We start from the raw sequence: 112,752 nt of genomic DNA on the forward strand, positions 1-112,752 counted from the left end.
CGCCCGCCGCGCCCGGGTCTGGCGCGGTCTGGGTGACCCCCGGCGCCAACTGGCCGACCTCGACCAGGCCCTCGCCCTGAACCCCGACTGGCCCTGGGCCCGCTGCGAACGCGGCGACGCGCTGCGCGCCGCGGGCCGCGACGAGGAGGCGGTCGCCGACTTCGACCGTGCGCTGTCCCTGGACCCCGCCTACATCTCCGCGTACGCGAGCCGGGGCGCATCTCTCGCCAACCTCGGCCGCCACACGGAGGCCCTCGACGACCTGAACCGGGCGGTGGGACTCCGGCCGGGGTACGTCTGGGCGTTGTGCCGCCGGGCCGTCCTGTTCGCGGCGATGGAGCGGCTCACGGAGGCACGGGCCGACGTGGAAAGGATCCGCGAACTGGACTCCGGGGCACTGGAACGCTTTTCGGATACCGACCGTGCGGTACTTGGGTCGGCGCTCGCCGGGTGAACAGCGTGCGAATGAGCTGTGTGCGGATGTAATTCGACCGTGACTTGCCGGGGGGTGGCGGGGTAATATTTGAAACAAGAGGCTTGTGGTCTGGTCGAGTTGTTCTGGGAGGTGTGCGATGACGATGGTGCGGCGACTGATCCCCGATGAACCCTGCCACCAGTCGGCACACTCACTCCCGGACCACAGTCGTCCCCGGTTCCAGCGCGCTTCCGCCTGACCGGTTCCCCTCTTTTCACCCTCAGCACCCCTGCAATCAAAGGAGGCACTGGTGTTTGACGAGCGCAAAGAAGCGGAAATGAGGCTTTACTCGGAGGCCCTGGCCCGGGAACTCGCTCTCAAGAAGGAGCGAGCGGAGGCCGACGAGAACGACAACGCCGCTGAGGAAGCGGCCCCCGCCCAGGACTGAGACTCAGCGCCCCACCGCGAACTCCAGGAATTCCGACCAAGCGCCGTCGGTGAATTCCAGGCGGGCGGCTTCCTTGTTCTTGGAGTCGCGGATGTGGATGGTGGGGTGGTGGGCGGGGGATATGGCGACCTCGACGCAATCGGCGTCGTCGTTGCCGCTGTGGCTGCTCTTGAACCACTTCGGCGGGGTGGGCGTCATGTCTCTTCTCCCAGCACTTTTTCGATGAAGGCCAGTGACTCGCGTGGCGAGAGGGCCTGCGCCCGGATCATGCCATAGCGCATATCGAGGACCTGTACGTCCTTTGGGTCGCTGATCACGCGGTCGTACAGCTGGCTTTCCGTGTGACCGAGCGCCTTGCCGTCCTGGAGCTTCAGCAGCCGGAACGAGCCCATCGCAGCCGCGTGGTCCTCCCTGTCCATGGGCATCACTTGGATCTCGACGTGCCGCAACTCCGCTACTTCCAACAGATGTTCGAGCTGTCGGCGCAGTACCATCCTGCCCCCGAAAGGCCGCCGCAGTGTCATCTCTTCCTGGACAAAGGTGACCAGCGGCCGGGGTACCCGATCGAAGACGGCCTTCCGTGCCATGCGTGCGGCCACGTGACGTTCGATCTCGTCCTCGGTGTAGGCCGGCCGCCCCCGGCGCCGAGCACCTCGTCGGCCTTGTCCAGGAAGTCCGGCTTGGGGATCCGTCTCGCCCGCTCCACGGACGAAACCATCTCCTCGCCGTACCCGATCGCCGCACCCAGCTCCGTCTGTTTCAGCCCCGCGGCCTCGCGCCACATCTTGATCTGCCGCCCGACCGTCCTGAGTACGGCCGCCGCTTCCTCGTCCTCCACGCCTTCCCCTCCTGACGTACGAGCCGTACGACCCCGCCATGCGTCCGGACAGTCACTCTCCGTACCGGGGTCGTTGCTGTTCAGGGTAGGGAGCTGCGACCACGCTGGGTGACATGAGTCAGAAATCCCTCGCCCGGATCGCCACCCCCGCCCGCCACTTCGCGGTGCAACTGTCCGCTACTCGAAGAGGTGCTCGGCTGGCCCGTCTGCTCACCGAACGCCAACTCGACGAGTGGGGCGAGCCGTACGAGGCCGCCGCACAGGTGGTCGCGGAGCTGGCGTCCAACGCCGTCCTGCACGGACGGGTCCGGGGCAGGGACTTCCGGCTGCGGCTGACGCTACGGGCCGATCACACTGTCCGTATCGAGGTCACCGACGCCCGGGGCGACCGGGTCCCGCGCCTCCCGGCCCCGGTGGAGCAGGACGCGGAAGGAGGACACGGCCTGCGCATCGTCGAGGCGTACGCGAACCGCTGGGGCGTGGCCGAGGCACCGGCCCACGGCAAGACGGTGTGGGCCGAACTGCCCATGACGTACGGGGACTTGCGCGATGCCTCCCGTCTAAGGTGATCCGATGGATGTTGGGGCGGTCTTGATAGCCGTGGCCGGTGTGGCGGGCACGCTCGGGGGTGCGTTGCTCACCCAGCAGGGTGCCGAGAGGGCCAAGCGGCGCGAGCTGGAGATGACCCAGGCCATCCAGGAGGCCCGCGAGAATCGGGAGCTGCGGCGACGCTGCTATTCGGAACTGCACCGCGACGCACGACAGTTCTGCACGGCGCTGAGCCGCCATCTGTACGTCCTGCGCGACCGTGCGCTCGGCGACGAGGACATACAGGCGCTGGAAGTCGCCAAGGACGCCCACCGGGATCGCTGGTCCGAGGCGCTGATGATCGCGCCTGACACGGTGATCGCCCCGGCCGGCGAGGTGAACGGCGCTCTGACCTTGGTCTACGGACAGGTCAAACGCCTGGAGCAGGGGAACCCACGGCCCGGCGAAAGCATGCGGTCGGCCGCCGAGGCACAGCATGGCGTCTGGACACTGATAGCCGCCATGAGGGAAGCCATGCGCCGTGATCTGGGCGTGGCGGGGGACCCCGGAGTGCGGCTGCGCTCTTCCCAGGACGCCGACGCCCTGCTGCGGGACTTTGCGGATCCGAGCGAGGACGCCGGCGCGTGAAACGTCCCGCACGAGGGACTGCGGACCCTGTGCGGGACGGACGTGGTCGAGGCGGGCGTCGGGGCTTCAGCGCCCCCCGCCGTCGAGGGCGGCGATCTCGCGGGTGGCATCGGCGATGGCCCGGAAGTCCTTCCTGAGGATCGCGCCGTGGTTGCTGGCGACCTTCGCGGCGATCCGGATGTTCGGGTTCTGGGCGGTCACCGCGTCGAGGCCGGTGCGGATCCGTTCCTGCTCGTCACCCCGGCTGCCGAAGGACGTCTCCGAAGCGACCACGTACCGCACCGGGACGGTGATGCCGTCAAGGACAGGGCCCAGCTCGCGCTCCCGGGACAGTCTGCCGAGCTCGATGTTGCTCTCGGCCTGCTGCGCGGCGGTCATCCGCGGGGTCAGGCCCGTCGGGCGCAGCAGCGGCATGAACCAGCCCAGCCGCCGGAACAGTTTCCGGATCCGCTGCTCCATGGCCTCGTCCAGCCAGTCGTACGGGAACGCGCCGTCGACCAGGACCGCCCCCACGGCACGCTCCGGGTTCCGGTCGGCCCAGTGCGCCGCGACGACCGCCCCGTAGGACCAGCCGATCACCAGCGCCCGGTCCACACCCCTGGCCGCGAGAACGGCGTCGACGTCCCGGACGGCGGCCTCGAAGGAGTAGTCCGCCGAACGCTTCGACTTGCCCCGGGCCCGCTCGTCGTAGGTGATGTGCCGCCACCCCGTCCCCAGTTCGGCGATGACCCGCCGCCAGTACCCCTGGGTGGCGAACTGGCCGTTGAGGTAGACCACCGGGATCCCGGGACCGCCGGTGTCGGTGACGGCCAGGGCCGTGTCGTCGACCGGCACCATGCCGGTCCATGTCGAACCGGACGCGGACGTGCTGTTCTTCGTCATGTGTTCCCCCTGGTGGTGGGCTCGGCCGGACAGTTCTGGCGCTGCTCGTTCAGAGGCTGCGGGCGGTGATGTCGCCGTGGGAGGTGGTGGCCCGGATGTCGAGTCCGGTGGTGCCGTCGTTCTTGAGGGAGTTGCTGACACGGCCGTAGCCGGTGTCCGCGTCCAGGGCGGCCGAGACGCCGTCGGCGGCGGCGACCGAGATGTCACCGGACTGGGTGCGGAGCACGACCGTGCCGCCCAGGGCCTCGGCGATCCGGATGTCGCCCCTCGCGGTGCTGATCTCCGCGGGGCCGCCCAGCCGGCCGACCTCGACGTCGCCGTCGATCGCGGTGAGCCGGACGCCCGCGGCCTCGTCGATCTTGATCCGGTGGTACGCGCCCTCGAAGACGATGTCGCCGAGCCGCCCGACGCCACGCAGCTCGGCGCTGTCGGCCCTGGCCTCGACGCGGGAGCCGGCGGGCAGCCGGACGGTGACCTCCACGGCTCCGGAAGGGCCGAGGAGCCGGCCGGCGGAGGCCGAGGCCCTGATCCGCAGGACACCGTCGGCGTAGGAGACGGCGGTCTGCTCGGCGGCCTTGGTGTCGCGGCTCTTGGAAGCGTCGGCGGGCAGCACCTCGACGGTGGTGTCGGCGCGGTCCGCGGCGATGAACTGGACACGTCCGGCGGGGATGTCAAGGACGGCGGTGACCGGGGCGGGAGTGTCGAACTTCTGCATCGTGCTCTCCTCTGACTCGTTGTTTCGAACGATGGAAAAGCTACGTTGCGTTCGATGATTCGGCAACGACTTCGTTGCGCGTGAGTGCGTTAAGTGCAGGTCAGAGCCACAAAATCGTTGCAACGGCTCGGAAATCAAAGCAACGACCCGAGAGTGGTCGTTGCAATGGATGGAAAGTGAACGCACCGCGGGCGGCCCGTCGCCCCCGTTCGATTACAGTGCTGAGCTGTCGTACGTGTGGACGGTCCCTGGGAGGTCAAGGTGGGTGCGACTGCCGGTGCCGTCTGGGGGCGTACGGAGCAGCAGGACTTTCGCAGCCGGGTGCGCGGCACGTTGCTCGGGCTGGCCGTCGGGGACGCGCTGGGCGCTCCCGTGGACGGTCTGGGGATCGACGGGATCAGGGAGGCGTACGGGGCGGAGGGGCTGGTCGATCTGGCCCCCGCCTACGGCAGACGCGGTGCCGTCACCCATCTCACCCAGCTCACCCTGTTCTCCGTGGACGGGCTGATCCGGGCCCAGGTGCGGCGGGACACCGGCGCCTGGCACCCGCCCACCGACCTGCACCGGGCCTACCTGCGCTGGGCCGCCACCCAGCGGGACTGGGGGCCCGACCTGCGGCGCAAGGACGACGGGTGGCTCGCGCGGGAGGAGTGGCTGTACGCGCGCAGGGACCCGAGCAAGGCGCTGCTCCTCGGGCTCGCCGACACGACCATGGGGACGCCCGAGGCGCCCAAGAACCCCGGCGAGCTCGGGCCCGAGGCCGCCGCCCGGTCCGCCCCGTTCGGGCTGCTCGTGGGCTGGGAGCCGCAGCTCGTCGCCCAGCTCGCGGTGGAGTGCGCGGCGCAGACCCACGGTCATCCCACGGCGTATGTCGCGGCGGGTGCGTACGCCGTGATCGTGCATGCCCTCGCCCTCGGGGAGAGTCTCGACGCCGCCGTGCAGTGGGGCTTCGCGCTGCTGGCCGCCCGGCCCGGGCACCAGCCCGTGTCGGACGCGCTCCAGCGCGCGCTCGGTGCCGTACGGCAGGGGCTGCCCGGGCCCGAGCGCGTGGCGGAGCTGTGCGGGGCCGGTACGGCGGAGAGCCTCGTCGGTGCCGCCGTGTACTGCGCCCTCGTCGCCGCCGACGTCCGGCACGGACTGACCCTCGCCGTCAATCACGACGGCCCCTCCGCCGCCACCGCCGCACTGACGGGCGGGCTGCTGGGCGCCCTGCACGGCGAGACGGCCCTCCCCCCGGCCTGGCTGGCGGAGCTGGAGGGCCGCCCCACGATCCTGGAGCTGGCCGACGACTTCGCCATGGAGATGACCCAGGGCCCGGCCCTGCACAGCCCGGCGGGCGCGTCCCCCGGATGGCTGGCGCGCTATCCCCGGGCGTGAACCCGCGCTACCCCCGGGCATGAGCCGAAAGGCGGCTCGTGAACCGGAAGGCGACCGCCCCGCAGGACGGCCGCCCCTCCCGGTGTACGTACGCCGCCGCTACTCCTTGCGTGCCGCCCCCACCACGCCGTCCGCCGCCCCGGCCGGTGTCGGGATCGCGGCCGACGCCGCCCCGTCCCCGTCCGTGTTGATCTTCTCGATGAGTGCCAGCCGCTCCGGGGTGTCCTCCGGCTTGATGTAGCCGACGAGGATGTAGAGGACCAGCGACACCGCCAGCGGGATCGACACCTGGTACTGCAGCGGCACGCCGCCCTCGACGTTCCAGTGGATCGGGTAGTTCACCAGCCAGAAGGAGAGCAGGCCCATCGACCAGCTGACCAGGGCCGCCGTCGGGCCGGAGCGGCGGAACGCCCGCAGCAGGCCCAGCATCATCGGGATCGCCATCGGGCCCATCAGGCCGGCCACCCACTTGATGACGACCGTGATGATGTCCTTGAACGCCGGGGAGTTGACCTGCGTCGCCGCCGCCATGGACAGACCGAGGAAGACGACCGTCGCGACCCGGGCGACCCGCAGCCCCTGGCTCTGGTTCCAGGCCCGGGCCCGTGCCCAGATCACCGGCGCGCAGTCCCGGGTGAACACGGCCGCGATGGCGTTGGCGTCCGAGGAGCACATGGCCATCGTGTGCGAGAAGAAGCCGACGATGACCAGGCCCAGCAGACCGTGGGGGAGGAGCTGTTCGGTCATCAGGGCGTAGGAGTCGGAGCCGTCCGCCTTCTGCGACTCGACCAGCAGCGGGGACATCCACATGGGGAAGAACAGCACCAGCGGCCAGACCAGCCAGAGGATCGCCGACAGCCGGGCCGACCGCTCGGCCTCCTTGGCGTTCGGGGTGGCCATGTAGCGCTGGGCCTGGTTGAGCATGCCGCCGTTGTACTCGAAGAGCTTGATGAACAGGAACGCCAGCAGGAAGACCGTGCCGTACGGGCCGACCAGCGGTTTCTCGTGGCCCTGGAGCTCGGGCGAGTCCCACACGCCGAAGAAGCCGCCGTGGTCGTCGAGGCGTACGAACACCGCCACGAACATCGCGATGCCGGCCAGCAACTGGATGACGAACTGGCCGAGTTCGGTCAGCGCGTCCGCCCACAGGCCGCCGATGGTGCAGTAGACCGCCGTGATGCCGCCGGTGATGAGGATGCCCTGGTTGAGGGAGATCCCTGTGAAGACGGACAACAGCGTCGCGATCGCCGCCCACTTCGCGCCCACGTCCACGATCTTCAGCAGCATGCCGGACCAGGCCAGCGCCTGCTGGGTCTTCAGGTCGTAACGGTTCTTCAGGTACTCCAGCGGGGAGGCCACATGGAGCCGCGAGCGGAGCCGGTTGATGCGCGGCGCGAACAGCTTCGAGCCGATGGCGATGCCGAGGGCGATCGGGAAGGACCAGGTGACGAAGGACGTGACGCCGTAGGTGTAGGCGATGCCCGCGTACCCGGTGAACATCACCGCGCTGTAGCCCGACATGTGGTGCGAGATGCCGGAGAGCCACCACGGCATCTTGCCGCCGGCGGTGAAGAAGTCGCTGACGTTGTCCACACGTTTGTGCGACCAGACGCCGATCGCGACCATCACGGCGAAGTAGCCGATGAGCACGGCCCAGTCGAGACCGTTCATGAGTCCCCTTCCACGGGTGCGCCGCCAGGGTCAGGCATGTGAACTCTGGTTTCGGTGACGTGCGCACGGCAAGGAAGAGGAAGGTCAAGAGACCGTAAAAAAGTTCGGTGAGGTGACTTGTGTTTATGTACGTGAACTGCGCCGCATGGCTGGAAATCGCCCTCAGCGCATCAGCTCACCCGCGTTCACCAGCAGCGACTGGCCCGTGATCGCCCGCGCCCGGTCCGACGCCAGGAACACCGTCGCGTCCGCCACGTCCGCATCCGTCGCCAGCTCCGGCAGCGCCATACGATCCGTCAGCCTGCCCAGCACCTCCGCTTCCGACACGCCCTCCGAGCCGGCGGCGAACCGTACGTACGCCTCCACCGGCGGCCCCCACATCCAGCCCGGCAGCACGGTGTTGACCCGGATCCGGTACGGCCCCAGCTCCCGCGCCAGCGAGTACATCGCGCTCGTCAGCGCACCCTTCGACGCCGCGTACGCCGCCTGCCGCACCTGCGACGGAGCCGCCACGGCCGACTGCGTCCCGATGAACACGACGGACCCGCCGCCTTGTTTGAGCGACGGCAGGCAGGCCCGGGTCATCCGCAGCGTGCCCAGCAGATTCACGTCCAGGACGGAGCGCCAGGCTTCGAAGTCCGCGTCCTCCAGACCGCCGAAGTGGCCGTCCAGCGCGGCCACGTGCACCACCGCGTCGATCCGCCCGAACCGCTCCCGAGCCAGCCCCGCCAGCGCCTCGCACTGCTCCTCGTCGGCGATGTCGGTCGCCCGGTACGCCGTGCGCGACCCGTCCGGATCGAGCTCGGCCGCCGTCTTCGCCAGATTCGCCTCCCTACGGGCCCCGAGCACGGCCCGTCCGCCGTCCCGTACGACGGTCGCCGCGACCTGCCGCCCCAGCCCGGCCCCGACCCCCGACACGACGACCGTCTTCCCCGCGAGCAGTGACATCGAAGCCTCCCCGGAACCCTGGCGCATTATCTGACGGGGCGTCAGAGTATGAGCCAGCCGCCAAGAGAGGGGAAGGGCATGAGCGACGACACCCGCAGCGAGCTGTACGCCGAACTGGCCGCCGTCGGCCCCTACGGCACCCACCCCGGCCACGCCCTGATCACCATGGTCGAGCCGCACCCGGGCCACGAGTACGCCTACAACCGCTGGTACGAGGACGACCACTACTACGCCGGCGCGATGGCCATGCCCTGGATGTACGCCGGCCGCCGCTGGGTCGCCACCCGGGACCTGCAACTCCTGCGCTACCCCGAGAAGTCGGCGATCGCCCAGCCCGTCACCACGGGCTGCTACCTGTCCACGTACTGGATCACCGACGGCCGCTACGACGACCACATGCGCTGGACGGTCGCCATCAACAAGCGCCTGGGCCGCGACGGCCGCGTCTACCACGACCGCACCCACGTCCTCACGGCGTTCCAGGACCACGAGGCGACGGTCTACCGGGACGGTGCGGCGGGCCCGCGCGACGTCCACGCCCTCGATCACCCCTACGCCGGCCTGGTCCTCCAGGTCGTCGAGGCCGGCACCCCCGAGCAGCGCCCGCAGCTCCTGGAGTGGCTGCGCTCCCGCCACCTGCCCAAGCGGCTCGCGGGCTCGCCGGCGGCGCTGGTGACCGTCTTCCGTCCGACCCCGCTCCCCGGCGACCGCATGACCTACGTCAAGCAGGTCGAGGGCGTCGACACCCGGCTGACCCTGCTGTGGTTCCTCCAGACGGACCCGCGCGAGTGCTGGGAGGCCTTCTTCACCGGCCTGGACACGGCCGTCGGCGAATCCGGCCTCGGGCGGGTCGAGCTGGTCGCGCCCTTCGTCCCGACGGTGCCGGGAACGGACCGGTACGTCGACCGGCTGCGCTGACAGCCCGCGTCGCTCAGCGCAGCTCCTCCGGGCACGGCGTACCCCGGGGCAGCTGGTAGGGCGCCGCCAGGTGGTAGGTGCCCGGCTTCGGCGCGACCAGCACCGTCCACCGGTCGCCGTCCTCGTCCTCCTCCGTCTCCGCCAGGCAGCCGTTGACGTTGACGTACGTCCTCGGCTCGCCCTCGGGACGCTTCTCGGACTCCTCCGTCTCCTGCGGCGGCTTCAGGCTCTTGCCCTCGGCGTCGACGATGCTCAGCCACGGCGAGTACGGGATACGGACCAGGATCCGGCCCGCCTTCCTCACCTGGAGGATCATCTCGCCCTGCTCGGCCCGGTCGACGACCGCGTTCGGCCCGGCCATCGGGGTCGGATCGGTCACCTTGAACAGCTGCCAGTTGGCGTCGCCCCACACCTGGGTCAGATACGGCAGCCCGCGCTGCACCAGCGCCCGCTCCCGCTGCCCCCCGTCGCCGTCCGGTTCGTCCTTCGGCAGCACCACGTAGTGCACCGCCCAGCGCTTCAGCCACTCGTGGTAGTTCGCCGAGTTGAGCGTGTCGTCGTAGAAGAGGGGGTTGCGCTCCATGTCGGCCTGGCGGTTCCAGCCGCGCGCCAGGTTGACGTACGGGGCGAGGGCCGAGGCCTCGCGGTGGGAGCGGGCGGGAACGACCTCCACGCGGCCCTTCTCGGCGCCGACCTCCTGCAACTCGTTCACCAGCGGCGCCAGCTCACGGGACCAGGACGCCGCCGGGGCCGTGTGCACGATGTCGTCGACCGTCTTGAAGCCGATCCACCCGGCGAAGCCGACGAGCGCGACGACGGCCGCGTACCACCTGCGGCTCCGCGGCACCGTGAACGGCAGCGCGGCGACCAGCGCCACCCCGGCGAACAGCATCGCCAGCCGCGTGATGTTCGACCCGATCTGGGAGCTGACCAGCCACACCAGCACGACACCCAGCCCGTACACCGCGGCCGTCAGCCGGACCGTCTTCCAGTCCTCCGGCACCAGGACGAAGACGAGGACCGAGAACGCGAGCGGCAGCAGCACCGAGCCGATCATCATCGGCTGCGTCCCCGAGAACGGGAACAGCCACGCCGACACCGCCACCACCGCACTCGGCGCCAGCCCCAGCGCCCACGCGCCCGGCCGCCGCTTCTGGAGGAACAACGCCACCGCGACCAGACCCACGAACAGACCCGCGACCGGCGACGCCATGGTGGCCAGCGCGGCCAGCGGCGCCGCGGACAGGGCCTTCGCCCAGCGCTTGTAACGCCACCGGTACGGCCAGCAGAACACGACCGCGACCGCGCCGAGCGCGAACATCATGCCAAGACCGAACGTCACCCGCCCGGACACCGCGTTGCAGAACAGCCCGAACACGCCCGCCAGCGACGCCCACAGGGGGTTGCGGACGGACCGGCTGCGCAGGAGGAGCAGCGTCAGCAGCCCGGCCGAGACCGTCCCCGCGATCATCATCGTCGTCCGCACGCCGAGCACCGACATCAGGTACGGCGACACCACGCTGTACGACACCGGGTGCATCCCGCCGTACCAGGCGAGGTTGTACGCCGAGTCCGGGTGCCGGCCGACGAACTCGGCCCAGGCGTCCTGCGCGGCCAGATCGCCGCCGCTGTTCGCGAACGTGAAGAACCAGAGGACGTGGAGCGCTCCGGCGAGGCCCGTGACGGACAGGACCGGGTGGCGCAGCATGCGCTCACGCAGCGTCAGTACGAGGGTCCGCAGCCGGTCCTCACGGCCGCCCTGGCTGCTGCCTTCCCCGGTTGCGGGCAGGCGTATTCGCGGGCCGGCGGATACCGGGCCCGGATCGGCGTCGTCGGCGCGTGTCGGCTCCGCAGTGGCCACTCGAAGGCACTCCCCGTTGTCCCGTCTTCTGTTCTCGTCTTCTCTTCCCGGCCGTGCCCCGTTGGTCAGCGGTTCACGGCCGTCGCCGCCGTGGGCGGCGGCCTGCCCGGTTCGCGACGCTAGCACGCACCCCGCCGGGCGGCGCCCGGACGGGCCGTCACCGGCGGGGTGCGGTCGTGTGCGGTCCTGCGGTCGGCGGGCCGCCTCAGCCGAGGCGGGTGAGCTTGTCCGCGAAGCCCGGCTCCACGAGGTCCTTCTGGAGGGCGACCGGGACCTTGACCGCGTTGGTGCTGCCGTCACCGACGGTGAGCGTGCCCACCTTCGTGCCGGCCTTCGCCGTGTGCGGCAGCTCGTCCGCGGCGAACGTCAGCTTGACGGACAGGCCCGCCCAGCCGACCGCCGTGACGTCCTCGGTGACGGCGACCGGCGTACGGCCGCCGAGACCGTCGTCCGCGTACCCGACGACCGTGCCCTTCTTCAGGATCGTCGCCGACTCCAGCGCGCCCTGCGCGGCCTTGATCAGCTTGTCGCCCTCGTGCAGCGCGGCACCCAGGATGGTGTTGTCCGGGCCGCCGGCGGGCTGGCGCACGACGGCGCCGACGATCCGGCGGGTCTCACCGTTGACCTCCTTCCTCGCCGAGAAGACGAGGTTGCCGAGCGCCGAGGTGGTGGTGCCGGTCTTGATGCCGGTGACGTCGTTGTAGCCGACCAGGCGGTTCCAGTTGTCGTGCTTGGTGCCCTTGTAGTCGACGTACGACATCATCGTCGCGACCTCGCGGAAAGCGGGCTGCTCCATGGCCGCCTTGGCGAGCTTCACCTGGTCCACGGCCGTGGACACGGTGGTGTTGTTCAGGCCCGACGGGTCGGTGTACGTCGTGTTCTTCATGCCGAGGTCCTTGGCGGCGTCGTTCATCTTCTGCACGAACGCCTTCTCGGAACCCGCGTCCCAGCGGGCGAGCAGCCGCGCCACGTTGTTCGCGGAAGCGATCAGGATGCTCTCCAGGGCCTCCCGCTCACTGATCTTGTCGCCCTTGGTGACGTCGACGGTGGACTCCTGGCCGGCGTCGGACTGGTCCTCGGCGGCCTGGTCGATCTCGATCTTCGGCCCGTCCTCACCGCTCTTGAGCGGGTGCTCGCGCAGGATCAGATAGGCGGTCATGACCTTGGCGACGCTCGCGATCGGCACGGGCTTCTGCTCGCCGGACGACCCGAACGTGCCGATGCCCTGCACGTCCAGCGCGGCCTGGCCCTTGGCCGGCCAGGGGATGTCGACCTTGCCGCCCTCGAAGGTGTAGCTGTCCTCGGCGGTGAGTTCGAGGGTGGGCGCCGGCAGGGGGCGCACGCTCTGCACGACGCCGAGGACGACCACCAGCAGCAGCACCAGCGGCGTCCAGATCTTCACCCGCCGCACGGCCGTCCGCAGCGGAGTGTCCGGCGGCGGCGGGGTGTTCGTCAGCTCGGCCAGCAGATCCAGCGGCGGCCGCGGCGGCAGGGGCTGCTGGGTGGTCCGCTCGGGTCCGACGGTGGGCACGGGGGCGGTGGCGTCGGCGGGGGCGGGAGCAGGCGGAGTGGCCTGTCCGGCCTGTGCGCCGGCCGCCGGCTTCCGCGTCGACGGATCGTCCAGCGGCTTGAGCGCGACGAACTTACTGGTCCGCTCGGCGTCCTTCTCGGGCGCGTCCTTGGCGTCCTTGGCGGCCCCGCCGAGCTTCAGCATGGTGGTGGGCTGATCGACCGGGGGCCGTACGGCTTTGAAGACGGCGGTGGGCTGGTCGACGGGGGGCTTGGCGTCGCCCTTGTCGGTGTCGGTGTCGGTGTCGTCCGACTCGGGGGCCTTGTCAGGGCTGTCCGGGGTGCCGTCGGTGTCGTCGGCGGGGGTGCTGTCCGCCGAGGCGGCCCCGGAATCGCCCGTGCCACCGGTGGCGGAACGGTCCGCCTCCGGTTCGTCGGCCTCTTCCTCGGCGGCGTCGTCCGCACTTTCGGTCTCCGGCCGGTCCTGGACGTCGGTGGCGGCCTCGGCAGCCTCTCGGTCGTCCCGGGCGTCAGCGTCGGCCTCAGCGGGCTTCTCGGCCTTCTGCGCGTCCGTAACGGCCTCAGCGGCCTCTGCGGGCTCTTCCGCCCTCTCAGCCGCCTCCTGGCCGTCCTCAGAGCCCTTGGCGGCGCCCTTGGCCGCCGCGGGCTCCTCGTTCTGGTCGGCCGACGCGACCCACGCGGCCACGGCATCCCGCAGCCGCCCGTCACTGGCGGTGTCACCCCCGCGCTCCCCGGAGCCGGAAGACCCAGTGGAGCCGGATGCCTCGCCGGAGTCGGAGGACTCGCCGGGCTCGGACGACTCGGCGGAAGCCGAATCCCCTGCCGCCGGCGAAGACCCGCCGGAGCCCTTCACGGGCTCGTCCGCAGACTCCCGGGACGCGTCGACCGCCGAGCCCTCGGCACCGGCGCCACTCTCGCCCTGCCCGGCGCCGGCCGCCGCGCTCTCGTCGCCGGCGTCGCTCGCACCCTGCTCGGCGTCGGCCGTGCCCGCGTCATCGGCGTCGCCGGCGTCTTGCTCGGCGTCAGCCGTCGAGTCGGCCTGGCCCGTGCCCGCGCCGCTCGCACCCTGCTCGGCGTCGGCCGCGCCTGCGGCACCGGCGTCCTGCTCGGCGTCAGCCGACGAGTCTGCCTCGTCCGAGTCGCGCCCGGCGCCCGCCGACGTCCCCTCGGCGCCCGTCGAGTCTGCCTCGTCCGAGTCGCGCCCGGCGTCCGCCGACGTCTCCTCGGCGCCCGCGTCGCCCGCGTCCCGCTCGGCGTCGGCCGTGCCCGCGTCATCGGCGTCGCCGGCGTCTTGCTCGGCGTCAGCCGTCGAGTCGGCCTGGCCCGTGCCCGCGCCGCTCGCACCCTGCTCGGCGTCGGCCGTGCCCGCGGCGCCGGCGTCCTGCTCGGCGTCAGCCGACGAGTCTGCCTCGTCCGAGTCGCGCCCGGCGTCCGCCGATGTCTCCTCGGCGCCCGCGTCGCTCTCGTCCCGCCCTGCGTCCGCCGCCGAGTCCGTCTTCTCGCCCTCGTCCCGCTCGGCGTCAGCCGGCTCGGTCGGCTGTTCCGCCGTCCGGGTGGAGAGCACGCGGGTCGCCGTGTCGGCGCCGCCGCGCTTCGCGGACCTCTCCGTGTCCCGGGCCACCGCGAGGCGCGGGTCGCGCTTGGGTGGGGCCTCGCTCCTGGCCTCGGGAACCGGACTCGCGCTCCCCGACGTCGGTTCTGCCGACGACTCGCGCTGCTTCGACCTGTCGGGGGACTCGCCCGCCACCGATGCCTCCTCCTCGCGCCGCACTCCCCGCGTGCGCGTACCGAACCGTGAACCGCCGCCCGTGACACCGCTCCCCGGCGCTGTCCGAACCATGTACCAGTGTCCTGTGCGCGGACTGAACCCATCCGGTAGACGAGAACGACATACCTACTGGTTCCACTACGAACCGGTCACGCACCCTCGACAGACCAATGTGAGAGGGGTCACCCTGTCATTCATCCACGCGGGGAGGCATGGATGGGCAGGAGCCGCAGAACACTTCCGGAGGAGCTTCTGCTGCTGGCATTGGACCCGACCACGGGTACCACTGCGCAGCCGCAGTCGCTCGACCTCGGTCTGGCCGGAGCACAGCTAGTGGAGCTGGCACTGGCCGGACGGATAGCCCCAGACGGGGATCGTATCGCCGTGGTTGTACCACGGCCGACTGGAGATCCAACGTTGGACTGCGCGTTGGAGTTGCTGCGTAGGCGCGGCGCTCCCGTGCGGGCAGTGAACTGGATTGGCGGGCCGCGTCTCGGGCTCCGCCAGACCTACCTCTCGCATCTCGAGCGGTGCGGCATGGTGCATGCCGTGGCCGGTCAGATGTGCGGGGTGCTGCCGACGACTCGCTACCAGGCGACGGACAACGAGATCAGCCGGGAGATCAGGGCCCGGCTGGACTCGGCGATCCGCACCGGCGTACCGCCGGACCCGCGGACCGCCGCGCTCGCCGCACTGGCACACGCGGTCGGCCTCGGCAAGCACCTGTATCCGGGTAACGAGGGACGTTCGTCCCGCTCCCGGCTGCGGGACCTGATCAGGCACGACCCCATGGGCGGTCTCGTCGCGCACGCCGTGATGGACGTCCAGAACGGCGTGGCGGCGCAGCCGCGCCGCAGCCCGGCCCCGTCCGGCCGTCAGGCCGCCGGCGGAGCCAGGCCCGCAGCGGAACCCGCCCGTGGCGTTCCGATGCAGCCGCGCCACGGAAGCATGGCGCGTGCCGTGGCGCACTGAGCCGCGGACCCGCACAGCACCACGCACCACCCCAGAACCCGGTCACGGGAGCCGCTGTCCGAGCGGGGCGGGGAGAGCACACACTCTCCCCGCCCCGCTCGGCGTGCCCTGCCCGAACTGGCGTGTACCCGTCGCATATCCACCGTTTCCCAGCGGTAGCAGGCACCTTGGTGGCAGTCTGCTCAACAGCAGATACGCAAAGTAGAGGCACGCAGCCGGAGGTGCACGTCCCGTGGCGTCCAATGTCAATCCCACCGTCAGGCGGCGCCGGCTGGGCCAGGAGCTCCGCAGGCTCCGTGAGCTCAAGGGCATGACGGCCGAAGAGGTCGCCGAGCGGCTGCTGGTGTCGCAGTCGAAGATCAGCCGGCTGGAGAACGGCCGGCGCAGCATCAGCCAGCGCGACGTCCGGGACCTGTGCGGGGTCTACGAGGTCGAGGACCAGCGGATCGTCGACTCGCTGATGCAAATGGCCAAGGACTCCCGGCAGCAGGGCTGGTGGCACGCCTTCGGGGACATCCCGTACAGCGTCTACATCGGCCTGGAGACGGACGCCGAGTCGCTCAGGGTCTACGAACCCCAGATCATCACCGGCCTGTTGCAGACGCGTGCGTACGCCGAGGCCATCATCCGGGGCGGCTCGCCCGAGGCCTCGGAGGCGGACAACGACAAGCGCGTCGAGGTCCGGCTGCGCCGGCAGGGCCGTATCACCGCCGAGACGGACCCGCTGCGGCTGTGGGTGGTCCTGGACGAGGCGTCCCTGCACCGGATCGTCGGGAGCCGGCAGGTGATGCGCGAGCAGCTGGAGCACCTCATCGAGATGTCGCAGCTGCCCCACATCACCGTGCAGGTGCTGCCGTTCGAGGTCGGCGCGCACGCCGGCATCAACGGCCAGTACTCGATCCTGGAGTTCGCCGACGCGGCCGACTCCAGCGTGGTGTACATCGAGGGCGTGACCAGCGACCTGTACCTGGAGAAGCCGCTCGACGTGCAGAAGTACACGGTCATGTACGAGCACCTGCGCGCGCAGTCGCTGAACGTGGACCAGTCGCGGCAGCTCATCGAGCGCCGGGCGAAGGAGTACGCGCGCTGACCGTCCGTGGCGCAGGACCTTCCGTCCGGCAAAGCGCGGGATGTTACACCCCTGACACGCCTGACTGGAAGTCTCCCCTGGAATATGCCATCCGGTCGAGTGAATGACTGCTCCGAACGAGGATGTTGGCGAGTAGCGTCGATCACGCCAACCACCAGCACGGGTTGGCGTAAACGCAACTTGCTACGGAGCGAACATGGCAATTCGTCTGGGCGCCACGGAAACGTGGACGACGTCCTCCTACACCAACAACAACGGCGCCTGTGTGATGGTCAGGTCGACCGTCGAAGAGGCTCTGGAACTCGGGGACACCAAGATCCCCGAGGGTCCCAAGCTGGCGTTTCCCGCCGACGCGTGGAGCGCCTTCGTGGCCTCGGTCAAGGCCTGAGCCACCGCTCGACAACAGCACAAGCACCACCCGAAGAGCCCTCTCGACCAGTCTCGCCGTCCTTGCCGAGAGGGCTCCGCTTGTGCCAGCGGGCCCCTGAGGGCGATCAGCTCACCGGGAGCTCACCGGGAACGCCACATCACACACCGGGTCCTCGGCTCCCGCCGCCTCCCAGTCGGCGAAGTACAGCTCGCGGCACAGACCGGCCTGGGTCAGTCCCTCCGCCGCCATCCACTCCTCCACCGCCTCGAACGCGGCCAGGATCTGCGGGTGCGCCACCTGCGCCTTGGTGATCCGGGTGTACGCCAGCCGCTGAGCCGGCTCCACCCGCACGGCCGTCTCCCATGCTCGCGCGTGCCGTTCCGCCCAGGCCCGTGCAGCCGCCTCGTCGGCGACCGGCACGCACGCCTCGGCGGGGCCGTCGCTCTCCATCGACACCTCGGCGTGGTAGGCGACGTACGGCACGCCGCTCACGCCTCCGCACTCCCGGGCCGCCGCCTCCAGCCGGCCCAGTGAAGCGCCGATCCACGCGGGCAGCTCGTCCGCCAGCGTGTGCCGCTTCTCGGTGATCACCACCTGCTCGGGCACGTCCACCGTCTCGATCGCGAACCTCTGGTACATCTCGGAGCTCCTCCCCGACAGTCGTCCACGGAGGTACTCGGCGAGCGTCCGCTGCCCCGCCACCCGCGCCTCGACGTCCGCCCAGTACGTGCCGAGCAGCTCGGCCGCCGTCGGCCCGTCGCCCGCCCCGACCACCTCGGCGATCCGGGCGAGCGGCATGTCCAGCTGCCGCAGCATGGCCACGAGCCGGGCCCGTTCGACCTGCCCGGCGCGGTAGTAGCGGTAGCCGGTGGCCTCGTCGACGTGCGCCGGGGACAGCAGCTCCAGCCGGTCGTACAGCCGCAGGGCCTTGGCCGAAAGCCGGGCGCGCGCGGCGAACGCCCCGATGGTGAGCAGGTCACGGTCCGGTACGTCCACCACGGCATCCTCCGTCATCGGGCGGCTCTTCCGCCCGATGACGAGGACGCTCGGCCCTGCCCCAGGGGCAAGGTCAACCGGGGCGGGGTCAGGCCAGCTGGGCCTCGATCGCCGCCACGACCTCCGTCGCCTCCGGCTCGGTCTGCGGGGAGAAACGGGCGACTACCGTGCCGTCCCGGCCGATCAGGAACTTCTCGAAGTTCCAGCGGATGTCCCCGCTGTGCCCGTCGGCGTCGGCGAAGCCGGTCAGGCGGTCGTACAGCGGGTGCCGGTTCTCGCCGTTGACCTCGACCTTCTCGGTCATCGGGAAGGTCACGCCGTAGGTCGCCGAGCAGAACTCGGCGATCTCCTCGGCGCTGCCGGGCTCCTGCCCGAGGAACTGGTTGCAAGGCACGCCGAGGACGGTGAAGCCACGCTCGGCATAGCGCTCGTGGAGCTTCTCCAGCCCGTTGTACTGCGGGGTCAGGCCGCACTTGGAGGCCACGTTCACCACGAGCACCGCCTTGCCCGCGTACTGGGACAGGTCGGCGGAACCGCCCTGGAGGGCACCGATCTCGACGTCGAGGGGAGAGGAACCGTTGCTAGTCGTCATGAGCGGATGCTAACTCCGGCGGGTGCCGGGCCCGCCTGTTCCGGCCTCCACCAGCACCTGCCCCGCCGCCGTCCGCGTGTACAGCACGGACCGGCCCGCGCGGCGCCGCTCGACCAAGCCGGCGTCCAGCAGCACCCGCAGATGCCGGCCGACCGAGCCCAGGCCCTGTCCGGTCACGGCGACCAACTGGCTGGTGCTCAGCGGGGAGTCGAGCAGGACGAGCACACCGGCCCGTGCGGCCCCGAGCAGTGCGCCGAGGCTCGCGGGCACGGTCCGGCCGCCGGGGTCGGCGAGCACGCCCGCGCACGCGTAGATCACCGCGTACCGGTCGGGCTCCTCCCAGGACACCCAGCCGGTCTTCGGGGTCACCGGCACGAACAGGAGCTCGGCGCCGGAGATCTCGCGGGGCGGGTACTCGTGCAGATTCACCTGGAGCCGGTTGTCACCCAGCCACCGGGTGCGGCCCGGTCGCAGTGCGTCCAGCACCGCCGCCCAGCCGCCCCGGCTCACCTGCGCGGTGCGGGCGACCACGTCCGCCTCCAGCACCTGTCGGCGCCGGTCCCAGTCCGGACGTACGGTCTCGGTCCAGACGTACGTCAGCAGGCCGGCCGCGCGCTCGGGGAGGTCGTCCCGGTCCAGGGCGGGGGGAAGCGGGCCGGCGAGGGAGAGCCGCAGATGCGCGCGGGCCTCGTCGGGGCGGGCCGCCCGCACCCGTGCCACCCCTTCCTCGAAGGCCTCCCGGTCTCTCGGGGTGGGAGTGAGGAAGTCGGCGATCCAGGACCGGCCCAGCCCGGCGCGGACGAGCAGCGCGGTCACGGGGTCGGCGGCCAGCCGGGCCCGGTAGCCGGGCAGGTGGTCGCGCAGCCAGGCCCGTTCGCCCGGGTGTGCGGGTGTGCCCCGGTGCAGCAACTGGAGGCAGGCGAAGGTCTCGGCGAGCGGGGAGAGCACGAACCGGCTTGCCGCCAGGGTGTCGGCGTTGATCTGCCACCAGCCCATGCGCACCCCCGATGTTTCGCACCCGCGCGAAACAATAACCACGCGATCCGGGCCGCCGGAGACTCCCCGCATGCGCAGCTACCGCGAACTGTTCCGTGCCCCCGAGTTCACCCCGTTCTTCCTGGCCGCGTCGGCGCAGACGGTCGCCCAGACGATGGGCGGACTGGCGCTGGGCACCTTGGTGTACCGGGCGACCGAGTCGCCGCTGCTGTCCGCGGTGAGCATGTTCGGCGAGTCGCTGGTGCAGGTGCTGGGCGCGACGCTCCTGCTCTCGGCGGCCGACCGGCTGCCCCCGCGCGCGGCCCTCACGGCCCTGCCCCTCCTCTTCGCGGCGGGCACGGCGGCCCTGGCCCTGCCCGGTTTACCGATCTGGGCCCTCTTCGCGATCGTCCTGGCCATGGGGCTGGCGAAGTCGGTGGGCGGCGGAGTGCGCTGGGGCCTGTTGAACGAGATCCTCTCCAAGGACGGCTACCTTCTGGGCCGCTCGGTCTTCAACATGATGAGCGGCCTCATGCAGATCGCCGGATACGCGACCGGCGGAGCCCTCGTGGCCCTGCTGTCCCCGCGGATCGCTCTGCTGGCGTCAGCCGCCCTCTATCTGCCGGCGGCCGCGGTCGTCCACCTCGGCCTGACCAGCCGCCCACCCCGCACGGCCGGCCGCCCCTCGGTGTCGGCGACGTGGCGGGCCAATGCCCTGCTCTGGTCGTCCGCACCCCGCCGCCAGGTCTATCTGGCCCTCTGGATCCCGAACGGCCTGGTCGTCGGCTGCGAATCCCTCTACGTCTCCTACGTCCCCGACTCCGCCGGCACCCTGTTCGCCTGCGCCGCGCTCGGCATGCTGGCCGGGGACGTACTGGTGGGCCGCCTGGTCCCACCGCGCCTGCGCCCCCGCCTGGGCTTCCCGCTCCTGCTGCTCCTGGCCGCTCCGTACGTGCCCTTCCTGCTCCACCCCCCGCTGCCGCTCGCGGCAGCCGCCGTCACACTGGCCTCGGTCGGCTTCGGCGCGAGCCTCGTCCAGCAGGAGCGGCTGGTGACCCTGACGCCCGACGGCCTCACGGGCCACGCCCTGGGCCTGCACTCGGCCGGCATGCTCACACTGCAGGGCGTGGCAGCGATACTCGCGGGCTCGCTGGCCCAACTGACCTCCCCGGCGGAGGCGATGACGGCGATGGCGACGGTCTCGGCCGGGGTGACGCTGGCGCTGATGGCGGCGGGACGGCGGGAGCGGCGGGCGACGGCGGCGGTGTCAGGACCGTGAGCTGCTTCGGTGGCCGGTCCGCTGCTCGGCCTCCACGAACACCTCGGGAACCTCGTTGTCGGCCACGACCCGCGACAGCAGGACGGCCAGCCGCTCCCGTTCGGCGCCGCTGAGCCCGGACGGGAGGGCCTCCATCCGGCGGCAGGTCTCGGCGTAGAACTTCTCGGCGAGCGCGGCGCCTTCCTCCGTCAGCCCCACCCGCACGGCCCGTCCGTCGCGCGGGTCGGCCTCCCGCCGCACTAGCCCGCGCCGCACCGTCCGGTCCACGAGCCCGGTCAGACTCGACTTCGCCAGCCCGAGCATCTCGCCGAGCTCGCCCATGCCGTACGGCTGCGGCATCAGGACGCAGAGCAGTTGCCCCTGCTGCGGTGTCAGCCCGTACGTCCGGCTGGCCTCCGCGTACACACCGTCCACCAGGAACGCCGCCCGTACCAGCGCGGCGACCACCCCCACCTGCCCGGTTGCCCCTTTCCCCATCCGGTCAGGGTACCGACCGGTCAGTCCCCGCGCGGGTCACTCCTCGTCCGGGGCGCTCTCGTCCGGGGCACCGCCCTCGATGAGCCGTTCCGCGATGTCGTCGGCCCACTCCTGGGCCCACCGGCGGAGACCGGCGACGGACTCGGCGTCGAGGCCGTGGGCCGTGAACGCGCTGTCGTCGAGCCAGTCCGTGCCGGTCAGCCGGGCCTGGAGGTCGGTGAGGTCGAAGGGCTCGGGCGCGTGCCGGCGGCCGAGTTCCTCCAGTTCGGGGTGGCTCCAGCGGGCCGAGGCGGCGTGTACGTCGACCAGGTCGCGGGCGAGTCCACGGTCGGCCAGGTCCCGCACCCGGGTGCCGACGAGGTCGTCGAGGGACAGGGCCGGCCCGAGCCCGGTGGTCACGGGCGGGCGCCACAGCACCTCCTTGCGGATGCCGACCCCGTACTCCTCACCGGTCGCCGCGTCGGTGACGAGGAACTGGGCGGACAGCGGATCGCTCTCCAGCGTCTGCACGAGCCAGCCGCGCGCCACCAGCCCCGTCCGGACGGTGCCGGCGATGCCGTCCATCGCGGCGGGGTGCTCGGTGGCGACGTCCACGTCCCGGCCGCCCCGCCGCACCAGCCCGTGCGCCAGCACGGCGTACCCGCCCGCGAGGACGAGGCCGTACGCCTCACCCACCGCGAGAAGATCACCGATGAGCCGCCGGACCGGCTCGGGGGCGGGGGGTGGTGCGGACATGTCCTTGATTATCGCGTGGGTTTGCGGCCAACGCCGCAGTACGCGTCCACACCGGCGGTGTCCTCACCGATAGGCCCCTCGGCGGGCTCCGCCCGCCACTCCGGCACCCGTACCACTCCCGGCTCCACCAGCTCCAGCCCGTCGAAGAACCCGGCGATCTCGGCTACCGGACGGACGTGATACGGCACGGCCCCGCTCGCGTTGTAGGCCTCCGACGCGGCGATCATGCCCTCGCTCGTCGCGGTGCTGTCGCTGATCACCAGGTGGCTGCCGGCCGGCAGCCCGGCCATGAGCCGCCGCACGAGCTCCCGCGCCTGCTCGTAGTCGGCGACATGCCCCAGCGTGTTGAGGATCATCAGGCCGACCGGCCGGGACAGGTCGAGCGTGCCCGCGGCGGCCTCCAGGACCGTCTCCGGGTCGTACAGGTCGGCGTCCAGATAGGCGGTCCTGCCCTCGGGCGTGCTGGTGAGCAGGGCGTTGGCGTGGGCCAGCACGATGGGGTCGTTGTCGACGTACACGATCCGGGAGTCCGGTGCCACGCGCTGGGCGACCTCGTGCGTGTTGTCGGCGGTCGGCAGCCCGGTGCCGACGTCCAGGAACTGCCGCACACCCTGCTCGACGGCCAGGTACCGGACGGCCCGGCCCAGGAACCGGCGGCTCGTGACCGCCACGTCGACCAGGCCCGGGAAGATCGACTTGATCTGGTCGCCGATCTCGCGGTCGACCTCGTAGTTGTCCTTGCCGCCGACGAAGTAGTTCCAGAAGCGGGCCGAGTGCGGCTTGGACGTGTCGATACGGGCACGCAGGCTGTCGTCGGGCATGGCGGGGCCTCCTGGGGGGTGGGGAAGGGGACCGGTCCACCAACCTAGGTGAACTCCCTGACGGGATACGGATGTTGTCCGGCCCCGCCACCGGGTCACCGTGGAGTTTCGGCCACCCGGGTCCCGAGGGGTGCGGCGGGCAGCCCGAAGTGCTCGGCGATGATGCGGATCGTGCGGGTGCCGTCCGGGTTGAAGTCCGGGTCGGTGTCGTACCGGGTGGTGCGCCCGACGATGCCCTGCTCCAGGAACTGCCGTATGAACAGGTCGGCCTGGCTGCCGAAGCGGCGGGACTCGCGACGCGCACCGACGTTGAAGAGGGAGACGGCGAAGCCGCCCCGGCTGTGGGCGAACTGGTAGGGATGGTCGGCGCAGTGCGGCACCGCGTACCGGTCGTCGCACGAGCAGGCGGGCGTGGACGCCAGGAACACCATGTCGACGTGCTGCTGGTCGCGCACGCGGTCCTGGTACCGGAAGCCGGTGATGTACTGGCCGAGCTGCTGGACGGCGCCGCCGTCCGGGGTGGTGTCCGGGTGGTGCGTCAGCCAGGCCCAGCCGTCCGCCGTGCCGGAGGCCGTGGGCGGCAGGTCCGCCTCGCTGAAGAAGCCGGTGAGGTCGGCCAGGGGAATCCCCCGGCAGAACGTGAGGAACGTGTCCGGGGCGAGCCAGGTCACCGGTCCGTCACCTCCGTCGACAGCGGCGGCGAGGGAAGAGCGAAGAAGCCGGCGACCGCCCGGACGATGCGGTTGTGGTCCTCGTAGTGGTGGTCGAAGCAGTCGTGCCCGCCGTCGTCCTCCTCCTCGCACCCGGCGTCCGGCCCGATCAGCTTCGCGGCCAGCAACTCGGCTGACAGATAGTCGGGGTTGTCCCCCGGCCGCTGCGTCAGGTCCTCGAAGCTGAACCAGGTGATCAGCCGCCCGTCCCGGTAGTACGCGAAATGCGGCTCGTGCGCCTTCGCGCTGCACGGCTCGGTCACGAACACGACGAGCTCGGCGCCCGCGGAGATCTCTCCGTAGGCCACGGGGTCGAAGTCCTCGATCTCGGCGTTGAGCATGTCGTGGACGGCCCACGCCCACCCGTCCCCCTCGCCGCTCGCCAACGGCTCCCGCCGCAGCCGCCGCAATCCCTCGGCAAGCGTGGCCGGCTCCATCCCGCGCGCGAACACGAGATTCACCTCGTCGTGCCAACCGGATTCCAGGACCGGGCTGGACACATGCATCCATTCAGGCATACGGCGAATCGTAGGAGCGGGCACTGACAACGGGGCGTCCGGTGCTGCCCGGGAGGCGCGATGGCGCTGGAGGCCATCGCGCCGTTCGCTCAGCCGGGTGCCACCGCGCGGCCCGTCCGGGGCGAGATCATGCCCGCGCACAGGCCCCGGGACGCCAGTACCCGGGCGATGCGGGGGATCGCTGCGAGGGTGTTGGCAGACCAGTCGTGCAGGAGGATGGTCCGGCCGTCGGTGAGGCGGCCGGCCGCCTGGACGATCGCTTCCGTGCTCGCGCCGTTCCAGTCCTGGGAGTCGACGTCCCAGATGATCTGGGTCAGGCCGTGGCGGGCCGCGACCGACTTGACCGTCGCGTTGGTCTCGCCGTACGGGGGGCGGAACAGTTTCGGTGTGCCGCCTCCCGCGTTGGCGATGGCCTGCTGGGTCCGGGAGATCTCGGAGTCGATCCGGGCCTGGCTCAGTCCGGTCAGGTGCGGATGGGTGTAACTGTGGTTGCCGATCCACATGCCGGCGGCCACCTGCGCCCGGACCAGGGACGGGTTGGCGGCGGCGTACTGGCCCTGGTTGAACATCGTCGCCCGTAGCCCGTTCCTGCGGAGTGCGTCGAGCAGTCCGGTCGTGTTGCCGGACGGGCCGTCGTCGAAGGTGAGACCGACGTATCCGGTGCAGGCGGCGGCCCGCGCCGGGGCGGCGGTGGCGGCCGTCGTGGTGGTGGCCGTGAGGGTGGCGGCTGCGGCCGTCGCGAGGACGGTCAGCCTCGTGAGCAGCGCGCGGAACGCGGACCGTGGCGTGGCTCCCATCGTCAGCGCACCGTGATGCTGGAGCTGCCGCTGCTCTGGTAACCCTCGGTCGCCATGATCATGTAGTACTTGAAGTTGCCCATGGGCATGCCGGCCCGGGCCCAGGCGTCGAAGTGGTTGCCGGCCGTGATGGTGCCGCCCGTCCTCTTGGACTGCCGGACGCTCCAGTACTGGTCGAAGGTCCGGACGCCCTCGACGGACGGGGCGTTGTACCGGGTCGTCTTGTAGATGTCGTACGTACCGCCGTCGCTGGTGACGGTGCCCTTGTACTGGCCCGTGGGACGGTAGGTGCCCCAGTTGTCGACGATGTAGTACTCGACCAGCGGGTTCGCCGTCCAGCCGTAGAGGGTCAGGTAGGCGTTGCCGGACGGGTTGAACGTGCCGGAGTAGTTCACGGTGCGGCGGGCACCGTTGCTCCAGCCCTTGCCGGCGACGAAGTTGCCGGTGTTCCGCCACGAGGTGCTGTACTTGCCGCCGGAGGACAGGGTCATGGAGACCGTGCCCGGGGCGTCGGTCCAGAAGGAGTAGAAGTAGCCGTTGTCGGTGCCGGTCTTGTTGCTGGTGACGACCGTGTCGGCGTGGGCGGTGCCCGGCATGGCGATGGTGGCGAACGCGACCAGCAGCATGGTGCAGACGCTGCTGATGAGCAGCCGTAAGCGGCTCGATGACTTCTTCATGGGGGTGCTTCCTCCTCGTCCTTGTGGGGGTCGGTCGATGGGGAGCTGTGTCATCCGGAGTGTTGGCCGGGCCCTGTCAACTGTCAATGGTTTCGGTGGGAGCTGCGAAATATTCGTCGGCTGTCGGGGCGTGGCCGTACGGTATACGCCCAGTTCGGGGGGAAGTTGGCGGCTGGGCGGGTTGCCGGTTTGGTGAGCGCCTTGCCCTTCTGACGCGGAGGGCGTGGTTCCGGTAATCGAATGTTTCGTATCGTTTCCGGATCACACAGTCGGCCAGGTCCCTCGCGTCGTACTCTCCGCGAGTGACAGAACGTCTCCCGCCGGGACCGGTTCGGCGACGGACGCCGCCCCGCTGGGTATCGAGGCGGTGGCGCTCGTGCTCACGGCGGCGGCGATGGCCGTCCCCGCGGGCGTCGCCATCGTCGTGGGACTGCACTTCTTTCCGCTCGCCCGGCTGTACGACCAGTGGCAGTACCGGTGGACGGTGGCGCTGCTGACGGCCGCGGCAGCGCGGTGGTGCTGTGGGGCTCTTCGTACCACCTGGCCGTGCGCGGCTGACGCCGCCTGCGGTTGGAACGCAGGGTATGCGTCCTGGTTCTTGCCCCGTGAGGGGCCGGGCCCGGGGGGTGTCCCCACCCGCGAGCGGTGGCTCGCCGGATGGGCTGCGGCACGCGTCAGAAGTGATCGTGTACCCACGGGTTTCCCGCTCGCCGGGCGGCCACGTGACGGATCACGAAGACGAACTGACGGATCACGAGGGGGAACGGTGAAGCGTCCTACGGAGCATGCTCTGGCCCGCCGTACGCTGCTGGCCGGCATGGCGGCGGCAGCCGGTGCGGGAACGGTGTGGGGTGCCGCGGGGAAGGCCGTCGCCGACGGGTGGGGGAGACCGGTGGGGAACGCGGCGGTCGACGCCGAGGTGGCGCGCCTGGAGGCCGGATTGATCGAGCTGCGGCGGGACATCCACCGGCACCCCGAGCTGCCGGGGGAGGAGCGTCGCACCGCGGACCTGGTGGCCCGGGAACTGCGGGCGGCCGGGCTGACCGTCACCACCGGGGTCGGCGGCCACGGCGTGGTCGGTGTCCTGCACGGCGCGCGCCCGGGCCGGACGGTCGCGTACCGGGCGGACATGGACGCCGTGCCGCCCAAGGACATCGTCGGGGGCGGCGAGGCGGCGGCCCACCTCTGCGGGCACGACATCCACACGACGGTGGCCCTCGGCGTCGCCAAGGTCCTGGCGCGGCTGCGGCGGCACCTGAGCGGCACGGTGGTGTTCCTCTTCCAGCCCGCCGAGGAGAGCCTGTCCGGAGCCCGCGCACTGATCGAGGCGGGCGTGCTGGAGCGCACCCGCGTCGAGGAGATCCACGCGCTGCACTGCGGGCCCTTCCCCGTCGGCCGGTTCGCGGTGACCGGGGGCTACGGGATGCCGGGCCAGGACAAGGCGGAGGTGACGCTCCAGGGCCCGGACGCACCCGAGGCCGCGCGGCGCCTGGCCGCCGAGATCGGCGCGCTCGCCACGGTGACACCCCCGCAGACGCCCGCGGACATCGAACGGATGGTCACCGACGCCCAGACGCCCGACGGCCCGTTCGCCCGCTTCGTCGCGCTCCGGGCCTCGGCACAGGACACCAAGGTGAGCGTGTCCTACCGCTGTTGGCCGCAGGAGCGCTACACGGAGATGCGCGGGGAGATCCGCCGGCTGGCCACGTCGTACGCGGGAGCCACGGTGAACTTCCCCGCCGAGCCGTTCCCGGCCCTGGTCTGCCCGGAACCCGACGCCCGCGTGCTCGCCCGCCACCTGCGCCGCGCACTGGGCCGTGACTCGGTCGCCACGCTCCGTTCCGCGTTCCCGCCCTTCAGCGGCGAGGACTACGCCCTCTACCTGGACCGCGTCCCCGGCACCTACACCTTCCTCGGCGTCCGTGCCCCCGGCGCCCCGATCACCACCAGCTATCCGCACTTCCCCGACTTCGCCCCGGACGAGCGGTCCATCGGTATCGGGGTACGGGCGATGGCGGGGTGGCTCGCGCAGCGGAGTCACCGTTAGAGGGTTCAAGGACGTCACGCCGGCCGGGACCCGTGGGGCAGCATCAGCACGGAGCCGGTGTGCAGCGTCATGCGTATCGGTGTGAAGTCGACGGCGTCCACCGGGGACTTGCCGGTCCCCGGATTGCGGGCGTAGCGCGGATGGGCACCGGCACTGATCTGCCAGCGGATCCGGTGCCCGGCCGGGAAGCGGTAGGCGGTGGAGCTCATCCGCACGGTGACCTCCGAGGGCGCCTGCCCCACCGTCTCCAGCCGGGCCAGCCCGTCACAGACGTTGGTGGAGCGGCCCCGCGCGTCCACGTCGCACAGGCGGGTGAAGACGTCGGCGTACCCGGTGTCCGTGGAAACGCTCAGCCGCGCGGAGACCGGACCGAGGACGTCCACGGGTTCGGCCAGCGGTGGGCCGGTGAACGTCAGGACGTCTCCTCGGCCCTCCAGGACGCTGTTGTCGCGGGGACCGGCCGTGCGGGAGAGCAGAGGGCCGCCGATGGACGGCGTGGGGTCGGCGGGGTCGTAGCGCAGGGACGCCAGGGGGGAGGGCCCTTGGCCGTCCGCGGATCCCGCGCCGCCCGTGGCTCCGGCGTCGGTTCGCCGGTCGAGATGCCCGTCCGCGGTGGGGACCCATGAGGTGGTGGAGGAGGTGGTGGCGGGGGAGAGGGGCGGCCAGTCGTCGAGGTCCCGCCACACGTCCTCACCGCCGAGGTGCACGCGCACCCGCGTGGGACGCAGCCCGGAGGGCTCGCCGCACAGGTGCGCACGCAGCCAGGCCAGGCTTTCGGCGAAGACCTCCGGCCAGCCCTGCTGCATGGCGGAGGTATGGGTCCAGGGGCCGACGAGCAGGGCGGTGTCGCAACCGGCCTGTCGCAGCCGGGCGTACTGCTCGAAGGTCTGGTCGACCAGGGCGTCGTACCGTCCGGTGATCAGGCTCGTCGGGACGCTCAGGCGCTCGGCAGCCCGTGCCAGGGACGCGCCGTCCCAGTGCGGGTCGTCGGCGTCCGGGTGCGTCATCACGTCGTCCAGCCACGGCACTTCTCCGAGCGCGGACGCGTACGCCCCGCGCAGCGGCCGCGCGGTGACGATGTCGCGCAGACGGCGCTGGAGGCGCAGCGCGGCCCGGGCGAACGGCACGGTCCCCTGATGCTGGTACGTCATGCCCAGGCCGACGAGCAGGGCGTTCTCCAGCCGGAGGGCACCGTCCGAGTAGAACAGGGCGTACGGGTCGTGCAGACCCACCTGCACCACCATGGCCTTCAGCTCCGGCGGCGGGTCCAGGGCGAGCGCCCACTGCACGTATCCGAGGTAGCTGGGGCCGATCGTCCCCAGCGTCCCGTCGAACCAGGGCTGCCGGCGCAGCCAGGACACCGTGGCCTGGCCGTCGGCGGCCTCGTTGCGCCACAGATCGAACGCGCCGCCCGAGCCGCCGGTGCCGCGGCAGCTCTGCAGGACCACGTGGAAACCCTGCTCGGCGAAGAGCATGCCGTACATGGGGGACCAGGGCAGGCCCCTGCCGTACGGCGAACGCACCAGGAGGGTGGGGAAATCGCCGGCCGTCCGGGGGAAGTAGTGGTCCGTGACCAGCGGACTGCCGTCGGCGGCCGGCACCACCAGCCCCGGCTCCCACCCGACCTCGTGCCGCTTGTCCGGCAGACCGCGCCAGATCGCCCTCATCATCCGCGAGGACAACGGCGGCTTCCTGCGTCGTGATGCCATGGGTCCCTCCTCTATTCTCGTACGTCGTACGAGAATAGAGGATGCTTGGATGGCGATGCACGGGACGGGAGGACGAAGACGGTGACGCGTGACAGCGGTGGACCCGGAACCCCGGGGACCGACCCTCAACAGCTGTGGCTGAGCCCCGAGCAGCCCCGCAGGGGCCGCAGGCCGGGCTTCAGCCGCGAGGCGATCACGGCGGCCGCCGTGGCCCTGGCCGACGCGGAAGGGCTGGAAGCGGTCACCATACGGCGGGTCGCCGCACAGGTCGGAGCCGGAGCCATGTCGCTCTACAGCTACGCCTCCGACAAGGAGACGCTGCTGGAGCTGATGGTCGACCACGTCAGCGGCGAGCTGCCCGCGTCGGCTCCTCTCACCGGCGACTGGCGCGCCGACCTGAAGACCATCGGCCACCGCCAGCGCGACCTCATGCTCCGCCACCCCTGGCTGCCCACCGCTCTCTCCACCCGCCGCAGCCCCGGCCCCAACACCCTGGCGTTCCTGGAACACGCCCTCGCCGCCCTGCGCCCCACCGGCCTGGACGGCGCGGCGAAGCTGGAGGTCTTCGCCCAGCTCACCGCGTTCGTCGCCGGACACGTCACCTACGAGATCACTCAGGCGGCAGCCGCCGAGTCCCCTGACCGGGCAGCGGCCGAAGCCCGCTACCTCGCCACCGTCGCCGCGGACGGCCACCACCCGGAACTCGCCGAAGCCCTCGCGGCCCCCGCACTCGCCGTGACCCCCGAAGCCACTTTCACCCGCTTCCTCAACCGCCTGATCGACGGCCTCGCCACCGACTGACCCCGCTCCGCAGGAGACGGGGGTCAGCCGCGGGGCAGGAGAAGGCGGGAGAGGGCGGCGGTGGCGAGGAGGAGGGCGGCGACGGCAAGCAGACCGATGCGCATGCCCGGGAGGGAGAAGTCCCCGCCGGGGCCGGCGAGCAGACTGCCGAAGAGAGCGACGGCAAGCGCACCGCCGGTCTGGCGAAGGGAGTTGAGCAGCCCGGAAGCGGTCCCCGCGCGCTCCTGCGGGACGGCGTCCATCAGCAGCGCGGTCAGCGCGGGCACCGCGAGCGCCCCGCCGATGCTCAACGGCAGCAGCAGGACGAGCACCAGCCACACCGGGGTGTGCGCGGCCAGCGGCAGCATGGCCAGCATCGCTCCGGTGAAGACCAGCTGCCCGGTGACGATCACCGGCCGCCGCCCGATCCGCTCCGCCATCCGCGGCGACACCAGGTTGGTCGCCGTCACCACCGCCGACATCGGGACGAACATCAGCCCGGCCGCGATCGCCGACATCCCGCGCAGCTGCTGGTAGTACAGCCCGAGCAGGAAGATCCCGCCGTAGAAGGCGGCGTTGACGGCGAAACCGACCGCGAGCGGGACGGCCACCCGGCGGTCCCCCAGCATGCCCAGCGGGACCATCGGCTGGCGGTGCCGGGCCTCCACCACGTAGAAGGCGTACCCGGAGACGAGGGCGAGCGCGGCGGCGGTCAGCACGGGGCCGCTGGTCCAGCCGAGGTGGCCGCCCTCGATCACCGCGAAGGCCAGCCCGGCCAGCGCCAGTACGGCGGTGAGCTGGCCGCCGCCGTCCAGTGCGGCGGGCCGGCGCGGGGAGCGCGGCACCCGGACCAGCAGGCCCAGGATGACCGCGCCCACCGGGAGGTTGAGCAGGAAGACCGCCCGCCAGCCGGCCGAGTCGGTGAGCAGCCCGCCCAGTACCGGACCCGCGGCCATCGCCACCGAGCCGCCGACCGTCCACAGCGCGATGGCGCGGGCACGCGCCCGGGTGTCGTCGTAGGCCTGCCGGATCAGCGCCAGCGAGGCCGGCATCACGATCGCGGCGGCGGCGCCCTGCGCCACGCGCGCACCGACCAGCACGCCGATGCCGGGTGCGAGCGCGCAGGCGAGCGAGGCGAGGGTGAACAAGGCGACGCCCCACGCGTAGGCGCGGCGGGCGCCGATGCGGTCGGCGAGGGCGCCCGCGGAGAGCATCAGGGCCGCGAACATCAGGGTGTACGCGTCGACCACCCACTGAAGCCCGGCCATCCCGCCGCTGAGGGAGTCCCGGATCGCGGGCAGCGCGATGTTCACGGCCGAGACGTCGATGGTGATCACGGTGAAGCCGAGCAGCGAAGCGACCAGCGCGACGCGGCCCCGCCGAGGCACGGCGGGGCCCTCGCCAGGCGGCGCGGACGGCCGGGCCCGGCCCGACCGCAGTCGCCGCCGCCCGGGCACCGACGGCTCCGAGCCCTGCCCGGGGCCGGCGGCGGTGGACGGGGACGGGGCGGGCGTGGCCGGCATGGTGAACTCCTGGTGCAGGTGACGGCTGAGCAGTGACGACCGGGCGGGCGGCCGCGGCCCGTTCTCCGAGGCCGCGGACCGGTGTCGCGCACCCCCTGGGCCCCGGCGGACGGGCCGCCCGCTCCGGCAGCTCAACTCTCCTCCCGCACGCGGCCGCCCGGCAGACCGCGCTGTACCCGGGGTGCGGCGTTCCAGGCCCTGACACGGCCCCCCACGCTCCTTGACCGCCTGCGACAATGGCCGGATGGCAGCAGCGGACACGAGGGGCACGGAGCTCGGCCGATACCTGAAGGCCCGCAGGGCGCAGGTACGCCCGGAGGACGTCGGTCTCCCGGCCGGCGCGGGCCTGCGCCGCACTCCCGGACTGCGCCGTGAGGAACTGGCCGCGCTGGCCGGAGTGAGCGTCGACTACTACATCCGCCTGGAGCGCGGCCGGGAGACCAACCCTTCCCCCGCCGTCGTGGACGCCCTCGGCCGCGCCCTGCGGCTGCGTGGCGACGGTTACGAACGCCTGCACGAGCTCGCGGAACTGGCCTCCGGCCGGCCCTCCGAACTGCCGGCCTGCTCGAACCACACCGTCCGCGACTCGGTCCTGCGGATGCTGGAGTCGGTGCGCCCGCTGCCCGCCTACGTGGTGAGCCGCTACAACCGCGTCCTGGCCGCGAACCCGCCCGGCCGACGGCTGATGCCCGGACTCTGGGACTGGCCGGAGGACCAGCGCAACCTCACCCGCTACCTCTTCCTGCACCCGGTCGGCCGGACGCTCTACGAGCCGTGGGAGGAAACCGTCGCCTCTTCGGTGGCGCACCTGCGGGCGGTCGCCGGGGCCGACCCGGACGATCCCGAGCTGACCACGCTCGTCGGCGAACTGATGCTGAAGTCGGCGAAGTTCGCGCAGCTCTGGGAACGGTACGACGTCTGCGAACGCGGCGGCGGGCAGAAGTGCTTCCGGCATCCGAAGGCCGGCCCGATGACCCTGACCTACGAGGTCATGCGACTGGCCCGGACGGGCGGCCAGCGCATGGTGGTCTACCAGGCAGCCCCCGGCACCCCGGACGAGACGGCCATGCTCAGCCTGGACCCCACGACCACGCACCCGGGCCCGACCCCCACGCAGCCGTCCGCCACCCCTTCCCGGGCCCACGCCTCGACCGGCTGACCGGCAACCCGCCACCTCACGTTGAAAGCCGCAGCTGTCGCCGTGTCCGCCCTCGTGCGAGGCGGAGCGGGAGGTCGTCCCACCACCAGGTGATGGACGGCAGTGGTGGCGGTTCGTCGCTGGTGTCCAGCGGATGGTCGGACCAGGGGATGTGTTCGGGCGGGGTCACTTCGCCCGGGCCCGCGGTGGCGCTGCCGAGGCTGAGGTAGCGCGGTACGCGCAGGCCCCACTCGATGTTGCCGCGGATGCCGTGCCCGAGGTCGGTGAGGTAGCGGCGCAGTTCGCCGCTCGCCCGGGGCAGGACGCGCTCGCGCAGGACGAGGAAGCGGCGGAGCACCCGGTCGCGCAGGGCGACGGCGTCCTCTGCCGCGCGGGCGGCGCTGTTGCTGCCGAGCACCCACGCGCGCTCGGCCGGTGTGCGGCAGAAGCCGAGCCGGTCGATCCAGTCGACGGACCGCCGCTCGACCTCGTCGACCTCGCTTCACGGCCGGGAAGGCCATGAAGCGGGCCTCGGCTCTCTTGCGTGTTGAACGTGTTGTGCGCGGCCGGCCCTGACCGGAGGGTGGGCCGCGTGGACCCGCAGACTTCCGCGCAGTTCGGCCAGGATCCGGTCGGCCCGGCCGGACCGCAGGTGGAGGTGGTCGTCGAGGAACCGGTGACATGCCGCAAGGACTCGTCCAGCCGGCCGCCGCCGAGGAGCAGCCGAGCGATCTCCGCGTGGGCGAGCGCCCGGGAAAGGTACGCGGTCGCCGGGCAGTACTCCACGGACAGGCGCAGCGCGGCGATCGCTGCCGCACGATCGCCGAGCGCTGCCAGAGTCCGCCCCTTCCAGAAGGCGAGGGAGGCCCAGGAGGAGCGCGTGACTTCACTCGTTACTCGATGGCGATTTATTGGCCAAAAGGGCGGTTCCGGCGGCCCAGCGCCAGGCGTGCCACGCGCGGCCAGTCGGCCGCCGCCCCGCCCGCCCGAGGCGTACCGGGTCGACGGCGCGGCACGCGGATCCGCAGTGCCCCGGGCGCACTGCGGCACACGACGGGTGACGGCAGTACGACGTGTTCTCCGTCGATGCCGACCGGGAGGGTGTCCGTGTCGGCTTCGACGACGACTACCCCGGCGTTCAGCCGGATGAGTCCCCCGGAGCGCGGACCGCGCACCATGCGCGCCGCCTGGGCGGTGTTGCCGACCCGCACGCACACCACACCGAGGAGCCCCGAGTCCAGTCGCTTCCTGCGCCCCGGACGGGCCGCGTCGACGGCACGCCCGTAGGGATTGTTGCTGACGAGCAGCGCCTGCAGTCCGTCGACGTACGTCCGGTCGGCCCGCGTCCGCAGCCTGGGCGCGTCCTCGCCGGTGAGGAGGCCCGGGAGGGTTCGCAGGGTCGTGCGGGCTTTGGCGTTCCGGTACGCGGGGTCGGTGACGACGGACGCGTACGTTCCGAAGGAGGCGTTGTTGACGAAGACCCGGTCTGCGGCGTACCCGAGGTCGGCACGGAGTTCGACGCTGTCGGACAGGGCCTGCAGGGCCGCCGCCGGATCGTCACGGTCGAGGCCGAGGTCGAGGGCGAAGTGGTTGCGCGTGCCGGCGGGAATCACCACGAACGGCAGGTCGTGGCGCGAGGCGACCTCGGCCACCAGTGCCTGGGTACCGTCGCCACCCGCCACCGCCAGCAGGTCGGCTCCCTCGGCGACGGCCTGCCGGGCCAGGCCGGCGACATCCTGGCCCGCGTCGAGCAGGGCGACCCGGCAGCCTGCCGCACGGGCCTTCTCCACCAGGTCGAAACGGCCCGCCTTGCCGCCGCCGGAGCGCGGATTCACAAGGACCCAGGGGGCGTGGGGCGGCTCGACGACAGCCTGTTCGGAGGTGGTGTGACCAGGTGCCAGGGCCGTACGCGCCGCCGTGGCGGCCAGCAGCCACAGGCCCAGGGACAGCAAGGCCGGCCCCAGCATGCCGAACGAGGCATACAGGGCGAGGACAGCGACCGGCGCGGTCACCGACAGGGCCGCCCCGAGGGCACGGAGCGCACCGGTGTGCGCCAGGGTCCACCACACACCGACGGCGGCGAGCGCCAGTCCGGCGATGCCGGCCAGCGCCCACAGCACGCTCCGCAGACCGGCGGCGAGGAGCGGCACCAGGATGCTGCCCAGCAGGGCGAGCACGGCGAGGCGAGCCCGTCCCGCACTGGCCTCGCGTACCCTCGCGGTCCCTGCCTCGCCCGGTCCTCTCGCGTTCCCGGCGCCGTGTGGTCCCACCTGTCGGCCCTTTTCCTTCCGCCGCACACCCTGACCGCTGTGCGCTCAGGTGGGCCCGTGCGGATACGAGGTCCTGCGCGGCGGGCGCTCCTCGGACATCGGACGCTCCTCGGACAGGTCGAAGAGGTTGCCGCGCGGAACCACGCACACGGCCCAGATGATGAAGCCGGAGAGCGCGATCATCACGACCGACCACACCGGGTAGTACGGCAGGGAGAGGAAGTTGGCGAGGATGACGAGTCCGGCGATGGCCACGCCGGCGACGCGCGCCCAGGTCGCGGTCTGGAGCAGCCCGATGCTGACGATCACGGCGACCGCGCCCAGAGCGAGGTGCATCCAGCCCCAACCGGTCAGGTCCCACTCGAACACGTAGTTGCGCGTCGTGACGAAGATGTCGTCCTCGGCGATGGCCATGATGCCCCGGAAGATGTCGAGCAGGCCGACGAGGAAGAGCATCACGGCCGCGAAGGCCGTCAGACCGCTTGCCCATTCCTGCTTCGCCCTGTGCTCCGGTCGGGTGTCTGTCGCGGTCATCTTGTGCCTCGATTCGTGGTGTGCGGATGCTCAGCGACCGGGGTTGCGAGTGGTGGAGCCCGCGTGCTCCGCCGGGCCGTGGCCGGTCAGGACCAGTTCCTTCGCCCTGCGGAACTCCTCGTCCGTGATGTCGCCGCGGGCGCGGATCTCGGACAGCTTGCTGAGTTCGTCGGCGCTGCTGGGCCGGCCCGTGCCGCCTGCGGCCTCCCTGATGCGGGCGTCGAAGGCGTCCTGCTGTGCCCGGGCCTGCGCTGTCTCCCGGCGGCCCATGTTCTTGCCGCGGGCGATCACGTAGACGAAGACGCCCAGGAAGGGCAGCAGGACGGTGAACACCAGCCAGCCGGTCTTCGCCCACCCGCTCAGCTCGTCGTCGCGGAAGATGTCGAAGACGATGCGGAAGAGCAGGACGAACCACATGATCCACAGGAAGAACAGGAGCATGCTCCAGAAGACGCTCAGCAAGGGATAGTCGTAGGCCAGGTACGTCTGTGCGCTCATGTCTCTTCTCCGTTCCCGGCGCTCGCCCGGCCGCCGTTGCGTGCTGTCTCCAGCGTGGGCACCGCCGGGGCCGGATGGCCTCACCCGACGCGGGTGAGCCTGCGGGCGGCCCGGCACCCGACGGATGCGCTCCTGTGCGGCAGGATCAGGGTTCGGCCCGCGTACGGCGGTGGACGGAGGCTGTCCGGTACCAGTCGGAGGAGGCGATGTACTGGCCGAGGACGAGGCCCGAGACGGCCACCAGGAACACGGCGATCAACCAGGACAGGAACGTGAAGACGGGCCCCAGCGGACCGAACTCCTGCAGGCTGCGCTCCATGACCGTGGGCATGAACAGACCGGCGGCCCAGCTGAGCACGACCGTGCCCGTGCCCGCCAGCAGCGCTCCCGGCAGCAGGTTCCGCCAGCCGATCCTGCCGCCCAGCAGCAGATGCTGGGTCCACCACCACAGCAGCGTCGCCGACAGCACCGACAGCGCCCCTCCGAGCACCACCCCGCCGCCGAACCCGCTGCGCAACGGTGCCTGGACCAGGAGGACGCCCAGCCAGACGAGCAGCCAGAGCAGCCAGCGCCAGACCGCGGCCCGCACCGGTGTCCGGGGCAGGTGCCAGCACCGCTCGCAGACCGCCTGAAGCGCCCGGCTGAAGGCCGTGGCGGACACGAGAGTCACCACCACGCCCACGGCTCCGGCGGCGTCCCGTGGTGTGCCGGTGGCGGTGAAGGCACGGCGTACCTCGTCCAGCGTGTCACCGCGCACCCCCAGAACCGCACGGAGGGAGTCGGTCAGCAGGTCCTGCACCCCTCCGGGTGCGAACGCCGCGACGGTCATCAGGAGCGGGAGCGCGGTGATGAAGGCTTGCGCGGCCAGCCTGACGGAGCCCTCCACGACGTTGAGCGCCGACAGGCGGGGAAGCAGCCGGGCCACCGGACCGGACCGCAGGCTCGCCAGGACCCGGTCCACCGCCGTGTGCCTGGGGGAGGCCGGGGCGGGGCCGGGTTTCCTCGGCATGGCTCACGAGGCCGCCGCTCGGTCCTCGTGCCCGGCGGCCGGGCCCGCGGCGGCCGCGAGGACCGCCAGCACGATCAGGACGGCCAGGGCGATGCCCACAACGAGCGCCACCGCTCCGACCGAGGGGTGGTTCCAGAGCACCAGAGCCAGTGCTCCGGCCGCGATGACACCACCGGTGATCCATGCTCGGTGGTCCGCCAGCCAGTGTCCGGTGGACCCGGTGCGCACACCGGCGCGGCGCAGCCCCCGGCCGGCGGCCGTCGTGCCCCTGTCCGCCGCCCTGCGGACGGCACGGGCGGGACGTCCGGGACCGTACAGGTACGCGACCAGCACTGTGATCACCGAGACGATCAGCAGTGTGCGCGTGCTGTCGCGCAGGAACCGGAGGAACATGTCGTAGATCGCCGCGGCCGCGTCGGTGGGGAGCGCCGTGGGCGGGACCGAGTCCAGATAGACCCGTCGGACCACGGCCAGCGCGACGAGCAGCACCACCATCATCACGCCGACACCCGTCGCGGTGACCATCAGCATCACCCGGTGTGCCGGAGCGGTCCACACGGCGAGCGCGGCGAGCACGACGGTCAGGACGGGCAGCCAGGTGCCGAGGATGTCCAGCAGCCGCATCGTGTCCTGCGCCTTGCCCAGTTCCTCGGTCTGGAACAGCGTGATCGTCCGGTCGGTGTCCGGGATGGCGGCCGCCTTGTCGAAGCCCGCGTCGACGAGCCGCTCCCGTACCTCGTCGACGACCGCTCCCACGTCCAGTCGGACGGTGTCGCCCTCGGCGCGCACGGCACCCTCCCTGGCACCCGTGAGCATGTTCACCACCGCGGCGTGCGACCGCCGGTTGGCGCCCTCCCACACCTGCTGGAAGACGTCGCTGGTGATCACGCGGGTCACGTTGCGGTCCACGACGGTCCTGACCGCTTCGCGCAACGGACTCTCGAGGGACTCGGCCCCCTGCACGACGCGGGGTGGTGCCCCGGCGTCCTGGAGGGCCTTGCTGAGCGAGTCCGTCACCGCCTTGACGTCCACGTTGGCCACCACGCGGTCCGTGAGCCGGTTGATCACGACCTCCTGCACGGGCGGCTCGGACGCCAGCGGTGCGACGGTCTCCACGTACCGGTCGGTGTCGGAGACCGTGTCCTGCACCCAGGCCGCGACCACGGCCAGGGGCGCGAGCAGCAGGGCCAGCAGGAGGAGGATTGAGGAGCCGGCCCGGCGTACCCGCCGGTGGCGCACCGCCGCATGACGGCGCAGTCGCTCGTATTCCGCTCGTTCCTCGGCGGTCATGACGTGTTTCTGGTGCGAGGCTCCGCCGGAGTCCGGCGTATCCGGGGTCGCGGCCGGGTTCATGGATGCTCCCTTCCTGCTCCCCTCCTTGTCCGCCGATCCGGCCGTGACGGTGGCCGCTCGGGACGACGGCGGGGCGAGGCGACCGCAGGTCCGGTGTGCCGGCCGCGCCCGCCGGAGCGACGGGTGCGGTGTCAGGCCGTCTCGGCGGAGGTCGGCGGCCCCGTCGGGTGCGTTTTTCGGAGAGCGGCCCGCCATGCGAGGGCGACCACCGCCTCGCCCAGGCCGAGCAGGACGAGCCACAGGCCGAGCAGCCGGGTCAGGGCGCGGGCCGACTCGGCCGGCAGCGCGAGCACCACGATCCCCGCGACGATGCCGAGCACCGCGGCGCCCAGGACGACGCCACGGTGCGGCAGGTCCTCGGCGGCGAGGGCCGTGTAGAGGGTGAGGATGCCGGACACCAGCCAGACGACCCCGACGATCAGTGAGAGCGCGTTGATCGTCTGCAGCGGGTTCCGCAGGCACAGCACCCCGGCGAGCACGTACAGCACGGCCAGGAGCAGCCCCGGGAGCCGTTCGTGCCCCGCCCGGGCGAAGACGTCCACGAACCGGAACGCCCCGCCCACCAGCAGGTGCAGGCCGACGAGGACCGCCAGGACGTGCAGCGTCGCCTCCGGCCAGACCAGTACCAGGACGCCCAGCACCATCGTCGCGACGGCCGAGCCCAGGAGCCAGGTCCATGAACGGCCGAGCCGCCCCAGTGCCTGCGCGGGATCGCCCAGCGGACCGGGGGCCGCCCCGTCGGGCTCGTTTCCCTGTCCGGCAGGCGATGCCGGACCACGCGGCATGGTCATGGCTCCTCCTCGCGTGATCGAGCGTCGTTTCCGGACCGCTGACGGGGCGGTGTGCGGGAGCGGTGTGCGGTGCGGGGACCTGACCGCTCCAGGATCACGCCGGTCACCCGGTGCCGGGGTCACCCACCACGGGTGACCGGCGCGCCACCGCGGCGATGAGGCGGGAACCTCGGCGCCCGTCCCGTCGGCCTTCCGACCGGACCGACGAAGAGCCACGGGATGAGTGACCCGCACCCGGTCCTGGACCGCACCCGGTCCCGGCCTGCACCCGGTCCCCTGCCTGGGCCGCAGCGACCGCTTCGACCGCGCGCTCACCGAGTTCGCCCTGCACCGCACACCGCCCGGTCCCGTCACTCGGGTAGCTGCCGCATCTCCAGGACACGCAGTCCCAGTGACTGGCAGCGCGCCAGCAGCCCGTACAGGTGTGCTTCGTCCACGACGGGGCCGAACAGGACGGTCTGGCCGGACATCACCACGTGGCCCAGCTCCGGGAAGGCTTTGGCCAGCGTTTCCGACAGGTGTCCCTCGACTCGGATCTCGTAGCGCACGAGCTGTCCTCCCGTGGACTGCCTGGGACAGGTGGACTGCCTGGGACAGGGGGCGCGTCCCTGCCTACGATCGTGTACTTCCGCGCTGCTTCGGGCCTCACCCGGTACAGGTGACCCGTGGCCCGCTGACGGACCTCACGGACCTCACGGACCCCACGGACCGCTCGGACCGCACGGACCAACGCGTTCTCAATGCGTCAGAATGATCTTGAAGGAGATGATCAGCAGGCCGAGCACCAGGTTGACCGACGCGGTGGCGGCCAGCAGCCGCCGAGACGCACCGGCGCGGCGTGCCGCGGCCACGGACCAGCCGATCTGCCCGGCCACGGCGACGGAGAGGGCCAGCCAGAGAGTTCCCCGCACGTCCAGGCCCAGGAGCGGGCTGACGGCCACCGCGGCGGCCGGCGGGACCGCGGCCTGGACGATCGGCCACTCTTCACGGCACACCTGCAGCACCACCACCCGGCGGTCCGGAGTCCGCTGCGCCAGACGCGCCCCGAACAGCTGGGCATGCACATGGGCGATCCAGAACACGATTGAGGTGAGCAACAGCAGCAACACCAACTCGGTGCGGGGGAGCGAGCCGAGGGAGCCCGCGCCGATCACCACGGAGGCCGCGAGCATGGATCCGTAGACGCCGCCCGTGTAGTCCGTGTAGACCCGCCGCTCGGCACGGCGCTCCCCGCGGGCCGTGGCCGAGCCGGTCCTGGTCCGGCTCCTGAACACCGGTGACTCCCTCCGGACTCAGTGCTGCGATCCGGTCACTCCGGCCGGAGCATCGGCGTCCGGGGCCCGCGGACGGCCGTCCCGGCCGGTCGGCAGGTGTGGAGTGACCAGGAAACTGGCGAGGGCGATGCCGCCGGTGGCCAGGATCGCCGCCTTCAGGCCGTTCAGCTGCGCGGAGGCGTAGGAGTCCGCGACGGCCTCGACCTCGGACGGCGGCAGCCCGGCACGCTCGGCCGCCGAGCGCACCTGATCGGTGGGGACGAAGGTGACTCCGGCCTCGAGGGAGACGCCGACCTGCTGGCGGGTCTCCTCGGACAGCCGCGGGTTGTCGTCCACGTGCGTGGTGAAGGCGTGGGCCAGCGCACCGATGAGGATCGACCCGATGAGCGCGGTGCCCAGCGCCGAGCCCAGATTCTGTGCCGTGAACTGGAGCCCTCCGGCCTCACTGCGTTCCTCCTCCCCGACGCTGGACTGGACGACGTTGCCCAGTTGCGAGGCGAGCAGGCCGACACCCACGCCCAGCAGGGCCATGGCTCCGGCGAACTGCGCGTCGTCGATCACCGGGTCGATGGTGGCCAGCAGCCACACGATGGCCGCCGTCAGGGTCACCAGGGCCAGCCGGACCACCCGGCGCGGCCCCATCACCCGACCCAGCGAGGACCCGCACAGGGAGGTCACGAGCATGGTGGCGGACACCGGGAGCAGGCGCAGCCCCGTCTCGAAGGCGTCGAACCCCTGAACCACCTGCAAGTACAGCGGGATGGTGAAGAACAGCCCCAGCAGGATGAGGTTCTGGCTCAGCAGCGTCATCAGGCCGGACCGCAGCACGGGCCTGCCCAGCAGGGACAGGTGCACGAGCGGGTCGGTCCGCCGGTGCTCCCGCCGCCGCTCCCACCACCGGAAGACGGCCAGGACGGCCACCCCCATGCCGACGACGAACAGCGTCGGGGCGAAGCCGAAGACGGTGAAGGGTGGGTTGCGGGGCTGCACCCATCCCCAGGTACTGCTCTGCAGCACGCCGAGCACACCCAGTCCCAGCCCGGCCGCCGAGAGCACGGCACCGACGCCGTCCAGCCGGGGGCGCGGGCCGGTCCGGGGGGACTCCGCGATCACCCGGCGGCACAGCAGGACGGCCACGACGACCACGACCTCGCCGGCGAAGACCAGCCGCCAGGTCAGGTACGTCGTCACCCAGCCGCCCAGCAGCGGACCGACCGCGATCCCGGCGCCGGCGAGCCCGCCGATGACCGCGTAGGCGATGGCCCGGTCCTTCCCGCGATACGACTCGGCGACCAGGGCGGCCATGGCCGGCAGCACCATGGCGGCTCCCAGCCCCTCGATGACGGACCAGCCCAGCGTGAGGACCCCCAGCGTGGGTGCCGCGGCGGTCAGGGCCGACCCCACGCCGTAGACGACCAACCCCAGGAAAAACATACGGCGACGCCCCAGGATGTCCCCGAACCTGCCGCCGATGATCATGAAAGCCGCCATGACCAGCGCGTACAGCGTGATGACGGCCTGGATGGCGGTGACCTCCGTGTCGAAGTCCTCGACCAGCTGACTGATGGACACGTTCATGACCGAGGTGTCCAGGACCATGAGGAACTGGGCCGTACCGAGGACGATCAGGGCCCGCCAGTGCTTCACGCTGTCCACCTCGCCAGGTCGGCCGGTACGTCGGCGGAGTCAGCGGGTCAGTGGCCCTGCACACGCCCCGCTGCTCCCACCCATCGCATCCGACGTACGCGCCTCGTGCCTCACCCGCCACGGGGGAGGAGGAGCACGTTCAGCAGGGTGTCCTCTCCGGGTCAGGCTGCCGGCAGCTCCTCCGCGGGTAGCCGGCCCGCGCGCACCGCGTCGACCAGGGCTTGGTGGTCACGCTCGTTCTGGTCCGCATAGGCCTCCGCGAAGGTGGCGAGTGCGCGGTCGAACGAGTCGCCGCCGCCCAGGTAGGCGGCGATCGCGATGCGGTCGCCGGACCGCGCGTGCGCACGAGCCAGCGTGAACCCGCACAGTTCGCCGAACGCCTCCATGTCCTTCGGCCGCATCCGCTCCGGCACGGCGATGCCCTTCCAGTCGCGCAACTGGCGGACGTAGAAGTCGCGCTGCTTGCCGTCGATCCCGTCCACCCGCTCCCAGCCGAGGAAGATGTCGCTCGTGGCCTGCATCAACCGCTGGCCCGAGACCACCCGCTCGCCCTGGTTTCGGTACCGGCTCGTGCCGACGTGTGGGGCGAGCACGGAGGTGCCGGCCTCCTTGGCCTGGAGGAAGAGCGGGTCGCGGTCGTCCCGGCCGAGCAGGAGAAAGATCCAGCACCGGGTTCCGACGCTGCCGACACCGACCACCTTGCGGGCGACGTCGGCCAGGCGGTAGTCCGCCAGGAGCGTGCGCCGGTCGGAAGCTAGAGTGCGGCCGTACCGCTCCATCAGCCCGCGGAACCGGTGCTCCAGCGCGCTGCGCTCGACGTCCGGCAGCAGGTCGCCGACCGGGACGAGCAGCGGGGGATCCGCCGCGATCCTGGGCAGGCCGTCGACCGTCTCGGTGAGCTTGTCGAAAGCCTGGAGGCTGTCGCGGGTGCGGGCCTTGGCCATGGCGCGGGCCAGGTTCTTCTGACCGCGCTTCGATTCGCGGAGCCGGCTTGCGACCAGGGACTCGAGGAGATCCGCGTCGATCTTCGCGTACCAGACGTCGAGGTTGCCCGTGCCCGCGAAGCGGATCATCGCCTCGCGGTACGAACGGACCGTGGAGGTCACGATGCGGGCGCGTTCGGCGTCGTCGAAGCCGTTCGCCCGGCCCGCGATGACGAGACTCGCCGACAGCCGCTTGACGTCCCACTCCCAGGGGCCCGGCAGCGTCTCGTCGAAGTCGTTGATGTCGAACACCAACTGCCGCTCCGGCGAGGCGAGCAGACGGAAGTTCAGCAGATGCGCGTCGCCGCACAGTTGGGCCCTGAGCCCCGAGGCCGGGCTGCGGGCGAGGTCGGATGCCATGATCGCGGCGGCGCCCCGGTAGAAGCGGAACGGGGACTCCATCATCCGGCCGTAGCGGATCGGGACGAGGTCGGGCACCCGTGCCGCGGACTGCGCCTCCAGGATCGCCAGCGGGTCCGGCCGGTCAGGAGACGGCCTGTACACGGCGTGACCCGACCGCGGCGAGTGGCGCCGCGCCTCCTTGCCGAGAGCCGCGCGCTCCTCGGGCGTGGTCCGGGGTGCCGCCCGCATGGCCGTGGTCGCGTTCTGGGACATCGCAGACGCTCCTCCCACGCCCTGTCCGGCGCGCGTCACGCCGGTTCTGGGACGAAGGGACGCAACTCGTCGGCTCCGGCATGTACGACGCCGTAGCTGCTCTCGGGCACCTCGTTCCAGGCACCCGGCAGATCACCGAGGGGCTCGGACACGATGAGGCGGGTCTCGTCGGACACTTCCCGCAGGAACGCCATGTCGGGGTGCAGCTTGCGCAGTGCGTCCACGCGGGTGCTGTAGAACAACGACCGGGAAGCGCCCTGGCTCGAGTAGCGGAAGGCCCATACGCCGGCGCCGTCGGTCACGGCGATCGTCATCTGAAGCGGGAACTCCACACCGTGATCGCGGCCGCTGCGCTCCACCACTCCCACCATCCGGGCCACGGCGCCCGGCGGATCCTCATCCAAACCGAAGGTGACCGCCAGGTAGAACATCATCTCCGAGTCCGTCGTTCCCTCGATGTCGGAGTACAGCTCGGGGTCGACGAGCAGGGACAGCTCGCGGCGCATGAGGTGGAAACCTGTGATGGCGCCGTTGTGCATCCACATCCAACGGCCGTGCCGGAACGGGTGGCAATTCGTCTGCTGCACCGCCGTGCCGGTCGACGCCCGTATGTGGGCGAAGAACAACGGGGAGCGGACATGATCCGCGATCTCCCGCAGGTTGCGGTTGTTCCAGGCGGGCCCGATGTCCTTGAGCAAGGCCGGGGTGTCGATGTTCTCCTGCGGGTACCACCCGACACCGAAACCGTCGCCGTTCGTCGTCTCGACACCCAGTCTGGAGTGGAGGCTCTGATCGATCAGCGAGTGGGCCGGTTTGTAGAGGATGGTGTCGAGCAGCAGGGGCGTTCCCGAGTAGGCGAGCCATCGGCACATGAGCGATCACCTGTGTTCCTACCTGCACCGTGTCCGCTGATCGGGCGGCGTTTATCCGGCTGACCTCATTTTCGCCTCCCTCGCCGTGGCCCGCCATGCGGGCATGGATCGGACGGCCACGGAAAAGAAAGCCACCCAGGGGGAGGAACCCCGGCTGGGTGGCTTCACGTGTGGTGCCCCCGGCAGGATTCGAACCTGCGACACCCGCTTCAGGAGTTTTCCTTGGGCGAGGTTGTGACCCGCGGAAACGTCGACTGCCGGGCGCCTGGCCCGGGGAAGCACCCCTGCGTGGTCCCCACGTGTTCATGGGGCTTCCCGGCCTCATGTGTGCGGCATGCGCTGGTCATGGCAGGCGAGACAGCGTCCGGAGCTGAATCCGGATGTGCAGCCTCAGCCTGCGCCCGATGCCCAGCTCCTCAGGTGCGCACCGTGCGACGAGGGGCGCCGCCGCAAGCCGAGCCGTGCCGTGGTCCGGGCGAGGCGTCCGGCGTTCGCGATCCCGTCCCGTGGGCGGTAGCAGGCAGGGACGGGTCGCACGGACCGCGGCGCTGCCGGATCTGTCGCCGTCATAACGGTGCCCTCATTTCGTGGCTCCGACCCGGACCAGCGTGCAAGGAGGGACCGTCAGCGGGGTCGATCGTCCGGGATGTCGTACACAGTTCGATACTTCGTTCAGCAATCGAAAGTATGGGCATGTCTGCCGAGCGTCAATATCTCTGCCGAAGAAGGCACTTTCGCGCCGGGCGGCCGGCAGGCAGTCCGCCTCGCCCTGCTGCCCCGCGTTACCCAAACGTGATGGCCTGCTTCTCGCGCAACCTCTTGACCAGGGGGGACGGTGGGCGCTCATATGACCTCCGCATCACTGACACATTTGAGGGAGGTACGGCCGTGGCGCATCCGGCGCACAGCAGCACCTCCCTGGCGGGTTGCGGCCAACGATTAGACCCGCACCTCTCCTTGCGAAAGCCGGGCGAAGTGAGCGCCCGTACTCCCTGCGACACCGCCGGGTCCGGGTTCGCGCCCCGGAGCCGGAGTTCTCGACGCCTCTGCTGAGCGCGGTCCGCCAGGGCCTCTTCGCAGTGGCGGAGTGAAGCCGCACCCTGCTCCTGGAGCCGTCGAGGAGTGGAACGAGGGTGCGGCCCGACCGGAGCACCTCCGGTCGTCATCGAGCCCGGACCCATCGCCCGCGTCGGCCGGGCGGCATCAGCGTCACGACCACTTCGCCGACCCCTCCCTGTTCCCACCCTGCCCGCCGATCTGCTCCTCCGGTGCCGAGCACCTCGCCGGCTCCCCGCCCTCTGCGTCCGCCGTTCCCGGCCGCACTCCACCCTGACCACCTTCTGACGGCACGCGCCACGCATGTTCAATATTTCGAACGTTGGTCGGCCCACAGAACGGCGTCACTTCCCTGGTTTCCGACGGAACGTCAGAAGCTGCAGCAACCGAGTCCCATCCCCGGGCCGGCTCAACGAAGGAGATCAAGCATGCTCAGCAGAAGAAACTTCCTCACCGCCGCGGTCGGTGTGGCGGCTGCGACCGGACTCGCGGCCTGCGCCAAGGAGGACGGCAGCTCTGCCGCCGCCGCCGGCAGCGGCAGCAAGGCGATCACCCTCGGCTTCTCCCAGGTCGGCTCGGAGAGCGGCTGGCGCACCGCCAACAGCGACTCGGTGAAGTCGGCCGCGAAGGAGGCGGGGTACACCCTCAAGTTCTCCGACGCCCAGCAGAAGCAGGAGAACCAGATCTCCGCGATCCGCAACTACATCGCGCAGAAGGTCGACGTCATCGCCTTCTCGCCGGTGGTCGTCACGGGTTGGGACGCGGTGCTCAAGGAGGCCAAGGCCGCGAAGATCCCGGTGGTCCTCACCGACCGCTCCGTCGAGACCTCCGACGACTCCCTGTACGTGACCCTGGTGGGCTCCGACTTCACGGACGAGGGCCGGCGCGCCGCCAAGATCCTGGAGAAGGTCCTGGAAAAGGCAGGCCACAAGGGCGCCGTGAAGATCGCCCAGTTGGAGGGCACCACCGGCGCCGCCCCCGCGATCGAGCGCGCCAAGGGCTTCAAGGAGGTCATGGAGGCTGACCACGCGGACGACTGGAAGGTCGTCGTCAGCCAGACCGGTGACTTCACCCGGGCCGGCGGCAAGCAGGTCATGGCCGCCTTCCTCCAGTCCAACCCGGACATCAACGTGCTCTTCGCGCACAACGACGACATGGCCATCGGCGCCATCCAGTCCATCGAGGCAGCCGGCAAGAAGCCCGGCAAGGACATCCTCATCGTCTCCATCGACGGCGTGAAGGACGGCTTCGTCGCCATGTCCGAAGGCAAGATCAACGCCATCGTCGAGTGCAACCCGCTGCTCGGCCCGCAGTTGATGGAGGTCGTGAAGAAGGTCAAGGACGGCGAGACGGTCGAACGCTGGATCAAGACCAAGGAGAGCGACTTCATGCAGGACCAGGCCAAGGACGCGCTCCCCACCCGCAAGTACTGACCGACCGTCCCCACCGGCGGGAGCCTCCGGCCGGCCGGCATCCCCCGGCCGGGAGGCTCCCCGCGGACCTGGACCATTCACGAGGAGCGCTGCCATGGCAGAGCCGCAGCCCGTCCTGGAGATGACGGGCATAGTCAAAGAGTTTCCGGGGGTACGGGCTCTGTCGGGCGTAGACTTCCGGCTCTTCCCCGGCGAGATCCACGCCTTGATGGGCGAGAACGGCGCGGGGAAGTCCACCCTCATCAAGGTGCTGACGGGCGTCTACTCCCTGGACGGCGGCACGATCACCCTGGACGGCGAGTCCGTACGGTTCGGCAGCCCGCTGCAGGCGCAACAGGCCGGTATCAGCACGGTCTACCAGGAGGTCAACCTCTGCCCCAACCTGTCGGTGGCGGAGAACATCTTCATCGGACGCGAGCCCACCCGCGCCGGCCGCATCCAGTGGAAGCGGATGCGCAAGGAGGCGGCGGAGCTGGTCGACCGGCTCGGACTCGACATCGACGTCGCCGCCCCGCTGTCCTCGTACCCGCTGGCCGTGCAGCAACTGGTCGCGATCGTACGGTCGGTGGGCACCGGGGACCGTGACGGCGCGGGATCCGGCACCAAGGTGCTGGTCCTCGACGAGCCGACCTCCAGCCTCGACCGCGACGAGGTCCTCGAACTCTTCCGCCTGATGCGGCAGCTGAGGGACGAGGGCGTCGCGATCCTGTTCGTGTCGCACTTCCTCGACCAGATCTACGAGGTCTGCGACCGGATGACCGTCCTGCGCAACGGCACCCTGGTCGGCGAGCACCTGGTCCGCGACCTCGACCAGGTCGGGCTGATCGAGCTGATGATCGGCAAGGCCCTGGACCAGCTCGAGGAACTGCACGAGCACCAGATGCGCTCCGACGTCGGCGAAACCCTGGTCAGGGCCGAGGGGCTCGGCCGCACCGGCGGGATCACCCCCTTCGACCTGCAGATCAACAAGGGTGAGGTGCTCGGCCTGGCCGGCCTCTTGGGATCGGGCCGCACCGAGCTCGCCCGGCTGCTGTTCGGAGCCGACCAGCCCGACAGCGGCAAGGTGACCATCGGCGGCAAGCAGGTCTCGATGAGCGCCCCGAACGACGCCATCGCGGCCGGTGTGGCGTTCTGCTCGGAGAACCGCAAGAGCGAGGGCCTGGTCCCCGACCTGACGGTGCGCGAGAACATCATCCTCGCCCTCCAGGCGGCCCGCGGCTGGACCCGGCCCATCCCGGCCTCCCAGCGCGACGAACTCGTCGCCAAGTACATCAAGGCGCTGGACATCCGCCCCGCCGACCCGGAGACCCGCGTGGGCCGGCTCAGCGGCGGCAACCAGCAGAAGGTACTGCTCGCCCGCTGGCTGATCACTCAGCCGAAGTTGCTGATCCTGGACGAGCCGACGCGCGGCATCGACATCGGCGCCAAGACGGAGATCCAGAAACTGGTGGTGTCCCTCTCCGAGGACGGCATGTCGGTGCTGTACATCGCGGCCGAACTGGAGGAGGTGCTCCGGCTCAGCCACACCATCGGAGTGCTGCGCGACCGCCGGCTGGTGGCGCGGCTGACCAACGGGCCGGAGATCACCACCAGCAAGATCCTCGAGACCATCGCGAGCGGAGAACACCAGTGACCACCACCTCCCGCTGGCGAGCACTGACGCATCACCACCTGTTCTGGCCGGTCGCGGTCCTGATCGCCCTGCTGCTCGTCAACGTCCCCTTCACGCCCGACTTCTTCTCGATCAACATGACGGACGGCCACCTCTACGGCAGCCTCGTCTCCATCGTGCTGTTCGGCTCACCGCTGATCCTGGTCGCGGTCGGCATGACCCTGGTCATCGCCACCGGCGGCATCGATCTCTCCGTCGGTGCCGTGGTCGCCATCACCGGCGCCCTGACCTGCTCGTACATCAGCGACCAGACCGACCAGAACACCTTGTCCGCGGTGTTCCTGGCGATGGGCGTCGGGCTGGTGGCCGCGGTCGTCTGCGGTCTGTGGAACGGCTTCCTGGTGGCCAGGATGGGAATCCAGCCCATCATCGCGACCCTCATCATCATGGTCGCGGGCCGAGGTGTCGCCCAGCTGATCACCGACGGCCAGATCATCACCGTCAACAGCGAGCCGTACAAGCTGATCGGCGGCGGCTACTGGCTGACCCTGCCCTTCTCCATCTTCGTGGTGGCCGCGGTGGTGGCCGTCACCGTGGCGCTGACCCGCCGCACCGCGCTCGGCCTGCTGGTCGAGTCGGTCGGCGGCAACGCCGAGGCCAGCCGCCTGGTCGGCATCAGGTCCACCCGCATCAAGATCATGGTCTACATGTTCTGCGCGCTGTGCGCGGGCATCGCGGGCCTGATGATCAGCTCCAACACCTCGGCCGCGGACGGCAACAACGCCGGTCTGTGGATCGAACTCGACGCGATCCTCGCCGTGGTGATCGGCGGCACCTCGCTGCTCGGCGGCCGGTTCTCCATCGGCGGCACGGTGGTCGGCGCCCTCGTCATCCAGACCCTGACCACCACGATCTACACCATCGGCGTACCGACCCAGACCAACCTGGTCTTCAAGGCCGCCGTCGTCATCGTCGTCTGCCTGCTGCAGTCCCCGAAGTTCCGGGCCAAGGTCTTCGGCGCGAAGGGCCCCAAGGGCCCGCGCCGGGACGCCGCCCCGGTGGAGCCCGCTCCGGCGCCCGACGCCGCCCCGAAGATGGAGGTGTCGCGATGAGTGCGACCACCCAGACCCCCAAGGCGGCTCCGAGCGGCAGCACCGCCCCCCGTGCCGCGCGCCTCCTCGGCGACCGGCGTCTGCCCGTCCTGGTCACGGCCGCCCTGTTCATCGCCATGTACGCCGGTGGCCTCAGCCGGTACCAGAACTACGGGTTCGCCGAACCCCAGGTGTTCCTCAACCTGTTCATCGACAACGGCTATCTGCTGGTCGCCGCCATCGGTGCCACCTTCGTCATCCTGTCGGGCGGCATCGACCTGTCCGTGGGCTCGGTGATCGGCTTCACCACCATGTTCACGGCGTGGTTGGTGGAACGTCAGGGACTGCCGCTGCTCCTGGTCGTCCCCCTCGCACTGGCCGTCGGCGCCTTCGGCGGCTTCCTGATGGGCTATGTCATCCACAACTTCGAGATCCAGCCCTTCATCGTCACCCTCGCCGGACTCTTCCTCTTCCGCGGGCTGTGCCTGGTCATCAGCAAGGAGTCCATCTCCATCAACGACGCCTCGGTGGGCACTCTGGCCCAGACGCGAGTGTCACTGGGCATGGGGGACCTGTCGATCGGCGCCGTCGTGGCCCTGGTCGTCCTCGCCGTCGCCGCCTACGTGCTCCACTACACCCGCTTCGGACGCCGTGTGTACGCCATCGGCGGCAACGAGCAGTCGGCCCTGCTCATGGGCCTTCCGCTGGGCGGCACGAAGATCGCCGTGTACACGGTGAGCGGCTTCTGCTCGGCCCTGGCGGGTCTGCTGTTCATGCTGTACATCCAGTCGGGCGACCCGCTGCACGCCGTCGGCATGGAACTCGACGCCATCGCCGCCGTGGTCATCGGCGGCACCCTGCTGACCGGCGGTTCCGGGTATGTGCTGGGCACGCTCTTCGGGGTGCTGGTGCTCGGCCTGATCAAGAGCGTCATCACGTTCGAGGGGACGCTCAGCTCCTGGTGGACGAAGATCGCCACGGGTGTGCTGCTGTGCGCCTTCATCCTGATCCAGCGGACCATGACGGCACGCCGGAAGACCTGACGGGCACGGTGGGGAGCCACACCAGCGGCAAGTGAGTCGACGCCCTCGACGCAACGACCACGGGGGCACCGGAAAGCCAGAGAAAGACAGACAGGAGAAATGCACATGCGCGCGCTCCTCTCCAGGCTGTCGGCGATAGCGCTCGCCGCCTGCCTCCTCTTCACAGGCCAGGCCCTGACCACACCTCAGCGGGCCGCCGCCGCCGACCCGGGCTACCTGATGACGCACTTCATCGGGGAGGGTTCGACCGGTCAGCAGATCTACTTCTCGCACAGCACGGACGGCCTGAACTGGAGTGACCTCAACGGCGGCGGGATGACCCTGCGTTCCACGGTGGGAACTCGTGGGGTGCGCGACCCCGCACTGGTCAGAGCCCCCGGCGGTGACAAGTACTGGATCATCGCGACCGACCTGTGCATCGGCTGCGGGCAGTCATGGGACGACTCCATGAACAACGGCAGCCGCAACCTCGTGGTGTGGGAGTCGACGGACCTGGTCACCTGGTCGCAGCCGTGGCTGCTCAACGTCGCCGGCGCGATCCCCGACGGCCGCAACGCCTGGGCACCCGAGGCCATCTGGAACCCCGAGACCAACGACTACGTCCTGTACTGGGCGACGAACGCGACCCGGAACGGCGTGCTCAAGCACCGCATCTACTACGCCCGCACCACCGACTTCCGCACCATCACCACCCCGCAGCTCTACATCGACCGCCCCGGCACCCAGAACATCATCGACACCCAGATCGTCGAGGTCCCGTCCGGCGTCGGCAGCCACCGCTACGTTCGGGCCTCCGGCGACGGCCAGATCACGCTCGAAGGCAGCAACTCGATCCTCGGTACGTGGACCGACCTCGGCAACCTCTCCGGCATCGGCCTGACCGGCTCCCAGGTCGAAGGCCCGATGTGGATGAAGTTCAGGGACCGCAACGAGTGGACCCTGTACCTCGACCAGTACGCCTCCGGACGCGGCTACATGCCGGTCACGACGACCAACCCCTCCGCCCCCGGCACCTACCGCCTCCCGGCATCGGGAAGCTACAACCTGGGCGGCACGAAGAAGCGTCACGGCGCGATCCTCACCCTCACGGCAGCCGAGGAGAGCCGCGTACTCGCACGCTGGCCCAACACCCCGGCCAAGCGGCTCCAGTCGTTCAACTTCCAGGACCGGTACGTCCGGCACGCCAACTTCGACGTGCGCATCGACCAGAACGTCACGGGCCCGGACGCCCAGTTCCGGCTGAGGCCCGGCCTGGCGGGCTCGGGCACCGTCTCCTTCGAGTCGGTGAACTTCCCCGGCCACTTCCTGCGGCACTCCGACTACGACTTCCAGCTGGCCTACAACGACGGCACCACCCGGTTCGCCGCGGACGCCACCTTCCGCCAGGTCGCCGGCCTCGCCGACCCGACATGGTCGTCCTTCCAGTCGTACAGCCACCCCGACCGGTACATCCGCCACTACGCCTACGAACTCCGCCTCGACCCGATCACCACCACGACGGCCCGCAGCGACGCCACCTTCCGCGTGACGAACTGACTCACGCCGACATGCAGCACACGGTCAACGGCCGTGACCGTGTGGCACGACCGTGATCATGCGAAAGGGCCAGTTCTTGAGGATCAAGCCTCTGAACTGGCCCTTAGCTCTGTGCCCCCGGCAGGATTCGAACCTGCGACACCCGCTTCAGGAGAGAGGCTGGGGCGCACGGCAGGTGCCTGTGGCTTTGCTGGTCGAGCCAGCCGGCACGGATGCACCCGCTAGCCACCCTTGCTGACCGCTGCTGACCACCGCTCGACCTTGGGCTGGCGTGCCTCCCACCTGCTGTCATCGGCCGTGGGCGTCCGCGCTTGTCCGCCGCTGTGCGTCGGCGTTGTCACGCAGTTAGACGCACAGCTGAGTTTGACTCCAGCGCACTGAGGCCCGCCCGGCCGCTCCGACTTCAGCCCTTCTGATCCTTGAGAACCAACAGCAGATAGCAGGAGGCTTCTCCCTTCTGCTCGGCCATCGGAGATGCCTCCTGATGCTGAGCTGCTGTTGCATGGCACTGCCCACGAGCTTGCAGACGTTCGTCTCGCCAACCCCGGAAAGAACTGCAGTACCTCGTCCAGACGCCGTCAGCCGCGACCGCGGGTGCGCCGACCGACCAGGCACACGTGTGTCTCGCTGCGCCCTCACCGGCCTCAGCCACGTTGTTCTGTCGTCGACCTGAGCAAGCGCGCCGACCGGGGCGTAACAACATCTCCGGCTCTGCCTTCTCAGGGCCCTCTGCTTGGGAAGCTGCGGAACTGGGGGGCTTCTTGAGGTGCTGACCTGGGCGTATGGCTGGGCTGAGGCCCCTGTGGGCTGGGGAGTCTTTACCGTGCCCCCCCGTTGTTCCCCGCTGGATCTGGTGCGGTTGTGGTGCGGGCACCTGGCCTGGCCTTCTGGTGGCCACCCGTCCCAGCCCAACGACGATGACGGCCGGCGCGAGGCTCAACAGGTGATGCCGAGTTCCTCGCGGAGTCCCATATGCTCGCGAGGCAGTTGGTATGAGCAGTCCATTGGGGGGCATGGAGCCGCATGGCCGACGAGATCAAGTACGAGTACAAGACCGTGCAGACAGTTCGCGGCACCGACGGCTTGGTGATCTCGAGGATGCAGAAGCATGGCTGGGAGCTCCTGGAGCAGGCCCAGGGCAAGCTTCGCTCCACCCTCAACTTCCGTCGACCGAAGAAGTCACAGCCGTGGCTCCTGATCGGCACGGTGGCCGCCGTCCTTGTGACCCTGACCATCGTCATCGGCGCTGCCTCTGCACTCAGCGGCGGAGGCGACAAGAAGGATGAGCCAGATAAGTCGACGACAACCGCTGCGAGTGAGAAGCGTTCCGCTACGGCGACTCCGACCGCTGTCGAGTCGGCTGCCACTGAGGTGATCACACCACGGAACAACCCGGAGTTCGCAGCGCTACTGAACGCGGACTCCTGCGACGACGCGAACCTGGACTTCGCGAAGAGTCATGAGGGCCAGACGGTCGCGTTCAACGGCTCAATTGTGAACATGGCGTCCCGCGGTGACTACGACACCCGCTACGACTTCCTCCTGGGCCCAGGCGACAAGGGACCGAACACGAAGGCCGGCCCGGCCTTCAAGTACGAGGACGTCAATATCTTTGACCTGAGACTGACCGGCAAGAAGATCCCCGCCACCGTCGGCGCAGGCGACACGTTCCGCTTCGTCGCCAAGGTGGGCGAGTTCAACGCGGACCAATGCCTCTTCTTTCTCGACCCGGTCTCGACGGAAGTCCGGTAGTCAAGATGGGCAGCCGCGTCATCACCAGGCCAGCATGCTCGGTGCGCAGGCCGCATACCCACGGGCTCGCAGGACGGGCGTCTTAGAAGTCATTTCAGTTGGCGTGATCTTGCGGCAGTCTGGGGTGATGACTGCTGCGCTTGTCGAGCGGATGGCGCCGGAGGACCTGTGGACGTTGTTCCAGCGGGTGGTGCCGCCGGCGCCGGTTCGCCCGCAGGGTGGAGGGCACCGTCGGCGAGGGGACCGCGAGGTGCTGGCCGCCATCATCTTCGTGGCCACCTCGGGTTGCACCTGGAACCAACTGCCGCCGGGATTCGGTCTTTCGGGTGTCACCGCCTTCCGGCGGTTCACCGAGTGGACCGAGGCCCGGGTGTTGGTGCCCTTGCCCTGAGCTCTTCACCCGGTCAGCATTGGCAAGACAGGGTCGCATACGGGGAGGGTTCGTGGGGCTCGGCTTCAGGGTTTCTCGTCGACTAGCAGCCGTGGCGGCTATATCGGCGGCGACGTTGGCAACTCTTCTAGCGACACCCTTCATGTTCCTCAGCAGCACCAGCGATGCCTACAGTGCGGCATCGGTGCTGCTGTCGGGCATTGCGCTGACTGGTGTCGCTATTTCACTCGTCTATCAAGCACAACAGACGAAGGTCATCCGAGATGAGCGGGACAGGGCTACGCATCGGGAAATGATCTATGCAGCAATGCAGGACCGTGCGCTAGCGGCATGCTGGGAGCCTCCGGACATTCCAATGACCTTCGAACGTTATCGGCAGATTTGCTTCACGAATCTAATCATGGGTAGATGGCACGCCGCGTACCAGCTCGGTGATGTGGAATCCTCCACCCTCCGACACATACTTGATCAGCATTTTCGCGGTGAAATAGGAAGATTACACTGGAGCCACGGGCGTCAGCGTTGGCTGCACACCACCATCGGTGGCCAGCGCGCCAAGGCTGCGGAGTTCGCTGAGATTGTCGAGGAGCGGTACCAAGCCGCGATCATTGCAGGACCTGCGGTAGCGGCGGACGGCTACTTCGATCCAAGTGGTCCTCGACTCATGACTCAGTGAAATTGGAGCAGTACTTGGACGGGCTCATACCGTGGATCGCGCCAATGTACGCGCTCGTCGGCGTGGCGGTCGGCGCCTTCCTCAACCCTTCGGGAACTCGTCGTCAGTCCTGGCAGACTGCGCGCCGTGAGGCCTTCGATCGAGCCATTGCTGCCGTCAAAGCAGCCGACTTGGCCCGGCACTATCCGCGGGATGTCGACCCGGGCGAACTGGGCCCTGATCGGCAACGGGCGGACGACTTCCGTACTTCGAGGCCGTCCCGACCGCGGCGAGTTGGTCGCCACCAAGCAAGCCGAGCTGACTCCGGCCGACCGACTCCACCGGTACAGCTGGGAGTACCTGGAGGACGAGCACGGCTTCCTGGCGGACCAGGTGATCGACCCTGAAAAGGACCCTCTGGAAGCCATCCCGGCCGAGGAGTTCCAGCGGGCATAGGCTCAGTGACAGGGGTGGACAACCACTGTAGGAGAGAGGCTGGGGAGTGAAGGGCGCTGACCTGGAGCTTAGCTACCTGGTCAGATTGTCAACAGCTCGGCTGCGAGACACCCTCGTTGACCGTGGCTGACCCCTGCATCTGGCACGGCAGTGGCACGAACCTCAGCTGACGACAGTTAGCCACGACGGCGGGCGCGTCGACCGACTACGCACGCGTATGCCTCGCTGCACCCCCACCAGCCTCAACCACGCTACTGGTTCGGTCTGTCAGCCGATGAGCAGGACCCGGTCCCGCAGCACGAACCGCTGGCGCGAGGTGTCCATGGTGAGGAGGTGCATCTCCTGCAATTCCTCCACGACCGCGTCCAGGTCCCATCCCCTGGCGCGGAATTCGGCCTCGACGCCCGCGAGGATCTGCGGGTTCCCCTCCTGGCCGACCAGCCGGGCCAGAGCTAGATGCGAGATCAGCAGGGCATGGTGTTCTGTCAGCTCGATTTTGCGCGCGGAGGTCAGCTCGGCCCAGCAGCTCAGGCAGGCGATGACCCCGGTGATCACCGTGTCGGTGAGCTCCCCAGCGAACAGGGGCGTGGTCGCCACGCCTGCGGCGGCGAAGACCTGTTTGACGTCATTACGGAAGTTGTAGACGACGTTCTTCCAGCGGGTGCTGCGGGCCACGAGGGTGTTCCCGATGAGCCGAAATTCGATGACATTACGGGTGTGTTCGGCGCTGCGCAGGAAGGCGGCCACGGCGTCTGGGCCGACGACCTTGAGCGTGTTCGCGGAGTAGGGCACTGGCAATATGTCAGGCTGTGCGTGGTCGACCATCGTGTTCCTTTCATGCGGCGCGTCTGCCGGGTTCGGTTCACTCCACACCGGGCAGCCGCTCACCGATCGCCTGCTGGAAGAAGGACGCCGCACCAAACAGCGCGCTCGCTAGCCCGTCAGCGGAGCCGAACCGCACGGCCTCCAGCGCCATCAGGGCCTCCGCCGCGGAGGTACGCGCGTCCGGCCGCGGGTGGGTGTGTAGTGAGGACTGACCACTGACGTTCAGCGCGCACAAGAAGCCGATGAACTTCAGCACGGTGCCGATGCAGAAGCCGGCAAGCCCGTCGGGTTTCTCCACGCGGAACACCGGCGCGCGCATGTAGTCCAAGAAAGGCTCGACACAGCGGCCGATCGCCCAAGCATCGGCCGCCAGCTCCTGCTCCTCGGACAGTGCCCCGTCGGCCGGTTCGGTCGCCGTGCCTGGGCGGACGTGCCCTAGTTCGATGTGCGCGAGCTCGTGGTGGATGAGGAAGGACCAGCACGACAAGTTGGCCATAGTGCACAACAACTGCCAGCCGGGCGTGTTCCAGATCGCCTCAGGCACATAGCCATGTCCGTAGGTCGGAGGCGTCGACTCGGCCAGCCACCGATTGGTCACTATCCCCGCGAGACCGTCGAGTATTTCCAGTGGCGCGATGTTGTATATCGCCGAACCGTCGGGTCCGGGGGTGGTCGAGGAAATGACGGCCGAGAAGTCCTCCACGATGCGCACGAATTGCGCGCTGGCGAGGATCAGAAATCCGTCAGGCTGCCCGTACGTCAGGAAATTGGCGACGGAATGCGTCTGGTACTCGTCCTCCAGATGGTCGTACCTGCGCACGCGGGGGACGGTCGCGATCAGAATGTCGGACGGCAGCTTGAGCCCCAGCAGGCTGCTCGCCGTGACTAGGGTGTCGTCCTGGTACGAGAAGCGCAGCCCGTACAGATGACGGACCTCGTCCACGCCGCCGTACTGGCGCCGGACGAAACGAGGACGCTGCATCCTCAGGAAGAAGTCGAGATCCTCGGCATGCTCGGGCGCGTGGAACAGTCCGGCATCGTCGTACATCTTCCTGTACGCGCGCCTCAGCCCGTCATTCTTCGAGGGCTGTTTCCGGCGTTGGTTCGCCCATGCGGCCGTTCGCCCGAGGCGCAGGAGTGTCATCAGCATGAACCGTCCCCCCCCGTCTCACCGTCGATATGAGTAACGGCCTGCTGCTGCACGCCATGGTCACACGGAATGCGGCTTTCGGGTAGCCCTTGATGCGAAAAGGGAAGTCCCTGTGAAGGAAGAGATGTGGTCGAATGAATGGCCGAATTCGAGGGTCGAGGTCGCTGCTGGCAGTCGGCGAGTGGATCGCCGGCGCCCCGCCGCAGGCGTTGCACGTCGACGATCACCGTGGAACTGGACGGGCAAGCCCGGGTCATCCAGCGCACCACCGACATCCCAGTCCGCAACGTGAAAGCGAACAAGCCCTACAAGGTTTCCGATGTTGTCTAGGCCCACCGTCAAGCATCAGCTGGGACCAGAACGTCAGACATCACCTGGGACTAGACACGGTCGGCGGGGACTTGACGTTGAGTGTGAAGGCGGCAGTTCCGTGTGCTGCCGCCGGTGAGTGAAGGGCAGAAAGAGTCAGCCCAGTTCGCCCATCGTGCTGCGCAGCCAGTCCAATGGGTCGGTCGCCAGCAGCTGGTCGGCCAGTTCGTTCGCCGTCTTCGTGACGAGGCGACCGCGGCTGTTGTCGATCCACCGCTGTGCGTGCTCGTAACCCTGGGCTTTGTACTCGATGCCCTGCAGCATGCACTCCAGCTTGTCCGCGTCTCGTGCGCAGATCGCTTCGGGAGATTCCCGGGCCTCGTACTCGCTGATCAACTCGCGCACAGTGGACACGAGCACCTCGGGCATGCCCGCCACCTGGTCGGCGGTGACCACCGCGGGGTCGGCTTCGCCGGCGCCGTACTTCTTGGCCAGGTGGTTGACGTCTCCGGTCCTGGTCTCCTGTGAGTCGTGCCACACCGCCAGGAACGCGGCACGGGCAGGGTCCGCCCCCTCCAGTTTGGCGATGATCGACGCGATCAGCGACGTACGCCAGGAGTGCTCGGCGACGCTCTCCGGGTCGCGCACGCCTGCCATCCACCACCCGGTGCGCTTGGACTGCTTGAGTGTCCCCGCTTCGTACAAGAACCGTGCCACCTGGGTCAGCTCTTCGGTCACGGTCGAGTCTCCTCTCACGCCTCGGCAAGGCGGATCGCATACCTGATGCTGTCCAGTTCACGGCGAGCGCGAGCCGGCAACTCCTGGCTATCCAACATCACCGGCAGCCGGTCGCGCAGGGCTCGGGTCGCGGCCCCGGACTTCAGCAGGTTCGGCCGGATGGCGAGCAGGGACCACAGGGAGTGGATGGTCAGGTCGACGTACCCGTAATGGGGAGCCAGCCCGTTTGCGAGGTGGGAGAGCAGCTTGTCCCCGGGCCAGGGCCCAGGCTCGGGTGAAGCGATGAAGTCGTCGGACAGTTCGAGGTGGCGGGTCTCGCCCACCCAGTACGCCCAGTAGTTCAGGTTTGCGGCCTCGCCGCGGTCGTCGTCGAGCAGGACGGTGTCGATGAAGTGGCCCATCCGCTCGCGGTCGCCCTGCCGCGCGGCGACGGCGGCTACGGAGCGGGCGTTCAGCCAGTCGATGAGCCAGCCTCCGGGCCGTTCCGTGGCCTGCTGGTGGGTGAGCCATTCGGAGGTGTCGGCCCGGTCGTCATAGCCGGACAGGTACAGCGCCTGGCGTCGCAGCAGGAACTGCTCCTCGCGTCGCGCCTGTTCCGCTGTGTTCCGCATCCGTGCGAAGAACCTGCGCCGGTCGGTGGCCGGTAGCTCGGGCGCTGACGGTACGGGTCCTCGGCGCGGCCGCCGGGGCGCGGGCAGATCGCGAACCGGCTGGGGTGGCACCCGAGTGAGCGGCCACGCGAGGACCTCGACCAGGTCGCGCTGCATGACCCACGCCCCCAGCGGGCTCTCGTCGGCCGGTGACTGCTCATCCAGGGCGCCGGCCAGGAGAACGTCGGCCTCCATCGCTCTCTCAAGGGTCTGAAGCAGGGTTGGGGAGGTGCCCATCTGCATGAGCCGGTGGCGGTGCACGAGCATCTGCCCGACCGGCACCGAGGGCAAGGGGCGGCGCCCGGACTCCCAGCCCGCGATCGTGTCAGGCGAGACCTCCAACCGCTCGGCCACATCGTCCTGCGTCCGGGCGAGCTGCTCCCGAACGACCCGGAAAACGTATCCGGAGATGATCCCGACCCGGGGTCGCGCGGGCATACCCCGACCGCCAGTCAGGGTTCGTCCTGGGCTTGACGGCACCTCAACCCCCTGTCCCCGAATGGGCCCCATCCACACCTGTACCGCCAGTCACTTCATGCGGTGATCAATGCCTTCTACCGTTCAGGCAGTAGCGACTCGACAACTGAGCGTATAGGGAAGGCGCAGCAGTGGACGCCGATACGGCAGCAGGTATCCAGCCGGGGGAAGCCTCGGGCGCACTCAGCGTTCTGCGCCCGACCGGGGCCGAGCCCGGTGTGCTCGTCCACCCCACTGCGGATCGGTGGCTCGCGACGGAGGACTGGCTGCTGGCGACGTTGCCGCCCGCGTTCCGGGACCGGGCACGGTGGGAGTGGCAGCAGCACTGGGTGGCGATGCTGCCGCTCGGGGGGCTCTTCTCCGCCCTACGATTTCCCGAGCGCCTGCTGACCGCTCTGAGCACCAGCCCCGAGGCCGGCTGCTTGGACGAGTTTCTGGCCGAAGCCCTCGGCGGCGGGCCGGTCATCTGTGACCCGCGCTTTTCGCGGTACTATGCGCTGGTGCCCGCCACCATGCCGGCCACGCTGCATCAGATGGCCGAGGCGTGGCGGGCTCTGGAGGTGGATTGTCTCGGCCTCGGCAGCTACCTGGGAGTGCCGCGGCTGGATGCTGTGAACCGGGAAGAGGCGCTCACCTCTTACTGGTCGGTGCCGATGGACTCAGCCGCAGTGCTGTGCACTCCGCTGGCGGTGGCCCGACTGATCGCCGCCGGACGGTGCTGCCTGGAGACGGAGCCCGAGGCATGAGCGGTGCGCCGTATCCGTCATTCGTCGATGCTCCCTGGACGGACGCGTATGTACGGCTGGCGAACCACTGCAGCACCTGCGCGACGTGCACGGCCGTGGACGAAGACGGCGTGAACCTCGAACTCCCCTGCGCGACGGCCGACCAACTGTACGAGAAGTACCGGCAGGCACGGCGCGCATGAACTGTTTCGGCCACCCGTGCTGATGCCAGAAGCGGATGTCAAAGGCCCCGGACCAAGATCGGTCCGGGGCCTTTTCGCTGGTGCCCCCGGCAGGATTCGAACCTGCGACACCCGCTTTAGGAGAGAGGCTGGGTGTCTGGAGGGTGACCTGCGGCTTCAACGGTCAGGCAAGCTGGCGCGGATCCACCCGCTCCTTCCCGTTGTTGACCGTGGCTGACCTCTGCATCTGGCACGACTGTGGCACGCGATCCATTGGCCCCGAACTGCGGGCCGCAAGGTCGCTGCGGTCCGGTCGCGGTGGTTGCTGTACTCCGCTCCTGCCCGCTGCAGCCCTGAGCGTGCTGTTCAACCACGGCAGGTCGTGTCGGCATGACGAAGCCCTCCGGCTTGGCCGTTACGTGGATCCACACCTTGCGCTGCGGGGCGCAGGAGCATCGATCCCTCTCACGCCCAGATCAGCCCGGATCCGAGGACTCAGCAAGGTGACCGCTGATTTGTCCATGTGCCTCGGTGAAGGGCTCGACGAAGGCAGGACTGAGCTCTTCTCTTAATTCGACCAGCTGAAAGCGAATCATGCGGGCGAAGGGAGCCTTGGACCTCCATCCATTTTGCTGTTGAGAGAACATGACCCGCTGCCAAGCCCGCGCCCACCGGTCGGATTCTGGCGTTACAACTCCGCACGCCGCGACATATCGAGCAAGCACAAGCGCGGATGGCAGGCGCTGACCCAATAGGATTTCATTGATCGTTGTGGGTGCTAGAGCGCGGTTCGGTGATCTGCGCTTCAATTCGGCAAGTGAGGGTTGCCCGGCATGAATACGCAGGACCCTCATTCCTCGAATCAGTTCAGCCGGTGTGTTGATCAGGTCTGGGTCGCAACCGAGCAGGCCCTCAACGGGTTGATGCAGATGTGCACGTCGGCGTCGAGACAGCTGCATCATCAGCTTCAGAGACTCCTCGCTGCTTCCGTCGCACATGAGGGTCATGGCGAACAAGAATTTGTGCAAGCTGCGCGAACTCCGGCCCGCCATCGCTCGTGAGACAGTGGACTCCGATACGCCTAACCTCTCCGCTATTTGACGGTTCGTCAGTCCTGCGCGATCACGAAGGCCGCGCATCCACCTAGCTGCTTCGAGCTGCGGATCGTTACCTTCAGGTAACGGCTTCTCAGGACGGGCCACCGCGAGACCCCCTTCAAGCCGCACGACGGAGGTTGGGACTTAACTGAGTGATCAGGAAGCTTGCTGCAGCCAGAAGCGCGGTGACGTCACCCGCAGGTGTGCCAACCAGGATGAGGACCACAACCACGACCAGCACTAGGTCGGGGACGAGTTGGCGCACTCCCGTACGGCCAGCGTCAACGCAAGGCATGTACCGGGGTGACTGGTCAAACGTAGAGCTCACAAACGCTCCTTCTTGGTGACGGAGGCGACGTCGCGGTCGCAACGTCCCATGGGCATGTGTGCAGCATGCAGATCGGCGCGCTCTGATGCGAGCCGGCTGGAGGGTTATTGCATCGAGTTACGTAAACCTGTACTGCAAGAACCTACGCACTGATAGTGCCTTTGACCTGCGTAGATGCATGAGTTCTTGCATCTATGTGCGACTTCCGCCGAAGTGCTGGGTAGAGTCGAGATGCCTGCGCGTGGGACGGATCGGAGCCCGCCAGCCGTCTGGCACCGGTTGCGGCTCATGGCCGTAGGAGTTGCAGGGCTATGGCACGACCACCTCGTCACGCGGTCATGGCACTTGCTGATCGTTTCGGCCGAATCGCAGGACTGCGCCGGCCTTCTGCTGGCGGGCCTCGATGTCCTGCTGGCGTGCAACTCGGCTCTGGTGGATGAGCTTGAGATTCCACGGTTGTAGTGAGTGATCGGACCCCCAGCTTGGGAAGCTGAGGTGATCTACGGGCGGTTGCTCGGCTGACCTGCACGGGAGCGCTGCTGGCGTCCGACCGCTCGCCGAGCCTGTCCCCGGTGTTCCCCGTGGTTCCCCGCACGATCTGGCACGCGTCTGGCACGGGCGGCCGGTGCCCGACATCCACTGTTAGCCTCATGCGACTCTGACCGCTACTCACCACAAAGCTACGGAGATTGAATTGGGCATCAAGCGAATCGTTCAGGGCGGAATGTCCGCACTGGCCATGGGCGCTGTCACGGTGGCCATGGTGCCGGGCTCGGCGCAGGCGGTGGACTGGGACCACGGACCGCTGTACGACAGGGGTAAGCACGCGGCGGCCTACATCGAGGAGCGCGGCGACTACCTCAGGGTCTGTGACACCAAGGGCGACGGCAAGAAGGCGTGGGTGAACGTCTTCGACTACGACAGCGGTGACCTCCTGTACAGCCTCACCGACACGAAGAACGACGGTAAGTGCAGCTACCGGGACGCCTCGGACGGCGGCAAGTACAACCTCGCGGAAAACCACAAATTCGACGTCATAGTCTCGCATGAGCCCTCGGATAATTCGGGCTCTTACCACTTCCAATTCCTCAACGACCACTGATTACAACATTTGTGACGGGCCATCAGCATCGCTGATGGCCCGTCGGTGAGCTCTCGGCCTCGTCGGGCCGCAGGGCGGGCAGTTGCGGCGGAGCAACTTCCGCGACGACTGGGTCAAGGACCGGAAGACAGCGGGCATCACGGTCGAATTGCACTTCCACGATCTGCGGCACACAGGCAACACTCTGGCCTCCACGGCCGGGGCAAGCACGCGGGAATTGATGACGCGCGTGGGGCACAGCAGCTCTCGGGCAGCGCTGATCTACCAGCACATGACCAGCGACCGGGACCGGACCATCGCCGATCGACTCGGGGCCATGATTCGTGCCGGCGGGGAGGGGCCTCCGGCTCAGGGATGTGGCACCCATGTGGCATTAGAGGTCATCTCATTTGGTGAGGTCCGGCCCGTCCAGGCGTGGACGCACGCGCAAGCGGGTACTCGATTCGGTCCCGCCAGCGTTCGCCGTCCCAGACGATGAGTTGGACCGCGTGGACGTGGCAGCGCAGCGGCAGCAGGGGCGCGAGTTCGGCCTGTAACGCGTCGTACGCTGCGTCCTGGGTCGCAGGGCCCTCACCATTCGCGACCGTCAGATGGGGGTCGAGCCCAGCGCCGAAGAGCCCTCGGTACGGCACCAGTTCGGGCCAGCGCTGAGTGAGGTCCACGGTAAGCGACTTGACCGGGTCATGCGGCCGCGGGTCGAGGTAGAGCACACCTGGGTAGCGGTCGAATTCGGCAAACGTCAAAACGAATGAATCGTGCTTGGCGAAGAGGCCGGACAGTTCACGGTGGACCTGGGCGTCTATGCGGCTCTCGTGCACGAACGGGTAGAGCACAGTGACATGGGCGGGGAATTCGGCCCGGACCAGCGGATCAGCCTCTGGAATCTTGATGGTGAACGCTGTGTCGCCGGGTATGTCCGGCCACCGGTCCGTCTCTCGCTCGCCCTGGCCTTCGTTCTCCTCCGCGATCACCACACTCCATGATCACAAGTCTGGCGTGTCATGAGCAAGACCCTGATTCCAGGACACGGATGGCCAGTTGCCGCTGACCGAAGTGGCCATGTGCGGCTGATCGGTGATCTCACATGCGCTGGTGCCGAAAGCCGATGAGAGCTTCGGCGATGCCACTGAAGACGGGGACGCGCCGGGGGCCCTGCGCTGGGAAAAGACAGTGCAGGAAGATCGCGCGAGGAGCAGACTGCCGTCATGACCGCCTCTGATCCCAAGGCCGACCTCCGGATGTACCTGCAGGGCGCCCGCGATGTCCTGCTGTGGAAGCTCACAGGTCTGTCGGAGTACGACATCCGCCGCCCGCTGACGTCGACCGGCACCAACCTTCTGGGCTTGGTCAAACACGCGGCCTGCGTCGAGCTGGGCTACCTGGGTGACACGTTCGGCCGGCCGTCCGGCGAGCAGCCCTGGTTCGGAGAAGGAACCGACCCCAACGCGCACATGTGGGCCACCGCTGAGGAGTCGCGCGAGAACATCGTCGAGCGCTACCGCCGGTCGTGGGCACACTCGGACGCGACGATCGACGCGCTGCCGCTGGACGCGATCGGCAGGGTGCCGTGGTGGCCGAGCGACGGCAACGAGGTGACGCTGCACCACGTCCTGGTTCGCGTGACCGCCGACACTCAACGACACGCAGGACACGCCGATATCGTCCGGGAGCTCATCGATGGGGCCGTGGGCATGAACGAGGACAATGCGAGCATGCCGCCGGGCGACACGGCGTGGTGGGAGGACTACCGAAGCCGGCTGGAGCGTGTGGCTGAGCAGGCGTCCCGCATGCCATAGGTTGCAATCGCGATGACCGTGGAGCGCTTGGTCCCTTATGGATTGTGGAAGCTCTTCCAACGGGTTGTGCCGACTGCGCCGCCACGGCGGCAGGGCGGTGGGCGGCGCCGCCACGGCGACCGCGAAACGTTGGCAGCGATCATCTTCGTGGCCACGACCGGCTGCACTTGGCGGCAACTACCGTCGGTCTTCGGCCCGTCGGGACCAACGGCACACCGCCGTTTCACCGAATGGACCGCAGCCCGGGTCTGGGCGAAGCTCTATCGCCTCATCCTCGACGAGTTGGGGCAGTGCGGAGATCTCGACTGGCCCCCGGTGCGCGATCGACTCGGTGAACATGCGTGCTCTGAAAGTGGGGGAACTAACAGGTCCAAACCCAGTAGACCGGGGCAAGAAGGGCTCGAAGATCCACTTGATCACCGAGCGGACCGGTCTGCCCCTCTCAATCGCCATCTCTGGGGCGAACCTGCACGACAGCCAGACGCTCAAGTCGCTCGTGGGAGGGATTCCGCCGATCCGTTCCCAACGCGGTATCCGGCACCGCATCGCTCGTAAAGGCAGTGAATCCCGCACACGGCTGGGCCGACACCGCTGGACGATCGAGCGCACTATGTCCTGGCTGGCTGGCTGCCGCCTCCACCGCCGCTACGAACGCAAGGCCGAACACTTCCTAGCCTTCACCGCCATCGCCTGCACCCTTATCTGCTACCGCAGACCACCCAAATGAGATGACCTCTTAGTGGCACGCGTATGGCACGACCCGGACACGACGAAGGGCCAGCCTCGTAGGAAACCCCTCCTGAGCTGGCCCTTAGCTCTGTGCCCCCGGCAGGATTCGAACCTGCGACACCCGCTTTAGAGCTCGTAACAGGATCTTGGTGGGATGTCCTGGTCGGGCGTGCCCGATGTGCCGATTTAGCCGTTGGCGATGCCGTGAGTACTCGGCCGTGGATCGTGGACGACGACTTGTGGGCCCTGATCGAGCCGCTGCTGCCACCCTGGGCTGAGAGGTCACCGGGGCCACGGCCGGTGGAGGACCGGCTCTGCCTGCAGGGCATCCTGTACGTCCTCTACAACGACATAGCCTGGCAACTCCTCCCGCCGGAACTGGGGTTCGGCTCCGGGCAGACCTGCTGGCGACGCCTGGAGCGTTGGCAGCGGGCAGGGGTCTTCGACCAGTTGCACCGGATCCTGTTGGTCGAACTGAACGCGGCCGGCCGCCTCGACTGGTCGAGGGCCTGCGTGGACGGCTCCCATGTCCGCGCGAAAAAGGGGGCTCCGACACCGGTCCGTCGCCGGTCGACCGGCGGAAGACGGGCAGCAAGCACCACTTGATCTGCGACGGGCGCGGCACTCCGCTCAAGGTCGTCACGACTGCGGCGAACGTCAACGACGTCACCCAGACCCTCGCCCTGGTCGACGGCATCCCACCGGTCGCGGGCCGCCCCGGCCGTCCTCGCAGACGCCCCGAGGCTCTGCTCGGTGACAAGGGCTACGACTCCAACGTGAATCGGGAAGCGCTGCGCAAGCGCCGGATCCTGCCGGTCATCTCCCGCAAAGGTGCCCCGAACATCCAGGGCATGGGCAAGCTCCGCTACGTCGTCGAGCAGACCTTGGCCCTGCTCCACCACTTCAAAAGGCTCGCTGTCCGATGGGAACGCCGCACCGAACTCCACGACGCATTCGTATCCCTGGCCTGCAGCCTCATCTGCTGGCGACGTCTCAACAGGCCCGCGTCATGAGAGTTCAGAAGGGCAGCGGTTCGGCGTGCAGTGGCTCGGTGTATCCCAGGGCCCAGCGCCCGGGGACGGTCTTGCAGATCGTCTCCAGGTCGGCCCGGGTCCGGCCCCGGACGTGCAGCCAGCTGTGCACGCCCAAGCCATCTTGGCGTAGCAGCTGCCCCGGAGCGGAGTACCAGCGCACTGGAAAGTCCTCCGGACCCGTCCACATCGGGTAGTCGGGCAGGGCGACCCGCTGGAAGCGTTCGGGCACCGCACCAAGCAGGTCCGTCGGCAGCTCGCACGCGTTGTACAGCCGACCTCCACCGCCGAACAGTGCCTCGCTCAGTACGAGCTCGACGCAGGCCAGAGAGACCCGGTCCAAGAACGGCACCCATCCGTGCCGCGCCTGGACGAATACCGGCGGATCGTCCTGATCAAGGTCGCGCAGGCGCACCCCCCAAAAGGCACAGCCCTGATTCTCGCTGCGGAAGACGAGGACACCGCCGCACTCGTCATGCACGAACATCTCGGCGGGCGGCAGCAATGGATCCTGGTTGCCTATCAGGTCAAATCGCGCGCACAGGAGCGTGTGGACCTCGCGCAGCGCGGCCGGCAGGGAGTGGCCGAGTGTCGCCTCGGCCCGCGCCAATTCCGCTGCTGGCGTGCCGTCGCCCTCGGTCAGCGGCTCGCCCCAAGCAGCGGCGAAGACGCGAATGAAAGCCCACGCCCGCTCCCGGTCGGAGATTCCGCCGTCCAGAGCCTCGGCCGCATCGAACGCGCCAGTCATGCCGCGAACCGTACCGGATGCAAACGCCGCATCACCCAGAGACGATCAGGCCGCCAGTGCGAGCAACCCTGCCAGGCTGGTCCGAAGCTCCGGTGGGTCCCCCGAGTAGGGCATGAATCCAGCGAACGCCATGTCCCGAGCACAGTCACCAAGATCGTGTTACGAGTTCTTAGGAGATCATCCGGGCGTTCCGCTGGTCGGCGGTGAGGGTTGCCAGTCTCCCGTGAATGGTGTGCGGCCGGTCATCTCAGTACGGCAACGTGTGCTGGTGTTGCCGTCAAAGACTGCCGTCAAGCACCACCGACTTGTTCGTCGGTCCGTGCAGGAGACGCGTTGGCCCACACCTGGCCCACCAGCCAGCGACTCGGCCCATGAGGTTGCTACAGCGGGGGGGGGGCAGGCTCCCGCTCGCCATGCACTGCTCAAGCGAGAACCGTCACAGCGACAGTGCACCCCTGGTTCACCCGTATGGGCGCACGGAGATGCAGCCCATGCGCCCATCCAGTAGAAGAGAAAGGAGGCGGGATCCACCTCACTCATCCGGATGGGTATTCGGCAAGGGGATCACGGAATGACATCATTCAACGAAACAAACCGCCAAGCCTCGCTTAATAAAATAGCCCTCCTCCAGGAGAGCCATATGCAAGCTCTCGACGCCACCAAGCATCAAGATGAGAAGATTGGGCGTTTCCTGACAGGGGTTGCATTCCTTACGGCGGCCACACTTGCCTTAGCGTCTCTCAACTCAGCCAAGTTTACGGCGCGAGACTTCAAGATTCCCCCCTATCAGCTACCCCTGACTATCATATCGGTGGCCATTTTCCTTCTAGGTGTGACGCTTTCTGTAATTCTACTACTGGCCGCGCTTACGGCGCCGCTGAGCATACCGGGGGTAACTCAACCGATCAATTTGTCAGAAGAGGAATCACGTTTCCTGTGGGAGAGGAATCGAATAGAAGGTTGCTCGCCCGTATATTTCGTGCAAATATCCGCACTCTCTATCGGCGAGTGGGAAAGGAAATGGGAGGATACTCCCGGGAGGCTGCAAAAGCACTACGAAAGATGCCTAATAAGGGAGTCCCACGCCCTTGCGGCGCGGGCCGCCTTCAAGCGTGATCGATCCAGCGAGGCGGTAGCCTTGTTCTCGCTAGCCCTTCTTGCCTTCGCGATGTCGACCGTACTTATAGCCACGACAGTGGCTGCACCCGATGATGGTAAGCCCGTTGTGCTGGAGCCCATTCCCCGGGTGGCCTTGGGTCTAGTCCTGAGCTCTTATTTCTGGCTACTCGCCACCTTGCCAATAAGGCAAAAGAGGCAAGATATCGGAAAAGACACCATGGAGCTTTCCCGTAGTTTCCTCCTGCGGGACGCGTACGCGCTAACCTCATCTCTGCTCATTGCTGCAGTCGTGATATATTCCCGGCCGTGGCCGTCAGGCTGGTGGATTTTCTCCATTGTCGTCCTGGCTATTATGAATATCTCATTCTATCTAGCAGCTGTCACGCTAGAGGGCATCAAGACCGTGATTGGCCGAACCGCTACAACCATCCTCTCCACTTTGATCTTCGCAGGCGCCAGTGCATATGCCGGATTCGCCGACCTCTATGCATGGCAATTGTTCATTGCGTCATGCGCCGTTGCTGCACTTCTTGTACCGCTTACACTCAGGCCGACGTGGGAACTTCATGTCAGGCGAAAGAATTTCAAGTCGGCGAATTCACATCAAACAGGGAAGCCTCAGAAGAAAGTTTAGGCTCAAGAGTGACAGGACACTCAAGCCTGCACGAGGCGGCTCGTGAATCCGGCATCGCGCAGGCGCTCGTACGCTGCGACCACGTCATCGGGGATGTGCTGCTCGATCATGAATCCCTGTTGCGGGTAGATTATGAGGCGCTGCTGCGCGCCCGCCAACATGTCAATGACCAAGCGAGCGTCTCCTATCGATTCGACGTAGTCAGCCAGGGTCATGGGAGTGGATGCGCTGACCCACTCGACTTCGGGCCACAGCTTGCGGGCGGTCGCGTAGGCCCGTCGTTCCTCGTACGGCTTGCTGACCAGCAGGACGGACGACACTGAGGCCCGGTGCTCTTCGAGCAGTGCGCGAGAGAAGCGGATGTTCTCTCCCGTGTTTCGGGCCCGTGGCTCAACCAGGATGGCATCAGCTGACACCCCCAGCTCGGTCGCCCGCTCGCGGTAGTGCTCAGCCTCGCCACGCGGCATGCGGTCGCGTGTGGTGCGGCTGGTCGCCCCAGTGAAGACGATCAGCGGCATCATGCCCCGGTGGTAGAGGTCAGCGGTTGTGGCCGCGACTCCGAGGTCGTGACTGCCGAGTCCGATCGCGACAGAGCATGGGCGCGGGTCATGGCCCATCTGCTGGAAGTCCCAGAGCCGTTGAGCGTCGGCCCATACCTGTGCTGAGATCACTTACTTTCGCCCTCCGCTTTCGCTGAGTCGGGGACCTTGAAGTCGTACGTCCAGGAGAAGCGCGTCGCCGCGTGAACGCCGATCGCGAATTCCACTACGGTGCCGTCGGCCGTGTACGTCGTCCGATGCAGCTCCACCACCCACTCACCCGGCGCGAGCTGGAGAAGCTGGACTTCGTCTGCCGTGGGGATACGCGCGAACAGCGTCTCCTGCATGTGGTCAATCTCGTACCCGGCGTCATACAGGACACGGAAGCCACCGCCCCGGCCGGCGGGCCCCGGCGCCGGGTCGACGATGCGCGTTCCTTCCACGTGTTCGGGACGGTAGTAGCTCGTCAGGGTGTGCGTCGGTTGCGAGCCCTCCTTGACCACACGTGCACGTGCGTAGACCTCCGCACCTTCCGGCAGACCGTGAGCCTGAGCGACGGCGGCCGGCGCCGTCATACGGCTCACGGTCTGACGGCACCCGCGCTCGCAAAACGGTGTACGGCAACACGTGGGAGGAGTGCGACGAGAAGCGTCAGGAACTGGTGCGCCGGGCACGGCAGGGCATTCCGACGCCGACCCGCTCCGCCAAGCTCTCCGAGTGGCTGCCGTACTGGCTGGCGCAGTACGTCGAACCGCGCCGCAAGCTGAGCACGTACGACAAGTACGAGATGCACGTGCGCCGCTACCTGGTCCCTCTGCTGGGGACCAAGCGGCTGGAGTCGCTCAGCGTCGCCGACGTGCGCCGCTTCACCACGCGCATGCAGAGCGCCAGCACGGCCGCGACCGCGAAGGAAGCACACCGTGTGCTCCGTACGGCGCTCACGGCGGCCGTGCGCGAGGAACTCATCACGCGGAACGTCGCATCGCTCGTGGAACCCCCCGGGTGAAGCAACGCGAGATCAGTCCGTGGTCCCTGGAGGAGACGCTGACGTTCCTGGAGGCCGCACGGCGAGACCCGCTGTATGACGCGTTCGTCCTGGCCATCGCCATGGGCTTGCGGCGCGGGGAGTTGGTAGGGCTGCGCTGGTCGGACGTCGACCTCGACAACCGGGTGCTGCACGTGCGTCAGCAGACGCAGCGCCGGCGCGGCTGGGTCACCAGCTACCAAGGGGCTGGTCCTCACCCTGGGCGCCCAGCGCGTCGCTTCTACGAACTCACCGGCACCGGTCGCAGACAGGCTATAGAGGCGCTACAGAGGCGAAGGGCGCACCGCTTCGGACTCGGCCTGACGAGGGGCGCCTTGTGAGTGAGGTACCTGCTCGTTTGCGGCTCGCATGGTCAGGATCGGCGCGGGAAGGTGCTGCCTACCTCGGCCCGGATGAGCTGCGCTCGGTGGTGAAGCTCCTTGATCGGCTTCGAGGTGACCCTCAGTTTCTGAAGCTGAGCAGCCATGACGTCGTGACTCTGAGGCGTACCGAAGATAACTGCATGCGTCTCGTTATCACGTTGCAATTTGACGCCGAACGTGGGCTCCTCCGCGTCCGAGACATGGATGTCACACCACCTGATGTCGCATCGAGCCCGTCCCGAGGAACGCGGTCCGTAGTTGACTTCGCTGCTCGCCTTGCAGGACCTGCTCGGCCGCATCTCCGCGACGAGTGGATTTCGGTACTGAGTGGTGCACTGGAAGGGCGAGCGGCGTCCTTGCACGCCCGTCAGGCGATGCTTGCTGCGGGCTTCCTCATCGCGGCCATCCGTATGCGGCTTCATGACTTCGGCCAGCCAGCGTGGCGGCCAGTGGATTGGCTGCTTCGACTACCCTCGCGCACCAACACATTCATCACCTCGGTGGTGGGTGCACAAGCGGTTTACATCGTCGGCGACGGCGGCCTGGCTGCGCTAGCTACGGACGTCTGGGAGCCGTGTGGCATCGCTGGTGCTGCCTTGTTGTTCTGGCGCGCTGGCTACGCCGTGTGCGAGGTATCGAGCTGGTCACACCAGAGAGCGAGCGCCGACGAGTAGACATCACGCCGGTTGCCGTCAATTGGTGCCGTCAAAGGCCCTGGACCATGATCGGTCCGGGGCCTTTGTGCTGGTGCCCCCGGCAGGATTCGAACCTGCGACACCCGCTTTAGGAGAGCGGTGCTCTATCCCCTGAGCTACGAAGGCAGTGGCATCGGACGCAAGCAGCGGCCTGCCTGTGGTCTGGGAGGACCACAGGCGTCAGCGTACCGGATACGGGTCGGGCGGGTGTGGGGGTCAGGTCAGGGGGACGTGAGTGAAGCGGCCGGCGGTGTGGAGGTCCGCCTCGATGCGGGTGGCTGTTGACGTCAGTTCCGGTAGGAGGTCCGTCACGCATGCGCGGCGGGTGTGGCGGCTCGCGTGCATCGCTGTGTTCAGGGCGGCCACCACCCTTCCGGACCGGTCGCGGATCGGGACCGCGAGGGAGCGGAGGCCCTCTTCCAGTTCCTCGTCGACCAGGGCGTAGCCCTGGGAGTGGATCGAGGGCAGGTCGAGTTGTTCGTGGCTCGTGCGTGTGTCTGCCAGCAGGACTCGGCCCGGGGCCGTCGCGTACGCCGGCCGGCGCGTGCCCACCGTGATGTTCACGCTCATCACGCGGGCCGTCGCCACCCTGGCCGTGTACTGGATCTCCTCGCCCGAGTCCGAGAGCACCGCCAGTGACGTCGACTCGTGGATGCGGGACGTCAGATCGGACAGGTGTGGCTGGGCGATCTCGGGGAGGGACAGGCGGGAGAGGGGCGGGAAGCCCAGGGAGAGGACCCGGGGGGTGAGGGTGAAGGCGCGGGGGTCCGGGGTCGCGACCAGGCCCAGGTGTTCGTAGGTGATCAGGGCTCGGCGGGCCGTCGCCCGGGCCAGTCCCGTCGCCTGGGCCACCTGCGTGAGGGTCAGCTCCGGCCTGCCCTCGCCGAAGGCCGTGAGGACCGTCAGGCCCCGTGCCAGGGACTCGATGAAGTCGCGGCCCAACTGCTGCTTGGACGCGCCCGTCCAGAGCGCCAGGTTCGAGGGGGGCGGGCCGGGCTCCGGGGGCGGTGTGCGGTGCAGTTCGCGTTCCATCTCCGTCACCGCCGACCGCAACCTCGGCAGCAGGGTGGTGCGCAGGTCGTGCGCGGTGTGCCGGCTCGTGTGGCTGACCACGCTCGCCACGCACGCGATCTCCCGGCTGTCGCCTGCGTGCGGGGACCGGACCGGTACCGAGACCGCCACCAGGCCCGGTTCGATCAGCTGGTCGTCCAGGGCCCAGCCGTTCGCGGCGGCCTCTTCCGTGCGGCTGACGAAGGTCTCGTCGTCCCGTGCGTCCGCTCCGTACGTGCGCGGCGGTACGGCCGTGAAGGACAGGTCCCTCGGGTCCGACGCCCTGCGGTCGCGCCAGTGCTGCCAGTCGGTGTCCGTCCACTCCGTCGCGAACAGCGGGCCCGGTGCGGTGCGTTCGACGGGAAGCAGGTCGCCGATGCGGAAGCTGAGGGACATGGCGCGGCGGCGGGTCGCCTGGTGGATGAAGCGGATGCCGTCGCGGTCGGCGACCGCGAGGGAGACCGACTCGTCCAGTTCGTCGGCCAGGGCGTCCGCCCGGGCGGAGAGGAGGGCGGGGAGGCGCAGTGCGGAGAGGTAGGCGTTGCCCAGTTCCATCAGGCGGGGGGCCAGGTGCACGTCCCTGCCGTCCACGCGGACGTAGTCCATGAGGGCGAGCGTGGCCGTGATGCGGTCGACCGTGGAGCGGGCGAGGCCGGTGGCTCGTTCGAGGGCGCTGAGGCTCAGGGTGCCGTTCGACTCCGTCAGCTCCCGAAGGACCGCGATGCCGCGGATCAGCGGCGTGACCGCCTCGGTGGGCACCCCGGTCCCGGTCCCCTCGTGGGCGTCGTTCGTGGGCTTCGCTGGCATCGGCTCTCCGGTACGGCGGTCGCGGCAGTCGCGGCACGCCTACCGTAATCCGGAACCCGGAATCCGCCCGACGCCTGCGTGCTGATCGCCCCCCGCCGGGCCGACCCCCGCCGGGCCCCTACCTCCTGCTACCTGCCGCTATCGGCCCCCGCGTCACCCGCACCCGGTAGTCCCCCGACGGCTCCGCCCCCACCACCTTGATCACGACCCCCGTCCGCGGATCCCTGAACGTCTCCCCGGGCGCGAACGGTGCGTCGGACAACTCGGAGTGGACGTTCGGCGCGCGTGTGCAGCCGCCGCTGTCGCGGCGGGAGTCCTGGACGGTGATCGGGCCCATGCCCGTGTCCACCGCGGCGTCGACCTTGTAGATCAGGATGCCCGGGCGGCACACCGCCTCGTCGTTGCCGGCGCGGGTGCGCAGTTCGACGGCGTAGCCGGTTCCGCTGTCCAGGGGTACGACGACCAGCTTGGAGCCGCCCGTGCGGGCCAGCGGCGTCAGGGTGAACTCCGTGGTGCCGGGGTCCGCTACGCAGTGCACCTGCGCGGCGTCGAGCCAGCCCAGTTTCCACTTGTGCCAGCCGAGGAGGTCGTTGTTGGCGCCCCAGTCCTCGCTCATGATGTCCCAGTGGCCGACCGCGCCCCCGCCCTCCGCGGTGTACAGGTCGGGCAGGCCGAAGACGTGGCCGTTCTCGTGGGGGAGGACGCGGTAGCCGGTGCGGTCGTAGGAGCCGGAGCCGTCGTCCTGGCGGGAGTAGACGAAGGAGGCGTTGGCCACGGGTTTGCCGTCGGCCGTCGGCGCCTCGGGGTTGCCGGCGAAGGTGACCGAGAGGACTGTGTCGAGGGCGGAGGGGCCGGCGTTCGGGGTGACCAGTACGTTCAGCAGGTCGTATGCGCGGAAGTCCACCTTCGGGTCGGCCACGGCCACGAGGTCCTGGACCAGCGCGCGGTAGCCGGGGTCGAAGGGGGCGCCGCGCTCTATGCCGTACTCGCGGAAGGACTTCGGCATCCGCAGCCACTCCCGGACCGGGAGCGCGGGCCGGTAGTCGAGGCGGCCGTAGGAGCTGGTGCGGAACCAGTGCCGGGTCTGCGGGAAGAACTCCCGGAAGCGGTCCAGGGCCTTGCCCTCGCCGGGGGCGTCGGAGAAGTCGATCATCAGGGTGAGGGCGCGGACGGTGCCGGTGGAGCGGGCGTAGCCGGCGCTGGTGGGGATGCCCTCGGACATCTGGACCTCAGGGGCGCCGCGGATCAGGCAGGGGCCGTGCGCGGAGCTGCGGGACAGGACGATCGGGCCGGCTCCGGCCGTGGTGGCGCCCGGGGCGAGGTGGCCCGTGCCGGCCGAGGTGCTGACCGTGAAGGTCAGGGCGGTCACGCAGGCGAGAGCGGCCAGACGCCGCCGGGGTATCCGGCGGCCGGGCGGCCCCGAGGCGTCCGAACGGGGTCGCCGGGGCTGCGGCTGCGGCTGCATGCCAGGGACCTGCAAGGGACCTCCCGCGCCACGGCAGCCTCCGGTCTCCGGCTGCGCCCTTGCGATCACCCTGCGTCGCGGGGTGGGGGGACGCCCGTTGGAGGAGACCGATCGTGGGTTTCCCGTCAGTAGCGGCGGTGGCGCGGTGGCGCGGTGGCGGCGGTGACGGCGGTGGCGGCCGTGTCGGTCGCGGCAAGCCGCGACCACACCGAGTTTGTGAGCCAGGTCACAAACAAAAAGTCCAGGTGCGGGAAATACCGGGGACCCGGTCCCCGTTTAGCCATGTGTCCGACTGAAACGGGGAGCCTCTCCCCGGATCGTCACACCAGAGCACCTCACCCAGGAGTACACCGTGCAGACCGCCACCCCCGCACCGCGCAAGGCGCCCCGGCCCCGTGCCGACGCCCTGCGCAACCGGGAGCGGATCGTCACCGCCGCCCGGGAGATGTTCGTCGAGCACGGCCCCGAGGTGCCGCTCGACGAGATCGCCCGCCGGGCCGGCGTCGGCAACGCCACGGTGTACCGCAACTTCCCGGACCGCGACGCGCTCGTGCGCGAGGTCGTCTGCTCCGTACTGGACCGTACGGGCGCGGCGGCCGAGCGCGCGCTCTCGGAGACGGGGGACGCGTTCGAGGCCCTGGAGCGCTTCGTGCACATCTCCGCCGACGAGCGGATCAGCGCGCTGTGCCCCATGGTCTCGTCCACGTTCGACAAGAACCACCCCGATCTCGAAGCGGCGCGCGAGCGCGTGGAGCGGATCCTCGAGACGGTCATGAACCGCGCCAAGGTGGCCGGCCAGCTCCGCCCCGACGTCGGCGTCGGTGACCTGATGGTCGCCGTGGCCCAGCTCAGCCGGCCCCCGGCCGGCACGGCGTGCCTCAGTGCCGACCCCTTCGTACACCGTCATCTTCAGCTGTTCCTGGACGGACTGCGGGCCCCGGCCCGGTCCACCCTGCCGGGTACGGCAGTGACCATGGAGGATCTCCGCCAATCCTGACCGATTAGATCCCGGCGCCACCCCAGTCACCACACCCAGAACTCACGGCCACGCCGGTCGTCGAGTCGTCCCTCAGCGACACCTTTTTTCCGTTTTTTCCGTCATCTTGTCCCGAAGTGGGTATCCCCATGTCTGAAACAGCCTCAAAGGCACTCGGCGCTCCGGCGGCCACGCCGGACGCCGGCCGCTGGAAAGCGCTCGTGTTCATCGCGCTGGCCCAGCTGATGGTCGTCCTGGACGCCACCATCGTGAACATCGCCCTGCCCTCGGCCCAGCAGGACCTGGGCATCTCCGACGGCAACCGGCAGTGGGTCGTCACGGCGTACGCGCTCGCCTTCGGCGGTCTGCTCCTGTTCGGCGGCCGGATAGCCGACCTGTGGGGCCGCAAAAAGGCCTTCGTCGTCGGCCTGGGCGGCTTCGCCGTGGCCTCCGCGCTCGGCGGCGCGGCCACCAACGAGGCGATGATGTTCGGCGCCCGCGCCCTCCAGGGCGTCTTCGGTGCCCTGCTCGCGCCCGCCGCGCTCTCCCTGCTCGCCGTGATGTTCACCGACGCCAAGGAGCGCGCCAAGGCGTTCGGCATCTACGGTGCGATCGCCGGTGGCGGCGGCGCCGTCGGCCTGATCCTGGGCGGCTTCCTCACCGAGTACCTGGACTGGCGCTGGACGTTCTTCGTGAACATCCCGTTCGCCATCGTCGCCGCGGCCGGTGCGTACTTCGTCATCCGTGAGCCGGAGGGCGGCCGCAACCGCTCCCCGCTCGACATCCCGGGCGTCATCCTGTCCACCCTCGGCCTGGTCGCCCTCGTCTACGGCTTCACCCGCGCCGAGTCGGCTGGCTGGAGCGACTCCGTGACCGTCGGCATGTTCGTGGCCTCGGTCGTCCTGCTCGCGACCTTCGTGGTCGTCGAGTCCAGGGTGAAGGCCCCGCTGCTGCCGCTGCGCGTGATCACCGAGCGCAACCGCGGCGGCATCTACCTCTCCCTCGGCCTCGCGATCATCGCGATGTTCGGCCTGTTCCTCTTCCTGACCTACTACCTCCAGATCGTGAAGGGGTACTCGCCGGTCAAGACCGGGTTCGCCTTCCTGCCCATGATCGCGGGCATGATCACGGGCTCCACCCAGATCGGCACCCGCCTGATGACCCGGGTCGCGCCGCGTCTGCTGATGGGCCCCGGCTTCCTGGTCGCCGCGCTCGGCATGCTGCTGCTGACCCGGCTGGAGATCGGTTCCTCGTACGCCGCCCTGCTGCTGCCGGCGATGCTGCTGCTCGGCCTCGGTATGGGTACGGCGTTCATGCCGGCCATGTCCCTGGCCACCCAGGGCGTCGAGCCGCGGGACGCCGGTGTCGCCTCCGCGATGGTCAACACCTCGCAGCAGGTGGGCGGCGCGATCGGTACGGCTCTGCTGAACACGATCGCCGCCTCGGCCACCACGTCCTACATCGCGGACCACATCGCCGGGGCCGGCAGCCGGTCCCAGCAGCAGCTGGTCCAGCTGGAGGGCATGGTCGAGGGCTACACGAGCGCCATCTGGTTCGCCGTCGGCATCCTCGTCGTGGCCGCCGGGATCGCCCTGACCTTCGTCAACGCGGGCCGGCCCGGCAGCGCCACCGTGACCGGCTCCGGTTCCGGCGAGGGCGTGGCGGACGAGGTGCAGGTCCCGGTCGTCGCCCACTGACGGCCGTACCCGGAAACACCCCTTCGGGCCCTCCGTAGGTACGGGGAAGGGGACGCCCCGTACCTACGGATTCCAGGACCTGCCCAGGCTCAGCGGAGCCAGGGCAGGTCCGCACCGGCTTCGGCCGGCTGAAGTCCCTCGGCGATGATCCGCATGATCTCGCCGAGGGACTTCTGCTGTTCCGGGGTGAGCCGGTCGAAGACCGCCTGCCGTACGGCCTCCACATGGCCCGGCGCGGTCTGCCGCAGCACCTCGTAGCCCTCGTCCGTGAGCACGGCGAACTGGCCGCGCTTGTCGTCGGGGCAGTCCTCGCGGTGCACCCAGCCGTTCTTCTCCAGGCGCGCGATGGCGTGCGAGAGGCGGGAGCGGGTGATCTTCGCCAGCATGGCGAGCTCCGTCATCCGCAGCCGCCGCCTCGGCGCCTCGGCGAGCTTCACCAGAAGACCGTAGTAGACGTGCGGCATGCCCGCGTCGCGCTGGAGCTGACGGTCGAGGTGGTCGTCGAGAAGGGTGACGCCCTCCATGAACGAGCGCCATACGCGCTGCTCGTCCTGGGTGAGCCAGCGCGGTTCCGGAGGCTCCGCCACGGAGCCTGGTGTCGGTGCGGATGCGGGTGCCTTCATGTCTTCCACTCTACGTGGCCCCTCCTTGAACTTTAAACAAATGCCCCGTACAGTTTTGTTAGGGAACCATGTTTTGGAAGGAGCCGCAGCATGTCCGCCGCCACCCAGGAGCGCATGCCCGCTCTGTACCTGAGCCACGGCGCCCCGCCGCTGGCGGACGACCCGGTCTGGCCCGGTGAGCTGGCCGCCTGGTCGGCCGGCCTGCCCCGCCCCCGGGCGATCCTGATGGTCTCCGCCCACTGGGAGGAGGCCCCGCTCGCCATCGGCGCCACCGAGACCGTCCCGCTCGTCTACGACTTCTGGGGCTTCCCGGAGCACTACTACCGGGTGACCTACGAGGCCCCCGGCGCACCGGAGCTCGCCGAGTCGGTACGGAAGCTGCTGCGCGCCCCCGGGATTCCCGTCCAGGACGTCCCCGACCGCGGCCTCGACCACGGCGCGTACGTCCCGCTGGTCGAGATGTACCCGGAGGCCGACATTCCGGTCCTCCAGGTCTCCATGCCGACGCTCGACCCGGTCCGGCTCATGGAGATCGGCCGCAGGCTCGCCCCCTTGCGGGACGAGGGCGTGCTCATCGTCGGCTCCGGCTTCTTCACCCACAACCTGGCCGCGCTCCGGCAGGGCGGCATCCCCGCCTGGTCGGCGGAGTTCGACGACTGGGGCCGGCGGGCGCTGGAGGGGCGGGACGTGGACGCCCTGCTGGACTTCACCCGCAAGTCGCCCGCGGGGCAGCTCGCCCACCCCCGCACGGAGCACTTCGCCCCGCTGTTCGTGACCATGGGCGCGGCCGACGCCGCCGGTGAGCTGGACCTGCAGAAGTCGGTGATCGACGGCTTCTGGATGGGGCTGGCGAAGCGGTCGGTGCAGTTCGGCTGAGGCCGCCCTGGGCAACCGGGTCTACAGGTCCTTTTCGTACCAGGCCACGTCCCAGTAGCGGCCGAACTTGCGGCCGACCTCCCGGTACGTGCCGACGTACCGGAAGCCGAAGCGTTCGTGCAGCCGGGCCGACGCCTCGTTCGGCTGCGCTATGCCCGCGTAGGCGCGGTGCAGGTCCTCGCCGGACAGGGCCTCGAAGAGGGCCTTGTAGAGGAGGGTGCCGACCCCCCGGCGGCCGGCGTCCGGGACGACGTACACCGTCGTCTCCACGGAGGTCGCGTAGGCGGGCTTCGCCCGGAAGGGGCTGGATGTGGCGTAGCCCAGAATCTCCTGTGAGTCCGGCGCCGTGGCAACCATCAGGCGGTACGGCCCGTCTTCAGGGTGGGAGAGCAGCCAAGGGCGGCGCTCTTCCGGAGTGAAGATCGCGGTATCGAATGTGATCGCTGTCTCACGTACATAGTGGTTGTAGAGGGCTGTGAGAGCTTCGAGGTCACCCTCGACTCCTGGCCTGACCTGCACCTCTGTACGTTCCGTCGGCACCGCGCCTCCTCATGGGGTCCGACAGGGTACTGCATGATCCGAAAAATTGAGGGGCAGGTTGGGAATTCTGTCCTGATTCCAGTCGTTGTTTCCATCGGATGCAGGGCACCCGAGGAGAGTCCGGAGAGTCCCGGAGACGGAGTCCAGCGTCCGAAGGACCACCCGCTGACCTCACCATCGCAAGGGAGCACGCATGGCAACCCGTGCCGTCGCCCGTCGTCAGTCCGCCACCGGCGAGACGGCCGACGCGGCAAGCAGTGTTCGCGCCCATGGCGGCGAGATCGCCGATCGCGACCTGGTCGGCATGTACCTCGACGAGATCGCGCGCACACCGCTGCTCGACGCCGCCAAGGAAGTCGAGCTGTCCCAGGTCATCGAAGCGGGTGTGTTCGCGCGGCAGGTCCTCGACGGGTACGAGGAGACCAAGGCGGACGCCACCCGTGAGGAGCTCGAAGCCCTCGTCGCCGACGCGGAGCGGGCCAAGGACGTCTTCATCCGCTCCAACCTGCGCCTGGTCGTCGCCGTCGCCCGCCGCTACCCCCGCAGCGGTCTGCCGCTGCTGGACCTGATCCAGGAGGGCAACGCCGGCCTGGTGCGCGCGGTCGAGAAGTTCGACTACCGCAAGGGCTTCAAGTTCTCCACGTACGCGACGTGGTGGATCCGCCAGGCCATCACCCGCTCCATAGCCGACCAGTCCCGTACGATCCGCCTGCCCGTCCACCTCGTGGAGGAGCTCGGCCGGATCCGGCGGGTGCAGCGCGAGTTCAACCGCGAGCACGGGCGCGACCCGGAGCCCGCGGAGATCGCCGCCGAGCTCGGCTCGACGCCGGAGCGCGTCACCGACGTGCTCGACTGGGCCCGCGACCCGGTCTCGCTGAACATGTCGGTGGACGACGAGGGCGAGACCCAGTTCGGCGACCTCCTGGAGGACACCTCGGCGGTGTCGCCCGAGCAGTCGGTGCTCACGCTGCTGCGCAGCGAGGAGCTCGACGACCTCATCGGCCGCCTCGACCAGCGCACGGCCTCGATCATCAAGATGCGCTACGGCATCGAGGACGGCCGGGAGCGCACGCTGACCGAGGTCGGCAAGGAGCACGGCCTGACCCGTGAGCGCATCCGGCAGATCGAGAAGCACGCGCTGCTGGAGCTGAAGAAGCTGGCGCGCAGCACCGGGTTCGACGCGGCGGCGTGACGCCGGTGCCGGTGTTCACCGGTGTCGGTGTCAGCCGGTGGGGCGTCCGGGCGTACGGCTCGTCCCGAAGCCCGTGGGTGTTGTCCCAGGGGCTGTCGGTGACGGCCGGTGTGCGCCCGGGGGGTCGCCGCGTACGCCGGGTGGCGAAAGACCGCGCAAACATGGCGATGTAACGCCGCTTCAACCCGCGGGGCACCGGGAACAAGACTTCCGGGCCCACCAGTTCGGGCCGGGGCCGCGCCCCTGGCCCCCAGAGCCAAGTCCCGTCGCACTCCCCCCGGCGCCGGGACTCTCCCAAAGCCGGGCTTCGGCGTCCTTCCCCCCGGGCGCCGGGGCCCGGCTCTCTTCGTGAGGGGGAACCCGGCTCTTCGCGTGAGCGGGGAAGTGGAGGGCGGGGTTGGAGGGCGGGCCACCCCGTACCTGAACCACGGGGTGGCCCGCCAGATGGCAGATTGTGTCACATGGGCATAGCCTGCCGGGCGTGAGCAGCACCACCCCGACCCCTCCTCAGGCCTCGCTGACCGAGCGGCGGAAGGCCGAGACGCGTATGGAGATCGCCCGGGCCGCGGCCGGCCTCTTCGTACGGCACGGCCTGCGCGCCACCCGCGCGGAGGACATCGCCCAGGCCGCCGGCATCGCCCCGCGCACCTTCTACCGGTACTTCGCCACCAAGGAGGAGGCCGTCGCCCCGCTCTACGCGGCCGGCGCCCAGCGCTGGGTGGAGGCGGTACGCGCGGCACCCGCCGACGCGAGCGTGCTCCGGGCGCTGGAGCACGGGGTGCGGCACACCCTCACCCCGGGCGTCGGCGTCTCGGCGTCCTCCTGGGAGTGGGTCCGCACACTCCTGCGCCTCGCCGAGGCGAACCCGTCCCTGCGCAGGGTGTGGGCGGAGGTGTGCCAGGCGTCGGAGCGGACGCTGGGGGAGGTGCTGGCGGAACGGGGGACCGGGACGGCGGCTGCGCAGGGCGGCGACAACGTTGCCGCCGCCCCCGAGCCGCGCTTCACCGCCGCCGTCGCGAGCGCCGCCGTACGCACGGCCCTGGAGGGCTGGGCGGAAGGGGACGGGCCGGTGGAGGGCCCGGGGAGCCCGGCGGAACTCGCGCTGCGGAATCTGGGGGCGTTGCGGGACTTCCCCTGGGGGGCCTGACTTTCCTGGGAGTCCTGACGGAGCCGAACAGCGGCCCGGCGCCGGATGCTTACCCCGCGCCCGAGGCCGCCGCCCTGCTCAACCGCGCCCCCAACTCCCGCACCGCCCGCACGAGTTCCTCCGGCGACCGGACCACGAAGTCGCACTCCAGCAGCGCCAGCCGGAACGCCACCCACTGCACGGCGTCCCCGACGGACCCGCGCAGCCGGCAGCTGTGGTCGTCCAACGGCTCGGGCGTGCCGAGCCACTTCGGCAGCCGGGCGGCGACGAAGTCGGCCGGCGCGGCGAACGTGACCTCGAAGTCGTAGGACTCCTGCTGCCGTTGCATCGACTGCCGCAGGTACTCCGCCGCGTTCCCCGTCGGCAGCTCGCGCGGCACGAACCGCGCCCCCGTGGCGAACGGCTCGCTCACCCGGTCGACGCGGAACGTACGCCAGTCGTCCCGGTCGATGTCGTACGCCACCAGGTACCAGCGGCGGCCCGTGGACACCAGCCGGTACGGCTCCGTCAGGCGTCGCGACTCGGTGCCGTCGGCCGCCCGGTAGGCGAACCGCAGCCGTTCGTGCCCGGCCACCGTGGAGGCCATGACGGTCAGGGTCTCCGGCGCGATGCTCGGCCCGTCCCCGCTGGTCAGGGGAGTCGTCGCGGCCTGGAGTGTGGTCACGCGGTGGCGCAGCCGGCCCGGCAGCACCTGCTCCAGCTTGGCCAGCGCCCGTACCGACGCCTCGTCCAGGCCCTCCACCGCGTGCCCCGCCCCGGCGCGCAGCCCGACCGCGATGGCCACGGCCTCCTCGTCGTCGAGCACGAGGGGCGGCATGGCCTTGCCGGCGACCAGCCGGTAGCCGCCGTCGGAGCCCTTGGTCGCCTGCACGGGATAGCCCAGGTCGCGCAGCCGGTCGATGTCCCGCCGGACCGTGCGACGGGAGACCCCGAGCCGGTCGGCGAGCTCGCCGCCGGGCCATTCGCGGGGCGTCTGGAGGAGGGAGAGGAGCGTCAGCAGCCGGGCCGGTGTGTCCGTCGTCATACCGACGAGGATGCCGTACCAGTAGGACATGATCTGACCTAATAGCCGTCTAACTTCCAGGCATGACCTCCACCGAGACCCCTCTCAGCACCGCGGGCGGGACCGACCGCCGCCGCTGGTTCGCCCTCGCGATCGTGATGACCGCGGCCTTCATGGACCTCGTCGACGTGACGATCGTCAACATCGCCATCCCGTCGATCCAGCGGGAATCGGGCGCGTCCTTCAGCCAGATCCAGTGGATCACCGCCGGATACGCCCTGGCCTTCGCCGCCGGGCTGATCACCGGCGGACGGCTCGGCGACATCCACGGCCGCAAGCGGATCTTCCTCGTCGGTATCGGCGGCTTCACCCTCGCCTCCGCGCTGTGCGGCCTCGCGGTGAACCCGGAGATGCTGGTCGCCTCGCGGTTCCTCCAGGGCGCGATGGCGGCGCTGATGGTGCCGCAGGTGCTGTCGATCGTGCACGCGACCTTCCCGGCGCACGAACGGGGCAAGGTGTTCGGGCTGTTCGGCGCGGTCGTCGGGCTCGGGGCCGTGTCCGGTCCGCTGCTCGGCGCGCTGCTGACCGAGTGGAACCTGTTCGGGTGGGAGTGGCGCTCGATCTTCCTGATCAACCTGCCCGTCGGGGTCGCGGGCCTGATCCTCGGCAGCCGCTTCATCACCGAGTCCAGGGCGCCCCGGGCCCTGAAGCTGGACCTGGTGGGGGTCGCGCTCGTGACGCTGGGCCTGCTGATGCTGCTCTACCCGCTCATCCGCGGCCGGGAGCTGGGCTGGCCGGTGTGGGGGTACGTCTCGATGGCCGGCGCTCTCGTCGTCCTCGCGGCGCTGGTGGCGTACGAGCGGCGCAAGAGCGCAATCGACGGCTCCCCGCTGGTCGAGCTGTCGCTGTTCCGGGTCAAGAGCTTCGCGGCCGGGATCGCCGTCCAGACCGTCTTCGGGGTCGCGCTCGGCGTCTTCTTCCTGGTGTGGACGCTGTACATGCAGGTCGGGCTGGGCTGGAGCGCGCTGAAGGCCGGGCTGACCGGGGTGCCGTTCTCGATCGCCGTGTCCGTGGCCGCCGGGATGTCGGTGCAGCAGCTGGTCCCGCGCTTCGGGCGCAGGGTGCTCCAGGCGGGCGCGCTGGTGATGGCCGCCGGGGTGCTGCTCTACCTGTGGGAGTCCGGGCACTACGGCCTCGGCATCACGCCCTGGCAGATGGCGCTGCCGCTGGTCGTGATGGGTGTGGGCATGGGCCTGATCGTCGCCCCGCTGACCGACGCGATCCTCTCCGAGGTGCCGCGCGAGCACTCCGGCTCGGCGTCCGGCCTGCTCAACACCGTGCAGCAGATGGGCAACGCGCTGGGGCTGGGCCTGGTGTCGGTCGTCTTCTTCGGCACGATCGGCGACCGGCTGCGCCCGGACCAGGTGGGCCCGGCCTTCGCGGACGCCTTCCGGAACTCGCTGGGCTGGGTGGCCGCGGTGCTGGGCGTGATCTTCCTGCTGATGTTCGCCCTGCCTAAGCGGCCGGCGCTGCATGCCGAGGGGGAGCAGGCGGCGACGGAGTCGAAGGAACCGGCGCTGGTTTCCTGACAGTCGTCCGGCGATCGTCGGAGAACGGGCTCGGCACATCGGTGCCGAGCCCGCTTCTGTTTCCGATCATGCCCGATTGAGCCCGAACCTGTTTACTTCGCGGAAATCTCGGCGTAGCCTCCCGTCGAAACCACACGTTCGGGCACGAGGCGGAGGCGAACAGACATGTACGCACCGGAGCGGCAGCAGGAGATCCTCCGGCTCGCCCGTGACGGCGGCCGAGTGGATGTCGTGTCGCTGGCCGAGGAGTTCCAGGTGACGGCGGAGACCATCCGCCGGGATCTGAAGGCCCTCGACCGCGCCGGACTGGTCCGCCGGGTGCACGGCGGCGCCATCCCGGTCGGGCGGCTCGACTTCGAACCGGACCTCGCCGAGCGCGAGACGACGGCCGCCGACGAGAAGGACCGCATCGCCAAGGCGGCCCTCGCGGAACTGCCGAGCGAGGGCACGATGATCCTCGACGCCGGTACGACGGTGGCCAAGATGGCCGCGGCCCTTCCGCTGGAGTCCGCCCTCACCGTCGTCACGCACAGCCTGCCCATCGCGGCCCGCCTCGCCGACCACCCGGGCATCCAGCTCCACCTCATCGGAGGGCGCGTACGGCACCGTACGCGCGCCGCCGTGGACGCCTGGGCGCTGCGCGCGTACGGCGAGATCCGGGCCGACGTGCTGTTCGTGGCCGCCAACGGCTTCTCCGCCGAACACGGCCTGACCACCCCCGACCTCGCCGAGGCTGCCGTGAAGCGCGCGGCCGTGGCCGCCGCCCGCCGCGTGGTGCTGCTCGCCGACTCCTCCAAGCACGGCCAGGAGCACTTCGCCCGCTTCGGCGACCTGAGCGATGTGGACCTGCTGATCACCGACAGCGGGCTGAGCCCCGAAGACGCCGTCGCGATCGAGCGCGGCGGCACGGAAGTAGTGCGCGCATGATCCTCACCGTCACCCCCAACCCGTCCCTGGACCGCACGTACGAGGTGCCGTCCCTCGACCGCGGCGAGGTCATCCGCGCCACCGGCGAGCGGATGGACCCGGGCGGCAAGGGCGTGAACGTCTCGCGCGCGGTCGCCGCGGCCGGTCAGCGCACCGTGGCGGTCCTGCCCCTGGGCGGCGCGCCGGGCGCGCTCGTCGCCGACCTGCTCGACACACAGGGCATCGAGGTCGCGCCGGTCCCGGTCGCCGGGGCCACCCGTTCCAACATCGCCCTCGCCGAAGCCGACGGCGTCCTGACGAAGATCAACGCGCCGGGCCCGGAACTGTCCGAGGCCGAGCGGGAACTCCTCCTGGAGACCGTACGGCAGCAGTCCCGCGACGCCGCCTGGATCGCCTGCTGCGGCAGCCTCCCGCGCGGCCTCGCCCCCTCCTGGTACGCCGATCTGGTCGCCCGCGCGCACGCCGCCGGTGCCCGGATCGCCCTGGACACCTCCGGGCCCGCGCTGCTCGCGGCCCTGCGCGAACGGCCCGACGTGGTCAAGCCCAACGCCGAGGAGCTCGCGGAGGCCGTGGGCCGTCCCCTCGCCACCGTCGGCGACGCCGTGAAGGCGGCCGAGGAACTGCGCGAGATGGGCGCCCGGGCCGTCCTCGCGAGCCTCGGCGCCGACGGGCAACTGCTGGTCTCCGAGGAGGGCGCCTGGTTCGGCAGCGCCCGCGTGGCCGCCGTACGCAGCAACGTGGGCGCCGGTGACTCCTCCCTCGCCGGTTTCCTGATCGCCGGCGGCAGCGGCCCCGACGCCCTCGCCTCCGCGGTCGCCCACGGCGCGGCGGCCGTCCAGTTGCCCGGCAGTGTCATGCCCAAGCCCGGCGACCTGGACCCGGCCGCGGTGACGGTCACGGCCCGGATCCCGGCGGACCGCGCGCTGAAGGAGCCGGTGTCATGACGTACGAGGAGCAGCGCGGCCCGACCCGCGATCGGCGGCCTTCCCCGTTACGACCCGCCTCCACCCCCGTCACCCCCACCGCACCCCCGTCCCCTCCCCGCCCACCCGACTGACCGGGCGATACGCGTGCTAAGGAGCCCGCGATGAGCGACATGATCACCGCGGACCTGGTCGATCTCGACCTGTCCGCCGACACCAAGGAAGCGGCGGCGCGTGCCCTCGCCGAGCGCATGGTGGCCCTGGGCCGGGTGACCGACCTGGACGGCTTCCTCGCCGACGTGGCCGCCCGCGAGGCCCAGATGCCGACCGGCCTCGACGGCGGCATCGGCATCCCGCACTGCCGAAGCGAGCACGTCACGGAGCCGACGCTCGCCTTCGGGCGCAGCTCCGAGGGCATCGACTTCGGCGCGGCGGACGGCCCCGCCGACCTGATCTTCCTGATCGCCGCGCCGGCCGGCGCCGACGACGCCCACCTGACGATCCTGTCGTCGCTGGCCCGGCAGCTGATGAACACGGAGTTCACCGACGCCCTGCGCGCGGTGGGCGACGCGACGGCCGCGGCAGCGCTGATCCGCGGCGACGAGCCCGGCGAGCCCGCCGAGGGCGGCTCCGAAGACTCCGTGGCGTCGGCGGGAGCGGCCTCTCCCGCCGCCGCCACGGTCACCGACGACACCGACAGCGCCGACGACACCGACAGCGCCGCCGGCACCGCCGATGTGGCGGAGCAACCGTTCCGTATCGTCGCCGTCACCTCCTGCCCCACCGGTATCGCCCACACCTACATGGCGGCCGAGTCGCTGGAGAACGCCGGCCGTGAGGCGGGCGTCGAGGTCACCGTCGAGCCTCAGGGCTCGGCCGGCTTCACCCGGGTCGACCCGTCGGTCATCGCCGCGGCGGACGCCGTGATCTTCGCCCACGACGTGCCCGTACGGGAGAAGGAGCGGTTCGCCGGCAAGCCGACCGTCGACGTCGGTGTGAAGGCGGGCATCAACCGCCCCGCGGAACTCATCGCCGAGGTCCGCGAGAAGGCCGCCCGCGGCGAGGTCACCTCCGGGTCCGCCCCGTCCACTCCGGTGGAGCGCTCCGGCGACGCCGGCGAGGGCTACGGCACCAAGCTGCGCAAGTGGCTGATGTCCGGCGTCAGTTACATGGTCCCGTTCGTCGCGGCGGGCGGTCTGCTGATCGCCCTCGGCTTCGCGATCGGCGGCTACAAGGTCGACAAGGCCCCGTCGGTGATGGACCACTTCATGTGGGCGCAGGCCGACAGCTGGGCGGCCCTGCTCTTCCAGATCGGCGGCGTCGCCTTCGGCTTCCTCGTCCCGGTCCTGGCCGGCTACATCGCCTACGGCATGGCCGACCGGCCCGGTCTCGTCCCCGGCTTCGTCGGCGGCTCGATCGCCCTGACCATCAACGCCGGCTTCCTCGGCGGTCTCGCGGCCGGGCTCATCGCCGGTGGCGTGGTCATCGCGATCCAGAAGGTGAACATCCCGACAGCGCTGCGCGGCATCATGCCGGTGGTGGTGATCCCGCTGATCTCCTCGGCGATCGTCGGGTTCCTGATGTTCGTCGTCATCGGCAAGCCCATCGCCGAGGCCCAGAAGGGCATGACCGACTGGCTGAACGGCCTGTCCGGCAGCAACGCCATCCTGCTCGGCGCCCTCCTCGGCCTGATGATGTGCTTCGACCTCGGCGGCCCCGTCAACAAGGTCGCCTACACCTTCGCCACCGCCGGTATCGCGGTGTCCAGCCCCAGCGACTCCGCGATGAAGATCATGGCGGCGGTCATGGCGGCCGGCATGGTGCCTCCGCTGGCGATGGCGCTGGCCACGACCGTGCGCGGCAAGCTCTTCACGCAGACCGAGCGCGAGAACGGCAAGGCCGCCTGGGTGCTCGGTGCCTCCTTCATCTCCGAGGGCGCGATCCCGTTCGCCGCGGCCGACCCGCTGCGCGTCATCCCGGCCTCGATGGCGGGCGGCGCGATCACCGGCGCCCTGTCGATGGCCTTCGGCGCCACCCTGCGGGCCCCGCACGGCGGCATCTTCGTGGTCCCGCTGATCGGCAACCCGCTGCTCTACCTGGTCGCCATCGCCGCGGGCGTCTGCGTCACCACCGCCCTGGTGGTCGTCCTGAAGGGCATGCGCAAGCCGGCCCAGGGCGCCGCGGCGGCCTCCGGCGAGGCCGCGGCTCAGGAGGCGGAGGCGAAGCAGCCGGTGGCGGCGTGACGCCCAACGCCTGAGGGCCTGGGTTCGCCCCTTTCGGGGTGTGTGAACCGTTCACGGCACCTGCGAGATAGATCACGAAAATCACGGCCCGGGACCGAAGTCCCGGGCCGTGGTGTCTACTGGGGCGCATGCCTGAGCACGTCTCCCGGTGGCCCGAGGGCCACTCCCTCCCCGCTCTCCCGCAACAGCGGCAGACAGGTCCCCGGTCGGAGTCCGCGGAACTGACCCCGGAGGAGAGAGACGCCTTCGCCGAGCTGGTGCGCCGACTGGGCGACAAGGGCTGAAGGACGGCGACAAGGGCTGAAGGACTAGGACAGCCGCGCCGCCCGCCGCTCCATCGCCTCGCGCGCCGCGTCCTCGCTCGCGTACACCTCGCACATGTGCCGTCCGTCCGGCGTCGCCGTGTGCTCCACCTCCCAGAGGGAGACCTCCGCGCCGTCGCGCAGCAGGAACGCGTGCTCGTAGAGCGAGAAGCACAGCCCTGAGCGGCCCGCGCGGCACGGGCGGCCGAAGGCCTGGGTGATCTGGTGCCCGGACGCCGTGGCCAGCAGGGCCGCCGTGTCCGCGCCCGGCCGGTCCGCGTTCTCCGCGCGGCGCAGTAAACGCCGCGCGTGGTCCGCCGAGTCGTCCCCGGCGTATGCGTGCCGGGGCGCGGAGACCGGGGAGAGCTGCACCGTCACCGGCAGCTCGAAGTCGGGCCCGTCCGGCGGCAGCGGCAGGCGCGTGGTGGCGGCGCGCAGCTCCTCCTCGTCGACGTACACCTCGTGCTGCGGCTCGCTGCCGGGCGCCGTGTTGTGGACGAGCTCCCAGAGCGTGAGCGCCGAACCGTCGGCGAGCAGCCACGTGTGCCGGTACGTCTCCCGGTGCAGGCCCGCGCTGTGGTGCGCGGAGTGCAGCGAACCGTCGTGCGCCAGCGCGCAGTCCAGCCGCCTCATCGTCTCGTCCGGCAGCTCGAAGGAGTTCAGGGCGCGGCCGAGGAGTCGCGCGAGGTGCTCCTCCGGAGACTCGGGCGAGTCGTGGGGTTCGTACGCTGCCGTCTCGTACGGAACGCTCAAGGTTTCTCCCGGCGTTGCTGCATGTCACCTTGTGGGTGCATACCGTAGCCCCTCGGTCGGACATCATGTCCGGGAACCGAGAAAACGTACGTCCAGGAAAACGCGCGGGCCGCGCGAAAAGTTCCCGCGCGGCCCGATCGGTCCGTCAAAAACCCCAGTTGGGGAGGTCGTTCATCCGCTTATGAGGCGCTGCCCGCGATCCACTGGCTCCACGCCATGTTCCAGCCGTTGAGCCCGTTGTCCGGCGCCACCGTCTTGTCGGGGGAGTTCTTCACGACCACCACGTCCCCGATGAGGGAGTTGTCGTAGAACCACTTGGCGGGCGTGCTGCCCCCGGCGCCCTGGACGTCCGCCAGGCCGACGCAGCCGTGGCTCGTGCCCTGGCGGCCGAAGGGCGGATTGCCCTTGTTGTACCAGTAGTTGCCGTGGATGAACGTGCCGGACGTCGTCAGGCGCATCGCGTGCGGCACGTCCGGGATGTCGTACTCACCGCCGAGCCCGACCGTGCGGCTGTTCATCCGGGTCTGCACGAACTTCTCGGAGATCACCATCTGCCCGTTGTACGTGGTGTGCTCCGGGCTGCCCGCCGAGATCGGGACCGTCTTGACCGTCTTGCCGTCCCGCACGACCGTCATGGTCTGCGTGTTGACGTCGACCGTGGAGACCTGCGAACGCCCGACGGTGAAGGTGACCGTCTTCTTCTGCACGCCGTAGACGCCGTTCGTGCCCTCGACCCCGTCCAGGTCGATCTTCATCGTGACCTTGGAACCGGCCTTCCAGTACTCCTCGGGCCGGAAGTCGAGCCGCTGTGAGCCGAACCAGTGCCCGACCACCTTCTGCCCGCTGCTGGACGTGACCGTGATGTGCGACTGCACGTCCTTGCGGTTGGTGATGGCCTTGTCGAAGTTGAACGACACCGGCATGCCCACACCGACCGTGGCGCCGTTGTCCGGCGTGTACGTCCCGATGAAGCTGTTCGCCGAGGTGACCGTCGTGAAGATGGAGTTCGCCGCGGCCGTACGGCCCTTCGTGTCCTGCGCGGTCGCCGATATCTGGTACTTCGTGCCGCGCTCCAGCTGCTCCTTCGGCTTCCAGACCTTGCCGTCGGAGGAGATCGAGCCCGGCACGGCCTGACCGCTGCCCGCCACCGTCATCTTCACGTCGGTCAGCTTCCCGTCGCTGACCTTCACGCCGGTCTTGTTGATGGAGGCGCCGGTCGAACCGTCCTTCGCCGAGATGGCGATCTTCGCGACGGAGGTCTTCGCCGAGTCGCCGCCACCCTTGGCGTCGTCCTTGGCGTTGGCGCTGCCACCGCAGGCGGTGAGCGTCAGCGCGCCGACCATCAGGGCGGCACATGCCCCCAGTTTGCGCCGCGCTGCAATGTCCGGCGTTGTCACGGGCTGCTCCCAGTTCGTGTGATGTGCGTGGTCCGCTCCAGTACGTGAGAGAAGAGGGGCCGGGCGGCCGGTCGGGTTCCGTCCGACCGCCATGAGCGACATCACCGTTACAGGCCCGGGACAATGTCCGGCGTCACTGTGGAATTGCTGTGCGCTGCCCGTCCGTTCAGCGGCCCCCGTACAACTCCCCGTACGACGGCCACGCCCCGCCCGGACCGTCGACCGGCTCCGCGGCGCGCACGGCCCGTACGATCGCCCGGGTCACGACGTCCGCGCCCGCCGCGAGGATCTCGTTGAGGGCGAGCGGGTTCGCGGCGTCCAGGGCGTGGTCCCCGGTCGCCAGCGCGAACACCGTGTCCCCGTCGTTGAGAAGGTGTACCGGCCGCACCGCGCGGGCGATGCCGTCGTGTGCCGTGCCGGCCAGCTTCTGCGCCTGCGCCTTCGACAGGCCGGCGTCCGTGGCGACCACCGCGAGCGTGGTGTTGAGCGGCGGAGGCGCGCTCCTCGCGGCCGTCGCGGCGAGTCGCCGCCGCGCGGCCTCGTGCACCTCACCCTCCGGGTACTCCACCCGCCCCTGGAACAGCTCCCCGTACAGCACCCCCGTCTCCGGATCGAGCACCGATCCCGCCGCGTTGGCCACCACCAGCGCGGCCACCGTGATCCCCGAACCGAGCACGGTGCTCGCGCCGCCGACGCCGCCCTTCACCACCCCGACCACCGCCCCCGTGCCGGCGCCCACACACCCCTCGGGCACCGGCGCGCCGGGCTCGCTCGCCGCGGCCGCCTCGACCGCCGCACGGCCGGTGGCCGCATCGGGCCGGGCCCGGAAGTCGCCGCCGCGCCCCAGATCGAAGACACAGGCGGCGGGCACCACCGGCACGACATGCGCCGGGTCCGCCCCGACTCGGATCCCGCGCCCCCGTTCCTCCAGCCAGGCCATCACCCCCGAAGCCGCGTCGAGCCCGTACGCGCTGCCGCCGGTCAGCACGATCGCCTCGACCTTCCGCACCACGTTGCGCGGGTCGAGCGCGTCCGTCTCCTTGGTGCCGGGACCACCGCCCCGCACGTCCACGGCGGCCACGGCCCCGCCCTCCGGGGCCAGCACCACCGTGGTGCCGGTGAGCCAGCCGTCGCCGGCGCGTGTCGCGTGCCCCACCCGCAGGCCGGAGACATCCGTCAGAGCGTCCACCAGAGCGTCAACTGTCATGCCGCCCAGTCTCGTCCAGACGCCGGCCCCCGCGGGCGCACCCAGCCGGTCGGCGCCGTCAGCCCGCCCGGCCCGCCAGACTCCCGCGGACGCGGGAGGATCTCGCGGCCACCGTCACCCGGTCGGCGCCGCCCGCCCGTCGACCCGGGCGGCCCGGCCGGTCCTGCGCAGGGCCAGGGTCTCTCCCGCCACCACCGACAGTGCGCAGACCAGGCCCGCCGCGAGCACCGCCCAGTCGTCGAGGAACGAGCAGCAGATCACCAGCAGGGCTGTCGTCGGCAGCACCAGCTGCTGGGCGATTCCCGACTTGAAGTGGCGCGAGTGCAGGGCCCACAGGGTCAGCAGATACAGGGCCGTCGGCAGGGTCACGGCGGCCGACGCCGCCAGCGTGGAGATGTGCGCCTTGCCGACCGTCTGCTCCACCGCCACCTCCAGCCCGGCCCCGATCGCTGCCGCCGAGGCGAAGACCAGATAGTGGCCGTAGCCCCACAGGAACGCCTGCCGGTTGGACCGCAAGTGGTCGTGGATGGGGACCACGAAGTAGACCCACCACGCGGCGAAGATGATCAGCAGCCCGCCCGCCGCGATGGGGAGGAGCTCGCCCAGGGCGTCGTTCTCGTCGACGCCCGACTTCACGGCGACCGTGGCCGCGGCGATCGTCTCGCCGAGCACGATGATGGTGAACAGCCCGTACCGCTCCGCGATATGGCGCGGATGCCAGGACGTGGGACGGTCCTTCTCGGCCCACGGCGGCACGCACATCTCCAGCAGCGCCATCACCAGGAACCACCAGGGCCTGGCCCCCTCGGGCAGGAACAGCAGCCCCAGCCAGCCGACCTGGCACGCCAGCAGACCACCGGCGTAGCGCAGAGCCGTCGTCCGCTCCGGGCCCTCGCTGGAGTGTGCCGCCCGCAGCCACTGGGCCGCCATGGCGAGCCGCATGATCAGGTAGCCCAGCCAGACCACGAAGAACTCGTGCTCCCCGAACGCCCGGGACACCCCCGCCGCCAGGACCAGCACACCGGCGATCTGCACCAGCGTGACGACCCGGTAGAGCACGTCGTCGTTGTCGTACGCCGAGGCGAACCACGTGAAGTTCATCCACGCCCACCACACGGCGAAGAACACCATCGCGTAGTCGAGGATCCCCTCGCCCGCATGCCCCTCGGCGACGGAGTGCACCAGCTGGATGCCCGCCTGGGCCACCGCCACGACGAAGCACAGGTCGAAGAAGAGCTCCAGCGGCGAGGCCGCCCGGTGCGCCTCGTCGCGTCCACGGGCCCTGAGCCTGCGCAGGGGCCTCTGGCCGCCGGGCCCACCTGAGGGGGCGGGCGCACCGGAGGGGACGGGCGGGGGAGTGGGGCTGGACGTCATGGTTCCCAGCACAACAGAAGGCGCGGGGAATTTCTCCGCGAATTTCTCCGCGACCGTACCCTGGACGCATGAGCACCGCCCCCGATCCCGAGCCGCGCGCGCCGAAGCCTGCGCTGGTCTTCGACGACCCGCTCGACCAGCAGTCCTCCGACGACACCGACCGCGGCTGGGGTGAGCGCTCCGACTCCGGGGGCGGCGCGGCCGACCTCAAGCGCTTCCTCGACGAGAAGCCGCCCCACCACCTCTGAGCCAGGAGGCCGGCCGCCCGTAGCGCTACGGCCGGTCGTGCCCGGAGCCGCGCTGTGCGACCAGCGCGTCCCGGATCTCCTTCAGCACCTCCAGCTCGGTCACCTCGATGACCTCCTGCGCGCCCTCCTTCGCCTTGCGGCGGGCCTCCAGCCGGGCCAGGTACTTCGCCATGGGCAGGACCATCAGGAAGTAGACGACCGCCGCGGTGATCACGAAGCTCAGCGTGGCACCGAGGACGGAACCCCACAGGATCCGGATGCCCTGCTCGCCCTCGCACGTCGAGCTCAGACACGAGCTGTAGTGGTCGAGGTTCTTGGTCCCGATGGCCCCGACGACGGGGTTGATGATCCCCTTGACCACGGCGTTGACGATGTTGGTGAAGGCGGCGCCGATCACCACAGCCACCGCCAGATCGACGACGTTCCCGCGCATCAGGAAGGCCTTGAAGCCCTCCCAGACGCTCGGATCCTTCTTCTCGCTCACCTCGGGGTCTCTCCTCGCACGCGCAGCTTGCGGAACAAAACGCTCCGCAACCTACGTCAACGTTGCGCCGAACGGAGCACCTGGGTCCCTCGAACGAGCCACTTGACGAGACCAGGGACGTCACCACAGCGTCACCGCCAACCGCGCGGTGGCGCTCGCACCGGCGAGCCGGGCCGCAGTGGCACGCGGCACCGACAGCACGACCAGCGCGCCCGTGTCGCTCGCGCCCTCCAGCGGCTCCGGCACCTTCGTCACCCTGGCCCCGCGCGCGACCACCCGGGCATCGCCGCCCGACACCGTCTCCTCGGCGGCGATCACGTCGACCCGGTCGCCGGGCCGCAGCAGTCGCACGGTGGCCGCGTCGGCGATCCGGACCGGGGCCGTCACCGTCCCCACGGCACGACGCGTCCGGACGGGCTGCTCCCCGGACACCGGGGCCGCGTGCGCGGGAGGCTGGGCGCGGGGATGGCCACGGGCCCCGTCGGAGCCCCGCGGTCCCGCCGCGACCAGCGCGGTCGCGGTGACCGCGAGCCCCACGGCCAGGGCGCGCCGCCGGTTGCGCACGAGCCGGCCGGCCCGGCCGCGTACCCGTACGGGGTCGAACCGCGGCACCTCACGGGTCGCCGGCACCTCGGGTCCGGGCGGGCACGGGGCGACGGACCAAGAAGGGGCGGAGGGCACGAGTGAAGAGCGAGCGAGGGACATGAGGGACCACCACCTGTGACGAGCGACCGGCTTGCGCTCCCCACGATGAGGCTTCCCGCCACCGCCCGCTCAGCCCTGTGGACCCACCGCCGCCCTGTGGACAACTCCCTCACCCGAACGGCAAGTTCCGCCCCCCACCACCCACAACCGCAGCCCGCTCCCTACGGCAACGCGAACCCCGGATCCATCCCACCCAGCGCACTCACGCACAGACAGCCCCGCTCGTCCTCCCCCGGCAGCCCCGCCACCGCGTCGAACAGCACGCCCCGCAGTCGGTCCACGTTCGCCGCGAACACCCGCAGCACCTCGTCGTGCGAGACGCCCTCCCCGGTCTCGGCGCCGGCGTCGAGGTCGGTGACCAGGGTCAGGGACGTGTAACAGAGCTCCAGCTCACGGGCGAGCGCCGCCTCGGGATGGCCGGTCATGCCCACCACCGACCAGCCCTGCGCCTGGTGCCACAACGATTCGGCACGGGTCGAGAAGCGCGGCCCCTCGATGACGACCAGCGTGCCCCCGTCCACCGGCTCCCAGTCCCGGCCGCGCGCCGCTTTGAGCGCGACGGCCCGCCCGGCGGGGCAGTAGGGGTCGGCCAGCGACACGTGCACCACGTTCGGCACCGTCCCGTCGGGCAGCGGCAGCCCGTCGAAGTACGTGTTCACGCGGGACTTGGTCCGGTCGACCAGCTGGTCCGGAACCAGCAGTGTGCCCGGCCCGTACTCGGGACGCAGGCCGCCGACGGCGCAGGGGGCCAGCACCTGGCGCACGCCGACCGACCGCAGCGCCCACAGGTTGGCCCGGTAGTTGATCCGGTGCGGCGGCAGATGGTGGCCCCGTCCGTGCCGGGGCAGGAACGCGACGCGCCGGCCGGCGACCTCGCCGAGGAAGAGGGAGTCGCTGGGCGGCCCGTACGGGGTGTCGACCTGGATCTCGGTCACGTCGTCGAGGAAGGAGTAGAACCCTGAGCCGCCGATGACGCCGATCCCGGCGCCCTCCACGTTCGCCCCGCCGCCCGTGTTCGCCACGTTCGCCTTGTTCACCATGCCCGCACCCTAACCGCAGGCGGAAACGCCGAGGACCCCGTCGCCGAAAGGCGACAGGGTCCCCGTAAGAAACAGGCCTTACGCGGCGGTGGTGCTGCTGCTGGTGGAGCTGCCGGTGCTCGACGACGAGCTCGAACCGGAGCCGGAGCTGGAACCGGAGTCCGAGGACGACGACGAGGAGCTCGACGACTTCGACGCCGGGGCGCTGCTCGACGAGGAGCCGCGGCTGTCGTTCCGGTAGAAGCCGGAGCCCTTGAAGACAATGCCGACCGCCGAGAACACCTTCTTCAGGCGGCCCTTGCAGCTGGGGCACTCGGTGAGGGCGTCGTCGGTGAACTTCTGCACCGCCTCGAGGCCCTCGCCGCACTCGGTGCACTGGTACTGGTAGGTGGGCACTGTCTTCCTCCTGGCACTCTCACTCGATGAGTGCTAACGACGATCCATCTTGACGTATTCCGGCCGTTCAGTCCACTGCCACCGGCACGCGGTGACCCACGCCACGTGCGACGGTGCGGCCGTGGGCGCGTCCCGCCAGCCGGGAACGCAGGGCCAGGAGGGTCGCCAGGGCGAGCACGGTGCCGCCCATCGGCACCAGGAAACCGGCGCCGTCCCGGAAGCGGTCCTCCAGCTGTCCGGCGACCGTGACGGCCGCCGCCTGGCCGAGTGCCACCGCGCCGGTCAGCCAGGTGAAGGCCTCGGTGCGGGCACCGGCCGGGACCAGCCCCTCGACCAGGGTGTAGCCGGTGATCAGGGCGGGCGCGATGCACATGCCGACCAGCAGGCCGAGCCCGGCGAGGACCGGCACCGAGTGGGCGGCCCACAGGCCCGACGCGGTGAGCGCGAGCGCCGTGTAGCCGACGACGAGGCGCCGCTGCGGGGCCGCCTTCCAGGCGATCGCACCGCAGACCACGCCGGAGAGCATGTTGCCCGCGGCGAAGACCCCGTAGAGGACGCCGTTGAGGCCGGGTTCGCCGATCGACTCGGTGAACGCGGCCAGCGAGACCTGCATACCGCCGAAGACGGACCCGATGCCCAGGAACGTCACGATCAGCACGCGCACCCCGGGGATCCGCAGCGCGGAAACGTGCTCCACGCGCGCGTGGCCGCTGCCGCCTCCGACCGAGGGCTGGGTGCTCTTCTGCGCGGCGAACAGCAGACCGCCGATCAGGGTCAGCGAGGCCTCCGTGACCAGGCCGGCGGCCGGGTCGACGGCCGTGCACAGGGCGGTGGCCAGCAGCGGGCCGACGACGAAGGTCAGTTCGTCCGTGACGGACTCGAAGGCCGCCGCGGTGGTCATGAGCGGCGAGTCCTTGAGCTTCACGCCCCAGCGGGCCCGCACCATCGGCCCGACCTGCGGCACCGAGGCACCGGTCGGGACGGCCGCCGCGAACACCGCCCACAAGGGGGCGTCCATCAGTGCCAGCGCCGTCAGCGTGAGCCCGGACAGGGCGTGCAGCAGCACGCCGGGGATCAGCACGGCCCGCTGCCCGTAGCGGTCGGCGAGGCGGCCGCTGTAGGGGGCGAACAGGGCCATGGAGACACCGGTGACGGCCGCGGCGGCGCCCGCCGCTCCGTAGGAGCCGGTGGTGTGCTGCACCAGCAGCACGATGGAGATGGTCAGCATCGCGAACGGCTGGCGTGCCGCGAAGCCGGGGAGCAGGAAGGTCCAGGCGCCGCGGGTGCGCAGCAGCCGGCCGTATCCCGGGCGGGCGGAAGCCGTCGAGTTCTTCGAGGTCATCGAGTTCTTCGACTTCTTCGAGGTGACCGTGGACGCCACGGCCCGTGCCTTTCTGCCGCCTGGTAGCGCGGGCCCGTGGGCGGGCGGCGCCGAGAGCTGTCCTCTTGCGCGGAACTGCGGTAGATGTCGGGGCCCGGTGAGGAGGGGCGACCCGACCGCCATACGGTCGCGCCAGCTCTGCGTCAGGCAGAGTTGGTTCGATCTTGGGTGATGCCTTCATCGTACAGGCGACTGGGTCGGCCTGCCTGTGAAAAAGAGCACTGCGGGCGGGCCTGCCTGTGAAACCAGAGGCGTGAATGGCGCAAAACCACCCCTAGCGACTCGCCCCGTCCGTCCCCAGCCAGCCGGCCAGCTTGCCGCCGTGGCTCACCGCGCGCAGCCGGCGCTCGGTCGCGTCCCGCACGGGGTCCGTGGCCACGACGAGGAGCTCGTCCCCGCGTTGCAGCACCGTCGTGGGAAGCGGGACGAACGATTCTGACTCGCGCACGACGAGCGTCACCGCGGCACCGGGCGGCAGCCGCAGCTCGGCGACTTCCACGCCGTGCATCTTCGACCCGTCGGGGATCGCCACGGACAGCAGGTGCCCGCGCAGCCGCTCCAGCGGGGCCGACTCGATGCCGAGGTCGGCGGCCTCCGAACCGTCTCCCAGGCGCAGCTTGCGGGCCAGCCACGGCAGCGTCGGGCCCTGGACCAGGGTGTAGACGACGACCAGGATGAAGACGATGTTGAAGATCCGGCGGCTCGCCTCGACGCCCTCCACCATGGGGATGGTCGCCAGGATGATGGGCACCGCCCCGCGCAGCCCGGCCCAGGACATGAGGGCCTGTTCCTGCCACGGGACCCGGAAGGGCCGCAGGGAGACCAGCACGCTCAGGGGACGCGCCACCATGGTGAGCACCAGCCCGATGGCGAGCGCGGGCACGATGTCGTCGCCCAGCTCGTGCGGGGTCACCAGCAGGCCGAGCAGGACGAACATGCCGATCTGGGCCATCCAGCCGAGTCCGTCGGCGAAGCCGCGGGTGGCCGGCCAGTGCGGCAGCCGCGCGTTGCCCATCACCATCGCGGCGAGGTACACCGCGAGGAATCCGCTGCCGTGGGCCAGCGCGCCCGCCGCGTACGCCACCACGGCGATGGCCATGACGGCGATCGGATAGAGGCCGGAGGCCGGCAGCGCCACGTGCCGCAGCCCCCAGGAGCCGAGCCAGCCCACCGCGAGTCCGATGGCCGCGCCGATGGCCAGCTCCAGCAGGATCACGCCCAGCAGCACGTACCAGTGCTCGACCGGACCCGCCGTCGACAGCGAGACCACGAGGATGACCACCGGGGCGTCGTTGAAGCCGGACTCCGCCTCCAGCGTGCCCGTCACGCGCGCGGGGAGGGGGATTTTCCGCAGCACGGAGAACACGGCCGCCGCGTCGGTCGAGGAGACGACCGCCCCGATGATGAGCGCCTGCCGCCACTCCAGCCCGATCAGGTAGTGCGCGGCCGACGCCGTCACCCCGACGCTCACCGCGACACCGGCCAGCGCCAGTGCCGTGGCGGCCGGCAGGGCCGGCTTGATCTCCTTCCACTTCGTGCCCAGACCGCCCTCGGCCAGGATCACGACCAGGGCCGCGTATCCGATGACCTGGGTCAGTTCGGCGTTGTCGAAGTGGATGTCGCCGATGCCGTCCTGGCCCATGGCGACGCCTATCCCCAGATAGACGAGCAGGCTGGGGAGCCCGCTGCGCGAGGAGATCCGTACCGCTGCGACGGCGACGAGCAGGACGAGCGAGCAGACGAGCAGGAGCTGGTTGAGATGGTGAACAGTCAGCGGCCGAATCCTTCCCTGGCTCACACGCACGCGCGCGTGGGCTCACGTACATCGCACATGAAGCTGTGGCGCATCGCGCCAACTACTTCGTTACCTTACCTAACTCTTGACGATTTCTTGACGCTTCCGAGGGTGTGATCGAACGTCCGTACGTGCCGGTTCCGGACTCCGCGTCAAGGGGCGCAGGGCCCTGCGCCTATCGTTGCTCCAGCGCTCAGTTAAAAGCACAGCCGAACCTGCCGCTCGCGTTAGGACAGCAAGGACAGCGATGCCCCCCAACACCACCGCCTCCACGGGTCAGCAGCCCGCCAAGTCCGGCAGGAGAAAGGGGCGCAAAGCCCGCCTGATCGTGCTCGTCCTGGTGCTGGCCCTCATCGGGGGCGTCGGCTTCGGGGGGTACTGGACCGTCAGCACCGTCCGGGCCTCCTTCCCGCAGACCAAGGGCTCCCTCACGCTCAAGGGCCTCTCGGGACCCGTCGAGGTCAAACGCGACAACTACGGCATCCCGCAGATCTACGCCTCCTCCGACGCGGACCTGTTCATGGCGCAGGGCTTCGTCCAGGCGCAGGACCGGTTCTACGAGATGGACGTACGCCGTCACATGGCGGCCGGCCGGCTGTCGGAGATGTTCGGCAAGAGCCAGGTCGACAACGACGAGTTCCTGCGCACGCTCGGCTGGGAGCGCGTCGCCAAGCAGGAGTACGACACCAAGCTGTCGGCCGCCACGAAGAAGTACCTCCAGGCCTACGCCGAGGGGGTCAACGCCTACCTCCAGGGCAAGGACGGCAAGGACATCTCCCTGGAGTACGCGGCGCTCGGGTTCACCAACGACTACAAGCCGCAGAAGTGGACCCCGGTCGACTCGATCTCCTGGCTGAAGGCGATGGCCTGGGACCTGCGCAGCAACATGCAGGACGAGATCGACCGCGCCCTGCTCACCAGCCGCCTCGGCCCGAAGCAGATCGCCGAGCTGTACCCGCAGTACCCATACAGCCGGAACAAGGCGATCGTCCAGGACGGCCAGTACGACGAGCTGACGGGCGCGTTCGAACAGGGCGGCACGAGCGGCACAGGCACAGGCACCGGTGCCGGCGGCACGGGCACAGGCGGAACCGGCGGCACCGCAGCCGGCACGGCGGGCACCGCGGGCACGGCCTCCGGCGCCTCGGGAACCGCCTCCGGCACCTCGAACCTGGACAGCCAGCTCACCGGCCTCAGCGATGCCCTGAGCGACCTCCCGCCGGCCGTCGGCGTGAACGGCGACGGCATCGGCTCCAACTCCTGGGTCGTCCGCGGGACGCACACCATCACCGGCAAGCCGCTGCTGGCCAACGACCCGCATCTGTCGCCCTCGCTGCCGTCCGTCTGGTACCAGATGGGCCTGCACTGCCGCAGCATCTCCAGCGCGTGCCAGTACGACGTCAGCGGCTACACCTTCGCCGGCATGCCCGGCGTGATAATCGGTCACAACCAGGACATCGCCTGGGGCATGACCAACTCCGGCGTCGACGTCACGGACCTCTACCTGGAGAAGATCACCGGCGACGGCTACCTGTACGACGGCAAGGTCAAGCCCTTCGAGACGCGCGAGGAGACCATCAAGGTCGCCGGCGGCTCGCCCAGGAAGATCGTCGTCCGCGAGACCAACAACGGGCCCCTGCTGTCCGACCGGGCCAAGGAGCTCGTGAAGGTCGGCAGGAAGGCCACCGTCGACACCGCCGCACCCGACAGAGGCGACGGCTACGGCGTCGCGCTGCGCTGGACCGCGCTCCAGCCGGGCACCACCATGGACGCCGTCTTCGCCATGGACCGGGCGAAGAACTGGACCGACTTCCGCAAGGCCGCCGCCCTGTTCGACGTGCCCTCGCAGAACCTCGTCTACGCGGACACCGAGGACAACATCGGCTACACCCTGCCGGGCAGGATCCCGAAGCGCTCCCAGGACGACGACGGCTCCGTCCCGGCGCCCGGCTGGGACCCCAAGTACCGCTGGACCGGCTACATCGAGCAGGACGAGCTGCCGTACGAGTACAACCCGGACCGCGGCTACATCGTCACCGCCAACCAGGCCGTGATCGACCCGGACAAGTACCCCTACACGCTCACCAAGGACTGGGGCTACGGCACGCGCAGCCAGCGGATCACCGACCTGATCCAGTCGAAGATCAAGGACGGCGGCAAGGTCTCCACGGACGACATGCGCCAGATGCAGCTGGACAACAGCAGCGAGATCGCCCGGCTGCTGGTGCCCACGCTGCTCAAGATCGACCCCGAGAACAAGGACGTCCGCGAGGCACAGAAGCTGCTGGAGGGCTGGGACTACACCCAGGACGCCGACTCGGCGGCCGCCGCCTACTTCAACGCGGTCTGGCGCAACATCCTCAAGCTCGCCTTCGGCAACAAGCTGCCCAAGGAGCTGCGGGTCAAGGGCCAGTGCCTGTGGGTGAAGCCGGTCAACACCACCGGGCCCGCCGACGAGGCGGAGGACGTCCGCGAGTGCGGCGAGCGCGACCCCGACCAGGCGCAGCCCGACGGCGGCGACCGCTGGTTCGAGGTGGTCCGCAAGCTGATGGACCAGCCGGACAGCGACTGGTGGAAGACGCCCAAGGCGGGCACCCGCCCCGGCGCCGTCAACCGCGACCAGCTGTTCAGGCGCGCGATGATCGACGCCCGCTGGGAGCTGACCGCCAAGCTCGGCAAGGACATCGACACCTGGACCTGGGGCCGGCTGCACCGCCTGTTCCTGAAGAACCAGACCCTCGGCACCGAGGGCCCCGGTTTCGTCCAGTACGCCCTCAACCGCGGCCCCTGGGAGCTCAGCGGCGGCGAGGCCACCGTCAATGCGACCGGCTGGAACGCGGCCGGCGGCTACGGCGTGGTGTGGGTGCCGTCCATGCGGATGGTCGTGAACCTCGGCGACCTCGACAAGTCCCGCTGGATCAACCTCAGCGGCGCCTCCGGGCACGCCTACAGCGCCCACTACGTCGACCAGACGGACAAGTGGGCCGACGGCGAACTGCTCCCGTGGTCCTTCTCGGACAAGGCGGTCGAGGACGGCACGCAGGACAAGCTGGTGCTCAAGCCGTGAGCCGCTGACCCCGGAATCCGAAAGCGGCCCTCCACGCACGCGTGGAGGGCCGCTTCCGCGTCAGGTCTCCGGCCCGAACCGCCGCACCCCCGACGGCGTCACCACCGCGTGCACCGGCCGGTCGTGCGGCTCCTCGGGGACGTGCTCGACCACCTCCGAGTCGTACAACAGCACCACCAGCGCGGGACGCGCACCCGCCCGCTCCAGCCGCGCCAGCACACGGTCGTACGAACCTCCGCCGCGCCCCAGCCGCATCCCGCGCGCGTCGACCGCCAGCCCCGGCAGCAGCACGGCGTCGGCGGTGGTCACGGCGTCCGGCCCGAGGCGCTCGCCCGCCGGCTCGAAGAGGGCCATCCTGCCGCCGTGTTGGACGCGCGCGAGCGAGCCCTCGCCCTCGTAGACGCCCCAGTCCAGGTCGTTGTCGGGCAGCAGGGCCGGCAGCAGGACGCGTACCCCCCGGGCGCACAACGCGTCCAGGAGCGCGAGCGTCCCCGGTTCGCTCCCCACGGAGACATACGCCGCCACCGTGCCGGCCCGCGCCAACTCGGGCAGCTCCAGCGCCCGCCCGGCCAGCGCGGCCGACGTCTCCCGCAGGTCATCCGCCGTCAACCTGTTCCTCACCGCGAGGAACTCGCGCCGCAAACTCCGCTTGTCAGGCTCGCCCGGACGTCCGATGTGACTCAAAGGTTGCTCCCGTACCGTTGCAATACGCTCATATGAGCGCCTATGAACCGGAGCCGCAGATTCCATGCAAAGGCACCGGATAAGGTGGCGGGCATGACTCAGTCGCACCCTCGGATCAGCAAGGCTGTCATTCCAGCAGCAGGCCTCGGCACCCGGTTCCTGCCGGCCACCAAAGCCACTCCCAAGGAGATGCTGCCGGTCGTCGACAAGCCGGCGATCCAGTACGTGGTCGAGGAGGCCGTCGCCGCGGGTCTCGACGACGTCCTCATGGTGACGGGCCGCAACAAGCGCCCCCTCGAGGACCACTTCGACCGCAACTACGAGCTGGAGTCGGCGCTTCAGAAGAAGGGCGACGCCGGTCGCCTCGCCAAGGTGCAGGAGTCCAGCGACCTCGCGACGATGCACTACGTCCGCCAGGGCGACCCCAAGGGCCTCGGCCACGCCGTCCTGTGCGCCGCCCCGCACGTGGGGGACGAGCCCTTCGCCGTTCTCCTCGGCGACGACCTCATCGACCCCCGCGACCCCCTGCTCCAGCGCATGGTCGAGGTCCAGGAGCAGCGCGGCGGCAGCGTCATCGCGCTCATGGAGGTCGCCCCGGAGCAGATCCACCTCTACGGCTGCGCGGCCGTCGAGACCACCGAGGACAGCGACGTCGTCAAGGTCAGCGGCCTGGTCGAGAAGCCCGACCCGGCCGACGCCCCGTCCAACTACGCGATCATCGGCCGCTACGTCCTCGACCCGCACATCTTCGACATACTGCGCAAGACCGAGCCGGGCCGCGGCGGCGAGATCCAGCTCACGGACGCCCTCCAGCAACTCGCGGAGGACGAGAAGATCGGCGGCCCGGTGCACGGCGTCGTCTTCAAGGGCCGCCGCTATGACACCGGCGACCGCGGCGACTACCTGCGTGCCATTGTCCGACTCGCGTGCGAACGTGAAGACCTGGGCCCGGACTTCCGGACCTGGCTTCGCAGTTACGTAGCCGAGGAGATGTAGCACGTTGAGCAGCGCCGCGCCCCGCGTCACCGGCCAGGACCACTCCGGCCCCGACCACCTCTGGTCGGTGGAGGAGCACCTGGAGGACATCCTCGCCACCGTCCGCCCCCTGGAACCCATCGAGCTGCATCTGCTCGACGCCCAGGGCTGCGTCCTCGTCGAGGACGTCACGGTGCCGGTGTCCCTGCCGCCCTTCGACAACAGCTCGATGGACGGCTACGCGGTGCGGGTCGCGGACGTGGCGGGCGCGAGCGAGGAGTACCCGGCGGCCCTGGAGGTCGTCGGGGACGTCGCCGCCGGCCAGGCCGAGCTGCTCCACGTGGGCCCCGGCCAGGCCGCCCGCATCATGACCGGCGCTCCACTGCCGCCCGGCGCCGAGACGGTCGTGCCCGTCGAGTGGACCGACGGCGGGCTCGGCGAGGGCGCGGTGCGCGGCATGCGCGCCCGCAGCCTCGGCCCCGAGGGCGCGACCGGGCACGTGCAGGTGTACCGCCCGGCCGAGGCACGTGCGCACGTGCGCGCGAAAGGCAGTGACGTGAAGGCCGGCGACCGCGCCCTGGAGGCCGGCACGATCCTCGGCCCGCCCCAGATCGCCCTGCTCGCCGCGATCGGCCGGGGCACGGTCCGGGTGCGCCCGCGCCCGCGCGTGGTGGTGCTCTCCACCGGCAGCGAACTCGTCCAGCCCGACACGGAACTGGGCGCCGGTCAGATCTACGACTCCAACAGCTTCGCCCTCACCGCCGCCGCCCGCGACGCCGGCGCCATCGCCTACCGCGTGGGCGCCGTCGCCGATGACGCCGAGACCCTGCGCTCCACCATCGAGGACCAGCTGGTCCGCGCCGACCTGGTGGTCACCACCGGCGGCGTGAGCGTCGGTGCCTACGACGTCGTCAAGGAGGCTTTGTCCCACGTCGCCGACGAGGACGAGGCGGGCAGCGGCATCGAGTTCCGCAAGCTCGCCATGCAGCCCGGCAAGCCCCAGGGCTTCGGCTCCATCGGCCCCGACCACACCCCGCTGCTGGCCCTGCCCGGCAACCCGGTGTCGTCGTACGTCTCCTTCGAACTGTTCGTCCGCCCCGCGATCCGCGCCCTCATGGGCCTTCAGGACGTCCACCGGCCGACGACCCGGGCGACCCTGACCGCGGACAAGGCGCTGACCTCGCCGAAGGGCCGCCGCCAGTTCCTGCGCGGTACGTACGCCGACGGGCGGGTCATCCCGGTCGGCGGCGCCGGGTCCCACCTGATCGCGGCCCTCGCCCACGCCGACGCGCTGATCGTCGTCCCCGAGGACACCGAGTCCGTCGAGCCCGGCACCGAGGTCGAGGTGGTCCTGCTCGGCTGAGAGGCGCTGGTTGGGGGTACCGTGTCGCGCACAGCAGGCCCGGACCGGGAGCGCCACACAGCATGAGCATGCAGGACCCCCCTACGCAGGACCGCCTGACGCACATCGACGAGGCGGGTGCCGCCCGCATGGTCGACGTGTCCGAGAAGGACGTGACCGCCCGCACCGCCCGAGCCAGCGGACGGGTTCTCGTCTCGCCCCGCGTGATCGAACTGCTGCGCGGTGAGGGCGTTCCCAAGGGCGACGCCCTCGCCACCGCGCGGATCGCCGGGATCATGGGCGCCAAACGCACCCCGGACCTGATCCCGCTCTGTCACCCCTTGGCGCTGTCCGGTGTGAAACTGGACTTGTCGGTCGCGGACGACGCGGTGGAGATCCTGGCCACGGTGAAGACGACGGACCGCACGGGCGTCGAGATGGAGGCCCTCACCGCGGTCTCCGTCGCCGCGCTCACCGTGATCGACATGGTCAAGGCGGTCGACAAGGGAGCGGTCATCACGGACGTACGGGTGGAGGAGAAGACGGGCGGCAAGTCGGGCGACTGGAGCCGGGCATGACGTACCGCGCTCTCGTCGTCACCGCCTCCAACCGGGCCGCCGCCGGGATCTACGAGGACAAGGGCGGCCCGCTGATCGCGCACGGCCTCAGGGGCTTCGGCTTCGAGGTCGACGGCCCCCAGGTCGTCCCCGACGGCGACCCCGTGGAGGCGGCCCTGCGCGCCGGTGTCGAGACCGGCTACGACGTCATCGTCACCACCGGCGGCACGGGCATCTCGCCCACGGACCGCACCCCGGAGGCGACCCGCCGCGTGATCGACCACGAGGTGCCGGGCATCGCCGAGGCCATCCGGGCGTTCGGCCGGGAGAAGGTGCCGACCGCGGCGCTCTCCCGGGGCCTGGCCGGAGTGGCGGGCGGCACGCTGATCGTCAACCTGCCCGGCTCCAGCGGCGGCGTGAAGGACGGCCTGGCCGTCCTGGAGCCGCTGCTGGTCCACGCCGTCGAGCAGCTCCGCGGCGGTGACCACCCCAGACCCGGCAGTGGGGGTGCGAGCTGAACAGCCCATCCTGGCCCGTCGAGCTGGTGGACGGCGACATCGTCCTCAGGCCGATAAAGCTGCGCGACCAGCGGGCATGGCGCGAGGTCAACCGGCGCAACCGCGACTGGCTGCGCCCCTGGGAGGCGACCATTCCGCCGCCCGCGCCCGGCGGGCCGATGGCACACCGCCCGACCTTCCGCCAGATGGTCCGCCACCTCAGGTCGGAGGCGAACGCGGGCCGGATGCTGCCGTTCGTCATCGAGTACCAGGGGCGGCTGGTGGGGCAGTTGACCGTGGCCGGAATCACCTGGGGCTCGATGTGCTCGGGGCATGTCGGCTACTGGGTGGACGAGGGGGTGGCCGGCCGTGGGGTGATGCCGACGGCGGTGGCGCTCGTCGTGGACCACTGTTTCCGCACGGTCGGGCTGCACCGCATCGAGGTCTGCATTCGCCCCGAGAACGGGCCCAGCCGCCGGGTCGTGGAGAAACTCGGATTCCGTGAGGAGGGGCTCCGGCCGCGTTATCTCCACATCGACGGGGCCTGGCGCGACCACCTGGTCTTCGCGCTCACGGCGGAAGAGGTGCCCGACGGGTTGCTGAGGCGCTGGCACCGGGCACGATCGCAGAGTAATCCGGGAATCCGGCAGCACCCCGGAAATTGAATACATGTTCGAAATTGATCGTCTGCTGACCGTCTCAGGGCAATGAATTCCCGGCCTGGACGGTCTGCTGATCGCATCGGTCACAAAAAAAGTTCGAAATATCAGCCAGATCGTGCGACACACCGGCTCAATTGGCAGATGGCCTCACGCAAACCCCTCTACCGTGTGAGGCGTGAGCAGCAGCGGCCTCATCTACGCAGTCATTGTCGGGGCCTGGGCCGCCTACTTGGTGCCGATGTGGCTCCGTAGGCAGGACGAGCTGAACGAGGCCCGTCCGACGGAACGCTTCAGCACCGCCATCCGGCTTCTGTCCGGAAAGGCGGCCATGGAGCGCCGGTACGCCAAGGACCTGCAGGCGCGCTCCACCGAGGAGGGGGAGCAGGACGCCGACGCCCTGGACGCCGTCACCGACTCGGTGGACGTCCGGGCCTTCGCCGTGTCCAAGACGCGTCCGCAGACCCAGGCGCCGGTACCGTCGCCCGCCCCCGAGCAGCCGGCCCGCCCGGCACCCGGACCGAGCCCGGCGAGCGCCGAACGCGGACGGGGGCAGGTGCCCGCCGCCCGGCGCGGCGCGGCCCCCCGGACAAACCAGGCGAACCAGGCGAACCAGGCGAACCAGGCGGCCGCAGCGCGGGCCCGGCGCTCGAAGGTGCTCGCGCGCCGTCGGCGCACCACCACCATGCTGTTCCTCGCCTTCACCCTCGGCGCGATCGTCGCCGCGGTCGGGGGGCTCGCGTTCCTGTGGGCGCCCGGTGTGCCCGCCGTCATGCTCAGCGTGTACATCGCGTACCTGCGCTCCCAGGAGCGCCGCCGCTTCGCCTACCAGATGGACCGCCGCCGGGCCGAGGCCGCGGCCCAGCGGCTGCGGGAGCGCCAGCGGCAGCCCCGCCGGCGCGCCTCCACCGAGGCCGACGAACCGGAGGAGGGACCCGAGCCGGCGACCGACCCCGGCCTGTCCGCCCTCGCCGCGGACCGGCGCGCCCTCGTCGAGCAGACCGACCACGCCGAGTGGGTCGACCAGCAGCGCGAGCGGCAGCGGCGGCCGGGGCAGGGCGACAGCTGGGAGCCGGTGCCGGTGCCCCTGCCGACCTATGTGACCGCACCCGTCGCGCCCCGGGCCGCCGGCGACGTGGACCTCCAAGCCCCCGACACCTGGAGCTCGGCGCGGTCGAGCACCGTCACCCCGGACCGCGAGGACGCCACGGCCCCCGCCGACAGCGCGGACCCCGGCGACGCGGACGCCCGCACGCAGGACAGGGCGGACGGCGGCGGGCGCAGTGACGCCCGCCGCGCGGCCTCCGCACGGCGGGCCCGGGAGCGTGGCCGCACGCCGCTGTTCGACCAGTACGAGGACGGGGGCCGGCCCCGGGCCGCCAACGAGTAGCCCCACGAAGCCGCAGGTGACCGCCCCTCGGGAACGGATTTCCAAGCAGGCCGATCGGGGTGCTAAAGTTTCACTCGTTGCAAGGGCCTGTGGCGCAGTCCGGTAGCGCACCTCGTTCGCATCGAGGGGGCCAGGGGTTCAAATCCCCTCAGGTCCACGCAGCTCAGAGCCCGGTCGGGAAACCGACCGGGCTCTGACGTATGTTCAGCACCACATGCTTGCCCAAGCTTGGTCTCGCCGTGGATCTTCTTGACGATCTCACCTCGGATACTGGGGTATCCGGCTGGTGCGCTCGCCGCGGAGGCGCTGTGGCAGACCTCGTTCCCGACATCGTCGCCGCCGTCCTCCTGGGCGGGGCGGACCTGTGTTTCGTCCGGGCGGCATGGCTGCACTGGACCGGCTCCGGCCGGGCCCCCGACATGGTGTTCGGGTACTCGCTGAACCCGTCGGTCGGACGGGGGCACGAACGCGGCATCGTCGCCTTCGCCGCCTGGCTGGTCTGCATGACGATCAGCATCGCCGCCGCCACCGCCGCCTCGGACGGCGCGGGACCCGCCGTGGTCGACGTCGGCGCGTTCTTCCTGCTGGCCTCGTTCTGCTGGCTGGTGCTGCACGTGACGATCGCCTGGTTCAACTGGCCGAAGGCGCTGGTGCCGCCGCACCGGCGCGGCGAGACAGGCTCGGTGGCCGAGTGGTGGCGGCGACGCGGACAGCACGCGCTCCGTGACAAGGGCCACGGACGAGGCGGACGCTGAGCCCCCGTCAGCCAGGTCAGAGTCGCTTCGCGAAGCAGCGGCTCGACTCGTAGTGCCGGTAGTAGCCGAACTTGGCGCACGGCTCGTAGCCGCTGGACGTGTACAGGGCGATGGCCTCCGGCTGCTTGAGGCCGGTCTCCAGGACCATGCGGATGCGGCCGGCCTCGCGGGCGTCCTCCTCCAGGGCGGCCAGGATGCGCCGGGCCAGGCCCCGACCGCGCATCTGCTCGATCACGTACATGCGCTTGACCTCGGCGTCCCCGTCCAGGTTTCCTTCGTCGTTCGCGTCCTGAGCGCGCCAGCCGCCCGAGGCGACGGGGGTGCCGAGCTCGTCGTACGCGATCAGGTAGATGCCGTTCGGCGGCTTGAAGTCCGACGCGGCCATGACCGTCGCGTCGCCGTCGTCCCCGTAGCGGACGGCGTACTCGGCCTGGACCTGGTCGTTCAGCTTCACGGCGTCGGGGTGGTCGAAGGAGACCCGGCGTATCTGCATGACGGCTACCGTATTCGATCCGGAACTGGACCTCGTCCAGTGTGCCGGTATCGTGCCGGGGTGCTCACTGTGACCTCTGTGAATGTGAATGGACTGCGTGCCGCCGCGAAGAAGGGCTTCGTGGAGTGGCTCGCGCAGACCGACGCCGACGTGCTGTGTCTTCAGGAGGTGCGGGCCGAGCCGGAGCAGTTGCCGGAGCACGTCCGGGACCCCGAGGGCTGGCACGTGGTGCACGCGCCGGCCGCCGCGAAGGGGCGGGCCGGGGTGTCCCTGTACAGCCGGCGTGAGCCCGACCGGGTCCAGGTCGGTTTCGGGTCGTCCGAGTTCGACGGCAGCGGGCGGTATGTGGAGGCCGATCTGCCGGGGGTCACCGTCGCTTCCCTGTATCTGCCCTCGGGTGAGGTCGGGACCGAGCGGCAGGACGAGAAGGAGCGCTTCATGGGTGAGTTCCTCGCCCATCTGAAGGGGCTCCGGGAGCGGGCCGCCGCCGAGGGGCGCGAAGTGCTGGTCTGCGGCGACTGGAACATCGCCCACCAGCAGGCAGACCTGAAGAACTGGCGCGGCAACACCAAGAACTCCGGGTTCCTGCCCGAGGAGCGGGAGTGGCTGTCCCAGGTCCTCGATCCCGCGGACGGCGGGTACGTCGACGTCGTACGCGCCCTGCACCCGGACACCGAGGGGCCGTACTCGTGGTGGTCGTACCGGGGGCGGGCTTTCGACAACGACACCGGCTGGCGGATCGACTATCACGTGGCCACCCCGGGGCTCGCCGGGCGGGCGGTCAAGGGGTTCGTGGAGCGGGCGGCGACGCATGCGGAGCGGTGGTCCGACCATGCGCCGGTGACCGTCGTCTACGACCGCTAGGACCTGCGCATCCTGCGGTCCATGGCCAGTGACAGCTCCGCCTCCACCACGCTGCGGGCCAGCGGGCGCAGGCGGGGCAGGTCGGCCTCGGAGGCGTGGCGCAGGACCAGGCCGGTGAAGAGTTCGGCCAGGGCGTCGGCGTGGCTGCGGACCTGCTTGGCCGCGCTGAGCACCTCCGCGAGGGGGATGCCCTCGCGCACCAGGGCCGAGGAGACGTCCAGGAGGCGGCGGCTGATGTGGACGATCTCGTCGCCGTCGGTGCCGAGGTAGCCGAGCTCCATCGCGGCGGCGAGGTTCTCGGGGGTCGCCTCGCCCGCGAAGTGGTCGGCGAGCTCCTCGGGGGTGAGGTGGACCGGCTCCTCCTCGGTGGGGGCGCCGACGCCGAGCAGGTCGCCGACGTCCCGGCCGTGGTCGAAGGCCTCCGCCAGCTCCGCGATGCCGCTGAGGGTGTGGCCGCGTTCCAGCAGGGCCGTGATCGTGCGCAGCCGGTTCAGGTGATGGTCGTCGTACCAGGCGATACGGCCTTCCCGGCGAGGCGGCGGGATCAGCTTGCGTTCGCGGTAGAAACGCAGGGTGCGCACCGTGATCCCGGCCAGGCGGGCCAGCTCTTCCATGCGGTATTCACGCTTCTCGGCCACCTGGGCACCTTAAGGCGTACCGAGGGTTACTTTCCTCGACCGCCCCCTACCCATCAGTACGCCACTGCCCTACTCTCCCATTGCGCCAGTGTTCACTGGCATGGTTCTCGTGGTGTGTGGAGGTGTCGGCATGGGCGAACGCGAACACGAACGCGAGCATGTGCGGGTCGCGGTGGTCGGGTCCGGGTTCGGCGGGCTGGGGGCCGCCGTGCGGCTGCGCCGCGAGGGCGTCACCGACTTCGTCGTCCTGGAGCGGGCGAGCAGCGTCGGCGGAACCTGGCGGGACAACAGCTACCCGGGATGCGCGTGTGACGTGCCGTCGCATCTGTACTCGTTCTCCTTCGCGCCCAACCCCGACTGGCCGCGCACCTTCTCCGGGCAGGAGCACATCCGCGCCTACCTGGAGCACGTGACCGACACCTTCCGGCTGCGGCCGCACATCCGCTTCGACTCGGAGGTGAAGCGGATGACCTGGAACGCCGAGCGGCTGTGCTGGGACATCGAGACCAGCAGCGGGAGCCTGTCGGCGGACATCGTCGTCTCCGCCACCGGGCCGCTGTCCGACCCGAAGGTCCCGGACATCCCCGGGCTGGACTCCTTCCCGGGCAAGGTCTTCCACTCGGCCCGCTGGGACCACGACTACGACCTGCGCGGCAAGCGCGTCGCGATGGTGGGGACCGGCGCCTCGGCCATCCAGATCGTGCCGGCCGTGCAGCCCGAGGTGTCACGGCTCACCCTCTTCCAGCGCACCCCACCGTGGGTGATGCCCCGCGTCGACCGGGCCAT

General features: G+C 70.0%; 104 protein-coding genes, 2 tRNA genes and 6 pseudogenes (2 of these 112 running past the window's edge). 52 read left to right on the forward strand and 60 right to left on the reverse strand.

Annotated features, from left to right (window positions below; genetic code table 11):
* Nucleotides 1-454, forward strand: partial view of a tetratricopeptide repeat protein gene (locus MQE23_RS25530; protein WP_243380400.1) — the end only. 2,054 nt of this gene lie to the left of the window's left edge; 454 of the gene's 2,508 nt are visible here — the last part of the coding sequence; the start codon falls outside the window, past its left edge; its stop codon occupies nucleotides 452-454.
* A gap of 412 nt (nucleotides 455-866) precedes the next feature.
* On the opposite strand, the gene MQE23_RS25535 is transcribed toward MQE23_RS25530, so the two are convergent.
* Both MQE23_RS25535 and MQE23_RS25540 read right to left on the reverse strand, forming a co-directional pair.
* Nucleotides 867-1,061, reverse strand: coding sequence for a DUF397 domain-containing protein (locus MQE23_RS25535; protein WP_020270307.1), 195 nt, complete (start codon nucleotides 1,059-1,061; stop codon nucleotides 867-869).
* A pseudogene (locus tag MQE23_RS25540) lies at nucleotides 1,058-1,701 on the reverse strand (helix-turn-helix transcriptional regulator). Before MQE23_RS25540 ends, MQE23_RS25535 begins: the two are co-directional and overlap by 4 nt.
* A 113-nt stretch (nucleotides 1,702-1,814) precedes the next feature.
* On the opposite strand from MQE23_RS25540, the gene MQE23_RS25545 reads away from it, so the two are divergent.
* Together MQE23_RS25545 and MQE23_RS25550 are read left to right on the forward strand one after the other, a co-directional pair.
* Nucleotides 1,815-2,270 (forward strand): ATP-binding protein, encoded by a 456-nt coding sequence (locus MQE23_RS25545; RefSeq protein WP_020270305.1) that lies wholly within the window; start codon nucleotides 1,815-1,817, stop codon nucleotides 2,268-2,270.
* A gap of 4 nt (nucleotides 2,271-2,274) precedes the next feature.
* A complete protein-coding gene (locus tag MQE23_RS25550) occupies nucleotides 2,275-2,877 on the forward strand; it encodes a hypothetical protein (protein WP_037667293.1) in 603 nt (200 codons plus the stop codon).
* A gap of 66 nt (nucleotides 2,878-2,943) precedes the next feature.
* On the opposite strand, the gene MQE23_RS25555 is transcribed toward MQE23_RS25550, so the two are convergent.
* Together MQE23_RS25555 and MQE23_RS25560 are read right to left on the reverse strand one after the other, a co-directional pair.
* A complete protein-coding gene (locus tag MQE23_RS25555; protein ID WP_020270303.1) occupies nucleotides 2,944-3,759 on the reverse strand; it encodes an alpha/beta hydrolase in 816 nt (271 codons plus the stop codon).
* Nucleotides 3,760-3,808: 49 nt separating this feature from the next.
* Nucleotides 3,809-4,474: a DUF4097 family beta strand repeat-containing protein gene (locus MQE23_RS25560; RefSeq protein ID WP_020270302.1), complete on the reverse strand. Its 666-nt coding sequence runs from the start codon at nucleotides 4,472-4,474 to the stop codon at nucleotides 3,809-3,811.
* A 261-nt stretch (nucleotides 4,475-4,735) separates the two neighbouring features.
* Between MQE23_RS25560 and MQE23_RS25565 the strand changes: the two genes are divergently transcribed.
* Complete coding sequence (locus tag MQE23_RS25565) at nucleotides 4,736-5,851, forward strand: ADP-ribosylglycohydrolase family protein (protein ID WP_243380401.1); 1,116 nt, start codon at nucleotides 4,736-4,738, stop codon at nucleotides 5,849-5,851.
* Between the two features lie 99 nt (nucleotides 5,852-5,950).
* On the opposite strand, the gene MQE23_RS25570 is transcribed toward MQE23_RS25565, so the two are convergent.
* Nucleotides 5,951-7,522 (reverse strand): sodium:solute symporter family protein, encoded by a 1,572-nt coding sequence (locus MQE23_RS25570; protein WP_243380402.1) that lies wholly within the window; start codon nucleotides 7,520-7,522, stop codon nucleotides 5,951-5,953.
* A gap of 162 nt (nucleotides 7,523-7,684) precedes the next feature.
* Nucleotides 7,685-8,470 carry an SDR family oxidoreductase gene (locus MQE23_RS25575; protein ID WP_243380403.1) on the reverse strand — a complete coding sequence of 262 codons (786 nt, stop codon included), beginning with the start codon at nucleotides 8,468-8,470 and terminating at the stop codon, nucleotides 7,685-7,687.
* Nucleotides 8,471-8,548: 78 nt separating this feature from the next.
* Between MQE23_RS25575 and MQE23_RS25580 the strand changes: the two genes are divergently transcribed.
* Nucleotides 8,549-9,388, forward strand: a complete 840-nt coding sequence (locus MQE23_RS25580) for a hypothetical protein (RefSeq protein WP_020270298.1) — start codon at nucleotides 8,549-8,551, stop codon at nucleotides 9,386-9,388.
* Between the two features lie 13 nt (nucleotides 9,389-9,401).
* Here the strand turns inward: MQE23_RS25580 and MQE23_RS25585 are convergent, their stop codons facing one another.
* On the reverse strand, nucleotides 9,402-11,249 hold the full coding sequence (locus MQE23_RS25585; protein WP_037667289.1) for an MFS transporter: 1,848 nt from the start codon (nucleotides 11,247-11,249) through the stop codon (nucleotides 9,402-9,404).
* Between the two features lie 205 nt (nucleotides 11,250-11,454).
* Complete coding sequence (locus MQE23_RS25590; protein WP_243382751.1) at nucleotides 11,455-14,526, reverse strand: D-alanyl-D-alanine carboxypeptidase; 3,072 nt, start codon at nucleotides 14,524-14,526, stop codon at nucleotides 11,455-11,457.
* Nucleotides 14,527-14,763: 237 nt separating this feature from the next.
* On the opposite strand from MQE23_RS25590, the gene MQE23_RS25595 reads away from it, so the two are divergent.
* The 3 genes from MQE23_RS25595 (at nucleotide 14,764) to MQE23_RS25605 (ending at nucleotide 16,997) form a co-directional block, all read left to right on the forward strand.
* The gene (locus tag MQE23_RS25595; protein WP_037673637.1) at nucleotides 14,764-15,519 is read left to right on the forward strand and encodes a GPP34 family phosphoprotein; all 756 of its coding nucleotides are present in this window, start codon (nucleotides 14,764-14,766) and stop codon (nucleotides 15,517-15,519) included.
* Between the two features lie 232 nt (nucleotides 15,520-15,751).
* On the forward strand, nucleotides 15,752-16,609 hold the full coding sequence (locus MQE23_RS25600; RefSeq protein ID WP_020277020.1) for a helix-turn-helix transcriptional regulator: 858 nt from the start codon (nucleotides 15,752-15,754) through the stop codon (nucleotides 16,607-16,609).
* Between the two features lie 196 nt (nucleotides 16,610-16,805).
* Nucleotides 16,806-16,997, forward strand: coding sequence for a DUF397 domain-containing protein (locus MQE23_RS25605; RefSeq protein WP_010035575.1), 192 nt, complete (start codon nucleotides 16,806-16,808; stop codon nucleotides 16,995-16,997).
* 111 nt (nucleotides 16,998-17,108) lie between these two features.
* Here MQE23_RS25605 and MQE23_RS25610 read toward each other — a convergent pair whose 3' ends face one another.
* The 3 genes from MQE23_RS25610 to MQE23_RS25620 all read right to left on the reverse strand — a co-directional run bounded on the left by MQE23_RS25610 (nucleotide 17,109) and on the right by MQE23_RS25620 (nucleotide 19,563).
* Nucleotides 17,109-17,993: a MerR family transcriptional regulator gene (locus MQE23_RS25610; protein ID WP_020277019.1), complete on the reverse strand. Its 885-nt coding sequence runs from the start codon at nucleotides 17,991-17,993 to the stop codon at nucleotides 17,109-17,111.
* A gap of 70 nt (nucleotides 17,994-18,063) precedes the next feature.
* The gene (locus MQE23_RS25615) at nucleotides 18,064-18,567 is read right to left on the reverse strand and encodes a glutathione peroxidase (protein WP_020277018.1); all 504 of its coding nucleotides are present in this window, start codon (nucleotides 18,565-18,567) and stop codon (nucleotides 18,064-18,066) included.
* A 9-nt stretch (nucleotides 18,568-18,576) separates the two neighbouring features.
* Nucleotides 18,577-19,563 (reverse strand): winged helix-turn-helix domain-containing protein, encoded by a 987-nt coding sequence (locus MQE23_RS25620; protein WP_020277017.1) that lies wholly within the window; start codon nucleotides 19,561-19,563, stop codon nucleotides 18,577-18,579.
* 70 nt (nucleotides 19,564-19,633) lie between these two features.
* On the opposite strand from MQE23_RS25620, the gene MQE23_RS25625 reads away from it, so the two are divergent.
* Nucleotides 19,634-20,821, forward strand: a complete 1,188-nt coding sequence (locus MQE23_RS25625) for an MFS transporter (protein WP_020277016.1) — start codon at nucleotides 19,634-19,636, stop codon at nucleotides 20,819-20,821.
* Here the strand turns inward: MQE23_RS25625 and MQE23_RS25630 are convergent.
* From MQE23_RS25630 to MQE23_RS25660, 7 genes are all read right to left on the reverse strand, one after another.
* The gene (locus MQE23_RS25630) at nucleotides 20,810-21,298 is read right to left on the reverse strand and encodes a MarR family transcriptional regulator (RefSeq protein WP_243380404.1); all 489 of its coding nucleotides are present in this window, start codon (nucleotides 21,296-21,298) and stop codon (nucleotides 20,810-20,812) included. The genes MQE23_RS25625 and MQE23_RS25630 overlap by 12 nt on opposite strands.
* Nucleotides 21,299-21,334: 36 nt before the next feature.
* A complete protein-coding gene (locus MQE23_RS25635) occupies nucleotides 21,335-22,033 on the reverse strand; it encodes a nucleotidyl transferase AbiEii/AbiGii toxin family protein (protein WP_020277014.1) in 699 nt (232 codons plus the stop codon).
* A gap of 8 nt (nucleotides 22,034-22,041) precedes the next feature.
* Nucleotides 22,042-22,854, reverse strand: coding sequence for an SAM-dependent methyltransferase (locus MQE23_RS25640; RefSeq protein WP_243380405.1), 813 nt, complete (start codon nucleotides 22,852-22,854; stop codon nucleotides 22,042-22,044).
* Between the two features lie 95 nt (nucleotides 22,855-22,949).
* The gene (locus MQE23_RS25645; RefSeq protein ID WP_020277012.1) at nucleotides 22,950-23,525 is read right to left on the reverse strand and encodes a hypothetical protein; all 576 of its coding nucleotides are present in this window, start codon (nucleotides 23,523-23,525) and stop codon (nucleotides 22,950-22,952) included.
* Nucleotides 23,522-24,082 (reverse strand): DUF6461 domain-containing protein, encoded by a 561-nt coding sequence (locus tag MQE23_RS25650; RefSeq protein ID WP_243380406.1) that lies wholly within the window; start codon nucleotides 24,080-24,082, stop codon nucleotides 23,522-23,524. The genes MQE23_RS25645 and MQE23_RS25650 overlap by 4 nt, the downstream gene beginning before the upstream one ends.
* Before the next feature lie 89 nt (nucleotides 24,083-24,171).
* Nucleotides 24,172-24,879, reverse strand: a complete 708-nt coding sequence (locus MQE23_RS25655) for a polysaccharide deacetylase family protein (RefSeq protein WP_243380407.1) — start codon at nucleotides 24,877-24,879, stop codon at nucleotides 24,172-24,174.
* A gap of 2 nt (nucleotides 24,880-24,881) precedes the next feature.
* Complete coding sequence (locus MQE23_RS25660) at nucleotides 24,882-25,556, reverse strand: glycoside hydrolase family 11 protein (RefSeq protein WP_020277009.1); 675 nt, start codon at nucleotides 25,554-25,556, stop codon at nucleotides 24,882-24,884.
* An 892-nt stretch (nucleotides 25,557-26,448) separates the two neighbouring features.
* On the opposite strand from MQE23_RS25660, the gene MQE23_RS25665 reads away from it, so the two are divergent.
* Nucleotides 26,449-27,603 carry an amidohydrolase gene (locus MQE23_RS25665; protein WP_243382753.1) on the forward strand — a complete coding sequence of 385 codons (1,155 nt, stop codon included), beginning with the start codon at nucleotides 26,449-26,451 and terminating at the stop codon, nucleotides 27,601-27,603.
* A gap of 14 nt (nucleotides 27,604-27,617) precedes the next feature.
* On the opposite strand, the gene MQE23_RS25670 is transcribed toward MQE23_RS25665, so the two are convergent.
* Complete coding sequence (locus tag MQE23_RS25670) at nucleotides 27,618-29,312, reverse strand: CocE/NonD family hydrolase (RefSeq protein ID WP_243380408.1); 1,695 nt, start codon at nucleotides 29,310-29,312, stop codon at nucleotides 27,618-27,620.
* Between the two features lie 81 nt (nucleotides 29,313-29,393).
* On the opposite strand from MQE23_RS25670, the gene MQE23_RS25675 reads away from it, so the two are divergent.
* On the forward strand, nucleotides 29,394-30,113 hold the full coding sequence (locus MQE23_RS25675) for a TetR/AcrR family transcriptional regulator C-terminal domain-containing protein (protein WP_243380409.1): 720 nt from the start codon (nucleotides 29,394-29,396) through the stop codon (nucleotides 30,111-30,113).
* 23 nt (nucleotides 30,114-30,136) lie between these two features.
* Here MQE23_RS25675 and MQE23_RS25680 read toward each other — a convergent pair whose 3' ends face one another.
* Nucleotides 30,137-31,615: an MFS transporter gene (locus tag MQE23_RS25680; protein ID WP_243380410.1), complete on the reverse strand. Its 1,479-nt coding sequence runs from the start codon at nucleotides 31,613-31,615 to the stop codon at nucleotides 30,137-30,139.
* 244 nt (nucleotides 31,616-31,859) lie between these two features.
* Here MQE23_RS25680 and MQE23_RS25685 point away from each other — a divergent pair, with 244 nt between their 5' ends.
* Complete coding sequence (locus tag MQE23_RS25685; protein ID WP_020277002.1) at nucleotides 31,860-32,774, forward strand: helix-turn-helix domain-containing protein; 915 nt, start codon at nucleotides 31,860-31,862, stop codon at nucleotides 32,772-32,774.
* Nucleotides 32,775-32,790: 16 nt separating this feature from the next.
* On the opposite strand, the gene MQE23_RS25690 is transcribed toward MQE23_RS25685, so the two are convergent.
* The 12 genes from MQE23_RS25690 to MQE23_RS25745 all read right to left on the reverse strand — a co-directional run bounded on the left by MQE23_RS25690 (nucleotide 32,791) and on the right by MQE23_RS25745 (nucleotide 44,599).
* Entirely contained in the window at nucleotides 32,791-33,171 is a 381-nt protein-coding gene (locus MQE23_RS25690) for a hypothetical protein (RefSeq protein ID WP_243380411.1), read from the reverse strand.
* A 490-nt stretch (nucleotides 33,172-33,661) separates the two neighbouring features.
* Entirely contained in the window at nucleotides 33,662-34,930 is a 1,269-nt protein-coding gene (locus tag MQE23_RS25695; protein WP_243382756.1) for a diacylglycerol kinase family protein, read from the reverse strand.
* Nucleotides 34,931-35,068: 138 nt separating this feature from the next.
* A complete protein-coding gene (locus tag MQE23_RS25700) occupies nucleotides 35,069-35,557 on the reverse strand; it encodes a hypothetical protein (RefSeq protein ID WP_020276999.1) in 489 nt (162 codons plus the stop codon).
* Between the two features lie 30 nt (nucleotides 35,558-35,587).
* Nucleotides 35,588-36,055: an SHOCT domain-containing protein gene (locus MQE23_RS25705; RefSeq protein ID WP_243380412.1), complete on the reverse strand. Its 468-nt coding sequence runs from the start codon at nucleotides 36,053-36,055 to the stop codon at nucleotides 35,588-35,590.
* 145 nt (nucleotides 36,056-36,200) lie between these two features.
* On the reverse strand, nucleotides 36,201-37,064 hold the full coding sequence (locus MQE23_RS25710; protein WP_243380413.1) for a YhjD/YihY/BrkB family envelope integrity protein: 864 nt from the start codon (nucleotides 37,062-37,064) through the stop codon (nucleotides 36,201-36,203).
* 3 nt (nucleotides 37,065-37,067) lie between these two features.
* Nucleotides 37,068-38,417 carry a hypothetical protein gene (locus MQE23_RS25715; RefSeq protein WP_020276996.1) on the reverse strand — a complete coding sequence of 450 codons (1,350 nt, stop codon included), beginning with the start codon at nucleotides 38,415-38,417 and terminating at the stop codon, nucleotides 37,068-37,070.
* A gap of 131 nt (nucleotides 38,418-38,548) precedes the next feature.
* On the reverse strand, nucleotides 38,549-39,208 hold the full coding sequence (locus tag MQE23_RS25720) for a DUF308 domain-containing protein (RefSeq protein WP_243380414.1): 660 nt from the start codon (nucleotides 39,206-39,208) through the stop codon (nucleotides 38,549-38,551).
* Between the two features lie 350 nt (nucleotides 39,209-39,558).
* Nucleotides 39,559-39,756 (reverse strand): hypothetical protein, encoded by a 198-nt coding sequence (locus MQE23_RS25725; protein ID WP_020276994.1) that lies wholly within the window; start codon nucleotides 39,754-39,756, stop codon nucleotides 39,559-39,561.
* A gap of 189 nt (nucleotides 39,757-39,945) precedes the next feature.
* The gene (locus MQE23_RS25730) at nucleotides 39,946-40,482 is read right to left on the reverse strand and encodes a hypothetical protein (RefSeq protein ID WP_020276993.1); all 537 of its coding nucleotides are present in this window, start codon (nucleotides 40,480-40,482) and stop codon (nucleotides 39,946-39,948) included.
* Nucleotides 40,483-40,500: 18 nt separating this feature from the next.
* Nucleotides 40,501-42,129 (reverse strand): MFS transporter, encoded by a 1,629-nt coding sequence (locus tag MQE23_RS25735; protein ID WP_037673622.1) that lies wholly within the window; start codon nucleotides 42,127-42,129, stop codon nucleotides 40,501-40,503.
* A 161-nt stretch (nucleotides 42,130-42,290) separates the two neighbouring features.
* Complete coding sequence (locus MQE23_RS25740; protein WP_020276991.1) at nucleotides 42,291-43,727, reverse strand: DUF2252 domain-containing protein; 1,437 nt, start codon at nucleotides 43,725-43,727, stop codon at nucleotides 42,291-42,293.
* A 35-nt stretch (nucleotides 43,728-43,762) separates the two neighbouring features.
* Nucleotides 43,763-44,599 (reverse strand): class II glutamine amidotransferase, encoded by an 837-nt coding sequence (locus tag MQE23_RS25745; protein WP_020276990.1) that lies wholly within the window; start codon nucleotides 44,597-44,599, stop codon nucleotides 43,763-43,765.
* Nucleotides 44,600-46,083: 1,484 nt separating this feature from the next.
* Between MQE23_RS25745 and MQE23_RS25750 the strand changes: the two genes are divergently transcribed.
* The 9 genes and pseudogenes from MQE23_RS25750 (at nucleotide 46,084) to MQE23_RS25790 (ending at nucleotide 55,624) form a co-directional block, all read left to right on the forward strand.
* Nucleotides 46,084-47,088, forward strand: coding sequence for an ABC transporter substrate-binding protein (locus MQE23_RS25750; protein ID WP_020276989.1), 1,005 nt, complete (start codon nucleotides 46,084-46,086; stop codon nucleotides 47,086-47,088).
* Nucleotides 47,089-47,182: 94 nt separating this feature from the next.
* The gene (locus MQE23_RS25755) at nucleotides 47,183-48,721 is read left to right on the forward strand and encodes a sugar ABC transporter ATP-binding protein (RefSeq protein WP_243380415.1); all 1,539 of its coding nucleotides are present in this window, start codon (nucleotides 47,183-47,185) and stop codon (nucleotides 48,719-48,721) included.
* Entirely contained in the window at nucleotides 48,718-49,812 is a 1,095-nt protein-coding gene (locus MQE23_RS25760; RefSeq protein WP_020276987.1) for an ABC transporter permease, read from the forward strand. The genes MQE23_RS25755 and MQE23_RS25760 overlap by 4 nt, the downstream gene beginning before the upstream one ends.
* The gene (yjfF, locus tag MQE23_RS25765; RefSeq protein WP_020276986.1) at nucleotides 49,809-50,834 is read left to right on the forward strand and encodes a galactofuranose ABC transporter, permease protein YjfF; all 1,026 of its coding nucleotides are present in this window, start codon (nucleotides 49,809-49,811) and stop codon (nucleotides 50,832-50,834) included. The genes MQE23_RS25760 and yjfF overlap by 4 nt, the downstream gene beginning before the upstream one ends.
* A 105-nt stretch (nucleotides 50,835-50,939) precedes the next feature.
* Nucleotides 50,940-52,370, forward strand: a complete 1,431-nt coding sequence (locus tag MQE23_RS25770) for a glycoside hydrolase family 43 protein (protein WP_037673609.1) — start codon at nucleotides 50,940-50,942, stop codon at nucleotides 52,368-52,370.
* A 1,023-nt stretch (nucleotides 52,371-53,393) separates the two neighbouring features.
* The gene (locus tag MQE23_RS25775) at nucleotides 53,394-54,122 is read left to right on the forward strand and encodes a DUF4839 domain-containing protein (RefSeq protein ID WP_243380416.1); all 729 of its coding nucleotides are present in this window, start codon (nucleotides 53,394-53,396) and stop codon (nucleotides 54,120-54,122) included.
* Nucleotides 54,123-54,249: 127 nt separating this feature from the next.
* A pseudogene (locus tag MQE23_RS25780) lies at nucleotides 54,250-54,495 on the forward strand (transposase); the annotation flags it as partial.
* A 160-nt stretch (nucleotides 54,496-54,655) separates the two neighbouring features.
* On the forward strand, nucleotides 54,656-55,189 hold the full coding sequence (locus MQE23_RS25785) for a DUF6082 family protein (RefSeq protein ID WP_243380417.1): 534 nt from the start codon (nucleotides 54,656-54,658) through the stop codon (nucleotides 55,187-55,189).
* A 192-nt stretch (nucleotides 55,190-55,381) separates the two neighbouring features.
* Entirely contained in the window at nucleotides 55,382-55,624 is a 243-nt protein-coding gene (locus tag MQE23_RS25790; protein WP_243380418.1) for a hypothetical protein, read from the forward strand.
* A 267-nt stretch (nucleotides 55,625-55,891) separates the two neighbouring features.
* On the opposite strand, the gene MQE23_RS25795 is transcribed toward MQE23_RS25790, so the two are convergent.
* The 4 genes from MQE23_RS25795 to MQE23_RS25810 form a co-directional block, all read right to left on the reverse strand.
* Nucleotides 55,892-56,449, reverse strand: a complete 558-nt coding sequence (locus MQE23_RS25795) for a hypothetical protein (protein WP_243380419.1) — start codon at nucleotides 56,447-56,449, stop codon at nucleotides 55,892-55,894.
* Between the two features lie 37 nt (nucleotides 56,450-56,486).
* Nucleotides 56,487-57,599 carry a hypothetical protein gene (locus tag MQE23_RS25800; protein WP_243380420.1) on the reverse strand — a complete coding sequence of 371 codons (1,113 nt, stop codon included), beginning with the start codon at nucleotides 57,597-57,599 and terminating at the stop codon, nucleotides 56,487-56,489.
* A 465-nt stretch (nucleotides 57,600-58,064) separates the two neighbouring features.
* Entirely contained in the window at nucleotides 58,065-58,646 is a 582-nt protein-coding gene (locus MQE23_RS25805) for an HD domain-containing protein (protein ID WP_243380421.1), read from the reverse strand.
* Between the two features lie 14 nt (nucleotides 58,647-58,660).
* On the reverse strand, nucleotides 58,661-59,734 hold the full coding sequence (locus MQE23_RS25810) for a helix-turn-helix transcriptional regulator (protein ID WP_243380422.1): 1,074 nt from the start codon (nucleotides 59,732-59,734) through the stop codon (nucleotides 58,661-58,663).
* A 170-nt stretch (nucleotides 59,735-59,904) separates the two neighbouring features.
* On the opposite strand from MQE23_RS25810, the gene MQE23_RS25815 reads away from it, so the two are divergent.
* Entirely contained in the window at nucleotides 59,905-60,519 is a 615-nt protein-coding gene (locus MQE23_RS25815; RefSeq protein ID WP_243380423.1) for a hypothetical protein, read from the forward strand.
* Nucleotides 60,516-60,701 carry a hypothetical protein gene (locus MQE23_RS25820; protein ID WP_243380424.1) on the forward strand — a complete coding sequence of 62 codons (186 nt, stop codon included), beginning with the start codon at nucleotides 60,516-60,518 and terminating at the stop codon, nucleotides 60,699-60,701. Before MQE23_RS25815 ends, MQE23_RS25820 begins: the two co-directional genes overlap by 4 nt.
* 455 nt (nucleotides 60,702-61,156) lie before the next feature.
* On the opposite strand, the gene MQE23_RS25825 is transcribed toward MQE23_RS25820, so the two are convergent.
* Nucleotides 61,157-61,882 (reverse strand): helix-turn-helix transcriptional regulator, encoded by a 726-nt coding sequence (locus MQE23_RS25825; protein ID WP_243380425.1) that lies wholly within the window; start codon nucleotides 61,880-61,882, stop codon nucleotides 61,157-61,159.
* A 917-nt stretch (nucleotides 61,883-62,799) separates the two neighbouring features.
* Between MQE23_RS25825 and MQE23_RS25830 the strand changes: the two genes are divergently transcribed.
* Both MQE23_RS25830 and MQE23_RS25835 read left to right on the forward strand, forming a co-directional pair.
* Nucleotides 62,800-63,207 carry a hypothetical protein gene (locus MQE23_RS25830; protein ID WP_243380426.1) on the forward strand — a complete coding sequence of 136 codons (408 nt, stop codon included), beginning with the start codon at nucleotides 62,800-62,802 and terminating at the stop codon, nucleotides 63,205-63,207.
* A 61-nt stretch (nucleotides 63,208-63,268) separates the two neighbouring features.
* Nucleotides 63,269-63,541, forward strand: a pseudogene (locus MQE23_RS25835) (tyrosine-type recombinase/integrase); the annotation flags it as partial.
* 46 nt (nucleotides 63,542-63,587) lie between these two features.
* Here the strand turns inward: MQE23_RS25835 and MQE23_RS25840 are convergent.
* Complete coding sequence (locus tag MQE23_RS25840) at nucleotides 63,588-64,178, reverse strand: 2'-5' RNA ligase family protein (protein WP_243380427.1); 591 nt, start codon at nucleotides 64,176-64,178, stop codon at nucleotides 63,588-63,590.
* 234 nt (nucleotides 64,179-64,412) lie between these two features.
* Here MQE23_RS25840 and MQE23_RS25845 point away from each other — a divergent pair, with 234 nt between their 5' ends.
* From MQE23_RS25845 to MQE23_RS25855, 3 genes and pseudogenes are all read left to right on the forward strand, one after another.
* A complete protein-coding gene (locus MQE23_RS25845; RefSeq protein WP_243380428.1) occupies nucleotides 64,413-65,003 on the forward strand; it encodes a DinB family protein in 591 nt (196 codons plus the stop codon).
* A 12-nt stretch (nucleotides 65,004-65,015) separates the two neighbouring features.
* Nucleotides 65,016-65,730, forward strand: a pseudogene (locus MQE23_RS25850) (IS5 family transposase).
* 206 nt (nucleotides 65,731-65,936) lie between these two features.
* Nucleotides 65,937-66,745, forward strand: a protein-coding gene (locus MQE23_RS25855) for an IS5 family transposase (RefSeq protein ID WP_243380429.1) whose coding sequence is annotated in 2 segments (ribosomal slippage) — nucleotides 65,937-66,254 and nucleotides 66,257-66,745 — 807 coding nt in all. Because the reading frame shifts where the segments join, the coding sequence is not laid out codon by codon here.
* 4 nt (nucleotides 66,746-66,749) lie between these two features.
* On the opposite strand, the gene MQE23_RS25860 is transcribed toward MQE23_RS25855, so the two are convergent.
* The gene (locus MQE23_RS25860; protein ID WP_243380430.1) at nucleotides 66,750-67,511 is read right to left on the reverse strand and encodes an SMI1/KNR4 family protein; all 762 of its coding nucleotides are present in this window, start codon (nucleotides 67,509-67,511) and stop codon (nucleotides 66,750-66,752) included.
* Nucleotides 67,512-68,082: 571 nt separating this feature from the next.
* Between MQE23_RS25860 and MQE23_RS25865 the strand changes: the two genes are divergently transcribed.
* Complete coding sequence (locus MQE23_RS25865; protein WP_243380431.1) at nucleotides 68,083-69,264, forward strand: hypothetical protein; 1,182 nt, start codon at nucleotides 68,083-68,085, stop codon at nucleotides 69,262-69,264.
* Between the two features lie 20 nt (nucleotides 69,265-69,284).
* Here the strand turns inward: MQE23_RS25865 and MQE23_RS25870 are convergent, their stop codons facing one another.
* Nucleotides 69,285-69,935, reverse strand: a complete 651-nt coding sequence (locus MQE23_RS25870; RefSeq protein WP_243380432.1) for a YdcF family protein — start codon at nucleotides 69,933-69,935, stop codon at nucleotides 69,285-69,287.
* Nucleotides 69,932-70,393: pseudogene (locus MQE23_RS25875) on the reverse strand (UTRA domain-containing protein); the annotation flags it as partial. The gene MQE23_RS25870 and the pseudogene MQE23_RS25875, both read right to left, overlap by 4 nt.
* Here MQE23_RS25875 and MQE23_RS25880 point away from each other — a divergent pair.
* A pseudogene (locus MQE23_RS25880) lies at nucleotides 70,387-71,012 on the forward strand (site-specific integrase); the annotation flags it as partial. The pseudogenes MQE23_RS25875 and MQE23_RS25880 sit on opposite strands and share 7 nt — an antisense overlap.
* A gap of 943 nt (nucleotides 71,013-71,955) precedes the next feature.
* On the opposite strand, the gene MQE23_RS25885 reads toward MQE23_RS25880, so the two are convergent.
* The 3 genes from MQE23_RS25885 to MQE23_RS25895 form a co-directional block, all read right to left on the reverse strand.
* Nucleotides 71,956-72,031, reverse strand: a tRNA-Arg gene (locus MQE23_RS25885).
* 90 nt (nucleotides 72,032-72,121) lie between these two features.
* A complete protein-coding gene (locus MQE23_RS25890; protein ID WP_243380433.1) occupies nucleotides 72,122-73,762 on the reverse strand; it encodes an IclR family transcriptional regulator C-terminal domain-containing protein in 1,641 nt (546 codons plus the stop codon).
* Between the two features lie 118 nt (nucleotides 73,763-73,880).
* The gene (locus MQE23_RS25895; protein WP_037669004.1) at nucleotides 73,881-75,227 is read right to left on the reverse strand and encodes a M6 family metalloprotease domain-containing protein; all 1,347 of its coding nucleotides are present in this window, start codon (nucleotides 75,225-75,227) and stop codon (nucleotides 73,881-73,883) included.
* A 352-nt stretch (nucleotides 75,228-75,579) separates the two neighbouring features.
* Between MQE23_RS25895 and MQE23_RS25900 the strand changes: the two genes are divergently transcribed.
* Both MQE23_RS25900 and MQE23_RS25905 read left to right on the forward strand, forming a co-directional pair.
* Nucleotides 75,580-76,224: a TetR/AcrR family transcriptional regulator gene (locus MQE23_RS25900; RefSeq protein ID WP_020272453.1), complete on the forward strand. Its 645-nt coding sequence runs from the start codon at nucleotides 75,580-75,582 to the stop codon at nucleotides 76,222-76,224.
* 128 nt (nucleotides 76,225-76,352) lie between these two features.
* On the forward strand, nucleotides 76,353-77,900 hold the full coding sequence (locus MQE23_RS25905) for an MFS transporter (protein ID WP_243380434.1): 1,548 nt from the start codon (nucleotides 76,353-76,355) through the stop codon (nucleotides 77,898-77,900).
* Between the two features lie 89 nt (nucleotides 77,901-77,989).
* Here MQE23_RS25905 and MQE23_RS25910 read toward each other — a convergent pair whose 3' ends face one another.
* A complete protein-coding gene (locus tag MQE23_RS25910; RefSeq protein WP_051185555.1) occupies nucleotides 77,990-78,523 on the reverse strand; it encodes a MarR family transcriptional regulator in 534 nt (177 codons plus the stop codon).
* Between the two features lie 90 nt (nucleotides 78,524-78,613).
* Here MQE23_RS25910 and MQE23_RS25915 point away from each other — a divergent pair, with 90 nt between their 5' ends.
* Nucleotides 78,614-79,399 (forward strand): class III extradiol ring-cleavage dioxygenase, encoded by a 786-nt coding sequence (locus tag MQE23_RS25915; RefSeq protein ID WP_020272456.1) that lies wholly within the window; start codon nucleotides 78,614-78,616, stop codon nucleotides 79,397-79,399.
* A 21-nt stretch (nucleotides 79,400-79,420) separates the two neighbouring features.
* Here MQE23_RS25915 and MQE23_RS25920 read toward each other — a convergent pair whose 3' ends face one another.
* Complete coding sequence (locus MQE23_RS25920; RefSeq protein ID WP_037669007.1) at nucleotides 79,421-79,939, reverse strand: GNAT family N-acetyltransferase; 519 nt, start codon at nucleotides 79,937-79,939, stop codon at nucleotides 79,421-79,423.
* A gap of 193 nt (nucleotides 79,940-80,132) precedes the next feature.
* On the opposite strand from MQE23_RS25920, the gene MQE23_RS25925 reads away from it, so the two are divergent.
* Both MQE23_RS25925 and MQE23_RS25930 read left to right on the forward strand, forming a co-directional pair.
* Complete coding sequence (locus MQE23_RS25925; RefSeq protein ID WP_010035431.1) at nucleotides 80,133-81,131, forward strand: sigma-70 family RNA polymerase sigma factor; 999 nt, start codon at nucleotides 80,133-80,135, stop codon at nucleotides 81,129-81,131.
* Between the two features lie 547 nt (nucleotides 81,132-81,678).
* On the forward strand, nucleotides 81,679-82,278 hold the full coding sequence (locus tag MQE23_RS25930) for a TetR family transcriptional regulator (protein ID WP_243382758.1): 600 nt from the start codon (nucleotides 81,679-81,681) through the stop codon (nucleotides 82,276-82,278).
* A 49-nt stretch (nucleotides 82,279-82,327) separates the two neighbouring features.
* Here the strand turns inward: MQE23_RS25930 and MQE23_RS25935 are convergent, their stop codons facing one another.
* Nucleotides 82,328-83,302: a YafY family protein gene (locus tag MQE23_RS25935; protein ID WP_037669011.1), complete on the reverse strand. Its 975-nt coding sequence runs from the start codon at nucleotides 83,300-83,302 to the stop codon at nucleotides 82,328-82,330.
* A gap of 62 nt (nucleotides 83,303-83,364) precedes the next feature.
* Between MQE23_RS25935 and MQE23_RS25940 the strand changes: the two genes are divergently transcribed.
* The 5 genes from MQE23_RS25940 (at nucleotide 83,365) to MQE23_RS25960 (ending at nucleotide 89,247) form a co-directional block, all read left to right on the forward strand.
* On the forward strand, nucleotides 83,365-84,870 hold the full coding sequence (locus MQE23_RS25940; RefSeq protein WP_020272461.1) for an MFS transporter: 1,506 nt from the start codon (nucleotides 83,365-83,367) through the stop codon (nucleotides 84,868-84,870).
* A gap of 165 nt (nucleotides 84,871-85,035) precedes the next feature.
* Nucleotides 85,036-85,797 (forward strand): DeoR/GlpR family DNA-binding transcription regulator, encoded by a 762-nt coding sequence (locus tag MQE23_RS25945; protein WP_020272462.1) that lies wholly within the window; start codon nucleotides 85,036-85,038, stop codon nucleotides 85,795-85,797.
* On the forward strand, nucleotides 85,794-86,741 hold the full coding sequence (gene pfkB, locus MQE23_RS25950; protein WP_020272463.1) for a 1-phosphofructokinase: 948 nt from the start codon (nucleotides 85,794-85,796) through the stop codon (nucleotides 86,739-86,741). Before MQE23_RS25945 ends, pfkB begins: the two co-directional genes overlap by 4 nt.
* Before the next feature lie 143 nt (nucleotides 86,742-86,884).
* Complete coding sequence (locus MQE23_RS25955; protein WP_243380435.1) at nucleotides 86,885-88,963, forward strand: fructose-specific PTS transporter subunit EIIC; 2,079 nt, start codon at nucleotides 86,885-86,887, stop codon at nucleotides 88,961-88,963.
* 128 nt (nucleotides 88,964-89,091) lie between these two features.
* Nucleotides 89,092-89,247, forward strand: coding sequence for a hypothetical protein (locus MQE23_RS25960; protein ID WP_020272465.1), 156 nt, complete (start codon nucleotides 89,092-89,094; stop codon nucleotides 89,245-89,247).
* A 24-nt stretch (nucleotides 89,248-89,271) separates the two neighbouring features.
* Here the strand turns inward: MQE23_RS25960 and MQE23_RS25965 are convergent, their stop codons facing one another.
* From MQE23_RS25965 to MQE23_RS25980, 4 genes are all read right to left on the reverse strand, one after another.
* A complete protein-coding gene (locus MQE23_RS25965; RefSeq protein WP_243380436.1) occupies nucleotides 89,272-90,018 on the reverse strand; it encodes a DUF6227 family protein in 747 nt (248 codons plus the stop codon).
* Nucleotides 90,019-90,197: 179 nt separating this feature from the next.
* Nucleotides 90,198-91,415 (reverse strand): Ig-like domain-containing protein, encoded by a 1,218-nt coding sequence (locus MQE23_RS25970; protein ID WP_243380437.1) that lies wholly within the window; start codon nucleotides 91,413-91,415, stop codon nucleotides 90,198-90,200.
* A gap of 166 nt (nucleotides 91,416-91,581) precedes the next feature.
* The gene (locus tag MQE23_RS25975) at nucleotides 91,582-92,622 is read right to left on the reverse strand and encodes a P1 family peptidase (RefSeq protein ID WP_243380438.1); all 1,041 of its coding nucleotides are present in this window, start codon (nucleotides 92,620-92,622) and stop codon (nucleotides 91,582-91,584) included.
* Between the two features lie 114 nt (nucleotides 92,623-92,736).
* Nucleotides 92,737-93,996, reverse strand: coding sequence for a low temperature requirement protein A (locus MQE23_RS25980; protein WP_243380439.1), 1,260 nt, complete (start codon nucleotides 93,994-93,996; stop codon nucleotides 92,737-92,739).
* A gap of 68 nt (nucleotides 93,997-94,064) precedes the next feature.
* Between MQE23_RS25980 and MQE23_RS25985 the strand changes: the two genes are divergently transcribed.
* Nucleotides 94,065-94,244 carry a hypothetical protein gene (locus MQE23_RS25985; RefSeq protein ID WP_020276496.1) on the forward strand — a complete coding sequence of 60 codons (180 nt, stop codon included), beginning with the start codon at nucleotides 94,065-94,067 and terminating at the stop codon, nucleotides 94,242-94,244.
* Nucleotides 94,245-94,269: 25 nt separating this feature from the next.
* Here the strand turns inward: MQE23_RS25985 and mscL are convergent, their stop codons facing one another.
* From mscL to MQE23_RS26015, 6 genes are all read right to left on the reverse strand, one after another.
* Entirely contained in the window at nucleotides 94,270-94,728 is a 459-nt protein-coding gene (mscL, locus tag MQE23_RS25990) for a large conductance mechanosensitive channel protein MscL (RefSeq protein WP_020276497.1), read from the reverse strand.
* Nucleotides 94,729-94,848: 120 nt separating this feature from the next.
* Complete coding sequence (locus MQE23_RS25995) at nucleotides 94,849-95,433, reverse strand: hypothetical protein (protein WP_243380440.1); 585 nt, start codon at nucleotides 95,431-95,433, stop codon at nucleotides 94,849-94,851.
* Between the two features lie 161 nt (nucleotides 95,434-95,594).
* Nucleotides 95,595-96,473: an S-methyl-5'-thioadenosine phosphorylase gene (locus MQE23_RS26000; protein WP_020276499.1), complete on the reverse strand. Its 879-nt coding sequence runs from the start codon at nucleotides 96,471-96,473 to the stop codon at nucleotides 95,595-95,597.
* A 78-nt stretch (nucleotides 96,474-96,551) separates the two neighbouring features.
* Nucleotides 96,552-96,869, reverse strand: coding sequence for an FmdB family zinc ribbon protein (locus tag MQE23_RS26005; protein WP_020276500.1), 318 nt, complete (start codon nucleotides 96,867-96,869; stop codon nucleotides 96,552-96,554).
* A 67-nt stretch (nucleotides 96,870-96,936) separates the two neighbouring features.
* A complete protein-coding gene (locus tag MQE23_RS26010; protein ID WP_020276501.1) occupies nucleotides 96,937-98,250 on the reverse strand; it encodes an MFS transporter in 1,314 nt (437 codons plus the stop codon).
* A 274-nt stretch (nucleotides 98,251-98,524) separates the two neighbouring features.
* Nucleotides 98,525-100,054 carry a potassium/proton antiporter gene (locus MQE23_RS26015; RefSeq protein ID WP_243380441.1) on the reverse strand — a complete coding sequence of 510 codons (1,530 nt, stop codon included), beginning with the start codon at nucleotides 100,052-100,054 and terminating at the stop codon, nucleotides 98,525-98,527.
* A 238-nt stretch (nucleotides 100,055-100,292) separates the two neighbouring features.
* Between MQE23_RS26015 and MQE23_RS26020 the strand changes: the two genes are divergently transcribed.
* Nucleotides 100,293-103,112, forward strand: coding sequence for a penicillin acylase family protein (locus MQE23_RS26020; RefSeq protein WP_243380442.1), 2,820 nt, complete (start codon nucleotides 100,293-100,295; stop codon nucleotides 103,110-103,112).
* Between the two features lie 60 nt (nucleotides 103,113-103,172).
* Here MQE23_RS26020 and MQE23_RS26025 read toward each other — a convergent pair whose 3' ends face one another.
* Nucleotides 103,173-103,796, reverse strand: a complete 624-nt coding sequence (locus MQE23_RS26025; protein WP_243380443.1) for a 5-formyltetrahydrofolate cyclo-ligase — start codon at nucleotides 103,794-103,796, stop codon at nucleotides 103,173-103,175.
* A gap of 93 nt (nucleotides 103,797-103,889) precedes the next feature.
* Here MQE23_RS26025 and galU point away from each other — a divergent pair, with 93 nt between their 5' ends.
* From galU to MQE23_RS26065, 8 genes are all read left to right on the forward strand, one after another.
* Nucleotides 103,890-104,792 carry a UTP--glucose-1-phosphate uridylyltransferase GalU gene (galU, locus tag MQE23_RS26030; protein WP_037673004.1) on the forward strand — a complete coding sequence of 301 codons (903 nt, stop codon included), beginning with the start codon at nucleotides 103,890-103,892 and terminating at the stop codon, nucleotides 104,790-104,792.
* A 4-nt stretch (nucleotides 104,793-104,796) separates the two neighbouring features.
* Entirely contained in the window at nucleotides 104,797-106,134 is a 1,338-nt protein-coding gene (gene glp, locus MQE23_RS26035; protein WP_243380444.1) for a gephyrin-like molybdotransferase Glp, read from the forward strand.
* Nucleotides 106,135-106,196: 62 nt separating this feature from the next.
* Nucleotides 106,197-106,691 carry a cyclic pyranopterin monophosphate synthase MoaC gene (gene moaC / locus MQE23_RS26040; protein ID WP_243380445.1) on the forward strand — a complete coding sequence of 165 codons (495 nt, stop codon included), beginning with the start codon at nucleotides 106,197-106,199 and terminating at the stop codon, nucleotides 106,689-106,691.
* Nucleotides 106,688-107,188 (forward strand): MogA/MoaB family molybdenum cofactor biosynthesis protein, encoded by a 501-nt coding sequence (locus MQE23_RS26045; RefSeq protein WP_020276509.1) that lies wholly within the window; start codon nucleotides 106,688-106,690, stop codon nucleotides 107,186-107,188. The genes moaC and MQE23_RS26045 overlap by 4 nt, the downstream gene beginning before the upstream one ends.
* A 26-nt stretch (nucleotides 107,189-107,214) precedes the next feature.
* On the forward strand, nucleotides 107,215-107,832 hold the full coding sequence (locus tag MQE23_RS26050; protein ID WP_020276510.1) for a GNAT family protein: 618 nt from the start codon (nucleotides 107,215-107,217) through the stop codon (nucleotides 107,830-107,832).
* A gap of 172 nt (nucleotides 107,833-108,004) precedes the next feature.
* The gene (glpR, locus tag MQE23_RS26055) at nucleotides 108,005-109,216 is read left to right on the forward strand and encodes a gephyrin-like molybdotransferase receptor GlpR (RefSeq protein WP_243380446.1); all 1,212 of its coding nucleotides are present in this window, start codon (nucleotides 108,005-108,007) and stop codon (nucleotides 109,214-109,216) included.
* 83 nt (nucleotides 109,217-109,299) lie between these two features.
* Nucleotides 109,300-109,373, forward strand: a tRNA-Ala gene (locus MQE23_RS26060).
* A gap of 151 nt (nucleotides 109,374-109,524) precedes the next feature.
* Nucleotides 109,525-109,971, forward strand: a complete 447-nt coding sequence (locus MQE23_RS26065) for a hypothetical protein (protein WP_020276512.1) — start codon at nucleotides 109,525-109,527, stop codon at nucleotides 109,969-109,971.
* Nucleotides 109,972-109,987: 16 nt separating this feature from the next.
* Here MQE23_RS26065 and MQE23_RS26070 read toward each other — a convergent pair whose 3' ends face one another.
* The gene (locus tag MQE23_RS26070) at nucleotides 109,988-110,464 is read right to left on the reverse strand and encodes a GNAT family N-acetyltransferase (protein WP_243380447.1); all 477 of its coding nucleotides are present in this window, start codon (nucleotides 110,462-110,464) and stop codon (nucleotides 109,988-109,990) included.
* Nucleotides 110,465-110,524: 60 nt separating this feature from the next.
* On the opposite strand from MQE23_RS26070, the gene MQE23_RS26075 reads away from it, so the two are divergent.
* Nucleotides 110,525-111,328, forward strand: a complete 804-nt coding sequence (locus tag MQE23_RS26075) for an exodeoxyribonuclease III (protein ID WP_243380448.1) — start codon at nucleotides 110,525-110,527, stop codon at nucleotides 111,326-111,328.
* Here MQE23_RS26075 and MQE23_RS26080 read toward each other — a convergent pair.
* Complete coding sequence (locus MQE23_RS26080) at nucleotides 111,325-111,966, reverse strand: MerR family transcriptional regulator (RefSeq protein WP_020271244.1); 642 nt, start codon at nucleotides 111,964-111,966, stop codon at nucleotides 111,325-111,327. The two genes, MQE23_RS26075 and MQE23_RS26080, sit on opposite strands and share 4 nt — an antisense overlap.
* 130 nt (nucleotides 111,967-112,096) lie before the next feature.
* On the opposite strand from MQE23_RS26080, the gene MQE23_RS26085 reads away from it, so the two are divergent.
* Nucleotides 112,097-112,752, forward strand: the beginning of a protein-coding gene (locus MQE23_RS26085) for an NAD(P)/FAD-dependent oxidoreductase (protein WP_037667965.1). Its footprint extends 877 nt past the window's final position; only the first 656 of its 1,533 coding nucleotides appear in the window; the start codon lies at nucleotides 112,097-112,099; its stop codon lies off the right edge, out of view.

The sequence above is a fragment of the Streptomyces sp. HP-A2021 genome (genome assembly GCF_022807935.1).
Lineage (GTDB): Bacteria > Actinomycetota > Actinomycetes > Streptomycetales > Streptomycetaceae > Streptomyces > Streptomyces afghaniensis.

Bases quoted from the DNA above. Each gene is read 5' to 3' on its own strand.
- MQE23_RS25535 (WP_020270307.1), bottom strand. From the start codon at position 1,061: ATGACGCCCACCCCGCCGAAGTGGTTCAAGAGCAGCCACAGCGGCAAC.
- MQE23_RS25545 (WP_020270305.1), top strand. From the start codon at position 1,815: ATGAGTCAGAAATCCCTCGCCCGGATCGCCACCCCCGCCCGCCACTTC.
- MQE23_RS25550 (WP_037667293.1), top strand. From the start codon at position 2,275: ATGGATGTTGGGGCGGTCTTGATAGCCGTGGCCGGTGTGGCGGGCACG.
- MQE23_RS25555 (WP_020270303.1), bottom strand. From the start codon at position 3,759: ATGACGAAGAACAGCACGTCCGCGTCCGGTTCGACATGGACCGGCATG.
- MQE23_RS25560 (WP_020270302.1), bottom strand. From the start codon at position 4,474: ATGCAGAAGTTCGACACTCCCGCCCCGGTCACCGCCGTCCTTGACATC.
- MQE23_RS25570 (WP_243380402.1), bottom strand. From the start codon at position 7,522: ATGAACGGTCTCGACTGGGCCGTGCTCATCGGCTACTTCGCCGTGATG.
- MQE23_RS25575 (WP_243380403.1), bottom strand. From the start codon at position 8,470: ATGTCACTGCTCGCGGGGAAGACGGTCGTCGTGTCGGGGGTCGGGGCC.
- MQE23_RS25580 (WP_020270298.1), top strand. From the start codon at position 8,549: ATGAGCGACGACACCCGCAGCGAGCTGTACGCCGAACTGGCCGCCGTC.
- MQE23_RS25595 (WP_037673637.1), top strand. From the start codon at position 14,764: ATGGGCAGGAGCCGCAGAACACTTCCGGAGGAGCTTCTGCTGCTGGCA.
- MQE23_RS25605 (WP_010035575.1), top strand. From the start codon at position 16,806: ATGGCAATTCGTCTGGGCGCCACGGAAACGTGGACGACGTCCTCCTAC.
- MQE23_RS25610 (WP_020277019.1), bottom strand. From the start codon at position 17,993: ATGACGGAGGATGCCGTGGTGGACGTACCGGACCGTGACCTGCTCACC.
- MQE23_RS25615 (WP_020277018.1), bottom strand. From the start codon at position 18,567: ATGACGACTAGCAACGGTTCCTCTCCCCTCGACGTCGAGATCGGTGCC.
- MQE23_RS25620 (WP_020277017.1), bottom strand. From the start codon at position 19,563: ATGGGCTGGTGGCAGATCAACGCCGACACCCTGGCGGCAAGCCGGTTC.
- MQE23_RS25625 (WP_020277016.1), top strand. From the start codon at position 19,634: ATGCGCAGCTACCGCGAACTGTTCCGTGCCCCCGAGTTCACCCCGTTC.
- MQE23_RS25630 (WP_243380404.1), bottom strand. From the start codon at position 21,298: ATGGGGAAAGGGGCAACCGGGCAGGTGGGGGTGGTCGCCGCGCTGGTA.
- MQE23_RS25635 (WP_020277014.1), bottom strand. From the start codon at position 22,033: ATGTCCGCACCACCCCCCGCCCCCGAGCCGGTCCGGCGGCTCATCGGT.
- MQE23_RS25640 (WP_243380405.1), bottom strand. From the start codon at position 22,854: ATGCCCGACGACAGCCTGCGTGCCCGTATCGACACGTCCAAGCCGCAC.
- MQE23_RS25650 (WP_243380406.1), bottom strand. From the start codon at position 24,082: ATGCCTGAATGGATGCATGTGTCCAGCCCGGTCCTGGAATCCGGTTGG.
- MQE23_RS25655 (WP_243380407.1), bottom strand. From the start codon at position 24,879: ATGGGAGCCACGCCACGGTCCGCGTTCCGCGCGCTGCTCACGAGGCTG.
- MQE23_RS25660 (WP_020277009.1), bottom strand. From the start codon at position 25,556: ATGAAGAAGTCATCGAGCCGCTTACGGCTGCTCATCAGCAGCGTCTGC.
- MQE23_RS25670 (WP_243380408.1), bottom strand. From the start codon at position 29,312: ATGGCATCACGACGCAGGAAGCCGCCGTTGTCCTCGCGGATGATGAGG.
- MQE23_RS25680 (WP_243380410.1), bottom strand. From the start codon at position 31,615: ATGCCGGCCACGCCCGCCCCGTCCCCGTCCACCGCCGCCGGCCCCGGG.
- MQE23_RS25685 (WP_020277002.1), top strand. From the start codon at position 31,860: ATGGCAGCAGCGGACACGAGGGGCACGGAGCTCGGCCGATACCTGAAG.
- MQE23_RS25700 (WP_020276999.1), bottom strand. From the start codon at position 35,557: ATGACCGCGACAGACACCCGACCGGAGCACAGGGCGAAGCAGGAATGG.
- MQE23_RS25705 (WP_243380412.1), bottom strand. From the start codon at position 36,055: ATGAGCGCACAGACGTACCTGGCCTACGACTATCCCTTGCTGAGCGTC.
- MQE23_RS25710 (WP_243380413.1), bottom strand. From the start codon at position 37,064: ATGCCGAGGAAACCCGGCCCCGCCCCGGCCTCCCCCAGGCACACGGCG.
- MQE23_RS25715 (WP_020276996.1), bottom strand. From the start codon at position 38,417: ATGAACCCGGCCGCGACCCCGGATACGCCGGACTCCGGCGGAGCCTCG.
- MQE23_RS25720 (WP_243380414.1), bottom strand. From the start codon at position 39,208: ATGACCATGCCGCGTGGTCCGGCATCGCCTGCCGGACAGGGAAACGAG.
- MQE23_RS25740 (WP_020276991.1), bottom strand. From the start codon at position 43,727: ATGTCCCAGAACGCGACCACGGCCATGCGGGCGGCACCCCGGACCACG.
- MQE23_RS25745 (WP_020276990.1), bottom strand. From the start codon at position 44,599: ATGTGCCGATGGCTCGCCTACTCGGGAACGCCCCTGCTGCTCGACACC.
- MQE23_RS25750 (WP_020276989.1), top strand. From the start codon at position 46,084: ATGCTCAGCAGAAGAAACTTCCTCACCGCCGCGGTCGGTGTGGCGGCT.
- MQE23_RS25755 (WP_243380415.1), top strand. From the start codon at position 47,183: ATGGCAGAGCCGCAGCCCGTCCTGGAGATGACGGGCATAGTCAAAGAG.
- yjfF (WP_020276986.1), top strand. From the start codon at position 49,809: ATGAGTGCGACCACCCAGACCCCCAAGGCGGCTCCGAGCGGCAGCACC.
- MQE23_RS25770 (WP_037673609.1), top strand. From the start codon at position 50,940: ATGCGCGCGCTCCTCTCCAGGCTGTCGGCGATAGCGCTCGCCGCCTGC.
- MQE23_RS25775 (WP_243380416.1), top strand. From the start codon at position 53,394: ATGGCCGACGAGATCAAGTACGAGTACAAGACCGTGCAGACAGTTCGC.
- MQE23_RS25785 (WP_243380417.1), top strand. From the start codon at position 54,656: ATGTTCCTCAGCAGCACCAGCGATGCCTACAGTGCGGCATCGGTGCTG.
- MQE23_RS25790 (WP_243380418.1), top strand. From the start codon at position 55,382: ATGTCGACCCGGGCGAACTGGGCCCTGATCGGCAACGGGCGGACGACT.
- MQE23_RS25795 (WP_243380419.1), bottom strand. From the start codon at position 56,449: ATGGTCGACCACGCACAGCCTGACATATTGCCAGTGCCCTACTCCGCG.
- MQE23_RS25800 (WP_243380420.1), bottom strand. From the start codon at position 57,599: ATGCTGATGACACTCCTGCGCCTCGGGCGAACGGCCGCATGGGCGAAC.
- MQE23_RS25810 (WP_243380422.1), bottom strand. From the start codon at position 59,734: ATGCCCGCGCGACCCCGGGTCGGGATCATCTCCGGATACGTTTTCCGG.
- MQE23_RS25820 (WP_243380424.1), top strand. From the start codon at position 60,516: ATGAGCGGTGCGCCGTATCCGTCATTCGTCGATGCTCCCTGGACGGAC.
- MQE23_RS25845 (WP_243380428.1), top strand. From the start codon at position 64,413: ATGACCGCCTCTGATCCCAAGGCCGACCTCCGGATGTACCTGCAGGGC.
- MQE23_RS25860 (WP_243380430.1), bottom strand. From the start codon at position 67,511: ATGACTGGCGCGTTCGATGCGGCCGAGGCTCTGGACGGCGGAATCTCC.
- MQE23_RS25865 (WP_243380431.1), top strand. From the start codon at position 68,083: ATGACATCATTCAACGAAACAAACCGCCAAGCCTCGCTTAATAAAATA.
- MQE23_RS25890 (WP_243380433.1), bottom strand. From the start codon at position 73,762: ATGCCAGCGAAGCCCACGAACGACGCCCACGAGGGGACCGGGACCGGG.
- MQE23_RS25895 (WP_037669004.1), bottom strand. From the start codon at position 75,227: ATGCAGCCGCAGCCGCAGCCCCGGCGACCCCGTTCGGACGCCTCGGGG.
- MQE23_RS25905 (WP_243380434.1), top strand. From the start codon at position 76,353: ATGTCTGAAACAGCCTCAAAGGCACTCGGCGCTCCGGCGGCCACGCCG.
- MQE23_RS25910 (WP_051185555.1), bottom strand. From the start codon at position 78,523: ATGAAGGCACCCGCATCCGCACCGACACCAGGCTCCGTGGCGGAGCCT.
- MQE23_RS25915 (WP_020272456.1), top strand. From the start codon at position 78,614: ATGTCCGCCGCCACCCAGGAGCGCATGCCCGCTCTGTACCTGAGCCAC.
- MQE23_RS25925 (WP_010035431.1), top strand. From the start codon at position 80,133: ATGGCAACCCGTGCCGTCGCCCGTCGTCAGTCCGCCACCGGCGAGACG.
- MQE23_RS25930 (WP_243382758.1), top strand. From the start codon at position 81,679: ATGGAGATCGCCCGGGCCGCGGCCGGCCTCTTCGTACGGCACGGCCTG.
- MQE23_RS25935 (WP_037669011.1), bottom strand. From the start codon at position 83,302: ATGACGACGGACACACCGGCCCGGCTGCTGACGCTCCTCTCCCTCCTC.
- MQE23_RS25940 (WP_020272461.1), top strand. From the start codon at position 83,365: ATGACCTCCACCGAGACCCCTCTCAGCACCGCGGGCGGGACCGACCGC.
- MQE23_RS25945 (WP_020272462.1), top strand. From the start codon at position 85,036: ATGTACGCACCGGAGCGGCAGCAGGAGATCCTCCGGCTCGCCCGTGAC.
- pfkB (WP_020272463.1), top strand. From the start codon at position 85,794: ATGATCCTCACCGTCACCCCCAACCCGTCCCTGGACCGCACGTACGAG.
- MQE23_RS25955 (WP_243380435.1), top strand. From the start codon at position 86,885: ATGAGCGACATGATCACCGCGGACCTGGTCGATCTCGACCTGTCCGCC.
- MQE23_RS25960 (WP_020272465.1), top strand. From the start codon at position 89,092: ATGCCTGAGCACGTCTCCCGGTGGCCCGAGGGCCACTCCCTCCCCGCT.
- MQE23_RS25975 (WP_243380438.1), bottom strand. From the start codon at position 92,622: ATGACAGTTGACGCTCTGGTGGACGCTCTGACGGATGTCTCCGGCCTG.
- MQE23_RS25980 (WP_243380439.1), bottom strand. From the start codon at position 93,996: ATGACGTCCAGCCCCACTCCCCCGCCCGTCCCCTCCGGTGCGCCCGCC.
- MQE23_RS25985 (WP_020276496.1), top strand. From the start codon at position 94,065: ATGAGCACCGCCCCCGATCCCGAGCCGCGCGCGCCGAAGCCTGCGCTG.
- MQE23_RS25995 (WP_243380440.1), bottom strand. From the start codon at position 95,433: ATGTCCCTCGCTCGCTCTTCACTCGTGCCCTCCGCCCCTTCTTGGTCC.
- MQE23_RS26000 (WP_020276499.1), bottom strand. From the start codon at position 96,473: ATGGTGAACAAGGCGAACGTGGCGAACACGGGCGGCGGGGCGAACGTG.
- MQE23_RS26020 (WP_243380442.1), top strand. From the start codon at position 100,293: ATGCCCCCCAACACCACCGCCTCCACGGGTCAGCAGCCCGCCAAGTCC.
- galU (WP_037673004.1), top strand. From the start codon at position 103,890: ATGACTCAGTCGCACCCTCGGATCAGCAAGGCTGTCATTCCAGCAGCA.
- moaC (WP_243380445.1), top strand. From the start codon at position 106,197: ATGAGCATGCAGGACCCCCCTACGCAGGACCGCCTGACGCACATCGAC.
- MQE23_RS26045 (WP_020276509.1), top strand. From the start codon at position 106,688: ATGACGTACCGCGCTCTCGTCGTCACCGCCTCCAACCGGGCCGCCGCC.
- MQE23_RS26070 (WP_243380447.1), bottom strand. From the start codon at position 110,464: ATGCAGATACGCCGGGTCTCCTTCGACCACCCCGACGCCGTGAAGCTG.